We start from the raw sequence: 115343 nt of genomic DNA, 5'->3' as shown, positions 1-115343 counted from the left end.
CACCTAAGGCCTTAGCCAGGATGGCTTCCAACGCGATTTGCGCCGTGTAAGCCTTGGTTGAGGCAACCGCAATTTCTGGACCGGCATGTAGCAGCAACGTGTAGGTCGCTTCACGAGACAACGTGGAGTTTTGGACGTTCGTGATGGTCAGGCTTGGGTAGCCAGCATCGTTCACGTTGACCAGCACTTCACGACTGTCGGCCGTTTCACCGGATTGCGTCAGGAAGATGAAGAATGGCTTCTCTGATAACATTGGTTGTTCATAGGCAAATTCAGAAGAAACGTGAACTTCCGTTGGGATGTGAGCCAAGTTTTCAAATAAACGCTTCCCAATCAAACCGGCATGGTAGCTGGTCCCAGCACCCACGATGTACAGACGGTCAGCGGCTTGCATCGCCTTCAACAGCTTGTCATCAATTTCTGGTTCGCCGTGTTCTGACAGGTAAGTTTGCGCTAACTTGCGCATCACGTTAGGTTGTTCGTCGACTTCCTTCAACATGTAGAATGGGTAAGTCCCCTTGTCGGCTTCGTCGGCGTTCATGTCAACGTGGAAGGTCTTCCGTTCAACGGCATTCCCGTCAGCGTCTTCAATGGCCACCTTGTCTGGCGTGATGGTAACGACTTCACCATCCATCAACTCCAGGAAGTCATGCGTTTCGCGCAACATAGCCAAGGCATCGGAGCAGACCACGTTAAAACCATCGCCGACCCCAATCAACAGTGGGCTCTTGTTCTTGGCAACGAACAACGTGTCTGGTTGGTCACGGTCCATCATCAGGAAGGCGTAAGAGGAACCCTTTAACAGGCTCAACGTCTTAAGAAAGGCTTGCTTAGCATCCAAATTGTCTTCAACGGCAAACTTGTCGATCAATTGTACAACAACTTCGGTATCCGTTTGGCTCTTGAAAGGCACATCGCTCAAGTACTTAGCCTTGAGTTCTTGGAAGTTGTCGATGACCCCGTTGTGAACCAAGTAGAACCGGTCGTCGTTTGAGAAATGAGGATGCGCGTTGTCCACGCTAACGACCCCATGGGTTGCCCAACGCGTATGACCGATCCCAGTAGAACCGTGTACGTCTGGGGTAATCTTTGAACGTAATTGAGAGATCCGACCCTTGGTTTTAACCAAGTAGTCCTGTCCCTTTTGGTCGTTCACGTAGATACCAGCTGAATCGTAACCCCGGTATTCCAGTTTTTGTAAGCCGTCAACTAAGATCTTAACGGCGTTGTCGTTACCCGTAACTCCAACAATTCCACACATAGTTTATATCTTCCTTTGCTCGACACCGGTTCCGGTAAACCGGACGGGTCGGATAATTTGATTAATTAAATGAATGAGCTTTCTCAGAAATTGGTATAGACTGAAACGTCCTGAAAATCATCTCTGAATGACTATACTTTACAGCGTTCCGTCAGGGTTGTCAATTAGAAAAGCCAAAACCGGTATATCGAAATATTTATACAAGGAAATCTTAAAAAACACGCACCTATTTGCCTACTTATTGGGTAAGTCATTGGGCGATTGGGTCATTCATGACTGACAGCAATTTCCCGTTCACCAGCAAATAGCCCAAGAAAAAACAGGATTGGCGGCTCAGTTTATGAGTGGTCAATCCTGTTTGCACTTCTAATTAATTTAGTATTGGTCCGATGTTACCTAGCTGAGTGTTTGCTGTTATCTAGCAAAGTACCTCTGCCAGTATAAAACAGACACCTAGCAAGACTAACACGGGCTAAACCAATGACAGCCGTGAGGTCGGCGAAAATAAACTCAGTCGTAGGAGTTTCCTTGGTGGCTCTGCCACCTAGAAAACTGGTATCTTTGAGACTCGTTTCTCAGAGGCTCAAAGTAAGCCTGGAGACCGTCCTTTGGCTCCGGGCGTCCGCCTACCACGTTCCGGTTTTCTCTAAGCCAAACTTTAAACAAAGAATCGTTTCGATTAGCGCGGGTTTAAACCCATGTCAGCCGTGAGGTCGGCGAAAATAAACTCAGTCGTAGGAGTTTCCTTGGTGGCTCTGCCACCTAGGAAACTGGTATCTTTGAGACTCGTTTCTCAGAGGCTCAAAGTAAGCCTGGAGACCGCCTTTTGGCTCCAGGCGGCCGCCTACCACGTTCCGGTTTATTTTCGCCGACCGGTAAGGCGCCACCAACATCAGTTTAACCCAGAGTGCTAGTCGACGCCGACTTCGGCGCGGACCACGTCAGCAATCCGGTCCACGTAAGCCGCAACCGTTTCTTCGGTTGGGGCTTCAGCCATTACCCGTAACAAAGGTTCAGTCCCGGAAGGCCGAACCAAGACCCGGCCGTCGCCAGCCATTTCTTTTTCAACCGTGGCAATCATGGCTTGGACTTGGGGGTTGTTCAAAGCAGCTTCCTTGTCAGCAACCTTAATGTTGACCAACTTTTGTGGGTAGGTCTTCACGTCAGCGGCCAATTCGGACAGCTTCTTGCCCGTCACCTTCAGGATGTGGAGTAATTGTAAACTCGTCAACAAGCCGTCACCGGTCGTATTGAAGTCCAAGAAGACAATGTGGCCGGACTGTTCGCCACCCAGGTTGTACCCGGATTTCCGCATTTCTTCAACCACGTAACGGTCCCCAACTTTAGTCTTCACAGACTTCAGTTCGTGGGCTTCCATGGCCTTGTACATCCCCAGGTTACTCATGACAGTCGTCACGATGGTGTCCTTCTTCAGACGCCCATGTTCAGCCATGTATTTCCCACAGATGTACATGATCTTATCCCCGTCGACGATGTTACCTTCTTCATCAACTGCGATACACCGGTCACCGTCACCATCAAAGGCTAACCCAATGGCCGCACCCTTTTCCACAACAAATTTTTGTAATTGTTCTGGGTGGGTCGACCCCACTTGATCGTTGATGTTCAAGCCGTTTGGCGTGGTGGCAATCGTGTCAAAGTCCAGGTTCAGGTCCGCATATAAGCGAGAAACCAAGCCGCTGGTAGCCCCGTTAGCGGAGTCCACAGCGATGTGTAACCCTTCCAGGTCATCGGCAATCGTTTGTTCCAGGAACTGAATGTACTTTTGGCTACCTTCGGAGTAGTCTTCAACCGTGCCTAAGCCATCAGTCGTTGGCCGTGGTAAGTCGTCGGTTGGGGCATCCAGCAGGGCTTCGATTTCTTCTTCCATTTCGTCAGACAGCTTGTAGCCGTCGTTCCCGAAATACTTGATCCCGTTATATTCAACGGGGTTGTGGGAAGCCGTGATCATGACCCCGGCTGCGGCGCCTTGCGTCCGGACTAAGTAAGCAACGGCTGGCGTTGAGATCACACCCAAGCGGAGAACTTCGATTCCCACGGAAAGCAAGCCGGCAACCAAGGCATTTTCCAGCAATTGACCGGAGATCCGGGTGTCGCGGGCCACTAAGACTTGGGGGTGCGCGTTGTCGCTATCAGCGTGCTGGGTCAAGACATACCCACCGAACCGGCCGACTTTAAACGCTAACTCGGGAGATAAATCTTGGTTGGCAACTCCCCGAACACCATCAGTTCCAAAATACTTCATGTCAAATTTCCTCATTTCTCAATCTGTTTGTTGGTTTTATTTGGTTGTTGCTGTGACCGTGACCTTAATGGTTGACGGGTCAAATGCCGTGACATCGTTATCATTGGTGTCCAGCGTGACCGTCTTGGTCGTTTTACTCTTCACATCACTCACGTCAACGTCGACGTCAACGCTGTTACCTAGGGCCTTTAACTGCGAGGCACTCCCATACGCCGTGACCTTATTGCTGGTCGTACTCAGCTTATAGGACGTTCCCGATGACCCGTTCTTCGCGTTCAGGTTCACGCTGACCTTTTGGCTCTCCCCGTCAGACGTCACTGGCAGGTTCACAGTCGTGGTCGACGGTGTCAAAATGACGTTGACCGTCTTGCCACTACTGTCGAGCGCCTCGATGACCGCTTGGTTATTCACGGTCTTCTTGGTGTTGGCCGGCACCGTCAGCTGGGCGATGACCTGCTTGACCCGCGAAATCTCGTTGGCCGCGCCGGTCGCCTTGACCGTCGTCACGTCAGAAGTGGCCTTGCCAGCGGAATAGCCCGCCGCAATGTTTTGACTATTATACCGAACCTTGACCGGGAATGAAACCGTTCGCCGGGGTTCAATGTCCACGTTGATTTTTGCCGGATCAATGCTCGACTCAATTTCGTGATTCAAGCCCTCTTGGTGTAGGGTGACCGTGTGCTTGCCGACACCCAGATCACTGAGCGCCGCGTACACTTTAAAATTTTGCGTGTTGGCGGTGGTTGTGACTAAGGCTAAGGGTCCCTTCAATTTAACTTTGACCTTGGAGGGGTAGCCGGTCACAAAATATTTATTACTATTCACGTTCAGTTGTAACGGCACCGACACCGTCATGGTCTTGGTGGCCGTGAGCGATGTCGTATTGCCCGTCGAACTGGTCGACGAGCCACTACTTGAGGACTTGGTACTGTTGACGTAGAAGAACAGCAGCACGGCTAGGATCAAGGCGAGGATGCGGTACAACCACGTGGTATAACGCTCATTTTTCATTAGCGCCGCCCCCCTCTAAACCGTTGATCAAACCAATCCAGTGCCCGTAAGAACACGTTATTGTTGTCAGTGGCTTCATCATTGACCAATTCATTGCGCAAGAACTTCAGGTAGTCCGTTTGGGTCAGCCCGCGTAACAGCTCGTTGTTCTTGGTGATTGAAACTTCCCCGGTTTCTTCTGAAATGACGATGGTCAACGCATCCGTCACCTCGGAGATTCCCACGGCTGCCCGGTGCCGGGTCCCCAATTCCTTGGGAATCAGATTGCTCTCGGACAGGGGCAGGTAAGCCGCGGCGACGGCGATCCGGTTATCACGGATGATGACCGCGCCATCGTGCAACGGGGTGTTGGGGATGAAGATGTTGATCAGCAGTTCACCGGTCAACTCGGCATCCAGGTCGATTCCCGTTTCAATGTAGTCCTCCAGCCCGGTGTCCCGTTGAATGGTCATTAACGCCCCAATTCGCCGCTTGGACATGTACTGGATGGCTTTATCGAGGCCTTCGATCATCTTGTTGGCGGCTTCATTTTCATGCCGCACCCGGACAAACAAGGACCCCCGGCCGAGGTGCTCCAACCCCCGCCGGATTTCTGGTTGAAAAACAATAATAATGGCGATAACGCCCCAGTTGATCACTTGATCGACCAGCCACGACACCGTGTTCAGCCCCAGGTAGGCACTGATAAAGCGGACAATCAGAATTAAAATAACCCCACGGAAGAGCTGGATAGCCTTGGTTCCCCGTAGCATCACGATTAATTCATAGATGACGAACCACACCACAAGAATGTCGAGGAGGTTGACCAAATTTCCTATAGTTAGGAGATTTCCCCAATCCAGGTTCATGACTTTCCCTCCAAATTGAATTCAAATTTTATTATAGCACGGCACCGCTGACATTTCGCCCCGATTGCCGACAATCCCGCGAAACTCTGCCCCAATGGTCGCAAAGCTTACAGATTTCTTAAGGTCAGGTTCACCCGTTATTTAAATGAAAATAATCTGCTAATATAGAAGTCATATTCTGTTCGATTTCGGCCCCGCGCTGTAGAATGAGGGTAGTACTTTGGGAAAGGATTGGTGATGGCTATGAATCGGCGAGCCCGGTGGGAAATCCGCGTCTTCTTTGTGGCGTGGCTCATTTTCCTCTATTTCCGCGCGAAGGACCCCTTCTCGTTCTTGGTGCTCAACACCTTTTTAGGCGCCATCCCCATCGAGATCAGCTTTCACCTCGGGGCCAAACGACCGCGTGGCTGGCTATTCTGGCCACTCGTCCTGTTGTGGCTACTCTTCTATCCCAACGCGCCCTACCTGCTGACCGACCTATTTCACCTGTCGCTCCTGCAACCCTACGCCATGAGCGGCCTGCTGCGCGTCACGCCGCACCTGTGGATCTACTTCACCTACATGATTGTCAGTGCCATCAGCTGCTCGTTTCTGGGCTTCTGGAGCCTCAATCACGTCAGCCAGGCCATCACCGCGCGACTGGCTAAGGGCAACGCGATTGCCCGGCTAATTGTCGTTTTACTGCTGACCTTCCTGACATCGGTCGGCCTGTACATCGGCCGCTTCTTGCGAATCCACACGATTTACTTATTCTTAAATCCCGAGCAGTTCATTCGGCCGTTGATGACCATGTGGACACCGGACATGTGGATCTTCGTGGTGCTGATGACGTTTATTCAGCTGTTCTGCTACTGGATCTTGTACCTCATCATGAACAACCGCGATGTGACGGACTAGCTGAAGACAGCCCCGTATCCATCACCCCCTGTATGATGTTTTGGCCTAACAAATAACCCGTAATGGCAACCATCAGTCCTCGTGACTGGCGGTCGCCATTTTTATTTGGAAACGAAAAAGTCGCCCACTCTGAACAATCTCAGAATGAGCGACTGATTTTACAATTTTAGCCAATCACCACTTAAACGCCTAACCCTCTTCGCTATTCAGCGACATGACCAGCACGTTTTCGGAATAGTTCACGTACTGCCGAAGATGGGACGCCATGTTCCAGGTAATGTTACCGGCTTCCAGCAACGTTTGAATCCCGGTCCGTTCGGCTCCCAGTGCCCGCACCCGTAACTTGTTGATCTGGTGTTGGTAGAGTTCCTCATGGTCCGGTGCCGTTTCGGCCTTGGCCCGTTCGATTCGGTTTCGGTATTGCACCAGCAAGTGGTACACGGCTTGATTATCGAACTGGGTCTCGTCGACGTCGGAACTGGCCAGGTACTGTGACAGCGCCTTGATGGCCGCCTTTGCCGTTTCCCGTTCAATCAGGTTGTTCTCGGCATGTAGCCGGTCCGTATCCTCCGAATGCAGCCAGTAGGCGGCGTTCCGGAACATATGCTTGAAGAAGACCCGCCAGTAACGCAGAACGCTCGGCATGGTGTGCCCGGCGACCTGGGTCAGCCGGTTCTCAAAGTTTTCGATGCGCCGGATGGCCCCCACGTAACTGGTCTGGGTAATTTTTTCACCCTTTCGCAGTTCCTTGAGGGAGGCCCGCTCACCGGCCAACGTGACCTCGCGTAGCTTGATTTCATCTTCCAAAACCTTTTGCATCGCGGTATCGGCTCGGTAGTTCATTTCCAAGCGGCGAATGACAAATTGGTAGTCCAGGATCAAGTCATACGCGGCTCGCTGGTTGTTCGGGCGCCGCAGCTCTTCAATCTTAGAAATGGCCAAACGCATGATGTACGCGCGGGCCTCGTCCTCACTGATTTGGCGCACGGTGTCGGCGGGAATCTCCTCGCCGTCCTCGTCCAAATCAATCTCATTGGCATTCTCATCGCTGGCACTCGCCCGCGTCTGCAGGGGTTGCCGCGACGTGGAAATCAATGGCAACGTAATCGTCGCCGCCACCAGACTAATGATGATGACCCCGGAGGCCACGAACAACATCAACGACCGCGTTGGAAAGCCGGCCCCAGAGGCAACCGTCATGGGCACGGATAAGACCCCGGCCATGGTAACGGCTCCCCGGACCCCCGAGAGACCGGATAAAATGGACATCCGTATCCCGGGCCGTTCGGAACGTTCCTTGTGATTGAGCCGTTCAAACAGGACGTACCCGTAAGTCCAGACCGTCCGAATCACTACGATGATTACCCAGACCATGAAGGCAAAGAACAGGGCTTGCCAAGTGTTGAACTGACCACCCTTGATGACCTTCGACGTGGCCACGGGTAACTCGATCCCCAGAATCACGAACACGATACCGTTCAATGAATAGATAATAATATCCCAAACTTTTTCAGTCACCAATTTTAATTCCGGTGAATCTTCGACGATCCGGTTTTCCCGGGCGTGATAGAGCACCCCAGCCGTCACGACGGCAATAACGCCTGACGCGTGGGTAATCTCTTCGGTTACCAGGTAAACCACGAGTGGCGTGGCAATCTGCAGCACGGTGTTAAAGATCACGTCGTCAATTCCTTGTCGGCGCAAAATATCCATCAACAGCTGGATGGCCGTCATGAAGATCAACCCGGACAGGAAGCCGACGATACTGATATAGAAGAAGTCACCGACGGCCGTCCCCATGGAGAAGGCGCCGGTCACCGTCGCCGCAATCGCATATTTAAAGGCAATCAGGCCACTGGCATCGTTGATCAAGCTTTCCCCACTCACCAAGTGCAGTAGGCTATCTGGGAGCTTAGCCTGCTTGGAAATCGACTGCACCGCCACGGGGTCGGTTGGCGACAGAATGGCCGCCAGGGCCAGCGCCACGGTAAAGGGCATCTTGGGAATTAACTCGTAAATCAGAAAGCCGCCCAAGATGGTGGTCAAGAAGACCAGCCAGATGGCGTTGGCAAAGATGGGTCCACGCAAACGCCAGAGTTCTTTTCTGGGGAAGCGCCGCCCATCGTTATACAGCAACGGGGCAATGAACAAAAGCAAAAACCAATCAGTTTCCAGTGGGACCTCGAATTTCCAGATTAAGGCAACGAGGAGTCCCAGCGCAATTTGAATCAAACTGACCGGAATAAACGTGAGGTAGTGACTGATAATATTAGAGAACAAAACTAACACGATCAACAGGATCACTGCTTCAACTATAGGCACATAAGGTTCCCCCTTTTAAAAATTCGTGTGCTTAGGCCGTGGTCGTCGGTTCTTCACCGATGATGCGGACCTCTGTTTCCAAATGAACTTGATCTTTTTCCCAAATAACGGCCTGGATGTGGTGAATCAGTTCCAGGTAATCGGTGGCGGTGGCATGATCGATGTTGACGATGAAGCCGGCGTGCTTGGTGGAAACCTGGGCACCGCCCCACTTCAGGCCCTGCAGGCCAGCCTCTTGAATCAGTTGACCCGTGTAGTGACCCTCTGGCCGCTTGAAGACACTCCCACAGGATGGCAGCTCTAGCGGTTGCTTGGCTGCTCGCCGGGCATTCAGGTCGTCCATGGTTGCTTGGATGGCTTCCCCGTCGCCGGGCGTCAACGCGAAGGTCGCCGTCAGCACGATATCATCATAATCTTGAATTGAGCTGTGCCGGTAACCGAAATCGAATTCAGTCTTGGTCAGCGTCCGAATCTCACCGGCTGGCGTCAAGACCTCAGCGGAAAGCGCCACCTCACTGATTTCACCGCCATAAGCGCCGGCGTTCATGAAGACGGCACCCCCGACACTCCCAGGAATTCCGGCCGCAAATTCAAAGCCAGTCAAAGCGCGTGCCTGGGCAACCTGGGTCGTCTTGATCAGCGACGCGCCGGCTTCGGCGGTCACGGTGTTGCCAGTGGACGTAATCTGATTCATCTTTGTCAGAATCATGACCAGTCCCCGGATGCCGCCGTCACGGACGATGAGATTGCTGGCGTTACCAACCACGGTGACCGGCAACTTTTCTTCGTTGGCGTAGGCCAATAAGGACTTGGTTTCTTGAATGTTCGTTGGGAATGCTAAGTAATCGGCAGGTCCCCCAGTCTCGGTATACGTGTAGTGCGCCAAAGGCTCGTCACGTAAGATCTCAATTGCTGGAAATGCCGTTGCTATATCTGCCATCATCATGATTTTCCTCTCGTTCCGCAAAAATTTAAACTTGGTTTTGTTAGTCACTGGGCCAACCGTCATTGCGGTCGACCCATTTTTGTCGTCAATAGAATTATTTTACCATGAAACGCCAGCCAACCGGGAGAGAACGCTTCAATTACAGCAAATTCTAACTTTTCTGGTATACTAAAATCAGTTAGTTGGAGGTGCGTTATGAAATTTATTTCTTGGAACGTGAATGGCCTACGGGCGATTGTGAAAAAAGACTTTGTCGAGACGTTTAAGGACCTCGACGCCGATTTCTTTGGGATTCAGGAAACCAAGTTACAGGAAGGTCAAATTGACCTCGACCTGCCAGGCTACTATCAATACTGGAACTACGCCGAACGCAAGGGCTATTCGGGGACCGCGCTGTTTACCAAGCACAAGCCACTGAACGTCCTCTACGGCATCGACGCCCCAGACTTTGACCACGAGGGCCGGACGATTACGCTGGAATATCCCGACTTTTACGTGCTGACCTGTTACACGCCGAACTCTGGGAGCGGCCTGAAGCGGCTGGACTTTCGGATGGGCTGGGAAGAAGCCTTCCTGGCCTTCGTCCAAAAGCTAGACGCGAAGAAGCCGGTCATCTTCTGTGGCGACCTGAACGTGGCCCGCACGGAGATCGACCTGAAGAATCCCAAGACCAATCACAAGAACGCCGGGTTCACCGACGACGAACGGGAAAAGATGGCGCACCTCCTGAGCGAAGGCTACACGGATACGTTCCGCTACTTCAACCCAGATGCCACCGAGCGCTACTCGTGGTGGAGTTACCGATTCCACGCCCGCGACAACAACGCCGGCTGGCGTATTGATTACTTCATCACCAGTAATCGTCTGCAAGACCAACTAGAAAAGGCCGAAATCTTAGACCAGGTCATGGGCTCGGACCACTGCCCCGTTGAACTGGACGTTAAGGATTTGACCGTCTAACACTGTTGTTAATCAACCCATAAGAGAGGAAAATGTCCCTGTGAATTTTGTTGCCATGGACTTTGAAACGGCTAGCGGCAAACGCTACAGTGCCTGTTCCCTCGCGCTGACCATCGTGCGCGACAGCCAGGTCGTCGATGAGTTTTATTCATTGATCAAACCCGATACCGACTTTTTCTGGCGCAACGTCCAGATTCATGGGATTCATGAACGTGACGTCGCCAATGCCCCCACGTTCCCGGAAGTTTGGGAGCACGTGTCCCCCTTCTTCCAGCGTGACCGGCTAGTGATTGCCCACAACGCCCCGTTTGATAATGGCGTGCTTCGCAGCAGTCTGGAGCATTACAACTTGCCGACCGCCCGTTACCTGACGCTGGACACCGTGAAGACCAGCCGGAAGTTCTTCCCGGAATTTCCGAATCATAAACTCAACACCGTTTGCGACGAGTTGAACATTGATCTGCACCATCACCATAACGCACTCGACGATAGCTTGGCCTGTGCCAATATTCTGTTGTACGAGGCCAACCACTTCGGCACACAGCCGTTGAAGTCTTTCGTTACGGTGAATGCTTAACATTGAATCGTTTTAACCTGATTAGACTTAGTCGCCACCCCATTTAGTGGGTAGCGGCTAAGTCTTTTTTAGTGAAACCAATTTTATTGATTATCAGCTATTGATTATTGTTTATCGATATTGTATTATCGAGTCGTAATAAATTTCAGGGGAGATGTTAACCATGTCGAAATGGTTAAAGTTGGGAATTAACGTTGCCATCATGTTTTTTAGATTTGGGATTGTCGCCGGTTACGTCACGCTTATTTATCCGATCATTTATTTGGCCGACGCGTTTCAAAATCGCACGACCCACGTCATTCTCACTAGTTCTGATTTTCTGCGCTTCTCAAATAATGACCAAGCCACACTGGGCGCCGTAAAGAGTTTCCCAAGTTGGCCGTATGCGCTGCTTATGGCACTGGGGATTGTCCTCTCGGTATGGGCATCGATTAAACTTTTTAAAGCCTTAATTAAGCTGCTCACAAATATCAGGGACCAGGATTACTTTTCCACCTCAAATGAGTTGGCCCTAACTACGATTATCAAGGCGCAAGTCGCGATGCTGCTGGGTGATCTGCTAGTCGCCGGTGGCAATCAGCTGTCCCAAAGCTGGTTGCTACGAGTAAATAGTGGGGCTTTCTCGGAAACCTGGGAAACCTGTTTCCACGACGCCTTTCTCATCATTATGCTAGCCGCCATCTACGAAACCTACCGCCACGCGATGCGGGTCAAAGCTGAGAATGATTTGACTGTTTAGGAGGTCTACTTATTGTGGTGAAATTAACTTTGAATGTGGTCATGGCGGAACGCAACATCAGCAGCCAAGAACTGGCCAAGGCCATTGGCATCACGCCAGCCAACCTCTCAATCCTGAAGACTGGCAAGGCCAAGGCCATTCGCTTTAGTACCCTGAGTAAAATCTGTCACGTGCTCGAGTGTCAGCCCGGGGATATTCTAAAGTATGTCGATGAATGATCATCAACTAACGAACGAACACAAAAAATCGGACTAAACATTTCTGTAAATGTTTAGTCCGATTTTATTTACTTGGCGTCCCAATCAATTGGCGATTGGGCGGCTAAAATGGTTTCAATCTGGTCAAGCTCTGCGGGGCTAAAGGCCAAGTTATCCAACGCCGCCACGTTGTCGACGACTTGCTCCGGCCGGCTGGCACCAATCAGAACACTGGCAATGGCGGGTTGCCGCAAGTTCCAGGCCAGGGCCATCTGTGCCAGACTCTGATTGCGATTGGCGGCAACGGCGTTCAGGGCTTTAATCGTTCCCAAGGTCTGTTCAACCTGGGCGGGATGCAGGAACGGAATCGTGGCCTTCTTGGCGCGGGAATCGCTGGGAATGCCGTGCAGATATTTATTCGTTAATAGTCCCTGACATAGCGAACTGAAGGAGACCGCGCCCTTCTTCTCAACTGTTAGTTCTGGCAAAACGTCGTCTTCGATTTGCCGGTTCAAGAGGTTGTAACGCGGCTGATCGATGATAAATGGCGTATGTAACTCGCTGAAAATACCGGCCATGACCTTGATCTGCGCGCCACTATAGTTGGATAGCCCCACGTACAGGGCCTTGCCCTCACGTACCAGTTGATTCAGGGCCAACGCCGTTTCGGTCGGATTGGTCTGGGGGTCCGCCCGGTGACTGTAGAAAATGTCAAAGTAATCTAGGCCGGTCCGCCGCAAACTCTGGTCGGCGCTGGCGATGATGCTCTTGCGTGAGCCCCAGTTGCCATAAGGACCGGGCCACATCACGTACCCCGCCTTGCTGGCAATCACCAGTTCATCCCGGTACGGTTTCAAATCCGTCGCCAACATGTGGCCAAAGTTCGTTTCCGCGCTACCCGGTTCCGGGCCGTAATTGTTAGCCAGATCAAAGTAAGTAATCCCTAAGTCAAACGCTTGGTGGACGATGGCCTTTTGCGTGGCGTAATCATCCACGCTACCAAAGTTGTTCCACAGTCCCAGACCGATGGCGGAGAGCTTTAAGCCACTGTCGCCGACCCGATTATAAGTCATTTTATCGTAACGCTGTTCATTTGCCTGATACATCCTGCAACCTCCTCAAAGTGTTGTCCTGCTTCAAGGATACCGCTTTCACGGAGACAAAGAAAGCGGTGGTCCGTCCCCACTCGTCTAAATTTGGCGATGAAAAAAGCGTCCGGGACAACTCCCAGACGCGCTTGTTGTCTTGATTTTCTATGGCTGATAACCGCCTTCTGACGCACGCTCTAATCGGCAGCCAGTTGATAAACCATCTCAACCGCGGTCACCCGTTCGCCATCATCATCCGTGACCTTGGTCGGCGGCGTGGCCGTTCGGGTAAAGCCTAATTTCTGATACAGCTTCATGGCGGCAACGTTGCGGGTCTGAACCATCAGACCGACTGCCTGCAATTCACTGGCCGTTTGCGCCCAATACAGGGCTTCATCGACCAAAGCCGTGCCGATACCCATGTGCCAGTATTTTTTCTCAACGGCAATGCCGAGTTCCCCGACGTTGCCCTGGGGTGTCGGCGCGATTGAGCAGACGCCCAGCAGCGTTTTGCCCAGGCTGGCAACCAACAATAAGTGGCGCGGACTGCCCGCGATTTGATTGAGCTGGTCGGCTTCCTGCGCGGCGCTGACGGGATCGTCGGCGTCGGCCAAGCTGAACGTATCACTCTCCTGTTGGAGCCGGTCTAACAACGCTAATAAATTTTCAGCGTCGGCTGGTTCTGGCAAACGAATGGCGACTTCTTCACTCATTTTTGACTGTCCTCCAACTGCTGCACGATTTTTTCGAAGCGGGCACCCACGGGCTCAAACCGCAACGTCCGCTGGCTTTCACCGGCTTCATCGTCGCGTTTGAACACGATACGCAGGTACTGGGCGGGTAACTCATCTTCAATGAACTGGGACCACTCGACCACGTTCACGCCATCCCCGTTGAAGTATTCATCCAAGCCTAGCTCATCCCCGCTACCATCTTCCAAGCGGTACACATCCATGTGATACAGGGGGATGCGGCCACTCTGATACTCGCGAATAATGGTAAACGTGGGACTCTTAACGTTGCGCTTAATGCCTAAGCCGAGCGCCAATCCCTTGGTAAAGGTGGTCTTGCCGGCACCCAAATCACCGTCCAGTAAAATCACATCGCGCGGTTGTAGACTCGGCGCTAAGGCTTGACCCCAGGCCATTGTCTGGTCGGGACTCGTTACGGTCGTTTCAAACATACTGCCATTCCCCTTTTTTCAAAACTGATTTCTCATCCTTTAGCCATGGTCGGGCCCGTTCCCGGACCGCTCATAACTCACCAGAATAAATAATACCCGGACTGCTAGCAAATAGCAATCCGGGTATCGTTATTTAACACGATTCATTTGCGTCCAAGAAATGAAAAGTTTAAAGTGATTGGGCTGCGGTGATGATGGCAACCTTGTAAACATCCTCTTCGTTGCAACCACGAGACAAGTCAGAAACAGGCTTGTTCAGGCCTTGCAGGATGGGCCCAATGGCTTCAAAGCCACCGAAGCGTTGGGCAATCTTGTAGCCAATGTTCCCGGATTGTAATTCTGGGAAGACAAAGACGTTGGCGTGACCGGCAACCTTGGAGTCTGGCGCCTTTTGGGCGGCAACACTTGGGACGAAGGACGCGTCAAATTGTAATTCACCATCAACGGCCAAATCTGGGGCCGTTTCATGGGCAATCTTCGTGGCTTCTTGGACCTTGGTGACCATTTCGCCCTTAGCGGAGCCCTTAGTGGAGAAGCTCAGCAAGGCAACCTTAGGGTCGATGTCAAAGACCTTGGCGGTGTGGGCACTTTCAACGGCGACTTCAGCCATGCCGGCAGCATCCAATTCGATGTTGATAGCACAGTCGGCGAAGACGTAGCGTTCGTCACCCTTTTGCATGATGAAGGCCCCACTGATACGGCGGACGCCTTCCTTAGTTTTAATAATTTGTAAGGCAGGACGAACCGTGTCGCCAGTCGCGTGCACGGCACCAGAAACCATCCCGTCAGCTTGGCCCATGTAGACCATCATGGTCCCGATGTAGTTCGGGTCCTTTAACATTTCAGCAGCTTGTTCAGGCGTGTTCTTGCCCTTCCGACGCGCAACCAAGGCATCTAACATGTCCTTGTGTTGGTCGGCTGGAATGGCAGCTGGGTCCAACAACGTGACTTGGCTCAAGTCAATGTTGTTGTCCTTGGCAGTGGCTTCAACGTCACTTTGCTTGCCTAAAACGACGGACTTGATCAGGCCATCAGCGGCTAATCGGCTAGCGGCACCTAAGACCCGAGCATCTTCCCCTTCAGGGAAAACAATGGTTTTGTTTTGTCCATTAATCTTTTGCTTGAGACTATCAAAAAGTTCCATAGATAATGACCTCCATAAAATATCCCACGAATCAATTCTCTCTCTGTCTATGCTTAGTTGGATGCTGGGTGGGACGGCTCATCTTCGGTAACGTGTTCTGGTAGTTGCCAGTCGATGGGCGTCTCCCCTAATGATGTCAATGCGATGTTGGTCTTGGAAAATGGCTTGGAGCCAAAGAACCCCCGGTAAGCGGATAGCGGACTGGGATGCGGTGCTTGCAACACAATGTTGGTTTGCGTGTCGATCAAACTGATTTTAGACCGCGCGGCACTGCCCCATAGGATAAAGACCACGGGTTCGGGTCGTTCCGACAATTTTGCAATCGCAGCGTCCGTTAACCGTTCCCAACCGTGCCCTTGATGGGAAAAAGCCTTGCCATCACGTACGGTCAGAACGGAGTTGAGTAACAGGACACCTTGCTTGGCCCATTTTTCCAAATAGCCATGGTTAACCGGCTTGATGCCCAAGTCACTCTCGAGTTCTTTGTAAATGTTTTTCAACGACGGTGGAATCGGTGTGCCCGGCCGAACGGAGAAGCTACAGCCATGCGCCTGACCAGGATTGTGGTACGGGTCTTGTCCCAAAATAACCACCTTGACCTGGCTAAACGGCGTCCAATCGAACGCGGTAAAAATATGATACATGTCCGGATCGATACGGTAATGCTGATACTCTTCAACCAAGAATTTGCGCAGTTCCTGATAATAGGTCTGCTCAAATTCGGGCTCAAGTACCGGCCACCAGTCATTATGAATAAACGGTTTCATTCCCAACACCTCGCCTTTTATTCTATCATAACGGCCGGCTAAATGATATTATCGAACAGCTTCTGGTGAAACATGTTAGAATGGGTTTAACAAAGTCGAGAACGATGCAAAGGAGGAGCCCCATGCGTACACTGTATCTCAATCAGGCCGCGCTGTCCGCCAAGGCGACGACGGTCATTCGCGATACGAATAATCAATCCAGCTATTTGCTCGTGGGTAAATGGGGGCTCAGAGCGGACGTGCTGTCGGTCTACACGATTGCCGGCGCACTGGAAGCCGAGGTCAAACAGGAATCACTGGGCCTACTGCCAAAATTCCGTCTGGTCTATCACCGGCAAACGGTCGGTCGCGTCAGCAAGACCTTTGGCGTGATCCGTGAAGTCCTGTTTGTCCGCGGACTCAATTGGATCATCATGGGCAATATCAACAGTGGCCATTTCAAGATCACCCACGGGCGTGAGCTGATTGCCACGATTGACCAGGTCAGTCAATCCGGCGGGGGCACCACGACGCTAGCCGTAGATCAGCCCGACCATGAAGCTCTGGTCATCTGTCTGGCCGCGATTCTCGACCGCTGGGCTAAGCATCAACATAAGGCGTTGGCTCCCCTGCGAAACCACGCTTGGGCCCCGGCTGCTGGCGACATTGCGCAATTTACCAAAAAATAAAAAATCGGTATCAGCCAGTTTCCATGGTTGATACCGATTTTGCTATTTCACGGCTAACACAAGTTTCTTGTTGGCCGTCACATACTTGCCATTAGTCAATTGGAACCGCGTCGTCTTATGGTACGCAATAATCTTTTTGACCTTTAGTTGCTGGCCCTTTTTATAGTGCACGCGCTTCGTTTTTAGTGATTTTTGCTGGTAGGCATTGACACCGTTCTTCGCAATCACTTTGACCTTGGCTTGCTTGGTCGCATAGTACACGCCCGTCACATAACTTGGTTTCGCCGTGATATACCCGGTCTTCCCGGCTGTCTTGGATTTATGATTCACATCCTTGACCTTGTAGCGCAGATTGCCCTGCTTGGAGTCGGCCGTGCCGGTCACCACAAACATTGGCCGGTTGGCCCGTTTCTGCTTGCTGTACCAGTGTTTGACCGTCTTCTTGGAGAAGTTCTTGGTCTGATACAACCCAATCTTCTTCGTCGCGTAAACGACGCTGGCGATTGGCGCCACCGTGGCGGCATCCCCACCAGACATCAGGTTGCGTGCATAGTGGAAGGTCACCGTCTGGGCCTGATCACTAAACGTGCCGCTGACCTGGCCCTCTGTCCGGTTCAGCTTGTATCCGGCAAAGTTCAGCTGGTTGGCTTGATAGATTTCCCCAATGTCGCCAGTCAACACCTGATTATTGGCCAGTTGATTGCCCTTTTCATCCAGGTAACGAACGGTCACCGGCTGGCTCTGCGTGACAGCGGGTGGCGTAACGGTAGGTGGCGTGACCACGGGTGGGGTCGTCGGTTCGATCACCCGATTGACCGGCTGCCACACGTAGGTGACGACACCACTCGGATTGTCCGTCCCGTTATACAGATCGGTAATGTCTTTACCATGAGCGAACTCATCGCCGAGGGGATTTTGAATCGTCCCCTTGCCCACGGCTTGCCACAATCCCGTAAATTCATCCGGAACCGTCTGGGCATCATTCAACTTCGGATCCCCGGCGAAATGGGTCTTCGGACCAAATGTCACTTGCCCAATCGTGGTCTTGTTGGCAAACATGCTGTACCCCGAAAATGTTGCCGGTGGCGCAAAGGAATCCAAGCGAATTGTCCGTAGATCAGACCCTGAGAACATGTAGTCGGCACTCTTCAAATTAGTAAAAGTGGCATTGGCCAGGTTAATGGCTTGCAAACTAGAATCGCCAAAAAACATGGACGTCGCGGCCGTCACCTGTCCGGTATCAAAATTCGACAGGTCCAGTTCACTGATTCCTTTGAGGCCATAGAACATCCCCCACATGGTCGTCACATTTTTCGTGTTAAAGTGAGAAACGTCCAGCGAGGTCAACGCTTTGTTGCCATTCATCTGCAGGAACATCCCCTTCATGGAGGTGGCCGCAGACGTATCGAGTAAATTCAAATTCTCATAGTTGGTCACATTGGGCAACTGTGCAAATAGGTTGGCGGCGTTGGCGGAGGTCTTAATCGGCCCGTCCAGCACAACCTTGGTCACTAGACTCCCAGCGGCCGTGAGCTCGGCATCACTGGGCGTCGTAAGCCCCTGTTTTAACGCAATCTGTTTGGCAAACTGCCCATCACTCGATCCCGTTCCACTCGCCGGTGGCATCGGTTCATCGGCTAGCGTGCCAGCACCTAAATGGAGAACCCCACTAGTGGATAACGTCCAGTGAACGCCATAGTCGCCTTCATACTGAATGTCATCCTTTGTCGTCGCGGCCCGTGCAGTCACAACCGGTACTGTCTGCGGCAAAACAACCGTACTGACGGGTTGGGCCATTCCTAAGGTCAATCCTGCTAATAAAATTGTCGCTTGTAACTTCATAAGTCTTCCCCTCCTCAAGGTCCGTTTATCGTTTTACTTTTAGCTCAAAAGTCCCTCTGGCCATGAATCGCCCGTCAAAAAAGCAATGATTAAAATGCGTCGCTACATTGCCAAGTACAGCCTTAAATTAGTAACCCCTGTTTTAATTTCAATTCAAACCATATGCATTAGTGAATATATTTACCAGCAATATAATAGCACATAATAGAAACTAATGAAACCGTTATCATTCACAACTTTTTTTAGTCTTAAAATATTTGTGATAAATAGGACTACATCAGCATTCACGTTAGTTTTGTCAGCTGTCGAAGTCACAAAAAAATCCGTTCCGGAATTAACCAGAACGGATTTTTTGTCTAAACGTTAAGCACCTTATTTAAGAATTCCTGTGTCCGCGGATTCTGCGGATGGTCAAACACCTCTGTGGGAGTCCCTGCCTCTTGGATAATCCCCTCATCCATGAAGGCCACACGGTCGGCCACGTTTTTGGCGAAGCCCATTTCGTGGGTCACAACGACCATGGTCATGCCACCTTCTGCCAGATCCTGCATGACCTGCAAGACGTCCCCGACCATTTCGGGGTCTAGTGCCGAGGTGGGTTCATCGAACAACATGATTTCGGGTTCCATGGCCAGTGCTCGCGCAATCGCGACCCGCTGCTGTTGGCCACCAGACAGGGAATGGGGCATCGCCTCGGCCTTGTCTTCCAGGCCAACCTGCTGGAGAAGCTTTTCGGCCCGCTCCTTAGCGGCGGCTTTACTCAGGCCTTTCAACTGAACGGGCCCCAACGTCACGTTCTGGAGCACGGACAAATGCGGAAACAAGTTAAAATGCTGAAATACCATCCCGATGTTCTCACGAATCTGATTCAGATTGACTTTCGGGTCACCAACCCGTTGGCCTTCTACCCAGACTTCACCACTCGTGATTTGTTCCAACCCATTTAGGCAACGGAGAAAGGTACTCTTCCCGGAACCCGAGGGTCCAATCATGCAGAGAACTTCCTGGGGTTGGACATCCAGCGTGATGCCCTTCAAAACTTCATTTTGTCCAAAGGCCTTGTGCAGGTCCTTGACCCGAATCTTTGGTGCAGTTGTCATTTAACTAACCTCCCAATAAAAACCTATCCAAATTTTATGTAAAAAGGGACAGCCGAACCAACCAAGTTCTGCTGTCCCCCTTATAAATGACTAGTAACGCTTCATGACCCGCTCAATCTCTCGGTCTTGTTCCCGCCGTTTGATTGTTTGCCGCTTGTCATATTCTCGTTTCCCATGGGCAACGCCAATTAGCACCTTCGCAAATCCATGCTTCAGGTACATCTTCAACGGAATCAGGGTAACCCCTTTATCCATTGTCGCTTGACCTAACCGCCGAATTTCCTTCTTGTGTAACAGGAGTTTCCGGTTCCGTAACGGATCGTGGTTGAATCGGTTTCCCTGAACGTACTCACTGATGTGCACGTTCATCATCCACGCTTCGTTGTTCCGAATCTGGGCGAACCCATCTTGTAGGTTGACCCGCCGTTCACGCAACGATTTGATTTCGGTCCCCGTTAAAACGAGTCCGGCTTCAACCGTTTCCGTGACTGCATAATCATGCCGTGCCTTCCGGTTTTGAGCTAAAACGTTATCTGGTGTTTTCTTGGACTTTTTTTTCGCCAAGTTCAGTCACCTCGCTTAGTGCCGACCACCTTGTGAATTGTTGCGGTGTTGGCCGCCACCATTGTTGTTACTCCGGTGTTGGCTGTTATTCCCGCCACGTTGGTTCGATGATCGCTGATTCCCGTTCTGGTGATTGCCACCATTGCGGTTACCACCACCATGATTGTTCCCATTACTATGACCACCATTGTTGCTCCGGCCGTGGAAGTTGCCCCCACGAGAGCGGTGTTCACGGTGTGGTAATAAATCACTAGTTGGTGTTTTTTCTGGGTTTAATAATTCGAAGTCAATTTCACTTTGTTCCTTGTCGACGTGGATAACCTTAACCCGAATTTCTTGACCGATCCGGTAAGTCCGACGCGTGTTGCGCCCAACTAAGGCCAGATACTTTTCAACGTATTCGTAGTAGTCATCCTGCATCCGACTGATGTGGATCAACCCTTCGATGGTGTTTGGCAATTCGACAAACATCCCGAATTTCATGACAGAACTAACAACGGCGTCAAATTCTTCGCCGACGTGGTCAGCCATGTATTCAGCCATCTTCATGTCGTTGGTATCACGTTCAGCATCGATGGCGCGACGTTCAGCTTCGGACGTATGGATCCCGATTTCTTCCAAAATTGGGGCAAACTTTTCCTTGCTGCTATCGCCAGTACCGTGGTCTTCGTAGTAATGAATCATCCGATGAACCATGGTATCTGGGTACCGCCGGATTGGAGACGTAAAGTGGGTGTAGAACTCAGCACCTAACCCGAAGTGACCCAAGGACTGGTCAGCGTAACGGGCTTGCTTCAAGCTCCGTAACATCATCACAGAAACCATGGCTTCTTCAGGTTTGCCAGCAACCTGCTTCAGAATGCCTTGTAACATCTTTGGCCGTAAATGATCGGCATCACCCTTAACGTTGATCCCGAAGGCCGTTAAGAATTCAAAGAAGCTCCGGACACGGTCGCCATCTGGCGTTTCGTGGACCCGGTATAAGAAAGGCACCTTGGCACGGAAGTAGTGTTCCGCAACCGTTTCGTTAGCAGCCAACATGAAGGATTCAATCATCCGTTCGGAGATCCCACGGGTCCGCAACTTAACGTCTACGGCGTGGCCCTTGTCATCGACAATGATTTCAGCTTCACGGTCATCAAAATCAATGGCTCCACGACGCTTACGGTGCTTAACCAAAATCTTGTGCAACTCGCCCATAGCTTCAAACATTGGGACGAGTGACTTGTAACGGTCCATAGTCAATGGGTCATGGGCTTCCAAGATTTGGTTAACGGCCGTGTAGGTCATCCGTGCCTTAGAGCGCATGACAGATGGGTGAATCCGGTGCTTAACAACATTCCCGGAGTCATCAATTTCCATGTCACAACTCATACATAACCGCAATTCACCCTCGTTTAAAGAACAAATCCCGTTAGATAAGCGCCGTGGCAACATTGGAATAACCCGGTCAGTCAGGTAGACACTGGTCCCCCGCTTGTAGGCTTCCTTGTCCAGGATTGAATCTTCTTGAACATAGTGGGAAACGTCCGCGATGTGGACCCCTAAATGATAGTTTCCGTTAGGCAATTTCCAAACGGTAACGGCATCATCCAAGTCTTTTGAAGACTCGCCATCAATGGTGACCAAGTCTTGGTCCGTAATATCTTCCCGGCCAGCCATTTCTTCAGGCAGCACGTGATCTGGAATCTCATCAGCGGCCTGCATGACCTCTTCTGGGAATTCAGAAGGAATGTTGTGTTGGTACACGATCTGTAAAATATCGATACCAGGATCATCAACGCTCCCGATGACTTGCTTAGCAATCCCAACCATGGCATCTGGATGCGCATCGCTCGGGTATTCGGTGATTTCAGCCGTGACGACCTCACCTGGGGTGGGGTTCAAGCCAACAGCGGTCACGTAGAACTTGTACTTCATGACCTTCTTGTCCGTTAAACGAACCTGACCCAAATAACCGTTATCGTCTTCGGTCTTGAAGAATTCACCAACAACTTGTTCGTAGTGGTGTTCAACAATTTCCGTGACCTTACCTTCAGGACCTTTGCCGCTACGAGGATCCCCTGCGCGAACAATTTCAATCTTAACGGTATCGCCGTTCAGGGCCCGTAACGTGTTGTTAGGGGCAATGTAGGCGTCCGGTTCAATCTTGTTTTCATCATATGCGACAAAGCCAAAGCCCTTGTCGTTACCGTGGAAAATCCCGGTCAACGTCCGTTGGCTAGGATCCAATTGAAAATGACCGTGGTCCGTTACTTGGACAAGACCGTCGCGTTCCAACTGTGCTAACTCCTGCACGATCAGCTTAAAAGCAGCTGAGCCGTGGTAGTGGAGTGCATCCGAAATATCTTCAACTGTGTAGCTTTGTTCCGAATGGGACCGGAAGAAAGCTGTTAAATCTGTTTTCAATGTATTTTCTTGCACTATCGATTCCTCGTTATTTTAAAAGATTGTTTGTAGATAAGCTAAAATGTCCGTTTCTAATGCGCGGTGCGCGGTGTTCACGGTTAACACGTGACCCGCTCCTGCGTATTCGTGAAAATCAATTTGATCGGCCGGATAGGCCTCCGCCAACCACTTACCCGAACGGGGGTCGATCATGTGATCCGCATCCCCCTGGGCAATGAAGACGGGTTGCTTCACCCGGTCTAAATGCGTCGCTGTGGTATCAGCAAACGCTTGAATGGCCATCAACTGCGCGTTCAAATGGTCCTTCAACCACGCCACACGTTGCTCTTGGTCATCCCCCGTAATGTTCTGTTCCCGGTAGCTGGCACGAGCCATTTCAATAAATGACGCCGGAACGTTGGTTTGTCCCCGGTAGATCACGGGGGAGGCAATCGTCCCACCACCGAGAAGTTCAGGATGTTCCTGTAGGGCTCGCGTCGCAAACAAGCCACCTAACGACAGGCCGAAAATGGCAATACGCTCGTAACCACGTTGCTTTAAGAAAGCAATCGCGTCCTCAGTATCCTGCCACCACTGCTTCGGTGAGCCCAGTCGCAAAACATCGGCTGGGTCCCCCGTGGCGTGGCCAGTAAAGATTGGCGCCAGCACGGTGTAATTTTCACCCTGTAGCCGGCGCGCTAAAATACGCATGTCATTGGAGCTCCCGGAATAAGCGTGCAGTAGAATCACTGCTTGAGGCCCCTGCTCGAAAAAGAGCGGGGTTGGTTTTCGAATCATGTAAAACCACCACTTTCCGCTATTTTTGACTCGGGTAGTCTGTAAAAAAGCCCCCTGTAACTAACAAACAGGAGGCCCACATTCTACTCTAGTGTGAAGATAAATAAACTAAAGCCATTGCCAGCCCAAAGAATAAGGCACCCAAAACAACGGTCACTTTTTGCATGAAAGCTTCGAAGCCACGGGGCTTAGCCTTTGCAAATAAGTCGTCCGCACCACCAGATAAAGCGGATAACGCGTCGTTGGTCTTAGCAGGCTGCATCATTACCGCAATGATAATCAAAACAGCAACAATTAAAATACAGGTCATTAAAAAGTTATACACGAATTTGCCTCCTACCTATCGAATAGGTCTAATAGGTCTAACTATACCTTACCAATTTATCATAGTCAGCCACTTTTTACCAGCCCCCTGCTTGGTTAATCGGCCAAATGAGGGTGAGAATCGTTTAACTGGGTAAGCTGTTGGCGGACGAACGCTCGGTTACGCTGATACGTGAAAATCAGTAACGTATCGCCTGCCCGTAAAATGGTGTCTCCCCGAGGAATCACGGACCGCTCGCCTCGTTGAACGCTGACCAGCAATGACCCCTTAGGCCAAACTAAATCACGGACCTGCCGACCAGCTAGGCCGGAACCTTCACTCACCGCAAACTCAATGCGATCCGTCGGTCCAGCCGTTTTGGCCTCTGCTGGCGCCACCATCTGCTGGAGCATCGCTTCATAGATAGGCGCGCCCCCCAGAACATCGACGGTGATATACGCCACAATGGCGACCACAGCCAACGGCATCAAATGGTGCAAGGTCCCAACCATTTCCGTAATCAGTAAAATCGCCGTGAATGGGGCCTTAGAAATGCCAGCAAAGTAACCAGCCATAGCATAGATAATCAGATTGGCCACGTAAATTTTTGGTAACCAGCCCGCCAATACGAAGGAGCGGGCGCCAATGGCCCCGAGTAAGGCCCCTAATGTCAGAATCGGCAGGAAAATCCCACCAGGCAAGCCCGAACTATAGCTAATCGTTGAAAAGCAGAACCGTAAAATGAAGTAACCAATCAACGGCATGAGTAGCGGTGTATGCTTAGCGAACAGAACAATCATTTGATTCCCGCCGCCTAAAGCAACCGGCCACAGAAGACCGATGGGAATAACCAGCAGGAAAGGAATGATGCCATCAAGGTGTTGCGGTAACCACGTGAGCTTCGCATACCAACTACCACCACGGAGGGTGACCCACTGATAGACATAGCCCAGCAAGCCTAGGCCAACGCCTAAAATCAGTAATAACCAATAATATCGTAACGGTAACGTTTGTTGGTAGTTTATGTGTAGCACGGGTGTTAAGCCAAAGAACTCATTCGAGACAAAATTGGCAACGACGGCACTGGTCAGCGACGTGAGCCAAACCAGTGTCGAGAAATTATGATAAACCTCTTCCAAAATAAATAACGTTGACGCAATGGGCGCATTAAACGCAGCTGACAGACCCGCGGCAGCCCCACCCGCAATCAATAAGCGGCGTTGACTCCCCTTCAGGTGTAGGCCCTCAGCGACCCCCTGAGCGACGGTCCCACCCAGTTGAATGGAGGGTCCTTCTCGGCCAAGGAACAGCCCGGACCCAATGCCCAGAATCCCACTGACAAACTTCTTCCACAGAACTGGCCACCAAGCATAGTCCATTTCGCCGGCCAGTTGCCCTTCAATTTGGGGAATCCCAGAACCTTTGATCATGGGTGACTCTTTGGTCCAATGACCAATCAAAGCGGCCACGGCAACCAGCAGAATTGCCCACGGAATGAGCCACCACGGGTTCTGACCAAACCAGCCGTACAGGCCCTGCATAAACTTGAGAAGGTGCTCTATGGCCAAACGAAACGTGCTGACGACGACCCCAGCAAGTAGGCCGACTACGCTACCGAAAAAGATGGCGTTGAGTCGTGTGAGATCATGTTGGGTACGGTGCTGACGTTTCATTAGGCGATTCCTCCGGTATTTTTAGTCTAACAACTAGTTTAGCACAAAATGTTGTCAGACTAACGACGAATCCGCCGGTACCCGGTCAGACCGGTAAGCCCTAGAAGGACGCTAGCGCCGTACCACGCCAATGGAAGCGTTTGTTCGTCCGTTTGGGGTAACTGCGACGTTTTTGCCGATGAGGCTTGCTTCGCAATGTGCCCTGGCCGTTGACCACGAGTCGATTGGGTCGTACCCGGACGACGATGAGCCGTTTGGGGCTGATGCGTTGGCTGAGTTGGTCGTTTAGCTGGCTTGTCTGCCGTAACGGTCGCAGTTACCGGTTGCCACCAGTCCGCAGCCCCCTGATGGCTCAACGGATGATTGGTCACCTGTAATTGCGGCAAGGTACTGGTGCTGGGCGCGGTGGTCAGTGTGGGCACCGGCTTCTTGCCTGGCCGTGAAATAGTGACCAAGGCTGGTTGCCCGATTGGATGTGTCGTTGTTGGCACCTGGATTGGCCTAGGATGCGGCGTTGGTAATTGTGGTGCACTTGGTTTGGTTTGCGGTTTCGATGGCACTGGCGGCTTAGGAATGGCCACCACGTCCTTGTCACCAGCGTTTGGTTGCTTTGCGGGTTTGTCTGGTTCTGGTTTCGGTTCTGGTTTCGGTTCTGGTTTCGGTTCTGGTTTCGGTTCTGGTTTCGGTTCTGGTTTCGGTTCTGGTTTCGGCTCTGGTTCTGGCTTCGGAATTTGTGGTTTTGGTTCACCACCCGCCATCCCATTAGAAGAGTTCGTAGAAATAGCCTTCACCTTAATATGCCAATCTTCCGCCTTCGACAGCACTATCTTTTCCACATCCTTGGCATTGATTAACTCATATCCCTTCGGCACTTCCAACGAGAGCCGTCCCCCAAGCGTTAGTTTTGGACCCGATTCTCTTGCATAAACTTGTTCTCCTGTTTCAGTAACAAACGCCAAATGAACATGTGCTAGCGTCACAACACCGTTATACGTGACTGTTTGTATGCCATTAGCTCCAGAATGAACTTCTGACGAGAGTTTTTGTAACTCAGACAAGCGCTTTACTTCATCCCCCGCTTCGAGCCGTTGTGTTTCTTTTTTATAGAGCCTAGTTTCTGCTTTAGAACTCCCCTCATCAATGGCATTTATCTTGTGCTCTACCGTCACCAATTTCGCCAACGCCAACGAACCCCCAAAAACGCCAACACTCCCCATCCCCACAGTAAAGCCACTAACCATCAACAGCATGACGCGCAATCTTGTAAAATTCATCATTGTAATTCCCCCTCGTTAAAGTTAACTCCGTAAGAAACCGCCGATTATTTTATTTTTCGCGCAAGTTTTTCAAATTTTTTCGTCGTTCCAAAAAAAAAGAAAAAAAAAAGCAGGCCCATCACTGGACTTGCTTCTTAATAATCATTTTTAAACTACTTGTTGATGATGGCTAAACGCGCATCTTCGCTCAAGTTGTAGAAGGAGTGAATACCCTTGTAGTTGGAAGTCTTACCTAATTGGTCTTCGATCCGCATTAATTGGTTGTACTTAGCGATACGTTCGCCACGGCTCATTGAACCAGTCTTGATTTGGCCGGCGTTCAAAGCAACAACCAAGTCAGAGATAGTCGTGTCTTCAGTTTCACCAGAACGGTGAGAGATAACGGCCGTGTAACCAGCTTGCTTAGCCATTTCAACGGCTTCAACAGTTTCAGTCAAAGTACCGATTTGGTTCAGCTTGATTAAGATAGAGTTGGCAACGCCCATCTTGATACCCTTTGCCAAGTAGTCCGTGTTCGTAACGAATAAGTCGTCACCAACGATTTGGACCTTCTTGCCAAGGCGTTCAGTAGCCATTTGCCAGTCTGCCCATTCGTTTTCGTCCAAAGGATCTTCGATGGAAACAACTGGGTACTTGTCAACGATGCTTTCCAGCAAGCTAACAAATTCTTCAGCAGTGTATTCCTTACCGTCACCCTTAAGTTCGTACTTCTTGGTGTCAGCATTGTAGAATTCTGATGAGGCACAGTCAAAGGCGATAGCAACGTCCTTACCAGGTACGTAGCCGGCGTTCTTGATAGCTTCAACTAAGATTTCGAATGGTTCTTCATTGTTCTTCAAGTCAGGAGCGAAACCACCTTCGTCACCAACGGCAGTTGAGTAGCCCTTTTCGTTCAACAAGTTCTTCAAGTTGTGGAACGTTTCTGAACCCATCCGGATAGCTTCCTTGACAGTCTTAGCACCAACAGGCATGATCATGAATTCTTGGAAATCAACCTTGTTGTTGGCGTGCTTCCCACCGTTGATAACGTTCATCATTGGCGTAGGAAGGACGTGACCATTGAACCCGCCTAAGTAGTTGTACAGAGGTTGGCCTAATTCGTCAGCAGCAGCACGGGCAGCAGCTAAGGAAACACCTAAGATAGCGTTAGCACCTAACTTACCCTTGTTTGGCGTACCGTCCAAGTCGATCATGGCTTGGTCAATGGCACGTTGGTCGGTAACATCGTAGCCAACAATTTCTTTGGCGATGATGTTGTTTACGTTGTCAACAGCCTTAGTAACACCCTTACCCATGAAACGACTCTTGTCGCCATCACGAAGTTCAACGGCTTCATGTTCACCAGTTGAGGCACCAGAAGGAACGATCCCCCGGCCCATTGCACCGGCTTCAGTGTAAAGTTCAACTTCAACAGTTGGGTTACCACGAGAATCTAAGACTTCGCGTGCGTAAATATCAGAAATAATAGACATTTTTTGTATTCTCTCCTTATGAGTGTTTGGCTTCACGGGAACAAAACAACAATCCCATGCTTTATTCTATAAGTTTAACTTTGAACTTTCAATCACATTTTGCTCGAATTACAAATTTTGGTAGTTCGCCAGCTGAATGAAAGAGTTTTCATCCAAACTAGAGCCCCCGGCGAGCACGCCATCGACATTATTTTTGGCCATCAGACCAGCAATATTGTCGGGCTTGACGCTCCCACCATAGAGAATTCGAACGCCATTGGCTAAATCATCCGAGTAAATGTCTGCCAACGTTTGGCGAATCAGGTAGCAGCCTTCTTCGGCTTGGTCGGTCGATGCGGAAGTCCCACTGCCAATCGCCCAGCTGGGTTCATAGGCAACCACGATCTTCGCAGCATCTTCCGGACTGACACCCTTTAATGCGGCGGTCACCTGGTTGACGACCCAGTGAATTTTTTCACCGGATTCGCGTCGGCCCATGGTTTCGTCACAACAGACGATTGGGGTCATGCCATTTCGGAAAACCGCTTGGACTTTCCGGTTAATGACATCATCCGTTTCGTTAAAGTAGCGGCGCCGTTCGGAGTGACCGACGATGGTATACGGAATCCCCATCTCGTGGAGCGCGCGTGGGCTAGTTTCACCCGTATACGCCCCGTCATCTTCGTAGTAGCAAGCCTCCGCGCCAATGCGCAGCACATCTTCAGTATTTGCCTCTAACATGGTCTGTAAAAATAACGCTGGTGCGGCAATCGCCGTTTCCACGACGTCCGCAGCCGGTAGTTTCCCCTGCACAGCTTCAACGAAACTGCGTGCTTCCGCGACCGTTTTGTTCATTTTCCAGTTACCAGCAATGAGTGGTATCCGCAACCTAATCCACCCTTTCCTAAAAATAAATTGACTACGCCCATCATCTTACCGAATTCCCACTGGATTAGCCAGCGAAGACCCTTAATAATCGGCGACTATCACAATAAAAAGCCGTGATGACAACCACCACAGCTCTTTATTAATTTACTTATCAGAAATTGCGGCAATTCCTGGTAACGTCTTCCCTTCGAGGTATTCGAGAGAAGCCCCACCACCAGTAGAGATGTGGGAAAGCTTGTCAGCAACACCGAGTTGTTGAACAGCAGCAGTTGAGTCACCACCACCGACAATCGTCTTAGCATCCGTCAAGGTCCCCAAGAACTTACCAATTTCCAAAGTTCCTTCAGCGTAGTTGCTCATTTCAAAGACACCCATTGGGCCGTTCCAAACAACCGTCTTGGCAGTCTTCAGAACGTCTTCGAATTCAGAAACTGACTTAGGTCCGATGTCCAAGGCCATATAGCCATCAGGCACGTCGCCGTCAACCGTCTTGTGAGCGGCATCGTTGTCAAACTTTTCAGCAACAACGGAATCAACAGGCAGAACCAACTTGTCGCCGGCCTTGTCCAAGATTTCCTTGGCTAAGTCGATCTTGTCGGTTTCAACTAATGAGTTCCCAATCTTCATACCCTTAGCAGCGTAGAACGTGTAAGTCATCCCACCACCGATAAGAATCTTGTCAGCCTTAGCCAGCAAGTTGTCGATCACACCGATCTTGTCGGAAACCTTAGCACCACCCAAGATAGCAACAAATGGGTGTTCTGGGTTGTCAACGGCGCCACCGATAAACTTGATTTCCTTTTCCATCAAGAAACCAGCAGCCGTTTGGGCCATGTTAGCGGCGATGCCGGCGTTAGATGCGTGAGAACGGTGAGCCGTCCCAAAGGCATCGTTAACGAAGACGTCACCCAATGAAGCCCAGTACTTGCCCAATTCAGGGTCGTTACCGGATTCACGCTTAACGTATTCGCCGTCTTTAACATCTTCGTAACGGGTGTTTTCCATTACTAAGACGTCGCCATTGTTTAAGCCATCAATGGCATCTTCAAGCTGCTTGCCTTCAGTCGTTGGGACGAAGGTTACCGGCTTGTTTAACAAGTTGGACAGACGTTCAGCAACTGGACGCATGGACAATGCTGGTTTGTCGTCTTCCTTCTTGATCCGACCTAAGTGGGATAAGAGGATGGCCTTGCCACCATGTTCGATTACGTACTTGATCGTTGGTAATGCAGCAACGATACGGTTATCGTTACCAATCACGCCATCTTTGATTGGGACGTTAAAGTCGACCCGCATCAGGACTTTTTTGCCCTCTAAGTCTAAATCAGAAACTGTTAATTTAGCCAATTCTGAAATCCTCCTTGAGTTCTTATCTTTAAATGATTACTTTCACAATATACAGCACTTACCTCTGAATTTCAAAGGACTTGTGCAAATTTTTAACGACTTACAAAAAACGCAGCGAAGAAATTCCTCCCTCCGCCGCGTTCGTGAGTCTATTTATAAGCTACTGTTACAACGGTCGGATTAGAGAGTTGCGAAGTGCAATAAAGTCCGGACCATGTTGCAAGTGAAGCCCCATTCGTTGTCGTACCATGAAACAGTCTTAACTAATTGGGTGTCACCGTTAGTCGTAACTTCAGTTTGGGTTGGGTCAAAGACAGAACCGTGGTCATCATCGATGATGTCTGAAGAAACGATTTCGTCGGCGTTGTAACCAAAGGCTTCGTTACCTTCAGTGTGCTTCTTCATAGCGTCGTTGATTTCGTCAGCAGTAACCTTCTTGTCCAGAACAGTAACTAATTCCGTCAAAGAACCGTCAGTCAAAGGAACACGTTGTGCGTGGCCTTGTAACTTACCCTTCAAGTCAGGGATAACTAAACCGATAGCCTTAGCGGCACCAGTTGAGTGAGGAATCGTGTTAACACTGGCAGTACGGTTGTTACGCATCTTCTTACCACGAGGGCCATCCAAGATTTGTTGGGTAGCAGTGAAGGCGTGAATCGTGGTCATAGTCCCGGCCTTGATCCCGAATTCTTCGTTCATGAAGTAAGCCATAGGTGCTAAACAGTTCGTGGTGCAAGAACCAGCAGAAACGATAACATCGTCCTTGCTTAAGACGTCCAAGTTAACACCAGGAACAACCGTCGTAACGGCACCGGCTGGAGCAGATACTAATACCCGCTTAACACCAGCATCGATGTGGGCGTGAGCCTTTTCTTCGGAAGTGTAGAAACCGGTACATTCGAGAACGAAGTCAACACCGTCGTTCTTAACCCAAGGAATGTCTTGAGCCTTAGGGTCAGCGTAAACAGGGTATTCCTTACCGTCAACCACGATGCCCTTGTCCGTAGCGGAAACTTCGCCAGGGAAACGGCCATGAGTTGAGTCATACTTCAACAAGTAAGCTAACATTGAAGGTGTCGTCAAATCGTTGATGGCAACAACTTCGATGTCACTTGAGTGGAGTTCGTGAATCCGCTTGAAAGCCAAACGGCCGATACGTCCGAAACCATTAATACCAATCTTTACAGTCATACTGTGATTTCCTCCTTCAGGAAGCAAACAAAGATAATTTTTTTAAAAAGCAATACATGTTCATTGTATCACTTCTTTAAAACAAAGTCAGCAGCACCTTCATCGGTAATTAACCAAGTCTGTGCTGGCGCTAAACGCATGTACGCCGCAATTGCAGCGCCCTTCTCGGCACCACCGGCTACGGCGATGACTAATTGTTTAGCGGCTAAGTCGCCAATTTCCAGCCCGATACGGGGGAACTTGCTGACGACGTGGCCCTGGTCATCATAGAAATAACCAAAGGCCTCTCCCACGGCATGGGCCGCGGATAAATCGGCGATCACGTGCGGGTCCATGTTACGCCGCTCGGCCATGACAAATGCCTGACCGATGCCGTGAATCACCACATTGCTCTGCGCAATCAACTGGAGAACTTCGTGAATGGCCGGCTCAGCAAAGAGCGGCTTGTAGGTCTCCGTATTTAATTGCTCAGGCACATACAGCTGCCGGAACTCGCTGTTGGTGTGTTCTGCCATAGCAGCACTAACCGCGTTGGCCTGGATGGCTGGCGATTCACCAACACCACCCCGGGCCGGAACAAATAGCAACTGCCGATTGACGGCTAGTGCCGGAGTCAACGCATCCGCCACGGTGGCTAACGTGTGACCACCCATGACAGCCACGGTACTCTGGCCCTGCGGCAACTGATCATTCAACACCTGACTAGCCGCCTGGGCTAAGCCGTTGAGTGAGCCATTCGCCGCGGTGCTGTCCCCTGGCACAATGGTACAGTGGGCAATGCCCAACCGTTGCGCTAGTTCACGTTCCCGTTGTTGCCGCCCAGCCAAGTCGTTCATAACGGGGGCTAACCCCTGTAGAACGCGCTGACCAGTGGCCGTGATCTGCATGCCCTTCACGGACATTTGGACAAATCCCAGTCCCGCTAAGGCATCCGTCGTTGTCCGCACGGTGCGCTCCGAGCAAGCTAGCTTGGTGGCGAGGGTCCGGCGACCGACGGGTTGGAGGTTGGCGATTCCTTGCAGAACACGGAAGCGGCTGGTCAGTTTCCCAACCATCTGGGGCATAATTGCCTCGACCCACTGCCAATCTTCATGCATCCTGCTTACCTCCTAGTGGGACGTTATTCGACCAGAGGTGGCTGATAAACGCCCACTCTGGTCAAAAATTTAAAGGCCAACCAGAGCCAACCTTTTACGGTTATTAGTATAAGTCACCACAAGTGGTTTAGCAAGTGATTCAGTCTGTTAATTTATGTAAGCCCTTACAATAGAAGAAACTGGAAAATTAGGTTTCACTGGCAACCCCCTAGATTGGTGATTTTCTCGCATGAATTAGCCGTTGTCCAGAAAACTTAGCTAGTCGTGACGTCCCCCAACTTCCCCGTTACAACAGCCACAAACTGATTTCAATGCATAAAAAAATCCCACACCCGAAGGTATGAGATGCCGTGTTGTTAGTGATGCGCCCGGAGGGAATCGAACCCCCATTTCAAGAACCGGAATCTTACGTGCGATCCATTACACTACGGGCGCATAAAAATTGTTATGAACAACACCTCAATTACTATAACTGATTTTGGATAAAAATACAAGTCAGTTTGACTGTTTTCGTGAAAAATCATGCTATAATAACGGCATTAACTTACGTGGAGGTTTCGGTAAATGACGCGACATAAGACTTTCCGCCTGGTGGTGGACGCGCTCCTCATGGCGATTGTTTTACTACAAAATATCATTCCATTTTTGGGCTACATTCCCTTTGGGCCCTTCAGTATGACGTTGATTGGGTTAACCGTCATCGTCGCCGGCACCGCCTTAGGACCGAAGGATGGTATGGCCATTGGTGGTTTCTGGGGACTGATCACGTTCATTCGGGCCTTCACCTGGCCGTCCAGTCCGGTAGCTCCATTGATCTTTACCAACCCCTTTATTTCTATTCTGCCCCGCCTATTGATGGGACTGGTGGCGGGTGGCCTGTATGCTTGGGGACCCAAGCGTCACTGGTCCCAACGCCGATCCATGCAGGTCGCTGCCGGCTGTGCAGCGCTGGTCAATACGTTGCTAGTCTTGGGATTGGTCTTCATCTTCTACCAAACGCCCGCCGTGGCCACCGCATTCGGCGCTCAAGGCAACCAAACCTTAGGCTACGTCTTAATGATTTCATTGCTCACTAACGGCGTCCCAGAATTACTATTAGACGTGCTTGTGGCCCCATTGATTGCCCTGCCCCTGCGGAAACGTTGGGATCAGCTTCGTCGCTAAATTAAAGTTATATTCAAAGCCTGGGATTAAATCCTGGGCTTTTTTTCTGCCGTTATTTACGGCTTGTGAAGGGACTGCTAGACAAAAAGTATCCATTCATGGTTACATGCTGGTGTACATTTGTCCACAAATACCTCAACTTAATCCGCTTGTTTAAACAAAAAAAGGCCGCAACCACAAGGGTTACGACCAACTGATGCGCCCGGAGGGAATCGAACCCCCATTTCAAGAACCGGAATCTTACGTGCGATCCATTACACTACGGGCGCATAACAGCATCAGTATTTTTGATTACTTAATTACTATACCTGATACTGCATATAAATTCAAGGGGCCGTCGCAAAATTTTTACTTAGACATAAATGATGGTCATGCCACCGAAGGAAATATTCCCGTGAACCCGGACTTCCGGTGCATTCGGATCAATCTCTTGGAAACCTTTTTCCTCGATTGCGCCAAAGCTAGTATTCATATCATTTTTAACGTTCCACGTCTTGGGGAGGTAGAGTTCGACGCCACCAAACGAGTCATCCACGTAGATATCCGCACCCTCGTCATTGACCTTCACGTTGTCAAAATAAACCTTGGCATTGCCCATGGACACCTTGATGATCGCCCGTTTAAAATCCTGTGACTGCAGGTACCGGATACTACTACTCATGTTGACGTCCACGGTCAGCTCGGGATCATCCACGTCCTGAACATCTTCGGTCCAATCTTGCCCCCGGTGATGCCAGTCCTGACCATTGACGATGACGCGCGGCCCGTGATGGTGCCACCGCCACCGCGGCTTGATGATCAGGGACAACCCGGCTGTCAGTAAAATAGCGGCCCCGAGAATCGTCCAGGGCGCCAACGCTGCGATGCCCAACGGTTTGGCAAAGATGATGGCCAGGAACGCTAGCGAAAAGACCATCCCTCCGACTGTCAAATGTACCAAGCTTTCCACGAACGCGGCCACTAAGAAGACCGCGACTAACAATGTCCAGAACCCAATTTGATAGGTGAAGATGCCCATTCGGCTCGTCACTAAGATACCCGCGGCTAACACTAGGAACACACCCCAAAACCAATTTCGATGCATAGCACTTACCCCTTTTCCTCTAATGCGTCCTTCAACGCCTTGTAATACCGGCGCGATACGTAAATCTGTTTATGCGACTGTTGAAACCGGACCAAATTTCCGGTCACCGACTTGGTCAGCGACAAGATTTGGTTGCGATTGAGGATGGCTGATTTGGAAATTCGTTGGAAAGTCACCGGTAGGCTCTCGGCCAACTCATACAACGGTTGCCGGGTCACGAAGACCGCATCGGCCGTATGCACCATGACCTGGTGATCGGCTGCTTCTAGGAAAAGAATGTCCGCCACGGCCACTTGCACGTTTTGCCCGCGTTGCCGCAGCGTCAACCGCTTAGGCGTGGTGCCAACGGTATCGAGCGCCGCCATCACTTGGCTGAGATCGGTATTAGCCGCCGCACGAATCGTCACCTCGGGTTCGCTTACCGTGTCGTCGATTTCCACGTGAATTTTCAATCTGCCACCCCCTTTCGTTGTTCTTAGTAAACCATATCCCAATTGAAAAATAAATAGACTGGTCGCAACTGGTTATTTAACCGGCGTAAGTGGTCGTAACTGACTGAATACTCAGGCTTGATGGCATTAGCACTCTTCCGATTGACTGACAGAATACGTGACGTTTGGCCAAACTCTGTTATGATAGTTTTAGTCAAAAGGTTCAGGGTTCATCAGCGAGTCTTTTCGTTTGACCTACTCTGACCATAGCGGTACACTAACAACATGTTAGCAAAACGCTAGCCATTTAATTGTTAATAAGGGAGGCTATCTTGTCATGAATTTAGTACCAACAGTTATCGAACAATCATCCCGTGGCGAACGGGCCTATGATATCTATTCACGACTCTTAAAAGACCGGATCATTATGTTATCTGGTCCAATCGAAGATGACATGGCAAACGCCATCATTGCGCAGTTGCTCTTCTTGGATGCCCAAGACTCCACTAAGGACATTTCACTTTACATCAACTCACCAGGTGGGGTCGTTTCTTCCGGCTTAGCCATTTACGATACCATGAACTTCATCCAATCCGACGTGCAAACCATTACGTTGGGGATGGCAGCTTCCATGGCCAGTGTCTTGGCTTCATCCGGGACCAAGGGCAAGCGGTTTGCTTTGCCTCACGCCCAAGTGATGATTCACCAACCATCCGGTGGTGCCCAAGGCCAACAAACTGAAATTGAAATTGCTGCTCGCGAAATCTTGAAGACGCGTCAATTGATCAACAAGATTTTGGCTGACAACTCTGGTCAACCCGTTGAACGTCTGAACCAAGATACTGAACGGGACAACTACTTGAGTGCCCAAGAAGCCGTTGATTATGGTTTGATCGACCACATCATGACGAATAGTAGTGAACAAAAGAAGTAAACTTGTTTTAACGATAGCACTGACCCCCTGGGGCTGGTGCTATTTTTTTGCGCTCTTTTCCTTTATGAAAAATGGGCAGAAAAAAGAGCCTGAGACAAAATCCCAGACTCGTTTCCGTGTATCCATTTATATGGCTGAAACGTGCAACAAAAAAGCAGCCGGTTCCGCTTAAGGCTGCTAACCGCCTTTTCGTTCCACTCTACCTAAGCCGTTGCTTCTTCGCGCAGCTGTTTGGCATAATCATTAATTTTACGCAACCGGTGATTGATACCTGATTTGGAAATCGGACCACCGGGCACCAGGTCGCCGAGCTCCTTCAAGCTAACCTCTTGGTGCGCCATCCGGGCTTCGGCAACTTCGCGCAGCTTGATGGGCAGTTGGCCCAAGCCGACCGTCGCATCAATAAACTGAATGTTATCGAGTTGACGGGTCGAGGCGTTGGCCACCTTGTCCATGTTGGCGTTCTCGCAGTTGACCAAGCGATTGACCGAGTTACGCATATCCCGCATGATCCGGACATCTTCGAACCGTAGCATGGCCGTCGTGGCGCCAATCAGTGACAGGAAGTCGGCAATCTTTTCGGCCCCCTTCAGGTAGGTGATGTACCCACTCCGCCGCACGATGGTCCGCGCATTGAGGTCGTAACGGTTCATCATCTCCGCAATCATCTGGTTATGTTCCTCGTATAGTGAGTAGATCTCCAAATGGTAACGGCTGGTCTCGGGATTGTTGACGGAACCGCCGGCGAGGAAGGCCCCGCGGAGGTATGACCGCACCCGCATGTCATCGTTTAAAATGTCATCGGGTACGGACTCTAGCAGTTGCATGCCGTCGAAGATTCCTAGGTCGGATAAGACTTCCGTGACGCCGGTCTTGACCCGCACGATGTACAGGTTATTTTTCTTTAATTTCATCTTACGCCGGACCAACAGTTCACTTTCCAAATCATAGAACTGTTTGAGCAGCTGATACATCCGCCGGGCAATCGCTGGATTTTCCGTTTGGACATTCAAGACAAAGTGGTGGTTCGCGAGCCCTAAGGCACCGTTCATCCGGATCAACGCGACCAATTCGGCTTTAGCGTTGTCCCGGTGGACCTCCAGGGTGGTTAATTCTTTCTTGACTTCACTGGCATATGACACCGTTAAGGCCTCCGTTTCATTCGATAGCGCGGTTGCCCACTCAGGTTCAAGAGTTCATGAACGACCTCTTGTCCGTTGTGGAACGCCCCGTTATCGCGTAATTGTAAAAAGTCGGTCGAAATGACCCGGCACCCCTGATCACGGAGTCCCTGAAAATCATGCCGAACGGGTTGAGACATTTCATCCCAACGTTGGTAATCAATGTACTGGTCGGGCACCTTGCGGGTGTTGACTAATACGGTATCAATAAAGTTCGCGTTTAAATGTTCATTCAAGACGCGCACGTGATCGGCGTCGGTAAAGTTTTCCGTTTCGCCCTTCTGCGTCATGATATTGCAGATGTAAACGACCTCGGCGGAACTGTCCCGCACGGCATCCCCCACGCTCTTGATCATCAGGTTGGGCAGGATACTGGTAAATAGGCTCCCGGGCCCTAACACGATTTGATCCGCGTTCATGATGGCATCGATCACGGGTTGGACGGCTTGCGGCTGGTCATGATGGTCACTGGTTTCGACCCAGACCCGCTTAATCAGCTTGTGGGCGGCCGTGATTTCTGACTCCCCACTGAGCGTACTGCCATCAGCGAACTGCGCATGCAATTCCAGTGGCTCGTCCGCGGCCGGGTAAATGTGGCCGTTGACCCGCATCAACTGGGATAATTCCTGCACGGCATCAAAAATACCCCCCCGCATTTCTGACAGGGCGGCAATGATGAGATTGCCAATGGCATGACCCGCAAAGAAATCATCCGTCGTTTCAAACCGGTACTGAAATAAGTCTTTATAAATGTCTGGGACTTCCGCCAACGCCACCATGACGTTGCGAATATCTCCAGGCGGCACAACGTTCACGTAATGCCGGATGATGCCGGAGGAACCCCCGTCATCCGCAACGGTCACGACTGCCGTGATATCGACATCTTGATCGCGTAAATTGCTCAAGATGACCGGTAGCCCCGTGCCCCCGCCAATGACCACGATTTTAGGCCGGCGGCTGTTCGTTAGGTCTCTCATGATCGATTAGCGGACTCCTTTCGTTTGTTGATATCCCGATGGGTAACGTGCACGGGGTACGTGTCCCCGAGGGCCTTGCCAATGCGTTGCGTCAAGGCGACCGAGCGGTGTTGCCCACCAGTACAGCCAATCGCAATCGTTAGGCTCGACTTGCCCTCTTTTTTATAGCCGGGCACGATAGACGTCAACAGGCCGACGAAACGCTGATAAAAGTCCTCCGTTTGTGGTTGACTCATTACGTAATCATAGACCGGTTGATCCAGCCCAGTCTGCTCCCGCAGCTCGGGCAGATAGTACGGATTCGGTAGGAACCGGACGTCCATCACGATGTCGGCATCGATGGGCAGGCCGTATTTAAAGCCAAACGACATGATCTCGATGTGAAACGTGTGGGTGGTTTCCGTTTCGTAGTTATGAAAAATTTCTTCCCGCAACTTCCGTGGGCTTAATTTTGTGGTATCAATGACCAACTGCGCTGCCTGACGAATGGGGGCGAGCAAGGTGCGCTCGCGCTGGATTCCCTCCATCACCCGGCCATTTCGCGCCAACGGGTGGGAACGCCGGGTCTCCTTGTAACGGGACACCAGCTCCTCGTCCGAGGCGTCCAGGAAAAGCACCTGGGCGTTCATGGTCCCATGAACCGCCACATCGTTCAGCATCCGGACAATTTCGTCATAAAATGCTCGTGAACGTAGGTCGATCACTAACGCAATCTTGGACAGCTTCCCCGACTCGCGAACCAGGTCCCAAAATTTCGGCAGCAACGAAGGCGGCATGTTATCAATACAAAAGTAGCCTAAATCTTCAAAGCTTTGCATGGCGACGGTCTTGCCGGCCCCACTCATCCCGGTGATAATGACCAGGCGAATATCTTCTGTCATGGCTCTCCTTTGCTCCTTTTCGAAAACAATCTTTATGCAGTATAACACACCGGGTGTGTCTTTTCCTAACGATTCTCTTAAATTCACCGTTTTTTGGAAACTTACCGGCTTTTCATGGGGGACGTTGGTTGGGGTCAGGGTGACGACACCACCATGACTTGAGGCGATTTAAAAACACGAGGTTAGGACGGCGGTCCTCCCTCGTGTTTTTTAACTGGCTTACCTAACGTAGCTGCATCCTCTATTGCTGAAGCTAAGACGCCCGTCCCTAAAGTTTGGGACGACCACACCAGTCTACCTACTTCCGGCAACCATCGAAAGTGTGAGTGACCAGAGGCGGGCCAAGGCGCCCCGCTGGAACAGCTGATATAGTCCTTTTAGGACACGGCTCTAGTTATGTCTGACAAACCATAACCACAAGTTTCAGTTTCAAACCCGTATCAGCCACAGTGCTGGTGAAAATAGGCCTAGCTGTGAGCAATGTCAGTGACCAGAGGCGGGTCAAAATGCCCGGCTGTGTCGGTGGACTAGGCTGGGGTATTTGCCCAGCCTAGTCCACGGGACAACCTTTGAGACCGGTTCCCAGGCTCAAAGTTGAGGTGGAAGCCCGCCCCTCAGGCTGAAACCGGCCCCATAGCAGGGCATTTTGAACCCGCCGCCGGGAACGAACAGTGCCCACAGCAGGGCACCTTGAGTCCGCTGTTGCTGGAACTAAGATACTCCGTCCCTCTGTTTGGGATTGATCAGATTAGAGCAGTCTAGCCCTTCCGGCAACCACCGAAAATAATTCGGCCAGTGTGAGTGACCAGAGGTGAATCAAGGTTCCCCGCTGTGTCGATGTTCTTAGCTGAGTGCTTTATTCTCAGCTTAGAACATGAGGTGTCCTTGGAAACTCGCGACCTTCAGCGAGGTTTCAAGGCGAGGTGGAAGCCCGCTTCTCAGGCTGGAACCGTCCTCCATAGCGGGACACCTTGAATTCACCGCCGGGAACGCACGTCACCTCCTAATTTTCGTTAGTCGTATAGGAGCTCGTCTGGACGGACCGTGTGATACAGCGAAAAGCCCCCATCCAAGTTAACCACATCAAACCCCTGCTGCTTCAAAATTCGCTCGGCCACGTAACTTCGGTGACCGCTCTGACAGCTGACAATGTACGCTTGCTTTGGATCCAATTCGCCTAGCCGGTCACGCAACTGGTCGAGCGGAATGTTCCGAGAGTCTGGAAAATACCCCTGCGCCAATTCATCCGGATTACGCACGTCAATCAGTTGACGCCCGGCCACTTCATTTTCCTTGAGTGCGGACCACTGAATGTTGTCGCTAAAACCCTCAACCACGTTTAACGCGGCGTACCCCAGCAGGTTCACGGGGTCCTTGGCCGAACCAAACGGTGGCGCATAGGACAACTCCAACTCCGGTAGGTCCGCGACCGTCAGATGTCCCTTGATGGCCGTGGCCAAAACGTCGATGCGCTTGTCCACGCCACTCGGCCCAACGCCCTGTGCGCCGTAGATTTCGCCACTATCCGGGGCAAAAAGGAGCTTTAATAAGAGCGACTGGCTACCGGGGAAGTAGCTGGCGTGATTGTCTTCGCGCACGTGAACCGCTCGAAACGGCACGCCTTGATTGCGTAGGTCGGCTTCGTTCAGCCCGGTCATCGCCGCAGTTTGCTCAAATACCCGTACAATAGCTGTGCCGATACTCCCGCGATTCCGCCGGGGATGGCCGGCCACGTTATCCGCTACCTGGCGGCCCTGCCGATTGGCTGGTGATGCCAATGAAATGAGCGCGTTCTGTCCGGTCAGTTGTTGCTTGACCAGGATGGCATCCCCTACCGCGTAAACGTCAGCGGCACTCGTTTGGTAATAATCGTCAACCACGATGCCGCCGTGGTCCCCTAACCTGATGCCACTGCTGGCAAGGAAGTCCGTGGCCGGCCGCACACCGACCGTCAACAACGTCAGGTCCGTTTGCAGTTCAGTCTCATCATCCAAGACCAGTGTCCGGCCCGCGTGGCGGAATCCCTGAACCGCGTGTCCGGTAATGACGCGGACGTCATGGGCTGCCAGCGTCCGCTGAATGCCAGCCGCCATTTCCTCATCCAACGGTGGCAAAAGGTGTTGGTGCTGTTCCACGAGGGTCACGGTCAAGCCCCGTTGACGCAAGGCCTCAGCCATTTCTAAGCCAACAAAGCCGCCACCCACTAACGTGACGCGCTGGGCGGCCGTGGCGTTGAGTTGCGCCATGATCTGATCTAAATCAGGAATATTGCGCAGAACCCAAACATTTTTGGCGGCAGCCAATCCAGCTAATTCGGGCACAATCGGCACGGCGCCGGGCGCTAAAATCAGACGGTCATAAGCTTCGACCTGTTCCTGTCCCTGGCTGACCACGGTCACCGTATGCTGCGCTGGATCAACGGCCGTTACCCGATGATTCGTTCGGACATCGATAGCGAATCGTTGCCGTAGTTTAGCAGGCGTTTGAACTAAGAGGTCTTCCCGGTCACTGATTTCACCGGACAGATAAAACGGCAAGCCACAGGTGGCGTACGACACGTAGGGTCCCTGTTCCAGCACCACAATTTCTGCCGTCTCATCCAACCGGCGTAGTCGTGCGGCAGCGGCCATACCACCGGCCACGCCCCCAACAATCACAATTTTCATATCCAAGCTCCTTTCGAGATACCCCCGCAGGTATGTAACTTTCTTCAGTATAGCTGACCCATCAGCGGGCGCAACTATTTTGCCAATAAGTGTAAAAGAAAAGCCGGCAAACGATTTCCGTTTACCGACTCAACTAGGCTTAAGACCGACTGCGCGCAATGGCAATCCAAATCGCGTTCACGCCAAAGACCGCAAAGAAGAACGCAATCAGCACGTTCAACGATAAGGCGGCCGCAATTGGGTGAATGAAGAGCATGATGCCGACGACTAAGGTCACGACATCTAAAACAACCGACAGCCAGAACCAAACGCCCCCAAAATCTCGAAGGTGACTGGCGACCAGCAGGCGTTCAATGGAGTCAAAAATAAACCACAGGGCAAATAAGTAGCCCAATGTGACGATGGCACTGTTCATATCAAAGAAGAACACCACCGCAATCAGAATATCCAGGACACCAAAAACTAACGCAAAGTTAGCCCGTAATCCGGTTGCATCATGCAATTTTTTATAACCCGCAATCGTGGTCAACCCACTCAGCAGTGCCATGAAGGCAAAAATAATGGCTAATCCGGTTAGCCCGATCTTAGGTGAGCGCATTAAGCCAAACGCGGCAACGATGAATAGAATACCGAGAATGAACTCGCCCCAGTCAAAACCCCAACGGGATCGATTCATATTAAACATAGTCTGCATCTCCTCACAATTCCGGTCAGGTGTCGACCGGCTTTCAATCATTGTACTGGTTTTTCAGCCCGTCGACAAGTTCTACCCGTACCTAAATGCCGGACAAACCGTGAACGGTCAACGTTACCCCATTTTGTAACAATTTGATGACTAACCGACTGGATCAAAAAAGCAGCTCGTGACCCACACGAAGGCGTGAGGCACTAGCTGCTACTGATTGGCATTTCGTTAAGCTTGGTCTTCCTTGGTCCGGGCGGTATCGCGTTCCAGTACCGGCTTCAGGTATTGACCCGTATAGCTCTCACTGACCTCGGCCAGTTCTTCGGGCGTCCCGGTCGCAACCACGTTACCCCCGGCTTCCCCACCTTCAGGACCCAGGTCGATCAGGTGATCGGCCGTCTTGATGACGTCCAGGTTATGTTCGATAACCAACACTGTGTTGCCCTTGTCGACCAGGCGGTGCAGCACGACCAACAGGCGTTTGATGTCATCACTATGCAACCCAGTTGTTGGTTCATCCAGGATGTAGAAGTTCTTCCCGTTCTGTTGCTTGTGCAGTTCGGAGGCTAACTTCATCCGTTGGGCTTCCCCACCGGACAACGTGGTGGCGGGTTGGCCTAATTTAACGTAGCCCAAACCAACGTCCTGAATCGTCTGTAGCTTCCGCGTAATCTTGGGGATGGCTTCGAAGAACTTGAGGGCTTCACTGACCGTCATGTTCAGGACGTCAGAGATGTTCTTCCCCTTGTATTCGACTTCCAGGGTTTCGGAATTGTACCGCGTCCCATGACAAACTTCACAAGGCACGTAGACGTCGGGCAGGAAGTTCATTTCGATTTTCAAGATTCCATCACCGTGGCAGGCTTCACACCGACCACCCTTGGTGTTGAAACTGAACCGGCCCTTCTGATAGCCCCGCAGCTTCGCATCGTTGGTCTGCGCAAAGAGTGTCCGCACGTCGTCAAAGACCCCGGTATAGGTCGCCGGGTTACTCCGTGGCGTCCGGCCAATGGGACTCTGGTCGATATCCACCAGTCGTTCAATGTTTTTGACCCCGGCGATGCTCTTGTACTTACCGGGCTTCTCGGAGTTGTGATTCAACTTCTGGGCCAAGGCCCGCTTCAGAATCGTGTTGACCAGCGTCGACTTTCCGGACCCAGAAACCCCGGTCACCACGACGAACTCACCTAACGGGAAGTCGACCGTGATATCCTTCAGGTTGTTTTCAGCCGCACCGGTAATTTCGATGGACTTGCCATTGCCAGCGCGTCGTTCCAACGGTACCGGAATGTACTGCTTGCCGGCTAAATACTGCCCCGTCAACGATTTCCGTGAACGCATGACCTGCTTAGGCGTGCCGGCAGCCATCACGTGGCCTCCGTTCTCACCCGCACCAGGACCAATGTCCACGATGTAATCGGCGGCGCGCATGGTGTCCTCATCATGTTCAACGACGATCAGTGTGTTCCCCAGATCACGCATTTGCTTGAGTGAGGCAATCAACCGGTCGTTGTCCCGTTGGTGCAACCCAATTGAGGGTTCATCTAAGATGTAGAGCACCCCGGACAGGTTCGAGCCAATTTGTGTGGCTAACCGAATCCGTTGCGCTTCCCCACCGGACAGGGTCCGCGCCGAACGACTGAGCGTGAGGTAATCCAGCCCCACGTTTCGTAAGAACGTCAACCGGTCCCGAATTTCCTTCAGGATGGGTTGGGCAATGACTTGGTCTTGTTCCCCAAAGGAAAGGTCCTGGAAGAAGGCCAATTCCTTTTCAACGGGTAATTCAGAGACCTCACCGATGTGTTGGTGATTGATTTTGACACTCAGAGCTTGACGATTCAACCGGAAGCCGTGGCAGGTCTGACAGGTTAATTCGGTCATGTACTTGCGCATCACATCACGGGTGAAGTCGCTATTGGTCTCGTGGTAACGCCGGTCGATGTTCGGGATGACCCCTTCAAATTCAACATCCACGTCACGCACGCCACCAAAGTCGTTCTCATAATGGAAATGGAATTCCTTACCTTGTGACCCATAGAGCACCAGGGCTTGGTCGTTCTTGGAGAGCTTTTCAAATGGGATATCCATGTCCACGCCAAAAGCGTCACAAGCCTGTTCAAGCAAGGCTGGGTAGTACTGTGAGCTAATGGGATTCCAGGGTTCCAAGGCTCCTTCGCGCAGCGTCTTAGTTCTGTCGGGAACGACCAGATCCAAGTCGACCTCCAGCTTGACCCCTAACCCATCACAGTCCGGGCAGGCCCCAAACGGCGCGTTAAAGGAGAACAGCCGGGGTTCGAGTTCCCCCACCGTAAACCCACAGACCGGGCAGGCGTAGTGTTCGGAGAAAATCATGGGGTCCCCGTCGATCAGGTCGGCGATAGAGTAGCCACCACTTAGGCGCAAGGCGGCTTCGAATGAGTCAAATAACCGAGAACGAATGCCCTTCTTGACCACGACCCGGTCAATCACGATGGCAATATCGTGGTTCTGATTCTTGTTCAGTTCGGGGACTTCGGACAGGTCCATGGTTTCACCATCTACGCGGACCCGGACGAACCCTTCGCGTTGAATCTTTTCAAAAATCTTCTTATGCTGGCCCTTTTTACCGCGGACGATGGGCGATAAGATCTGCATCTTCGTCCGTTCAGGCAAGGCCAGAACTTGGTCGACCATCTGCTCAACACTCTGGCTGGTAATCTGGGTACCGTCGTTAGGACAGATAGGTGTCCCGACCCGGGCCCACAGCAGGCGCAGGTAGTCATTGATTTCGGTCACCGTTCCGACCGTCGACCGGGGGTTCTTTGAGGTCGTCTTTTGGTCAATGGAAATGGCCGGACTGAGTCCATCAATGGAATCGACGTCTGGTTTGTCCATCTGTCCTAAGAACTGCCGCGCGTATGATGACAGACTCTCAACGTAACGGCGTTGACCTTCCGCGTACAGCGTATCGAATGCCAATGAACTCTTCCCAGAACCGGACAGGCCACTGATAACGACCAATTTGTTCTTAGGAATCGTCACGTCGATATCCTTTAAGTTGTGGGCCCGCGCCCCGTGAATCACGATTTTATCGTTTGCCAAATTGAAATCTCCTCACTAACCTAATCACCAATCTCGGTCTTCATGTCCATGATGGTATCCCGGAGCGAGGCGGCTTGCTCAAAATCGAGCTTCTTAGCAGCGGCCCGCATCTCGTCTTCCAACCGAACAATCAGTTTTTCTTGATCTTCCTTGGTCATATCTTCAAAGTCGCTGGCCACGAAGTCATCCTTCTCGTCAGCGTTATCGTTCTTCTTCGTGACCGCAATTAAGTCACGAATTGGTTTAATAATAGTCGTTGGGGTAATCCCATGCTTCTTGTTATAAGCAATCTGAACTTCCCGCCGCCGGGCCGTCTCATCCATGGCAGCTTGCATGGACTCCGTGACCTTATCGGCATACAAAATAACGTGCCCGTGGGAGTTCCGAGCAGCCCGCCCAATCGTTTGGATCAACGACCGTTCGTTCCGCAAGAAGCCTTCCTTGTCGGCATCCAGAATCGCAATCAACGAAACTTCTGGGATATCGATTCCTTCCCGCAACAGGTTGATGCCGACTAAGACATCGTACTTGCCCAGTCGCAGGTCCCGCATGATTTCGGTCCGCTCCAGCGTCTTGATGTCCGAGTGTAAATAGGCCACCTTGATGCCCAGATCCTTCAGGTAATCCGTCAGGTCTTCGGACATCTTCTTGGTCAAAGTCGTCACAAAGGTCCGCTCGTTCTTTTCAACCCGAGCGTTGATTTCACCCACCAGGTCATCCATTTGACCCATGATTGGTCGAACCTCAATGGTTGGATCTAACAAACCGGTTGGTCGAATGATCTGTTGCACGACGTGGTCGGTCTGCTCTTGTTCATAAGGGCCTGGCGTGGCTGACATGTAAACGACCTGGTTAATGTGTTGTTCCACTTCGTTGAGCTTCAATGGTCGGTTATCCAGCGCACTTGGCAGCCGGAAACCATAGTCGACCAGCTGTTGCTTCCGGGCACGATCCCCGTTGTACATCCCCCGCACTTGGGGCATGGTGACGTGAGATTCGTCGACGACCATCAAGAAGTCCTTGGGGAAGAAATCCAGTAACGTGTAAGGCGGTTCCCCTTCCTTACGACCGTCCATCCAGCGTGAGTAGTTTTCAATCCCACTGGTGTAACCCATTTCCCGCATCATTTCGAGGTCATACGTGGTCCGTTGCTTCAGCCGTTGGGCCTCCAACAACTTCCCACCGTTCTCGAGTTCTTCAACCCGATCCTTGAGCTCACCTTCGATGCCCGCCGTGGCCTTCGCCATGATGTCATCGTTGGTCATAAAGTGGGTCGCTGGGAAGATAGCCACGTGTTCGCGGTCGCCCACGATTTCACCGGTCAGGGCATCAACCTCCCGAATCCGGTCGATCTCATCGCCGAAGAACTCGATCCGTAGCGCCCGTTCGTCCCGGGACGCTGGGAAAATTTCAACGACATCCCCGTGAACCCGGAACCGGCCCCGCTGGAAGTCGTAGTCGTTGCGTTCAAATTGAATATTCACTAATTTACGTAACAGGGCGTCCCGTTCAAGCTCTTGGCCGACCCGCAAGGAAACCACGTGGTTCTTGTACTCGGTCGGATCACCCAACCCAAAGATAGACGAGACGGACGCCACAACAATCACGTCGTTGCGTTCCAGTAACGAACTCGTCGCCGAGTGGCGCAGTTTATCGATTTCATCATTGATGGATGAATCCTTTTCGATATAGGTATCACTCGAGGGTACGTAAGCTTCCGGTTGATAATAATCATAATAACTAACAAAGTATTCCACCGCGTTGTTCGGGAAAAACTGTTTGAATTCCCCGTAGAGCTGTCCCGCTAACGTTTTGTTGTGGGACAACACCAGTGTCGGCTTGTTCACATTTTTAATGACGTTAGAAATGGTAAACGTCTTCCCGGTCCCGGTAGCCCCCAACAGAATCTGAGCCTTCTCGCCAGACTCGATGCCCTGGGTCAACTTGCTAATGGCCTCGGGCTGATCCCCGGTAGGTTGATACTTGGACACCAAATCAAACTTACGGTCCGTTTGTCGATCGATCATGAATGGTAACCTCCCTGCTACTGTTATTTTCACTGCGCTGGCTGAAAGTCCTGACTGTCACCAGTCACGCTTTCCTCGCCGCCACGCGACAGTTTCATTTGTTGCTAGGCCCCGCCAGCGCGGCGGAAATACCTGCAATCGCAAAAAGAGTCTGGACGTAAATCCAAACTCATTACGCTAAAATATTTTACCATACCGAACATACTTTCGCCAGTTTGGCGACCTGCCTAAAATTTATCCTGGTAAATCGTCACGTTGGCGACCCGGTCACCCTTCACGAGGGCGGTCGTCTGCATCGCGGCTAACCCGCGGTCTTCCCAGAACTGCTTCATTTGCCGGTCGCCCATGAAGACACTCAACTGGAGTTGCACCGCCCCGGCGGCCTTCAGCGTCGCGACCAAGCTCGCATAAAAGGCCGCGGACTGTTCCGCGCTGACCGTCTTAGCCGGCAACCACATGCCCAGCCAAACCAGACTTGGCAGCGGGTAGTCGATAATCAAATCGACCAGCACCTGCAACTCGCCATCCTGGAAAATGCCCAGGTAGGCCTTCTGCTCCGGCTGTGCGTTCAACGGGATGTCCGTCACGTCTTGAATGGCCTCTTGCCGGGTCACGGGATGCTCCTGAAAATGGGCAAAGTATTCCGGATGGCTAGCCTGAAATTGGTAGATCAGCGTGTCATCGTCATGCGTTAACGGCCGCACACTGGCACCGTTCAATCGTTGATTCCAAACTTCTGCTAGTTTCATTAGGCGTTATCCTCCAATAATTTATCCGTCAACTGCGCCAACTTTTGTCGGTCACTAAAGTCTGCCGCTAACATTTCTGGTAATACCTCGGCCAAGAAGTACTGAACACAAGCCATCTGATTGAATTTCAAAATCGTGCTCAGGCTTTCCCGGTAAATTTCGGTGAAGACGGGTTCCGGATTGCCCTTTTGAATTTCGCCAAAGGATTCGTAAAGCAAGTCCACCTTGTCGGCCACGGAAAGAATCTGGCCCTCCAGTGTGTCATCCTTCCCTTCACCTAACCGGCGGGTGTAGGCGGCTTGGAACTGTTCGGGAATTTCATTTTGAATGAAGTTGGCCGTCAAGGACGTTTCCACGTCGGCTAACATTTGACGCAATTGCGGCGTCGCGTACTTCACGGGCGTCTTGATGTCACCAATAAAACGCTCGGTGTAATCGTGATTCAAGGCCTTCTCGTACAGCAGCCGCCAGTTGATGTCATTCCCGGCTTGCTCCTCCACGTCGCCTAAGAATTGCGCGACTTCTGCCACTTTAAACGAGTGGGCGGCCACGGAGTGTTGCTCAAATTTAAAGTATCCCGGTGCCCGGTCGATCGTTTCCAAGTCACTCAAACTTTGCAAAAATTGATTCATGCCCATAATTCAGTTCAGCTCCCTCAAGTCAGTGATTACCGTTGAGGTGGTTGCCCCAACAGATTCTAAAGTTAGCTTACCACTCTTTTCGGTTTCAATTCACCTATTGTGCCAAAATAAAAAACGGGACCCACCCGCAAAGGCGTTCCCGTTTCCATTTAATCCTTATTTAGCCGCAGCGGCTTTTAAGTCTTCGATGAAACTGAAGGCTTCTTGGCCCGCGATACCACCATCGCCGACCGCCGTCGTGATCTGCCGCAAATCTTTTTGCCGCACATCGCCGATAGCAAAAATGCCAGGAACAGCCGTCCGCATGTGTTCGTCAGTCTTGATCCAACCAGCGTCGTCTGTGATGCCCAAGTCCTTGAAAGGATCGGTCATTGGTAAGTTCCCCACGTAAATGAAGACCCCACTCACAGCCTTTTCGCCAGTTTCACCAGTCACGTTGTTCTTCGTGGCCACACCAGTCACCTTCATGTCGTCACCCAACACTTCGGTCACGCTGGTGTTCCAAACGAATTCGATCTTCTCGTTAGCAAACGCCCGGTCCTGGATAACCTTTTGGGCCCGCAATTGGTCACGCCGAACGTAGACCGTGACCTTGGAAGCTAATCCAGAGAGGTAGATGCTTTCTTCAACAGCGGAATCCCCGCCACCGATCACGGCAACTTCGCGGTTCTTAAAGAACGCTCCGTCGCAGACCGCGCAGTAGGAAACACCCCGGCCACCGAATTTATCTTCGCCAGGCACGCCCAGCTTCTTGTATTCGGAACCGGAACCGATGATGACTGCCTTGGCAGCATAATCACCGTCGTCGGTCTTAACCACCTTGTGGTCGCCATGATCTTCAATGGCTTCAACGCTACCATAGGCAAACTCAGCGCCAAATTGCGTTGAGCCTTCGTACATGTCCTTGGCCAAGTCGGGTCCGAGAACGGACTTGAACCCAGGATAGTTTTCAATGGCAGCCGTGTTGTTCATTTGACCCCCATAGATGCCGCGATCCAACATTAAAACGGATAAGTTGGCCCGTGAGGCGTACAGCGCTCCGGTCATCCCACCGGGGCCGGCGCCGATTACAATCACATCATAATTCTTCAAGCGTAACGCTCCCTTCCACTCATGCCTTTAATGATAGAGCCTACTTTACTATTAAAAAGTAAGTTTGTCACCTATTTCGACTTGGGAGCCTTCTCGTCAGCCTTGGCTAACTTAGCGCCCAACTCTTTGATGTAGGCCCGGAGTTGGTCTTTCGTTTCCGGATGGTTCAACCCATATTCGATGTTGGTTTGAATCCAGCCGAATTTATTGCCGACGTCAAACCGCTTGCCCGTGTACTCGTGGGCAAACACGCGTTGGGTCTTGTTTAAATTATCAATGGCATCCGTTAATTGGAGTTCGTTGCCCAAGCCGACTGGCGTGTTTTCCAGGGCTTCAAAGATTTCTGGGGTGAACAGGTACCGGCCAATAATGGCTAAGTCACTAGGTGCTTCATCCGGTTGGGGCTTTTCCACAAAATTCGTGACGTTGTACAGGCCTGGCGCCGTTTCCTCAGAAGGATTAATCACGCCATACTTCGCCGTATCCTTGTGTGGGACCCGCATCACTGCCAACGTGGACGCCCCGGTTTCTTCATACCGGTCGATCAATTGCTTGGTCAAGGGCACCTTGCTGTCGGTCATGTCGTCACCCAGCATCACAACGAAAGGCTCGTCGCCGATGAAGGCCTTGGCTGTCAATACGGCATCCCCCAAGCCTCGTGGATAGGGCTGGCGAATAAAGTAGAGATTCATGCCCGTGGTTTCTTGAACCTGACGCAAAAGGTCATCCTTATGCTTGGCTTCCAAATTCGCTTCCAATTCCGGGTTGGAATCAAAGTGATCTTCAATCGAGCGCTTAGACTTGCCATCCACGATCACGATATCTTCAATGCCAGACTTCCGGGCCTCCTCAACGATGAATTGAATCGTTGGCTTGTCCACGATGGGCAACATTTCCTTCGCTAACGCTTTGGTTGCAGGTAAGAAACGGGTTCCCAAACCCGCCGCTGGAATCACTGCTTTTCTAACTTTTCTCATAGTAATAAGATCCTTCCTCGTATCCCCAGAAATTTTTAAAATTCAGACCGACCCTCACGTTGCATCAGATCAGAGATAGCGGCACGAATATCCTTGCCTTCGTAAATAACTTGATAGATGGCTTCCGTGATTGGCATGGAAACGCCGCGTTCACGAGAAAGTTCGTAAGCGGCCTTGGTCGTTGCCAAGCCTTCGATGACCATGCCCATGTGGTTGATGACGTCATCCAACGCCTCACCGCGGCCCAGTTCATCGCCGGCCCGCCAGTTCCGTGAATTAGAACTCGTGGCAGTCACGATAATGTCACCGACACCGGACAGCCCGATGAAAGTCATCGGGTCAGCCCCAAAGGAGGTCCCTAACCGAGAAATTTCGGCCAGGCCCCGGGTCATCAAGGCAGCCTTGGCGTTGTCGCCGTAGCCTAACCCATGTAAGGCCCCGGCACCCAAAGCAATGATGTTCTTCAGTGCGGCCCCAATTTCAACCCCAATAATATCTGGGTTGGTGTAAACCCGGAAGTAAGGTGTCATGAACAGTTTTTGCACGTATTTAGCCGCGTCGGGACTCACACTAGCCGCCGTGACCAGGGTAATATCCTTGCGCGCAACGTCTTCCGCATGACTAGGACCGGACAAGACGGTTACGGCCTTGCGGTTAGCTGCGGGAATCTCTTCCTCTAGCACTTGTGACAGCCGCTTGTAAGTCTTCTGTTCGATCCCCTTGCTGGCGTGAATCAGTTCAGGCTGTAAGTTCTTAGCTTTTAAGATTTCAGCAACCTGGCCCGCCACGGAACGAATGGCCTTGGTTGGCACAACAAACAGAATGGCATCCACGCCGTCCAGGGCGCTTGCCAAATCGGAGTAAGCCACTAACGACGGAGAGAAAGTAAAGTCCTTAATGTAATGCGTGTTCGTATGCTGCTGGTTTAATTCCTCAACTTGTTTCGGATTGTACGACCAGAGGCGGACGTCATGACCATTTTCGTCCAAAACGCTCGCTAAGATTGATCCCCATGAACCGGCACCGAGTACTGCAATTTTCTCTGACATAGTAATGGATTCTCCTTATTTAGAAAGATTAGTTTTTTCTTGAAACGGATTTCCGTCAAGGTAAGCGATTGGTGGCGTGACCGCCCGTCGCCGGGATACCCAGAGAATCAGGGCACCCACAAACAAGATGATCGACAACAGTTGTGACACCCGGATGACGCCCAACAACATCAGGCTATCCGTCCGCATGCCTTCAATAAAGAACCGGCCAAATGAGTACCACATCACGTAGCCCAGGAAGACCTCGCCCTGCTTGAAGAGCTTGGGATAGTGACGCAGACTCATCAAAATGACGAAGCCCATCAGATCCCAGGTCGACTCATACAGGTAGGTGGGTTGGCGGTAAGCCCCGTTGATCAACATTTGATTGATGATCCAGTTAGGCAGATGGAGGCCCTGCAGGAAGGCCAGGCTGGTGATGCGGCCAAAGGCTTCCTGATTCATAAAGTTTCCCCACCGGCCAATAGCTTGGCCCAAAATAACGGTCGGCGCGGCCACGTCCAGCATCAACCACACCGGAATGAACCGGGAACGGCAGAAGAAGTACACGACCAGTCCGGCCCCAATCAGCGAGCCGTAGATGGCGATACCCCCATCCCAAATCGCAATGATCTCACCGGGATGGTGCTGATAGTATGACCACTGAAAAATAACGTAGTAAGCGCGGGCCGCAATCAGAGCAGCTGGCAATGCCCAAAGAATCATGTCGTAAATATCATCCGACTTGATTCCCCGGCGGTCGCCCTCACGCACTGCCAGAGTCACCGCAATGATGACCCCGGTTGCAATAATGACGCCGTACCAGTGGACTGCAATCGGTCCGAGGTGAATGGCGATGGGGTTCAGCGCCGCCACAATAGGTGAAAAGATAACGCCCATCTCCCTTATGATTTATTTCCGTTTTGCTTAATTAAGCGCTTTAAGTTTTCATCAAAGACTTTAGTGGCGTCGTAGCCCATTGACCGTGCCCGGAAGTTCATGGCTGCGGCTTCAATGATGATGGCCAGGTTACGCCCAGTCTTAACGGGAATACTGATTTTTGGCACCACGACATCAAAGAAGCGTTGTGTCTCATCATTATTACCAAGACGGTCAAAGTGGTTATCGTCCTTCCAGAGTTCCAGGTGGACAATCAAATCGATGTCCGTTTCACTCCGGACGGCGCCGGCACCAAAGAGGTTCATCACGTCAATGATGCCAATTCCCCGAATCTCAAGCAGATGGCTCAAAATGGCTGGGGCGGCCCCCACTAGGGTCTGTTCATCCTGCTGGTAAACTTCGACCCGGTCATCGGCAATCAACCGGTGCCCCCGTTTAACCAGTTCCAACGCGGTTTCACTCTTCCCAACACCAGAATCACCGGTAATCATGACCCCAACCCCGTAGATATCCACGAGAACCCCGTGAACGGATTGACGTTCGGCTAATTTGCCTTCCAAAAAGTTGGTCATGTTACTGAGAACCCGCGACGTGGTGAGCTTGGTCCCTAAGATAGGGATTCCCGCCTCAGCAGCAGATTCCTTAAGTTCTTCTGGTGGATCCAATTGCGTGGAAATCACAAATGCGGGTGTCTCAGGTTGACACATCTTCCGCATCACATCGAGCAATTTCTTATGACTCATGCCCTTTGCAAACGACGTTTCGGTGATTCCCAGTAACTGAACCCGTTTTGCTGGATAGTAATTAAAATAACCGGTCAATTCCAATCCCGGCCGGGAAATATCGCTGGTCGTAATTTGACGGTCTAGATTTTCTTCGCCGGAATACACATCTAAGCGGTTGGCTTTGACGAGTTCGGCAACCGTGACACTTTCTGTCATGGGCGCTCCTCCTTACTGCATAGTAAACTACTTTAATTTTAGCACTTTCCCGTAGGAACTCCCACCAAATTAAACCGGTGGCCGCAAGTTATCCTCGGGCAAAGTGGTCGCTGATAATCGCGTTACATAACGACATGATCACCGCAATAATCAGGGTCGTGCCAAACGAACTGAAGGCAAAGTTGGCGCCAACGAATGCTGAGGTCAACTCGAGCATGGCAGCGTTCAGCACAATACTGAACAGCCCCAGGGTCAAAATGGTAATCGGCAGCGACAGTACGAAGAGAATCGGCTTAACCACCGCGTTCAACAGGGCCAGCACGAAGCTTGCCAGTAAGGCAATCCAGACGCTGGAGACGTAGAAGCTATTTTGAAATGACCCGGCCAGCGAGCTCTGGAAAAAGCCGGCTAATGCCAGGAAGATTAACGCGTTCACAAAAATTCTTGGCCAAAACCGCACCCTACTCACCGTCCTTGTGAGAATCCTTGACGTCTTGTTCCGTGACGTCGTGAATCACCTTGCGCCCGGTATGCTCGGGTTCCTGTTGGTCCCCACCCCGGAATAAATCCCGAAAGTTAGGCGTTGCTGGCTGTGAATCATCCAGCGGCATGAAGGTCATCACGACCACGTAGACCAATAGGCCCAAGACGCCGTGAGTGGGAATCGCAAGTGAAACCAAGACGTAGATCAACCGTAAAAGGTTGGCGTTCCAATTAAAATATTCTGCAATGCCGCCCAATACCCCACCAACTAAGCGGTTAGTACGGGAACGGACGAAACGTTTCTTTGCTGCCATAGGCGAACACTCCTTTTTATTTGTTTAGTCTAAATACACGTTGCCCGGGCCTCCGGGAGCGTGTAAATGGTCCGGAACGCGGTGGGCGAACGCCCGGAGCCAAAGGACGGTCTCCGAGCTTACTTTGAGCCAGCAAGCTGTCTCAAAGATATCAATTTCCTAACCGGCTCACCCCGCCGCTAAGGAAATTCCCACGGCTGAGACCATTTTCACGCTTCCTGCGGCCAACACTGGTTTAACCAGGACTGACCAATTGCTTAATCTTTTGGGCAATGCTTCCCTGACCTTTGCAATTTACAGACCGTGGTTAAGTGCTTCTATCATATCCGAAATGACCTTAGTAAATCCAGTAATCTCGCGATTGATTGCTGATTTTCAGGCTCACTAGGGCAAGAATAACGAAAGCGGCCACTGAAAGCAAGTCTTCAGTGGCCGTTCTCATCAATCTTCAGTTTAGATTAAGCTTTCGTGCTGGCTGCAACGGATTACGCCGTTTCGCCATCCTGACTTGCCGTGTTCAATTCGATAATCTGCCCGGACTTCAGGTAAACAATCCATTCACAGACGTTCGTCACGTAATCCCCAATCCGACTGAGGTCTTGGGCCACGTTCAAGTAAATGGACGCGCCCGTTTCAAACGCCGGGTCGCTACGCATCTGAGCATAGCTATCGGCCCGCACCTGGTGGTTGAGCTGATCAAGTTGCCGGTCGACATCGGCTAGTTTCCGGGCCTCGTGGTCGTTCTTATCCACGTATGCGGCCAAGACATCTTTCACCATCTGGGTCGTCATCAACCCCATCTGGTTCAGTAGCTGTTCTAAGACGGGAATCTTTTGCTTCGTGCCAAACTTAATCGTGGCGTGCGCAATGTTCCGGGCGTGATCCCCGGCCCGTTCCAGCTCCGACACGGCCTTTAAAATTGTCACGATTTCTCGCAGGTCCGTAGTGACGGGTTGGTACAAGGCAATCATTTCAAACGTTTTCTTTTCCAAAGCAATTTCACGTTCGTTAATATCATGGTCGTGGTCAATGATTTGTTGCGCGGCAACGGCATCCCGGTTGGTAAAGGAACTCACCGCCTGCTCAATCGTTTCACTGACCAGCATCCCCATTTCAGTAAAGTCAGCATCTAATTCAGCTAACTCATCATCAAATAATCTGCGCATATCCTGCCTCCTTACCCGAAACGACCACTAATGTAGTCTTCTGTCTGCTTGTTCGCTGGGTTCATAAAAATATTCTTCGTTTGATCCACTTCAATCAGCTCCCCGTTCATGAAGAACGCGGTCCGGTCCGCAATTCGGGACGCCTGCTGGAGGTTATGGGTCACAATAATAATCGTATAATCGTGCCGTAAATTCAAGAGGGTTGCTTCAATTTGGCTACTGGACACGGGATCCAGGGCACTCGTCGGTTCGTCTAGCAAGATGATTTCTGGTGACACGGCTAGGACCCGCGCAATGCAGACCCGTTGCTGTTGCCCACCGGAAAGGGCCAGGGCACTTTCATGCAGGTGGTCCTTGACTTCATCCCACACGGCCGCCTGCCGCAAAGATTTTTCAACGACGGCGTCTAACTTTTCCTTGTCCTTTTCGCCAGCAATCCGCAGACCATAGATCACGTTGTCGTAGATGGAAAATGGGAATGGATTAGGTTGTTGGAACACCATGCCAATTTCCTTGCGGATCTGCACCGTGTCCGCACTGGGGGCGTACAGGTCGTCGCCCTTGAACTTAATGGTCCCGGTGATCGTGACGTTTGGAATCAAATCGTTCATCCGGTTGAGGGTCCGCAGGTAAGTGGACTTGCCACATCCCGATGGCCCGATCAATGCGGTGATGCCCTTTTCATCAAAGTTTAAATTGATGCCCTTCAAGGCTTCCTTGTCACCATAGTATAAGTGAAGATCCTGCGTCGTCAAAATTTCTTCTTTCATTATTTCTCCTCCTCTTAGCCGAAGTTCCCCGACACGTAATCACTGGTCACCTGCACCGACGGATTGGTAAAGATATGGCTCGTGGTGTCGTACTCCAACACCCGTCCCTGATTGAAAAATGCCGTATACTCACTGATCCGCGCGGCCTGTTGCATGTTGTGGGTCACAATGATAATCGTGTAATGCTCCTTGAGTGACAACAACGTGTCTTCCAGTTGCCCGGTCGACACCGGATCCAACGCACTAGCTGGCTCATCCAACAAGAGGATGTCTGGCTTGATGGCGATGGCGCGGGCGATACACAACCGCTGCGCCTGACCACCGGAAAGCGCCAACGCACTCTTGTTCAGGTCGTCTTTGACCTGGTCCCAGAGTGCCGCCTGCTTGAGCGACGTCTCCACGATTTCATCTAACTTATGTTTACCGGTTACCCCCCGGAGTCGTAAAGCAAAAGCGATGTTATCGTAAATTGACTTGGCAAACGGGTTGGGTCGTTGGAAGACCATCCCCACCCGACGCCGCATCTCATAGACGTCAATGCTGGGCTGGTTGATATCAACGCCGCGGTACATGATTTTCCCCGTCACCGTGGCGATGCGATCATTCATCCGGTTCAACGACCGCAAGTAGGTCGACTTCCCCGAACCGGAAGGCCCAATCAAGGCCGTGATTTGATTGCTGGCAAACTCCAGGTCACCTTCAAATAAGGCTTCCTTCTTGCCATAGTACACGTGGAGGTCTTCCGTGGAGAGAATGACGGGATGGTCCGGGTCACTGAGCTTAATCACGTGCCGCTCTTCCATGGCCATCGCATTTTTTACATCGTTATTCACAAACATGGTTTTCCTCCTCTACGCCGATGTCAGGCGCTTATACAAACGTTTACCCAGGTAACGGGCCGCAAAGTTGAACAGCAGAATGGCAATCACTAAGACGGCCGATGACCCGGATGAAATGGCCTTGGCATCCGGCATGATGCCTTCCGAATTAATTTTCCAAATGTGAACGGCTAAGGTTTCTGCTGGCCGCATTGGGTTCAGTGGACTGGAAATGTTAAACGGATTCCAGTCGGTGAAGTCCAAGGCCGGGGCGCTCTGGCCCGCCGTGTAGATCAACGCAGCGGCTTCCCCAAAGACCCGGCCAGCACTCAGGATGACCCCGGTCAGGATACTGGGTACCGCGGCAGGTAAAATTACCCGAGTAACGGTCTCCCACCGAGACAGCCCGAGTGCCAGGCCCCCTTCTCGTTGCACGTCACTGATGGTGCGTAAGGAATCTTCAATGCTCCGGGTTAGCAGCGGCAAGTTGAAGAAGGTTAGTGCAAAGGCTCCGGACAAGATGGAAAAACCTAGGTGCAGCTTGACCACGAAGAACAGGAAACCGAACAACCCAACGACTACGGAAGGCAGTGAACTCAGAATTTCAATCGCCGTTCGAATCGTGGTTGTGACCCAATTATCCTTGGCATATTCGTACAGGTAAATGGCAGCGCCCAAGGCAATTGGAAAGGAAATCAGCATGGCAAGGATCAACAGATAAAAGGAATTATACAGTTGAATCCCAACGCCCCCGCCCTTCAGGAACGCCTTACCCGGTGCGGTCAGGAAGTGCCAGCTTAACTGCGGCACCCCACTGACCAAGATGTAGCCAAGCAGGGCTAACAAAATTAGAACGACCAATCCGGCAATTCCGTAGAGACCGCCAATGGCAATCTTATTTTGCGTTTTGGAATTCATTATTGTAAGCGCCCCTTTCGACCAATCAAGCGAATAATTAAGTTAAAGACTAGTGACATGAATAACAGAACTAGTGCCAGGGACCACAGCGCATTGTTTTGCAGCGAGCCCATGACGGTGTTCCCGATCCCCGTCGTCAGAACCGACGTCAACGTGGCCGACGGTGAGACCAGACTGTTGGGCATCAGTGCGGCGTTCCCAATCACCATTTGCACGGCTAAGGCTTCACCAAAGGCCCGCGCCATCCCGAAGACGACCGCGGTCATTAACCCGGGGGTCGCTGCGCGCAAGACGACCTTGTAGATGGTTTGCCACTGCGTCGCCCCTAAGGCTAAGGAAGCCTCCCGGTAGTAACGGGGCACGGCGCGCAAGGCATCGGCACTCATCGACGTCACTGTTGGGAGAATCATCACAAAGAGCACACAGGTTCCGGAAAGAATCCCAAAACCACTGCCGCCAAAGATGGCCCGGGTGGTCGGAACCACCACGGAAAGCCCGATAAACCCGTACACCACGGAAGGAATCCCCACTAGGAGTTCCGTCACGGGTTGGAGAATCTTGGCCCCTTTATTGGGTGAAATTTCATTCATAAAGACCGCCGTGCCAATCGCAAATGGCGTGGCCACGATGGCCGATAAAATCGTAATTAAGAAGGACCCGACAATCATGGGTAATGCCCCAACTTCAGGCTTGCCGTTGGCCCCGTTGACCCCGGGGTTCCAGCTCTTGCCGGATAAAAAGTCCCAGAGGCTCACGTGGTTACTCGTAAACGTTGCAATCCCTTTGGAGGCCACAAAACCAATGATGGCCACGACGACCGCAACAATCAGCATCAGCGCCGTTAGACTGATCAGGCGCCCCCAAATTTCTAACTTGGCGGCCTTGGAACGACGCTTCAGCTTGGCTTCTAATTGTTCAGTTGTTTTCATATTAGTTGCCCTCCGTCTGCGTAATCTGACCGGTTGCATTCCGTTCGACCATCATTTGGTTGGGTGAAAGATAGCCCAGTTGGCGGACCAAAGTGTTTTGGACCGCTGGCGATTGAACGTACGCAATGAAGGCCTTCGTCAGACCGGTTGGCTGGCCCTTGGTGTACAGGTGCTCGTAGGACCAAACTTTCCAGCGATTCGTTGTCACGTTATCCTCAGTTGGTGCCACGTGATTCAAGGACAGATCCTGAACCGTTTTATCAACGTAAGAAAAAGCCACGTAACTGATGGCACCGGGCGTCGTGGCGACGATGGACCGGACCATCCCGGAAGAATCCTGTTCCTGTGAGGTCTTGGAACGGTGCTTCTCCAGGCCAAATTGTTCAAAGGTTGCTCGGGTCCCACTTCCTTGGGCCCGGTTGATTAAAACGATAGGCAGGTCAGCGCCACCGACCTGCCGCCAGTTCGTGACCTGGCCGGTAAAGACCTGAATCAGCTGATGTGTCGACAGATCCTTGACACCCACTTTTTTGTTTACGATAGGGGTAATGCCCACGACGGCTACGCGGTGGTCGACTAATTCCTTAGCCCGAATCCCCTTTTGTTCTGCAGCGAAGAGGTCTGAATTCCCAATCTGGACTGCGCCCTCTTGAATTTGGCTCAATCCTGTACCGGTTCCTCCACCCTGAACGTTAATGAACGTCCCCAGGTGTTCGCCCGTATACTGTTCGCCTGCTGCTTCTACTAAGGGTTGGAGGGCCGTTGACCCTACCGCGGTGATGGATTCACCCGCATGGCTGACCTGACGCGTTTGGTAAGCATAAAACCCTAACGCAACCAGAACAACCAAGACCAGGCCCTGCACCCAGCGCTTTTTAGACATACCGTTAACCTCCTAATTGGCTAGGCTTTGCGGCCCGACCATTTCAAAAATAAGTATACCTAACGAATGTAAATGTCGTGTAGACGTATTGTAAAGGTTATGTAAATATATCCCGTTATGGGTAATTTTTTTGATTAAGCGGTCATGCCCCACAACTAGCCAATTAGTCTACGACCACGCGTTGCGCCACCTCCACTGCCTATGCCTGCCATCTTCTTCAGCGACCAAGCCACCGTCACTCACCAGTCCACTCGTTCTGCACAAAAAAGGTGCCCGGAAAATAAATTCCAGGCACCCACGCACTTAATCTATTCTTTTTCAGCCAACGGGAACGTCAGCGTAACCTTAGTCCCCACGTCTGGGGTGCTTTGCAAATCAATCTTGCCGTTCAACGACTCGACCAGCTCTCGGACAATGGCAAGGCCGAGGCCGCTCCCACTGACCAACTGATTGGAATGGGACACGTCGGCCCGGTAGAAACGTTCGAATACCCGGAGCTGATCCTGCGGGGCAATCCCAATCCCCGTATCCGCAATGGTCAACGCCCACGAGTGCCCTAAAATTCGGGTCGAAAGCGTCACAGATCCCTGTGGCCGATTGTACTTGATGGCGTTGCTCAATACATTTTTCAGCACCTGATCAAACTTACGCTGGTCGGTGACGGCCATTAAGTCTGTCGGTACCTGATTGATCAGCGTCACGGCATTAACTGCCGCCAAGGGCGTTAACAACGCCACCTGACTCGCAATCATCTGGCCCACAGGGACCTCGGTCACCTCGACAGCGTTACCCGATTCGATGTGCGAAATGGTTAAGACATCATTGATTAATTCCACTAAGCGTTCACTCTGCTGGTCAATAATCTTTAAGAACTCGACCGACTTTTCCGGATCATCCTTGGCCCCCGCTAACAGGGTCTTGGCAAATCCCGAAATAGCCGTGACCGGTGTCTTCAGCTCATGGGAAGCGTTGGACACGAAGTCCATCTGCATCTGCTCGACCGCATACACCTCGGTCACATCGTACAGCAGGACCAACACTTGAAAATAATCCTGCGACGTCGCCGTATAAATAGCTCGGGCATCCACGGTCCGTTCATTGACCACACCTGGCAACTTCAAAGTCCGATGCTGGGTCTCCCGGTCACTCAACGCTGAATTGATCAGGCTGGCCAGCTCAAACTGCCGAATATCTTGGGTAAAGGGATGTCGCCGCGGCGAGATGCGGTGCTGGAGGAACTGTTCCATCGCGGGATTGGCCAGCTCGACCTTACGATACCGGTCAATCACCATCACCCCGATGGGCAAGTAGTCCAGCAGGGTGGCAAACTCTTGGTTTTGCCCCGCCATCTGTCGCCGGGCCTTACGCTGCTGTGTTTGCAGATAATTGATCTGTAAGGCTAATTGGTAAAACGGGTCATGCGGCGATAATAACACGTGGGCCGGCGCTTCCTCATGGCGGATGCCCTCGACCTTTTTCGTCAAAATCGTAATTCGCTGTTCAGCCCAGTGGTACAGGTAGCCAGCGACCACAGTTTCCAGTAAGGCCAACGACCAAGCTACCAACGTGGCTAAGGCAAAATGTGGGGCCCGCACCACGCTCACCAGTAACGTATTGGCCGCCCCCAAGCCGAGAAAGACCACCAGCAATTGCCGGATCATGGCTGGACCTCAAAGGTATACCCAAAGCCCCGGACCGTCTTCAACAGTGTCGGATGCTTGGGGTCCCGCTCAATTTTTTCCCGGAGATGGGACACATGAATATCCACCATCCGCGTTTGCCCACTGTAATCAAAGCCCCAGACGCCTTCCAGCAATTGCTCGCGGCTCCAGACCTTGCCGGGACGCTTGGCAAAGAACAGCAACAATTCAAATTCCTTGGGGGTCAGCTCAATCGGCTGGTCGCCCCGCTTCACCTGGAACTTATCCTGATCAATGGTCAGGTCCCCGACCTGTAACCGGTGAGCGACCTTGCTGGGCGCCTTTTCCTGTGGCTCATCCTCGTGATACCGCCGCATGACCGCCTTCATCCGAGCAATCACCTCGCGGGGACTAAACGGTTTGGTGATATAATCATCCGCCCCTAGTTCTAGGCCAAAGACCGTGTCAAATTCCCCCGTCTTGGCCGTCACCATAATGATGGGTGTCTGAATTTTCTCTTGGCGCAGGCGTTTGGTCACCTCAACGCCATCTAATTTAGGCAACATTAAATCCAGTAAAATCACATCAAACTTTTCGTGTAGAGCTAAATTCAACGCCTGTTCGCCATCAATTGCTGTGACCACTTGAAAATCTGCTTGTTCCAAGTTGTACTGCAACAACGTCACAATGGCGGGTTCATCATCGACGACTAGGACTCGACTCATAGGTTACCCCTCCTGATCTCTGAATAAAACGATCCCAATTTCGTGCGGTGCGCCGGAGTAGATGGCCGTCTCGGTCATTTTCAATTCACCGTTCATGTCCCGGACACGTAAATGGCAGTACGCGGGATTGGCCAGCAGCGCCTCATAAAAACTCGTTTCACTATTGATGGGACGATGGTTGCATTCCAAAATAATATCGCCAGCAGCCAGATCCATTTTCACGGCTGGTGTTCGTGGCCGGATAGCCAGTACCCGGACGCCGTCGTCCACCTGAGAATACCAGAATTGTTGGTGTTCGTCATAGCGTTTAGCCCGCCATAGGATAACAGCATAACCAACTAACAGGACGATTAATAGGAATGGCGAATCTTGTGGCCGAAACGTTGTCCAGCCCACAAAAGCTGCGGCGACCACACCTAGCCACACGAATTGCTTCGCCAAACGCCGGTAGACCAGTTGTGGCGCCTGTCGAAAGATGGTGAAACGTAGGCCTAGCAGTAAGGGTAAAACTAGGACCGCAAAACTTTGCCCTTGAATGTGAAAGACCGGCCAAAAGGCCCACTGACTGGTAAACCAGTCGCCGGGAACCAGTGTCACCATGGGAATGACTAATAATTCTCGCCAGGGATAGCCAGCGATGCGCTTCCCCCGCTGTTTCGCGTAAATCTTAGGACTCGTGAACCGGCCCCCATAGTGGGCAACCCAGTGGCCCAGCAACAGGAAGAACATAACTGCGAGCCACAGATAGTTGGCACCCGCTACGGGACCAAAACTGAGACCGGCAGCCGATAGATTGGGCTTGATTGGTATGTAATTGCTGCCCCACCAGGTGATTAACGTGCTCACCACAATCAGGGTCAGCGGTAAAACTGTGGTTGGCAAAATGATCAACGTGATAAACGCCAACACTTCATAAACAATAATCCACATAATGGGTAAACTGAACCCAATTAAGAAGTTGATTAGAGAGAGCCCTAATCCTAGTAAAATCCCCTGCGTTAGCAGATGACGCAACTCAAAATGGTCACCGTAAACGGCGCTCCCAAAGTCATGACGCTCGGACTTGATCCGCGCGCGACTAGTCAGCCAGACCCGCAGAATGGCCAGCCAAACTAGCGGTTGCAGCAAATAACTGCCGCAAGCAATAAATGTCCGCATGAAATCGACACCTTTCCTGAAAAAATAGCTGTCCCCAGTATAGCATGAAACAAAAACGGGCAACACGACATTCGTGTTACCCGCGCAATCATTATTTTTGTGAATCAGTCAACTAGCAGGACATGCCAGCCGGTAGCGCCGTTAACTCTTTTGCGACAGCTGCGATTGTTAGTTGTGCTAACGTTTAGCCACGCCACCTGACGCTTAATCTGGATTTTTTTGGCTCAGTTGCCATTGCAGATATGCATCGATGAAGGGATCTAGGTCGCCATCCATGACGGCTTGACCGTTCCCCGTTTCGTAGTCCGTCCGGTGATCCTTGACCATCGTATACGGGTGGAACACGTATGACCGAATCTGAGACCCCCAGCCAATATCCATCTGGTCGCCCTCAAGCTTGGCTTTTTCCTCGGCCTTTTTCTGTTCCTCGCGTTCATACAGCTTGGCCCGCAACATCCCCAAAGCCGTCTGCCGGTTTTGCAGTTGTGACCGTTGCGCCTGACTCTGCGTCACGATACCAGTTGGCAAGTGGGTGATTCGCACGGCCGAAGACGTCTTGTTAACGTGTTGGCCCCCAGCCCCCGAAGCCCGGTAAACGTCCACCTTCAAGTCAGCCGGGTTGATCTCAACGTCGACCGAGTCATCCAGTTCTGGTAGAACATCCACGGAAGCAAACGACGTGTGTCGCCGCCCGGCCGAATCGAATGGGGAAATCCGAACTAGCCGGTGCACGCCCTTCTCGGACCGAAGATAGCCATACGCATTGTGTCCGGCAATCAGTAACGTTGCGCTGCTTAAGCCCGCAACATCCCCCGGTTGGTAATCCAAAATGGTGACCTTAAAGCTATGCTGTTCGGCCCAACGCGTATACATCCGCATCAGCATGTCACCCCAGTCCTGGGATTCAGTGCCCCCAGCGCCGGGATGGATTTCTAAAATCGCATTGTTGCGGTCATACTTCTGGTTGAGCAACATGTTCAGGCTGTACTGCTGTAATGCTTGTTTGGCTTTGGCAAAGTCCGCCTCAAACTCCGCCTGCATGTCAGCGTCGGGTTCCTCCTGTAATAACTCCAGGGCAACCTCGAGGTCATCGACTTGGTCGGACAGGTTTTGGTATTCCTCGACCTTTTTCTTCATTTCATTGGTTTCATCAATTAATTTTTGCGCGGCTTGGGCATTGTCCCAAAAATCCGGTTGGGCCATCTGGCCTTCGTTGACACTGATGCTCTCGTTCAGGGCATCAAAGTCAAAGCGACCCCCTAAAGCCGGTTAGTTGTTCACGCATGGTGGTAATTTCACGTTTTGCATCGCTTAATTCCATGTTAGTTGGCTCCTTTTTAGTTATTCTATTTGTTTCGGGTTAAATCGTTGTTTCCGCCTCCGGGCTGGTGAAAATGAACCGGTCCACGAGAAATTTCGTTCCCGCCGGCGGGGTTCAAAGTTCCCTGCTATGGGGGTCGGTTCCAGCCTGAAAAACGGGCTTCCACCTCGACTTTGTGCCTGAGAAACGGTCACAAAGGTCGTCCCGTGGACTAGGCTGAGAAAGAACCTCAGCCAAGGCCACCGACACAGCTGGGTACTTTGCCCCGCCTCTGGTCACTGACATTGTCGCGGCCAACTTTATTTTCATACACCCTGCGGCCAACTACTAGTTTAACCCACAAACAAGTTTGTCACTAGTGTTTCGCCCTCAGTAGCGAAGCTAAAAGAAAACGAGGTCGGAATTGCTTCCGCCTCGTTCGTTCCCGTTTAACGGGTAATATTTTGTCTAATTTCAGACTTCATGAACAGGCGCGTGGCGTCGTAGTCGATGTCGGAAATCATTTCGCCGAACATCCGGAACCCATCTTGTTGGTATTCAACCAATGGGTTCAACTGACCATAGCCCCGTAATCCAATGGATTGACGTAATTGGTCCATGGCGTCGATGTGGTCGGTCCAGTGAGAGTCGACACAACGTAACAGCACAACCTTTTCGAATTCCAACATTTGAGCTGGGTCGTAGAGTTGCTTTTGCTTGTCAGCGTAAACTTCTTCAGCTAAGCCCATGAAGAAGGCCTTGATTTCATCAGCGGTCTTGCCCTTCAAATCATCCAGGCTGATCTTATCTGGTGAAACCATTGCGGAAATCCCGAAGTCTAGTAAGGTATCCAAATCCCAATCGGATTGGTCGCCTTGCGTATGCAGGTTAACCACCCGGTCAACGGTCCGTTCGATCATTGGCATCAAGACCCACTTCAATGAGGAGTCTTGGTTAATGACCTGGTTCCGTTCGCCATAGATAACGTCCCGTTGTTGACGCATAACGTCATCGTATTGCAGAACGTTCTTCCGGGAATCGTAGTTATTCCCTTCAACCCGCTTTTGTGCAGATTCCACTTGCTTAGTGATCATCCGGCTACGGATAACAGCGTCTTCGCCATCAACGTTCATCCGTTCGAGGAAGGCCTTGACCCGGTCAGAACCGAACCGCCGCATCAAATCATCTTCCAGAGACAGGTAGAACTGGGTCATACCAGGGTCACCTTGACGACCGGAACGCCCACGAAGTTGGTTATCAATCCGCCGTGATTCGTGACGTTCAGTCCCGATAACGGCTAACCCACCAATTTCAACGACGCCGGGTCCCAATTTAATATCGGTCCCCCGCCCAGCCATGTTGGTAGCGATGGTAACAGCACCCTTTTGACCAGCGTTTTGAATAATATCGGCTTCCTTGGCATGGTTCTTGGCGTTCAAGACCACGTGCGGAATGTTTTCACTATCCAAACGTTGGGACAGGTATTCTGACGTTTCCACGGCAACGGTCCCGATTAACATCGGTTGACCCTTTTCGTGTAATGACTTAATTTCCTTAACAACGGCGTCAAACTTGGATTCCAAGGTTGGGTACAACAAGTCAGGTTCATCGACCCGGACAACCGGTTTGTTGGTTGGCACGGTGATAACTTCCATGTTGTAAATTTCCCGGAATTCTTCGGCTTCGGTCTTGGCAGTACCCGTCATCCCGGAAAGCTTCTTGTACATCCGGAACAAGTTTTGGTACGTGATGTTGGCCATCGTCTTGGTTTCTTCTTGAATCTCGACGCCTTCCTTGGCTTCAATGGCTTGGTGCAGGCCGTCAGAGTAACGACGACCGTCCATAACCCGCCCAGTAAAGGAATCAACGATTAAGACTTCACCGTCTTGAACCACGTAGTCTTTATCACGAAGCATGATAAAGTTGGCCCGCAAGGCTTGGTCCATATGGTGGGTCAAGGCCGTGTTGTCGGTGTCATACAAGTTCTTCAAGTTGAAGTACTTTTCGGCCTTTTCAATCCCAGTATCGGTCAAAGCAACCGTCTTGGATTCCAGGTCGATCTTAAAGTCGTCTTTTTCATGTAAGGTCTTCGCAAAGCGATCAACCCGTTGGTAAAGCGCACTCGTCCCTTCGGACTGACCAGAAATGATCAGTGGCGTCCGGGCTTCATCAATTAAGATAGAGTCAACTTCATCGACAATCGCAAAGTTCAATGGTCGTTGAACCATATCTTCTTTGTAAACAACCATGTTATCACGCAGGTAATCGAAACCGATTTCCCCGTTGGTTGAGTAAGTGATGTCGGCGTTGTAGGCTTCCCGTTTTTCTTCTGGTGACTTTTCAGCTGAGTTCAACCCAACCGTTAAGCCCATCCAGGTGTACAGTTCACCCATTTCAGTGGCGTCACGTGCAGACAGGTATTCGTTAACCGTTACAACGTGAACCCCTTTACCGGCAATAGCGTTCAGGTACACGGGCATTGTGGCGGTCAAGGTTTTCCCTTCACCTGTCTTCATTTCGGAAATGTTCCCTTCATGAAGCACAATTCCCCCCATGATCTGCACGTGGAAAGGATAGAGGCCGAGAACCCGCTTGGCACCTTCACGGATAGCCGCAAAAGCCTCAGGCAGTAAATCGTCCAACGTTTCGCCGTCTTGATAACGCTGTTTAAATTCCGGCGTTTTTGCCTTCAGATCATCGTCTGAAAGTTGTGCGTACTCGTCGGCGTAAGCACCAACTTCGTCCGCTAATTTACTGAGGCGTCGTAAAGTCCGGCGATCACTTTCGACCCATCGTTTCAAAATATTTGCCATGTGAGAATTCCCTTCAGTACATTTAGTAAGTCTATTTAAAGTTACCCATTTGTTTACAATAAATCAACCTACATTTTACCACTATCCGGACCAAGATGAAACAAATCTCCATACTGGCGGCTTGGTGAAGCGGTTTCTTTAGCTTGGCACCAACCTAAAATAGGGTTAACAAAATTAGTTTAACAATTAATCTATTGCGATATTCAAGGGGGTCACAGACTTCCAGCGTGCATCGCGGTCTCCCCGACACACTGATTCGAGTCTTAAGTATAACAGTTCTGCGTTAAGTCTGCGTTGCGTGGAAATTAAATTGTGATTTCACTGGCCAAACTGGCTGGTGACTGGCACCGGTTGAATTGCTTGAGACACCATGTAGCAACGCCTAGGTTGCCTGGCAGGAACGTGTTCCGCAAGGCAGGTTTCTGCGCTTAACCCTGACTAAGCAATGACTCTAGACTGGACATTCATTTCAGCTTGTTTCAAATCATTTCACTGATTCTACACGGAACAATCCCGTTCCTTGCAGCCTCCGAAACGTGCTACGCGGGGCAGACTCCTGCGCTTAACCCGGCTAAGAAAATATCCAGGACTGGACATTCATTTCAGCTTACTTCAAATCGTTTCACTGGTTCTACACGGAACCATCCCGGTCCTGGCGGCCTCCGAAACGTGCTACGCGGGGCAACTGGTTCCGCTTAACACCGTAACGGAAACGACCCAGGCCCGGAATTTACGTTCAATTTAGATTGTTTTAGTTCGTTAAGTCGGTTCTCCACGGAACAATCCCGGTCCTTGCGGCTTCCGAAACGTGCTACACGAGCCAGGTCCCTGCGCTTAGAAAGTAAAAGAACTCCTGCCCGGCGCTGCCGGGCAGAAGCTCTTTTACTCCCTAATGCTCAGGACCTAAGCGGCTCGTTCCGCACTCTTATACAAAAAAGCGCCGCGAGAACTCGCAGCGCTTCGGAAACTAAATTTACTTAATCTTGGTCATCGGCCTCAATCAAGCCATACCGACCGTCGTTACGACGGTAGACGATGCTGATACCATTAGTTTCAGCGTCTTCGTAGATAAAGAAGTCATGGCCTAACATGTCCATTTGCAGAACGGCCTCTTCATTATCCATTGGCTTCAATGAAACCCGCTTGGTGCGGACAACTTCTAATTCGTTACTGTCAGCCGGTTTTTCACTGTCAGCGTCCGGTGAGAAGTCGAGATTCTTGTAACCCTTTTCCCGGGACTTACGGTTGACCTTGGTCTTGTACTTACGAATTTGACGTTCCAGCTTGTCCGTTACCAGGTCAACACTTGCATATAAGTCCGGAGAGGTTTCCTCTGCCCGTAATGTCAAGTATGGGAGTGGGATTGTTACTTCAACCTTCGCTGTCTTGTTTTGGTAGACCTTCAGGTTGACATGCGCAATTGCCTCAACATTGTTGTCGAAATATTTCTCCAACTTGCTGATACGCTTTTCAACGTAATCCCGTATTGCGTCAGTAACTTCGATGTTTTCACCACGAATATTAAATGTGAGCATAAAACTTCTCTCCCTTCAGCCAAGAATTCCTTGGCTTGCTCAGCATTAGAAGGACCACTCTTCTAATATGCTTTGCTTACACTTATTATAATAGAAAGCCCTACCAGAAACAATTAATCTAATCATTTTTACCCACCCCTTAACGCGCTAAAGTCAGGCTAGTAACCGCTTTCGCCCCTCCCAAATAAATTTGGTCAGCGGCGTGACGCAGGGTCCGCCCCGTCGTGTACACATCATCCAGCAGCAAAACGCGTTGTCCGCGGAGAAGTTGACCGGCATTGGGCGCCAGGGTAAATGGCTGGGGTGTCCGGAGTCGGTCGGCCCGGTCCTTGGCTGATTGCGGCCGTTCCTTGTGTGTTGCTCGGACCAGCAGGGCTTGCTGGAAAGGCTGATTCTGCAGCCAGCCGGTGACCTGATTGAAGCCCCGCGTCCGCCAAGTCAGCTGGTCCACCGGGATTGGCACCAACACATCATAGGTCTCCCGCTGCAGGGCCGCCGCCAATGGGGCCTGCATCAGGACCCGCAATGCATAATCCCCCTGAAATTTATATTGCTGCATGTAGGCCTTCATGGCCGAATCGTACACGTAAACGGCATGATTGGTCAGTCGATCCCCCGACCAGCGCTGGCAATCCAGACAGACAGTCTCATCTACTTGTTGCCGACCGCACGACGGACAGTGCTGACTCGTAATGGCCGTAAACCGTTGCCGACACGTGTCACAGACGGTCGCCTGCGCTATTGGGGTGAACTGCCAAATTTGGGCTAACGTCAGCGTCGTTTGTAACTGACGGCCACACCAAACGCAGGCCCTCATGGCCGTCCACCCTGGCGTCTGCCCTGGAGATTGAGGTGCGCAATCATTCCCCGCGCCAGCCGCACCCGTTTGGTATGGCTGTGACAGTAACAGGTGACCTGCCCGCTAGGAAAGTCTGCGCTTCGACCAACCCGTCCGGCAATCTGGACTAGGACGGCCGTCGAAAAGACCGGATCATCCCCACCCAAAATCACCACGGCAATATTGGGAAAGGTGACCCCGCGTTCCAAGATAGTGGTCGTAATCAGAAACGGAATCGTCTCGTCACGCATCGCCTGGACCTTGGCCGGCCGGTCCGGGTCCGCCGCATGCACGGTCACCCCGCCCTGAATACCCGCCAGTTGTAGGGCCTGACCGATTACCGGCAGGTCCACCACGTGCGGCACAAATAACAGGAACCGCTGGTGCTTGGCCAAATACCCCCGCAGCTGGTGAATCAGCGCGCTCGGCAGGCGATTGCGTAAAAGTCCTTCTCGCCACCGCCACGCCAAACGCAGATCAATCTGTGGTAACAAATGGCCGTGATAGCGGAGCGGCACGTAGGTCACCGCTAACTGTCGCCGACGAACTTGTTGCTGCAGGTCGTTGCCAGGCGTCGCGGTCAATAATAGATGACAGCCCTGGGGCTTCTGAGCGTTAGTGATGGCCCGTTGTAGCATCGGACTAGTCGCCAATGGAAAGGCATCCACCTCATCCACGACAATCAGGTCAAAGGCGGCCTTGAACCGTAACAATTGATGCGTGGTACAAATCGTCAACGGACAATAGGCGTACGGGTCAGCCTGACCACCATACAGTAAGGCCTGTGCAACCCCACCAAACGCCTGACGTAACCGGGGGGCAAGTTCCAGACACACGTCCACTCGCGGCGAGGTCCAGGCCACCCGCCAGCCTTGCGCCAACGCCCAAGCCAGCGCCGGATAGACAATTTCCGTCTTCCCCGCCCCGGTGACCGCCCACAGTAAATGGTCCGTTCGCGTTTTCACGTGTCGTAACACGGCCTGTGCCGCCACATTTTGTTGGGCACTCAATTGTCCCGTCCAAGTCAATCCCCCAGATTTGACGCGCACAAACCGGTTGGGTTCCGGAATAGTGTATAATTCATGTTGCGAGGTCAATCGGCCTAGCTGTAGGCACTGGCGACAATACCAGTCGCCGTTGGCCAACCGGTCTGTGACCGCTAACCACTGCCCACAGCGCTGACACTGCCGCCGTTCACCCACAGTTCTTAACGCGTGTTGTCCCACTGCCCCATTCGTGGGCGCGCCTCGCAACGGTAACTGGCGGCCAAAAAAGTCTTCATCATTTTGCACGGCTACTCCTCCTTACGGTGACTCTACTAGTTAACTCCGTAAAAGAAGGCCGATTATTTTTTTGAAAGGTGCTTTTTAAATGGAAACAGATTATTTAACCATCCAAGCGAGCGGCAACCACGAGCTCGAAATTAAAAAATCTCGGTTCATCGCCGATCTCGGCCGGGTCACATCGGAAGAGGACGCCAAGGCCTTTTGGGCGGACGTGACGGCCCGTGAAGCAAAGGCCACCCACCATTGCTGGGCCTACTTGATTGGTGAGCACGACGAAATCCAACGGGAAAGTGATAACGGCGAGCCCTCCGGAACCGCGGGCGTCCCCATTCTGACCGTCCTGCAACGCAACCACCTGCACAACGTGATTGCCGTGGTCACCCGGTACTTCGGCGGCATCAAGTTGGGCGCCGGTGGTTTGATTCGCGCTTACAGTAACGCCACCTCGACCGGCATCGAAGCGGTTGGCGTGGTCAAATTAGTCCGGCAACAGGCACTGACCCTCACCGTCGACTACCCCAACTACGACCGGCTCAACCACTACCTCACCGAAAACGCCATCAGCATCCTGGCCACCAACTATACGGACCAGGTTGCCGTCACGATTGCGGTCGATTTAGCCGCCGTCGCTGACACCCAGGCCGCCATCACTAACCTGCTAAGCGACCGACTGACGGTTACCCTGGGCGACATCGCCTATAACGAAGTCCCGGTGGAAATCAACGCCAGCAGTCATGACAAAACGGATTAATTCTTCTACTAATACATTGGCAAACGAAAAGGTGTGCCGTCAGAAATTTTCTGGCGACACACCTTTTATGGTTAAACTTCAAATTGGTTCCTACTCGTCAGAATTCTTCGACGTGAGTTTCTGAACAACCCGATTGATCCAGTGCAACAAGGGCTGTCGATCCGAACCAACCAGGCCAATGGCCTCCACGAAGAGTTCTAGTCCAATCAGGATGGCCACCGTCAACAGGACGGACCCCCAGATGGTAGACAACGGATAGAGCAAGGAAATAAAGGAAAAGATCAACGCAATGCCGTAGATGACCAGCACCGTTTGCCGGTGGGTTAAGCCCAACTGCATCAAGCGGTGATGCAAATGGTGCTTATCCGCATGCGAGATTGGCTGCCGATTTAAGATCCGGCGAATCATGGCGTACACGGTATCCGTGATGGGCACCCCGAGAATGATCACGGGGATGATCACGGAAATAAACGTGACGTTCTTTAACCCATAGAGGGAGAAACAGGCAATCATGAACCCGATAAACTGGGCCCCGGTATCCCCTAAATAAATCCGGGCTGGGAAAAAGTTATAAGGTAAGAACCCAACCATGGCAGCCACCAACGCGAAAATCATGATGGCCACCCAGGTGTTGGCTACGTTTAAGAAGAACAAGCCGGTAATCCCAGTGGTCGTCAACGCAATGATTGAGACCCCGGTCGCTAGCCCATCCAGCCCATCGATCAGGTTGATGGCATTCACGATGGCCACAATCCACAGCAACGTGATTGGCAGGGCTAACCAGCCAAAGTGCCAGACGCCCACGAAGGGTAACGTCAGGTAACGCATCCGCACGCCGGCCACGAAATAAACTTCCAGGGCCGCCAGCAGTTGTCCTAAAATCTTCTGCTTGGGGGAAAGCTCGAAGACATCATCGATCATGCCCTCAGCAACGATAATACATTCACCACCGAACAACCCCCACAGCTGTTGCGTTGGCATTTGGTCACGTAACAAAAACATGGTTGAAAATGTAAACGCAATGAAGATGGCTAGGCCACCCAGGGTCGGCATGGGAACTTTGTTGACCCGGCGTTGATTCGGTTTATCCACCGCACCAATTTGAAACGCAAAGCGGCGTACAAACGGGGTTAGGACCGCGGAGATAATCATGGTAGCAAATAAGCTAACAATAATCTCAAATTTCATTAAAGTGTCCTCTTTCTTTCATTCAACTCTTTTGCTAATTATACAAATCTATGAAATTAAACACAACCGCCTTTTCGGACTCATCAGAGAAAAATAAGCTTTGTTCAGTCAACTAACACAATTCACAAAGTACCCCGCTCTGGGTTTGTGAATTAAAAATTAATTCATAAAGTTTGTGTAAGCGTTTCCTTTCTATCCAATTGGGCGATTTCGTGCACAAGTGTACAGACAAAAGCCTAAAATTCACAGATTTTTCTTGTGCAAATCAGGCAAAAGCCATATAATGGATTTGTGCCATTGAGAAAGGTTTCACATTTCATTTGTGTCCAAGCTATTTATCCTATTTCCTTGTGAAACCTTTCCAGTCGTCCGTCACTTTGGTTTGTATTTTGAAAGGAGATTTTTCTATTGGCTGCTAATGATAAAGCAACAAAGACAGAAACGGCTAAAGAAGAACAAGCTTCACCCATCTTAATTCAAATGGGGATCTTCGCCGCCATCCTGTTTGTTTCCAGCCTAATTTCCCCACTGTTCCCAGCAACGTTCCCAGTTCCAACGCCTGTTATCGGTTTGGTAATCCTTTACATCTTATTGGCTTCCCACATCGTTAAGTTACGTAACGTTGAAAAATTTGGGGACTTCATGATCAGTTTGATTGCCTTCTTGTTCGTTCCTTCAGGTATCCAATTGGCTGCTAGCCTGGACATCTTAAAGGCTCAAGGGGTTCAACTGGTTGTCGTTATCTTAATTGCAACGATTGTCCTGCTGGTTGTTGTGGCCTACACGACCGCCGGATTCATCTGGCTTCGGAAGAACGTCTTCCATCGTGACGTTAACGTCGAAGAATAAATTCGTCGACTGCTACTACTTTCACTAGAAAAGGATGAAAATTTATGATGACTTTAACTGCAACCGCCCATATGGCAGTTTGGGGCAAATGGCTCGGTGACGCGTTAGGAACTAACGCCGCTGGTGCTTCTGCCGGTAACGCATTATTTGGTATTTTTCTATCATTAGTTGTTTACTTATTCGGTCAATGGTTATTCAAGATCGGTAAAGGTTTCTTCTTATTCCAACCTCTGTTCGTTGGGATGGTCTTAGGGATCTTCATTCTGTTCCTGTTTGCTAAGGCATTCGGAACGGACACGGCTACTTTCTACAAGTCAGCCTACTTACCAGGTGGTAACATTATCTTCTGGTTCTTGAACCCAGCTACTATCGCCTTCGCTATTCCTCTGTACCGTCGGAATGACGTTGTTAAGAAGTTCTGGTTGGAAATCGTGCTTTCCCTGATCGTTGGGTTAGTTATTTCCTTGTTCGTTATCTACTACGTCTCAAAGCTTATCGGTTTGGACAACGTTGGTATTGCTTCAATGATGCCACAAGCTGCCACGACCGCCATCGCGATGCCTATTGCCGGTGCTATCGGTGGTAACACTGCCGTTACTGCCATGGCCTGCATCCTCAACGCCGTTATCATTTACGCCTTGGGTGACTGGCTCGTTAAGTTCTTCCATGTTAACAGCGACCCAATTGGTGCCGGACTTGGTTTAGGTACTGCCGGACACACGGTTGGCTCTGCTAAGGCCTTACAACTTGGTTCTATCCAAGGGTCTATGGCATCCATCGCCGTTGTTGTTATCTCTATCGTTGTTGATATCGTTGTTCCACCATTTGCTTCTATGATGGGCTTAATCTAAGCTAACTTAAACTAGCTTGCTAAACACCGAATCCATTTGGGTTCGGTGTTTTTTTGCGCTCTTGAGTCTCCGGTCTTAGGTTTGAGTCAAGAGCTTTAAGTCAAACCCGTCAAGTCACTTGCGATTGGCCGCCTGCGGCTTCCAGGACTACGCCTGCTGTGGGGCCGGTTCCCGCCTGAGAACCGGGCTCCCACCTCAACTTTGCCCCCTGCTAAGTTCGTGCAGGGCTCAAAGTTTGTCCCATTCTGTAAACCGGCCCAAGAACGCCGACTAACAGAATCGACACAGCCGTCTCCGTCCTGGCTTCCTCCGGCTCTCGATTGTGCGTTGATTGATGCATTTGCTTAGCCCGTTTGGCCCAAGACCTTGAAGACCAAGCGCAAAATCAACCGCCACATGGTCTAAATTCAGGTTAAGCAGCAATAGAAAGATCGTTGGTTCCCCAATTATCTACTCTTAATCCCCCTACTCTACTGATTTTTTTGGTGGAAGCAGTTCTACAACACAAGCTACTTCACACAACCCGCAATTTGCCCGTCTAGATATCATTCTCCGTGGCTTTACTAGCGAGTTGGTAAACTTACCCATGAACGGCTAAAGTCCCTGACAGCGCCGAATAGCATTGGAATTCAGCTACCCACTCACCTTATTGATTGACATTCTAGCTTGTCGATCTTTCTACCTTCAAATTGCACTTTCAGTCAGCCTGGCACCATCATGCTTAAAAAAGAACACCTACCAATAACGGCAAGTGCTCTCATTTAACAATATTTCCTTTGCGTCATAATTAATTCTCATCATTCAGATGATTTTTTCCATACATTCTTAGTACAAATGGAACAACTAACCCCGCCCCAATATAAACGAAAACATACACCGCCAAGAATGGCGACGCTATCTTTCCGCTTAAAAGGAAATAGTAAAAGTATTCCAATATCATCAGTCCACCACAAATCAAAATGGGTTTATAGACCGTTTTCTTCAGTGCTGCATAGAAGATATAGGACACGAAAACAATTGGAGGTTAGTCCTAGTAGCCAAAAGCATAGTGCAAGCCACGCACTCCCATTGAACGCCAACAGCACAACGGTAATCGCCATGCCGGCCAGATCATAAAGTGCCAAGGGCACCCCACTCCATGCTAAAGCCCATAATATCACTTTGCGAAACACGGGATCATTTCCATCAAAAAGTCATCACTTTTGCTTATATGGCACAAACAATCTTTAAGAATATTCAAGCTGGTTGACCTGCCTTGCATGTTATCGGTCAAAAACGGTCGAACGATCCGCGATAAATTCTATACTCACACATATGAGTACCTCTAACAGCATGTTACCCGTTTAATCATGTAAATACTACATCGTCTCTCAATTTTGAAGTGAACCTTTAAGAATTTACAGGACTTGAACTTCCAGGTACCACAAAAGGCGCTCCCCCGACAACCGTGTAACCGACTGTTTGAGGAACGCCTTTTCTGGTGAAACTACTCTTTTAAGTGATAGTTATAAGTCGAAACGATGATATTTTCCCGTGAGTTCAGGATTGTCCGTAAGCGTAACGCCGTTTGGTTATGCAGGACATTTTGCCACGGGTGCCGCGGAACGAACTGCGGTACCAGGACCGTGGTCGTAAAGTTCCGTTCAGCTGCCCGCTTGGCAATCACGTCACAGAACCGCAACGTTGGCGTGGCAATGGAGCGGTAAGACGAGTGGATATCCACGAACCGGATGTCTGGGAACTCTTCTTTGAACTCCTGAGCCGTCTTGTGTTCCTTCTCTGGATTTTCATCGAAGGACACGTGCATCGCAATCACGTAGTCCCCAATGGACCGCGCGTAGTTGATGGCACCGGATGTCACCCGGGTGATGTTGCTGACCAGCACGATGACGGTCGCCCCATCATACTCGTGGATGTCAGCCCGTTCCTTTTCAGCGACCCGCAACTGTTTCGCGACGTTATGGTAATGACCATTAATCCGATAAAACAGTAACAGAATCAATGGCATAATGATCAGGTATGGCCAAACATTGCCAAAACGCAGCAACAGCAAGACGGTAACCAATCCCAGTGAAATCAAGGCCCCTAATAAGTTAATCAGCGCCTTACCAATCCACCAGCCCTCGCGTGTTCTGAACCAGTGAATGATCATCCCAGACTGTGACAGGACAAATGGCACGAAAACCCCAATTGCATAGAGGGGAATCAACAGCGTCGTTTGACCATGGAAAATCAGAATCAAGACAATCGCCCCAACGGCTAGCGAGATAATCCCGTTGGAATACCCTAACCGGTCCCCCCGGTCAAGGTACGCGTGTGGCAGGAATTTATCCTTGGCTAAGTTGTAGGCCAAGATTGGAAAGGCCGAGAACCCAGTGTTCGCAGCCACAGCCAAAATCATGGCCGTTGACAGTTGGAAAATGTAATACAGCACACCATGGCCAAAGACCGCCGTCCCAATTTGTGACAGCACGGTCTGGCTACTCTGTGGCCGAATGCCCATGTAGTAACTCAGGAACGTAATCCCAGCGAAGAAGATGGCCAGGATACCCGCCATAATGGCCAGCGTTGCCGCCGCATTATGCCGTTTCGGCTCCTTGAAGTTTGGTACCGCGTTACTAATGGCTTCGACCCCAGTCAATGAAGATGACCCAGACGAGAACGCCCGCAGGAACAGCAACAACGTCATGCCCTTTACGGGATCGCCCAATGGGGTTGCCGCAGCGTGATACGTGATATTTCCACTCATGATGTTGTAGAAACCAACACCAATCATCACGATGATCATGCCAATGAACAAGTAGACAGGAATCGTCAGAAAGGCCGCCGACTCCTTCATTCCCCGCAAGTTCAAAAGCATAATCCCAATAACGATTAAGACTGATACCAATACGGAATACGGATACAGCGCTGGAATCGCCGAGGTAATCGCCTCGGTCCCAGAAGTCGTTGAAACCGCCACGGTCAGCATATAATCAACCAGCAAGGAACCCCCAGCGACTAACCCAGCCGATTGGCCCCAGTTAGTGCTAGCAACCACGTACGCGCCACCCCCGGAAGGATATGCGTGAATGATCTGCTGGTAAGAAAGCGTGATCGCAAATAACAGAACTAAGACCAGTGCAGCAACCCACAATTGATACATCAAAGCGGCTGCTGATAAGGTAATCAGAACTGTCGTAATTTGCTCAGTACCATAAGCCACGGAAGATAACGCATCAGACGAGAGTAAGGCTAACGCTTTAAACTTGGTTAACGCCTGACCGCCTTCGTCCATGGTCTTGAGGGGTTTACCAATTAAAACCCGCTTTAAATAACGCCACATGACTATTTACTCCTTATCTCCATAAATAATGAAAACGGGTCTATGCCCGTTAATAAGTGCTTTTCAGATTGAATCCGAATGTGTGGTAAGTCTACTACAACTAGCTCCACATTACCACAATTCTAGCAGTTAGCAACACCAGAATTTCTCAACGAACTTATCCATTATCCGGCAAAGGCTAAGAGAAATAAAGACTTTCTTTTTACTTTGTTTTGTTGCTACCCCCTAATCCCTGATATACCGACCCTTTACCCGCTGAAATTTGGTTAAATTTCCCCTTAAAAGCCCTAATTTAGACGCAAAAAACGAGAAGATCGCAATCTTCTCGTTTTTGATAATCATTTTAATGAAGCAGTCGCTTACATCATGCCGCCCATTCCTGGGTTAGCAGCTGGTGCAGCTGGTGCTGGATTGTCTTCTGGCTTTTCAGCAACAACGGCTTCAGTCGTCAACAACAGAGCTGAGACAGAGGCAGCGTTTTGCAGAGCAGAACGGGTAACCTTGGTAGGGTCAGTGATACCGGCCTTAACCATGTCTTCGTACGTGTTGTCAGCAGCGTTGTAACCAATACCAGGCTTTTCACTCTTCAAATGTTCAACAACAACAGAGCCTTCGACCCCGGCGTTTTGAGCGATTTGACGAACGGGTTCTTCCAAGGCACGCAGCACGATGTTTACACCGGTCTGTTCGTCGCCTTCGGCTTCAACCTTGGCAACGTCCTTGATGACGTTGATCAAAGCAGTCCCACCACCAGCAACGAAGCCTTCTTCAACGGCCGCACGGGTAGCGTTCAAGGCATCTTCAATCCGGTACTTACGTTCCTTCAATTCAGTTTCCGTAGCGGCACCGACACGAACGACGGCAACCCCACCGGATAACTTAGCCAAACGTTCCTTCAGCTTGTCGCGATCAAAGTCAGAAGTCGTATCGTCAATCTGACCCTTGATTTCAGCAACCCGAGCAGCGATTTGGTCCTTAGCACCAGCACCTTCAACGATGGTGGTGTCATCCTTCGTCACGTTAACCTTTTGGGCTTGACCTAATTGATCGATGGTCGTGTCCTTCAAGTTCAGACCTAAGTCATCGGTAATCACAGTCCCACCAGTTAAGGTCGCGATATCAGCCAATTGGGCCTTACGACGGTCACCAAAACCAGGTGCCTTAACAGCAACCACGTTGAAGGTCCCACGCATCTTGTTCAATACCAAGGTTGGTAAAGCTTCACCGGTGATGTCATCAGCGATAATCAAGAGTGAACGGCTTTGTTCAACGACGGATTGTAACAATGGCAAGATGTCTTGAATGTTGGCAATCTTCTTGTCGGTGATCAAGATGTAAGGGTTGTCGAGGTTTGCTTCCATCTTATCGTTGTCGGTAACCATGTATTGTGACATGTACCCACGATCGAATTGCATCCCTTCAACAACGTCCAAGCTGGTATCAACCCCACGAGATTCTTCAATAGTGATGACCCCGTCATTACCAACCTTTTCCATGGCGTCAGCAATCAAATTACCCGTTTCCTTGCTGGCAGATGAAATAGAAGCGATTTGGGCGATATCGTCCTTGGTCTTCACGTCGATAGACATCTTGTGTAAAGCGTCCACAGCGGCGTCAGTGGCCTTTTCGATCCCGCGACGGATACCAACAGGGTTGGCACCGGCAGTGACGTTCTTCATCCCTTCGTTAACGATGGCTTGCGTTAAGACAGTGGCCGTCGTGGTCCCATCACCAGCGATATCGTTGGTCTTGGAAGCAACTTCGGAAACTAACTTCGCACCCATGTTTTCAAAGTGATCGTCTAATTCAATTGCCTTAGCAATCGTAACACCATCATTCGTGATGGTTGGGTTGCCGTAGCTTTGTTCCAAAACCACGTTACGACCCTTAGGCCCTAAGGTGGTCTTGACCGTATCAGCTAACTTATCAACACCAGCAAGCATCTTGCTGCGTGCATCTTCAGAGAACTTTAATTCTTTAGCCATTTTTTACATTCACCTCATACTAAATTTTTTAAATAGTTGCACGTATTAGTGGGAAAGCAATTAGTCAACGACAGCGACTAAATCCTTTTCGTGTAAAACAAGGTAAGTCTTGTCTTCGTACTTAACTTCCGTACCGGCATACTTATCAAACAATACCTTGTCGCCAACCTTAACAGCTGGGGCTACCTTATCGCCATTGTCTAACACACGGCCATCGCTGACAGCAACGACATTGGCCGTTGAAGGCTTTTCCTGAGCATTACTTGCTAAAACAATGCCACCAACCGTAGTTTCTTCTTCTTGTGGTTGATCCAAAATGACGCGGTCTCCTAATGGTTTTAACACTTGAATCCCTCCAATAAACTTACTTTTTAGCACTGTTAGCACTTGACTAACATAAGTGCTAATCACAATATCTAATATATGGTTTTTCCTCGTAAAAATCAAGGAATTTGGCAAACAAATTCTCGAGTGCTAATTGGTCAGTCCACTGATGCCTTGTGGGCCTAGGGATGACCGCACATTGTATGAATTTATTCATAGACGAAGACCGGCAACATCTCGTTGGCAGCGCCTCCAGTCAGACGGAAATCCACCAGTGTGCGGCAGGTCTCAACTGGCACCACCGGCCGGCAGTTAGGCCAACTTGGCGCCACTAGCACGGCCACTTTCAAGTCCCCATCAGCTGGACTGACCATCCTCGTTGTTCCCTATCATACCGACCTCCTGACAAATTGCCATTAATTTGATAGGCTCCCCTGCTGCCGCTGCTCGGTAAACCAATCAGTTGGGCATCGGGCCAAGATAGCTGTCACTTCCAGCACTAACATGCGGGTATGGCCCAGTTGCCACCCTGAGTGACTAGGCCCCCAATCTGATGACCATCGACACAGTTAACGTGGTTGTTTTTAAGTACACAATCACAAAGTCGTCAAAGTGAAGGCTTTTTTCACCAATTTCGGCAAATTTGACCGCAGACTTTCACAAATGGCAACAAAAAAGCCGCAACCTACGAATAGATTACGACTCCCTGATTATTCTTTGTTGTAGTGTTCCAAGAAGTAGATCAGCGTTTGCAATTCGTTGGTCAAATCAACGTTTTGCACGCGGACATCCTTAGGCACCGTGACCCGCAGTGGTGTGAAGTTCAAAATTCCCTTCACCCCGCCGGCAACAGCGTCATCCGTGACGGATTGGGCCACGTCGGCTGGGACCGTTAAGATGGCCACTTGAATCTGTTGTTCTTCCAGCTGTGTCCGCAGCTCTGACATGGGGTAGATTGGCACGCCGCTTTGAATCGTGTTGGCAATATCTGCGTTCACGTCAAAGGCCGCACTGATCCGCACGTTTCCGTCTTGATGGAAGTTGAAGTTCAAGAGCGCATGGCCCAAGTTCCCGACCCCAATCAAGGCAACGTTCGTCAGCCGATCTTGGTTCAAAATTTTCTTAAAGAACTTAATTAAGCTCTCAACATCGTAACCGTATCCCCGTTTACCGAGGGCACCGAAGTACGAGAAATCACGACGAATGGTGGCAGAGTCAACCTTAACGGCTTCTGACAATTCCGTCGAAGAAACACGCGTCTTGTCTGCATCCAACAAAATGTTTAAGTAACGATAGTAAATGGGTAACCGCTTTGCTGTAGCGCGGGGAATCTTTTGTTCAGTCAAAAAACGAGACCTCCTAATCAATATTACGAGTTACCACCAGTCGGCGATAACACTTTCTCTAAATGACATCCTGATTGTGAAATTGACTTTCTTACAAATTATAGCATAACCACCGGCCTTGTGAAAGAATTTGCAAATATTTTTCACAATTCTTTACTAATTTCGGTCTAATCCCAGAATATGCTAAAATAGACGTATCTGCGTTGGTCAGGTCAGCCCCTCAATTTGAGTGGCAAAAATAACCGGGAGCCATCGCGACACTGGCTTTTTCGTGGCTTTCGCTTCAGCTGACCAACGAATAACTAATTAACCATCAACATGAATTAAACTAAAAAATATAAGGAGGTCGGTTCACCGTGATACTTTTACAAGTGCAACAGGTTACCCGCCGATTCGGCGCCACCGTCCTGTTTGAAAATGTCAGTCTGGATGTCCCTGAACACGGTCGCGTCGCCCTAGTCGGCCGCAACGGTGCTGGAAAATCCACCCTGCTCAAAATGATTGCCGGCGAAACCACCCCGGATGTCGGTCAGATTACCACTAAACGGGGACTTACCCTGGGCTACCAAGCGCAAAACGCCGGCTTAGCCTCATCTAAAACGGTTTGGAACGAAATGCTGGAGGTCTTCGCTGAGGTCCGGGCGACGGAGAAACGGATTCACGAACTTGAAACGCAAATGAGTGACCCCGCCATCATTGCCGACGAGGAACAATTTGCCCAAATCAGTGCAACCTACGATCAGCTTCAACAAGATTTTAGTGACCACAATGGCTACGGCTACCAGGCCGAGATTCGCGGTGTGCTTCACGGGTTTGAATTTGGCGAAGAATACTATGATAAACCCATCAATGAACTCTCGGGTGGGCAGCGGACCCAATTGGCCTTGGCCAAACTGCTGTTGGAACGGCCCGACTTACTCATTTTGGACGAACCCACCAACCATTTGGACGTTGAAACGTTGACCTGGCTCGAAGGCTACCTCCAAGGTTACTCTGGTGCTATTCTCGTCGTTTCCCATGACCGGTACTTCCTGGATCACGTGGTCAACGACGTCTACGACATGGCGCACGGCGGACTGGTCCACTATCCCGGCAACTATTCCCACTACATTTCCGCTAAGGCCGAACGGCTACGGCGCGAATGGAAGGAATATGACAAGCAGCAATCTGAAATCGGTAAGCTCGAGGACTTTGTGAACAAGAACATCGTCCGGGCCTCGACGACGAAACGGGCCCAGGCTCGCCGGAAGCAGCTGGACAAGATGGACCGCATGGAGAAACCCGAGGGCGATGAAAAGGTCGCCCGCTTCACCTTTACGCCGCACCGCCAAAGCGGGAACGTCGTGTTGGACGTGGTCAACGGTGCCGTCGGGTACGACCAACAGATTCTCTGCGCCCCAGTCACCCTCGACATCAAGAAACACCAAGCCGTCGCCATCGTCGGCCCCAATGGTATCGGGAAATCCACCTTGCTGAAAACGATTCTGGGTCGCATCCCCGCCATTCAGGGTCAAATCATCTTTGGCACCGGCGTGGATACCGGGTACTACGACCAAGACCAAGCCACGCTGCACGAGAAGAAGACCGTCTTGCATGAGCTGTGGGACGACCATCCCACGACCCCCGAAGGCGATATTCGCTCTATCTTAGGCAGTTTTCTATTCACCGGAAGCGATGTCGACAAGAGCGTCCACAGTCTTAGTGGGGGCGAACGGGCCCGGCTCCTGCTGACCAAGCTGGCACTGCGGCACGATAACTTTCTGATGCTGGACGAACCGACGAACCATTTGGACATCGACAGCCGCGAGGTCTTGGAAAATGCCCTGAATGAATTCGACGGGACCATCCTCTTCGTTTCCCATGACCGGTACTTCATCAACCAGGTCGCCACACAGGTCGTTGAATTGGCCCCAACCGGCACGACACGTTACCTGGGTAACTATGATTACTACATGGAGAAAAAGGCGGAACAGGATGCCTATGCCGCCAAGGAAGCTGCCGAAGCGGAGGAGGCCCACCCAACCGTGGTTGCCCCGAAGCAAACGCAGGTCGACTACCAGCAACAAAAGGAGCAGCAAAAGGCCAAGCGGAAATTAAGCCGCCAGGTCGAGGCGCTGGAAACCAAGCTCGGTGACCTCGAACAACAGAAAACGGTCATCGAAACGGACATGAGTTCACCAGACAACTTCAACGATGCCGAGAAGCTAGCTGACCTGCAGGCACAATTGACTGCGGTCACCACGGACCTCGACGCCACCGAAGAAGAATGGACGGAAAAGAGTTTAGCTTTAGAAGATTTTAACGATTAATTAAAAAGCCGTTTCACCCGTTATCCCCTAAGGGACGCGAGTGAAACGGTTTTAATTTACCCTTTTATAAAGCGGTGTATCCGCCATCGACGTTAATCGTGGCGCCGGTCACAAATGACGCCTCATCGCTAGCAATGAAGGCAATGACGTTGGCGATTTCCGCCGGTTCGGCTAGCCGGCCGATTGGCATCTTACCCACCATCGGTCCGGTCACTTCTGGCGGCAATGTCTTCAGGAGCGGTGTCGCCACGTAGCCCGGTGCCACCGAGTTGAACCGGATGCCCTGTTGCGCATAGGTGACGGCTTGGGATTTGGTATAGTTGGCCACACCAGCCTTGGCTGCGGAATAGGCCTGGGATTTGGCGGCGCCCACGACCCCGAGAATCGAGCTCATGTTGACGACGCTCCCACTCCCCTGCTTCACCATCTGGGCGACGGCGACCTTGTTGGTCAAGACGACACCGGTCAAATCAATCGCGATCACCTTGTTCCAGTTGGCCATGTCAATATCGGCCACGCCAGCCTTCTGCTCGGCAACCCCGGCATTGGCCACCAAAATATCCAGGTGCCCGTACTGACTGACCACCTGGTCGACCATCGCTTGCAGGGACTGCTCGTCCGTGACGTCCGTCTCGATAAACGCAATCCCAGCGTCGGCAGGCGCCGTCACGTCAGCGGACACCGCCGTTGCGCCCTCAGCCGTAAACTTTTGAATGGTCGCCAGTCCGATTCCGGACGAGCCACCCGTGACAACGGCTACCTTGTTCTCTAGCTTACCCATGACACATCACTCCTTTGCGTCCAGTATACTGCAACTTATCGTTTAAATGTAAGCGCTTTATTTGTGCCTCCGGGTGGGGGAAAATAAGACCGGTCCCAGCCGTTCCCGCCGTCAGGCTCAAGGTCCCCTGCTGTGGGGCCCGGCTCCAGCCTGAGAACCGGTCTTCCGCCTCGCCTTGAAACCTCGCTAAGAACCGCGAGTTTTCAAGGTCGTCCCGTGCTCTAAGCTGAGAAAAATCACTCAGCTAAGACCACCGACACAGCTGGGAACCTTGGCCTGCCTCTGGTCACTCACGGCGGCACCCATTTTCCCTACCAGTTAATTAGTTACTATTCATTGGCGATAGCGGCTATTTTGATGGGGTTACCAAAAAAGCCGTTCCCACTTGAAATGGCAACGACTTAGTTATTTCATTTAATTTAAGTGCGTACAACATCGTGATTCCCAAAAGGTGATTACACCTTCAAAACGATTTTACGTAAACGACATGCCATCATACGTTAACTGGCAAAACTCAGCGATACGCTGGAAGAATCTCTCCACAACTGGCTGATCAAACTCACCCCAACGAGTTACCGTAAACCGCATCCGCTTCCCCGAAATCTGATAATTCCAGTGACCGACCAACTGGCCGTTGGCAATAATTGGGGCCATCAGGATGCCGTTCACAGTCCACATTTTCGACTGCAGAGCAGGGTCGACTAACCAGCCCTTTTGCTGATAACCGGTCATCAGCGAGCTGAACCGCGGCGCTATCAGCGTGCGGTCGGCCACCTCTGCCGCTATTTCCCGTAGCTGTTGGACCGACACCACCTGCGTTAACCACAGTGTCTCGCCTGCAACCGTCACGGGCGTCAACTCAGGTTCGACCACGCGCCAGGCTGGCCGGGCCTTGCCAATCTTAACGCCCGACCATTTGACAAAGTCCGTCAACGTCGCGGGACCGAATCCCGTGAGGTAGCGGCGAATCAGGTCTTGGGTCGCTAGTTGCTGGTCCGTCCGGGTAAAGTCCGGTCGAAACAGGTGAAACTGACTCTGCCCCGGCTGCCCCTGCATCACGGCTCGCCCTTGTGCCTCCAACACCTGGAGCACCGCGTAGTCAAAGTTTCGTGAACGTTTCAGGCCGGGGACCAACTCGGCCACACAGGCTAAGTAATCCGCCTTGGATAGCTCCTGGTGCTGCAGGACCGCCGCAATCTCATCGGCTACGGCACGGACCTGCTCGGACTGCCCTTCAAAATAAGCTTTCGGGAGCCGCTCCGTTTGCCGGGCGTTGATCATCAACTGCCAGTCCGCCGTGGTATAGAGGTGCAGCGTCCACCGTTGCCCCCAGGAGCGAACCAGTTGCCGCGTTTGATACAACGCCGTCAACTCGGCCATACTAGCCCGCGTTTGGAGCGCGACAGTCAGTTCGGCGACTCGCTGATTCTGGGCCTGAATCCCAATCACTTGGGTAAACGGCTGTAAAATTGGCGCGTCAGTCGTCAAGAGGCCCTGCTGAAATAACCGATAAGCCAAAAGCTCTGCTGGCGTCATGCGCATGCTCCCTTCGCGTATCCCCTACTTGGCTGAGTCGGCGGCCCAATCGAATTCCAAACTTGGGTCAGCGTTCAACGTCGCGTCAGCGAAGACGCCGTGACGGTAGGCCACGTTAGCAAAGGCACCAATCATGGCCGCATTGTCCCCACACAATTTCAGAGGGGCTTTGACCAAGTGCGTCGTTGGGTTGCTGGCTAAGTCACTGGCTAAACGGTCCCGCAGGCCATGATTAGCCGCCACCCCACCGGCCAAAATCAGCTGGTGAACGGGGTAATCGGCTAGGGCACGCTGCGTCTTTTCAGCCAAGACGTCGACAACGGCCTGTTGGAAACTAGCCGCTAAGTCTTGCTTGCTAAGCGTTTCGCCAATCTGGTCGGCGTGGTGGGTCGTGTTGATGAAGGCACTCTTCAACCCGCTAAAGCTAAAGTCAAAGTTGTCGTCCTTCTCCATGGCGCGGGGAAAGTTAAACGTGTCGTGGCCTTGGTGCGCCCATTCGTCCACAGTCTTCCCGGCAGGATAGTTGACGCCCATTACCCGGCCGACCTTATCGTAAGCTTCACCAGCGGCGTCGTCACGCGTTTCACCGATGATTTCAAATTCATTTTCAGCTGGCATGTAGACCAGTTCCGTGTGACCACCGGAAACCAGTAAGGCCATCGCGGGGAACTCGATTGGTTCCACGTAACGGGCCGCATAGATGTGACCGGCCATGTGGTTGACGGGAATCAGCGGTAAGTTGTGGGCAAAGGCCACCGTCTTGGCCGCCGTGACCCCAATCAACAGGGCACCGACCAAGCCGGGACCGTACGTGACCGCCACGGCATCCAGGTCGTCATACCCGACCTCAGCCTCAGTCAGCGCATCCTTGATGCACAGCGTGACCTCTTCAATATGGTGCCGGCTCGCAACCTCGGGCACCACGCCACCAAAGCGTTGGTGACTCTTGATCTGCGTTGCCACAATGTTTGACAGAATCTTGTGGCCATCTTCAATGACCGCCACACTCGTTTCGTCACAACTTGATTCGAACGCCAAAATTAAATTTCGCTTATCCGTTGGACCCACTCCCTTTTCTGTTATCAATCTGATTTATCGTGATCTTATTTACTACGCCAATTAAAAAGACGAGTGGCCAAACGCCTACTCGTCTGCGTCTGCAACGGTGTCATCGTTTAAATACAATTTCATATCCGCTGCGTCTTCGTGGTCGCCTAAATAGTAGCCCCGCTTAATGCCGGTCTGTTCAAAGTCCAAGTCCCGGTAGAGCCGTTGGGCATTGGTGTTAGAGACGCGGACCTCTAAGCTGACAGACTTGTAATTCAACTTGCGCGCCTTTTTGATCATGATGGCCAATAAAAACCGCCCGAGTCCCCGGTTCTGGTACGCCGGTAGGACAGCAATATTGGTAATATGGGCGTCCCGAGTCCGTTCGTCAAAGGTACAGCCGATGAAGGCCAACAGCTTATCTTCCTTACGAATAACCAGGTAGAGCCGATCCTTTTCGCGGCGCAGCTCGTTGGCAAAGGCCGTGGAATCCCATGGTGCCTTGCCAGCATAGACAGCCCTTTCAATTTCAATCATTTCAGGAATGTCCGTGAAGAGGGCTTTGGCCACAAAATACGTGACCTCCCGGATGTCTACCCGGTGGTTCTTAACGTCCATGGCCTCCTCACGCACCTGTTCGCGCCGGCTGCCAAATACATTTTTATACCAGACTTTAAATTTTTTCAACATATGAGTCGTTATCCTTTTTATTATTCGGGTTCTTCGCTTGCCATTCCGCTTCTGCTTGTGTCAAACGTAAATAGTTCGGCACAAACCGGTCGACATCCGTGACGGGCGTCATCTCTTGACCCAGTAAACCAATGGTGGCAACTTGGGGCAGGTTCAGCCAAGGACTGATCTTTGGCGTCGCCGCTGACACGGTCGTGTTAATTAGGTCAGCAAAGTGACTGGCATCTCCCAGGAACCAAACGGGTTCAGCGTACTCCGTCACAGCCTCTAAGAAGTGCGTGATGTTTGTGTGGGCATCCGCAATGACGGCCGTTGGCACGCCATCTTTGATCCGGTACAACCCCGCAAAGACGTTTTGATTCCGGGCGTCAAACAAAGGCGCCACCAGAGCACCTTCCACTGGCACGTTAGCTGCGAGCGTTGCCAGACTGGAAACGGCCACCAGCTCAATGTCTAGCGTCGAGGCGAGTGTCTTGGCAGTCGTCACGGCAATCCGGATGCCCGTGTAGGAACCGGGTCCTGCGGCAACGACGACCCGGTCAAGGTCCGTCGGCTTGAGATCCGCCATCTCCAGAAGTCGTTCAATTTCTGGTAAAAGGTACTCCGCGTGTTTTTGATGAACGGTGACCGTGATGGCAGCTAACACCATGCTGTCATCTAACACGGCGACGCTCAAAGGTCGATTCGATGTATCAATTGCTAAAATCTTCATAATTACTTGCGTTCCCCTTTACTGGACTTCACCAAGCCGGTGAGTTGCCGGGAAGTGAAAAGCGGTGGCCGAACTCGCCCACCGCTAACCATCTGTCTCGGTTGTTGCGCCCGTTTACTGTCTTTATCAGTTTATTATACTACCACAAACGGACGGACGCGACACCTTCTCTGCTTGAATTTTCTTAAAAAAGACTACCGTGCTTGCCACTGAATCGTTGCCTTGGCAGCTAACACGTCGCCGCTGTAGATGGCATGTTGACTAACCAACGCGTCATCCGGCTGTACGTAATCGCTGGTGACTTGCCGGCCGTACGTGACTTCGTTTTCATAACGAATTCGAATATCCGTGGGCTGATGCTGGCGTAAAAAGTCTGCCGGCAGCGCGTCCAGCATCCACTCAAAGTAGTGGGCGTTGTTGACGTGGCCGTTCTCATCAATATCAAAGTAACGGACCGTGTAGGGCTTATCCGCCAACGTGGTTTCCGCAGGTAAGCGGTCTGGCCGGGGTAACCGCGGCAAGCGCACGCTCGGTTCACTCTCGTAAGGCGTCATGACCTCGGCAGGAATCGCCGCAATTTTGCGGGTCGCGTAACTCATGGTCACCCAGATGCCCTCGGCATAGGCCAACTGATTTCCTTCGGCGTCGAGTAGCCAGTATTCACGGTAGGCAAAGTACTTGTTAAACGACGTTGCTCGAGTCTTCAGCGTGACTTGATCGCCAATCGCTGGCAACTGGGTCACTTGGATGTGATACTGGGTCACGACCCAGCCAACGCCGTGGGACTGCACAAATTCCGTGGTCAATCCTAAAGCGGCGTTCTGATTTTCAGAGACCAGCACGAAGAGGTCGATCAGCATGGCCAGGGTTAAATGGCCGGTATCGTCTGCTTCATAGTAAACGACACGATGGGGTTCGGTAAATTCATTTGCGGCCACCTAGGTCACTCCTTGTCTAAATGATGATAGGTATTATAGATTGCTTGTTTCTTCACGCCACGCAGGTTGGCGACCTCTTTGATTGCAGCGTTGGGCTTTTCCCCCGCTGCAATCAACCGGTCGACCTGGACTTCAACGGGTTCACTCAAATCGACCGCCGTCGTTGCCGTCGTGGTGGGTGCGGGGTTGCCGCCAACCAACACCACGAATTCTCCTCGGACCGTGTCCGTAGCGGCCCATTCAGCCAATTCGGCTAAGGACCCGCGGAGAAATTCTTCGTAACGCTTGGTGAGTTCCCGACAAAGCACGGCGGGCCGGTCATCCCCAAAACCCGTTGCCAGATTCTGCAGGGTCTTTTTCAACCGGTGCGGCGCTTCATAGAAAATCAAGGTTTCTGGGCGTTGCGCCAAGCCCTCGATTTCAGACCGTTGATCCTTAGGCTTGCGGTCCAAGAAGCCGTAGAAATAAAACGGCTGGGGCAGTAAACCAGAGGCAATCAACGCGGTTAACCCAGCATTGGCCCCAGGTAACGGGACCACGGGAATTTGCGCCGCGATGCAGGCATTGACCAGCTCATGGCCGGGATCCGAAATGGATGGCATCCCCGCGTCACTGACCTGGGCAATGTCTTGTCCCTGCTGGAGTTTGGCGACCAACTGGGGAATCCGTTCCTGCGTGTTGTGTTCGTGAAAACTGATTTGTTTCGTGGTAATTTCAAAATGATTTAATAATTTCTGGGTGTTACGGGTATCCTCGGCGGCAATTAAATCGGCGGCCTTCAGGGTCTTAACCGCCCGAAGGGTCATGTCGTCCAGGTTCCCAATGGGCGTTGGCACCAGGTATAAATGTCCCTGGGCATCGTCCTTAAAACTCCGTGTTCGTTCCATCATGTGGCCTCCTACTGATCGCGGTAAATAACTTCCAGGCAAAAGGCACATTCCTCATCCTGCTTGCGCCGGGTTCCGTAGAATTCCCGGCAAACGTGAAAGCCTTCCTCGTAAAGTTTCTCCAGAATCTGTCGCGACTTGGAGAGCCCTTGGGGTGTTTCAGGATCCTCGGGCAATGTCTTCTGTAGCTCCCGCACCAAGTCCCGCAAGTGCTGATTCTCAATTTCCAATTCGGCATTTTGCTCAAACACCTGCGTCATCTGCGTTTGTAAGTCAGAGAATTGGGCGAGCATCTGCTGCAACTGACCCTCAAGACTCTTGAATTGATCATAAACTTCTTCTTTATCCAAAGCTGCCACCCCTCCAATGCTGACTAGTCTTAGCGCATTTGCGCCAGAATCTGTAACGTTAAGGCTTCTAAGATTGCTTGAAAATTCATGTTCCCGGCCAACTGTCCGCGCGTGGCGAGCGTCAGCGTCATGATGGCCACCAGCTGGTCGATGGATAGGCGTTGACCCACCTCACGACTCGCCTGCGCCACCTGCGGATAGGCCAGGTCATCTGGACCGACCGTCCCCGACTGTTGGCGTAAGGCATCGTGCCAGGCCTGCACGACCATGTCTAAAATGATCCCCTGCCGATCGCGGTTACTGCCCAATGGGACCAGGTCCGTTTGCACGCGGACAAAGGCCCGCTCATCATTGGCACAGCAAGCGGCTAACCATTGGCCCACCGCCGCTTGGGCATCCTTTAACCAGTCATCCGCCGTCAATTCCAAAGCGGCACTGACGCTTTCAGTTAAGGTGGTCAATAAGTAGCGTTGACTCGGAACGACGCCGGCCGTGGCTAGAGCATCCGTCAAGGCTCGTGGCGATACCCGGAGAAAATCAACGACCTGGGTCCGCGACAAAATCGTGGGTAAAATCAGGTTTTTATTGGCCGTCAACAATAACGCCACCGTGTTGCCCACGGGTTCCTCAATAAACTTTAACAGGCTATTGGCGGCCCCAGTCGTCATCCGGTCGACCTGGTCGACGATGAAGATCTTTTGATTGCCCTCCACCGCGCTCTTGGTGAACTCCGCCTTTAAGTAACGGACTTGGTCGACCTTGATACGCTGGCCGTCCGGAACCACGCTGACTACATCAGGATGGTCCCCCGCCATGATGCGCCGGCACTCGGCACACGTCCCACAGGGCATGCCCTCAGCCGTGACGTTTTGGCAAAATAACCGCATGGCCACGGTCCGCGCAACCTCTTGTCGGCCGGTCCCGTCCGCACCATTAAAGAGGTAGGCGTGCGCCAGATGATTGGTTTGAATCAGTTGCATAAAGTGGGTCACGAGTTGCGGCTGAAGCCGTTGGGCCGTGGCGACCACGGATTCTTCGGTCATATTTTCCTCCTAAAAACGGTGGAACTGCTCAACGGGCATCACGAATACCGTGGCCCCGCCGACTTGCACTTCGACCGGGTAGGCGGAAGTACTGTCGAGTTGGGCATCCAGGTTAACGGGTGGCGTCATGAACTGTTGACGCGTGTGACTGGCCTCTTTGATCATATCCAGCACCTCATCGACGCGCTCGTCTTCCAACCCAATCATAAACGTCGTGTTCCCAGACTTTAAGAAACCACCGGTCGTGGATAACCGGGTCGCGCGAATATCGTGATCGATAAATTCATTACTGAGACGGTTTGCATCCTTATCTTGGACAATGGCGATTAATAATTTCATAACTGGTTTCCTCCCTCAATGCCGGTGCTAAAAGTAAGCTTGGGCCGTGTGCTTGATGAGTGCCAACGCCTGTTCCACCACAACTTCAGGGGCCTGCGTGGCATCGATCAGTTTGATTCGTTCCGGGTGCGCAGCTTGTAAGCGCAAATAAGCAGCCCGGACCCGGTCGTGAAAGGCCGCCTGCTCAACGTCTAGCCGGTCGACCTTCTTGGGGTCCCGGTGCGCTTGAATTCGGTGTAACCCCACTTCAGCCGGGACATCGAAATACACGGTCAATTCGGGCAACAGCCCGTCCGTGGCAAATTCATTCATTTGGGCAACGGCGGCTTCCCCGATTTCACGGCCAGCGCCTTGATAGGCAACGGAGCTGTCCACGTAACGGTCACACAGCACCAATTTATCATCGGCTAGCGCGGGTAAAATGGTCTCCGCTAAGTGTTGCCGCCGAGCCGCTGCGTACAATAAGGCTTCCGTGCGGTAATCCATCGCCGTGTTGGCGCGGTCTAAAATGATGGCCCGAATACTTTCAGAAATCGGGTTGCCCCCGGGTTCTCGCGTAATCGTGAGTCGGTCACCCAACACAGGCGCAATTTGTGCGGTAATGGCCTGCAGCGCGCTAGTCTTCCCGGCGCCGTCGGGTCCTTCAAAACTAATAAACGTTCCTGACAACATACTCGACCCCATTTTTGTTTGATAGTTATATTGTACTTGAATTCAGAATTGATGTCTATTTGCATCGCTAGCTTTCGCCTGTTTCTTACCAAAAGTTCACGACTTGGCGTTGGTGAAAATGGTTTCTCGCTGGTCGTTCCCGCCGGCGGGCTCAAACCGCCCTGCTGTGGGGAACGGCTCCAGCCTGAGAAGCGGTCTTCCGCCTCGCCTTGAAACCTCGCTGCGAGTCGCGAGTTTCCAAGGTCGTCCCGTGCTCTAGACTGAGAAGTTCACTCAGCCAAGACCACCGACACAGCTGGTCAGTTTGGCCCGCCTCTGGTCACTGACATTGCGTGGACCTTTTCACCAACTCCGTCATTCGTGTTCACGCACTATGCTTGTCTGACTGACATAATAATTTTTCTATACTATAGGCACCGTAACTAGCGAACGCAAAACCAATTCAACCAACTATCCTAACGTTACTTAAATTTTTTCAACTTCACTCCCTTCAATTCTACACGCTCCGTCAACACGAGCGCGTAAAAAAAGACGAAAGCCACAACGCCTTCGTCTTCTCCTCACTACTTATTAAACTAATCGCGGAACACTGCGGCAGAGATATGCTTTCCTCTGACGTGGCGGCGACGGGCTTCGCGGTACAAGAAGAGGTACGTCTGCCGGGCCAGTGCGGTGTTGGCCGTCATTTGATTGTCGGCGTCCGCAATGGCCTCTTCCGTTTGCTTGGCGTGGTCCCAGCGGTCCTTGGCGTCGTCGATGCTCAACAGGAGTTGTTCATCGTACGCGGCCTTTAACCGTGGGAGTTGCCGTTTCTTTCGTCCAAACATGTGGCAACCCTCCTCTACATTTCCGTTCGGCCTTCAACCGCCTTGAACAGCGTCATTTCATCCGCGTATTCGATATCACTCCCGACGGACAGGCCGTGGGCTAACCGCGTCACCTTGATGCCCGCTGGCTTGATCAAGCGAGACAGGTACATGGCCGTGGCTTCACCCTCTGGCGTGGCGTTGGTCGCGATGATAACTTCTTTAATGGATGGATTCTGCTGCAACCGATTGATGAGGCTGGCAATGTTCAGGTCTTCCGGCCCCTTGCCTTCGATTGGCGACATGACCCCTTGCAAAACGTGATACAGGCCATGATATTCCTTCATCTTTTCCATCACCATGATGTCCTTGGCCTGTTCAACCACTAAGACGTGCGATTGATCCCGCGTCTTGTCGGTACAGATGACACACGGATCACTCTCGGTAATGTTCCCACAGATGGAACAGAAGTGCAGGTTTTTTTTGGCTGAAATTAACGCCTTGGAAAACGCCGTGACGTCATCTTCTTGCATATCAATCGTGAAGAAGGCCAGCCGCGTCGCTGACTTTTGCCCAATACCGGGCAGCTTCATGTAGCTGTCGATCAGTTGGGCAATCGGTTCTGGATACTGCATGGTCACAACGTCCTTTCTAAATTACATCCCGGGAATGTTCATGCCTTGCGTGTATTTACCCAGAGATTGTTTCGTTGCTGCATCAACTTGGCCCAGGGCGTCGTTAACGGCGGCCAGGACTAAGTCGGCCAACATATCAGGGTCATCGGGATCGATGGCTTCTGGCTTGATGGTCAGGTCGGTCATCTTCCGTTCACCGGTAAAGGTGGCTTGAACCATGCTATCTGGTGAAACGCCGGTAAAGCTTTGGGCGTTCAAGTTGTTTTGGTCCTCTTCCATCTTCTTTTGCATTTGGCGCATTTGTTTCATCATGTTCCCCATATTTCCCATGTTCCGCATCATTAATCATCCTTTCAAGATTTTAATCATTTTTAACATCAACAACATCTTTACCAAACAGCTCTTCCGCCTTGGTGACAACGGGATTAGGTGCTGGCTTAGTTGGTTCCGGTGACTCAGCGTTATTCTGCAACTCCTCACGATGGTCTGTCAAATAATTCTTTCGAATCGTTGGCCACTCATCCTTCGGCACGAAGACAACCGGCAAGGCCGTCCCAATCATGCGATCCAACCCATTTTCTAGGGCGTCGGTCAACTCGTGATCGGTCGTCGCCCGCTGGTACAGAAAGGAATAATCAAAGGCCACAATGACCCCGGAATCCGCTGCCGCTACCGGTTGAGACACCTTCATCACGGCTCGTTGGGTAATGGATAACGTATCCAGCAGGTCGGGCCAAACTTCTTGAAGTTGGTTCAACTTCTCCCGCGTGGCCGACCCCAGAACGGGATAGATCTTCGCGAGGTTGACCTCTTTAACCGGGGCCGCCTTCGTCGTTCGTGGCTTGGCCGCTGCGGGTTTTGCCGCAACCGGAGCTTGTTCCAACTGCTTGACCGTGTTACGTAGCTGGTCGACCTCGTGTTGCAGGGATGTCAGCTCAGTTGAACTAGCGGCTGCCTGTGGCGCAGCGGATGCTGCCGCTGTGGGTGCTGCCGGTTGGGCCGCCCCCACCTGCCGGCCGATTTCGGCCAGTTTGATGGTCAAAATTTCTAGGTAAACGTCGGGATGGGTCGTAAACCGCATCTGTTGTTGAATGGCGTTTAACTCGTTGATCATGGCGTACATGGTCTGCGCCGGCGTTTGCTTGGCTAAGGCTTGGAAATCGTCGCTCACGCTGCCCATCTCGGCCTCTTCAACTAGCTGAGGTGCTTGTTGATAGAGCAACAGGTCGCGGGCATAGCTGATGACGTCCTCGGTGAACCGCTCGGCATCCTTGCCCGCTTCCAAAACGGATTGGAGCGTAGCTAAGGCCGCCTTGGTATCGCCGGCTAGGACCTGTTGCACGTAGGTCGCTAACAGTTCGTGGGTCACACTCCCCGTCACCAACAGCGCGTTATCCAGGGTGATTTCATTATCCCCAAAGGACAGCGCCTGGTCGAGAATGCTCAGGGCATCCCGCATACCACCTTCGGCCGCCTTGGCAATCACCTTAACGGCTTGTTCATCGTAAGTGACACCCTTTTGGTCCAAGATATAAGTCATGCGCGCATAACTATCATTGGCCGCAATTCGTTTGAAATCAAATCGTTGGGTCCGCGAAATAATCGTGGCCGGAATTTTGTGGGGTTCCGTGGTGGCTAAAATGAAAATCACGTTAGCCGGTGGCTCTTCCAAGGTCTTTAACAGTGCGTTGAACGCCCCCGTCGATAACATATGAACTTCATCAATAATGTAGACTTTGTAATCAGCTACGGTCGGCGCGTACTTCACCTTATCCCGGATATCCCGAATTTCTTCGACCCCGTTGTTTGAAGCCGCATCGATTTCAATCACATCGTTGAGCGTCCCCTCAGTGATGGCCTTGCAGGTCTCACATTCATTGCAGGGTTCGCCGTCCGTTTGATGGTGACAGTTGATGGCCTTCGCAAAGATTTTAGCCGCCGAGGTCTTCCCGGTTCCCCGCGGACCAGCAAAGAGGTACGCGTGACTGATTTGGTTGGTCGTAATGGCGTTTTTCAAGGTGCGGGTAATGACTTCTTGCCCAATCATATCCTCGAATCGCTGGGGCCGCCAGACCCGGTAAAGTGCTTGATAAGCCATGCAATCTGTTCCTTTCTTGAAAATAGTTATCTGGTTAAATGGTCGTTGGTTTTGCCTCTGGGCCGGTGAAAATGGGCCGTGACGCTGTCAGTACCGTTCCCGGCGGCAGATTCAAGGTGCCCTGCTGTGGGGAACGCTTCCAGCCTGAGGGGCGGTCTTCCAGCTCGGCTTGAAACCTCGCTGAGAATCGCGAGTTTCCAAGGCCGTCCCGTGCTCTAGGCCGGGATAAAACTCCGGCCAAGACCACCGACACAGCTGGTCTCCTTGATCTGCCTCTGGTCACTCACACTGACCTAGTCAGCTCATTTTCACCAGCCCTACGGCGACCGCTGACTTACCCCGCCAATTATTTTTCGGCGGTATTTTCGTCAACTTTAAAACTATATTAAGACTCATCGACCTACTTATTTCACCAATGGTCGGCCGAAACATTTCTTACACTTGTAACGCAAACGTTCTTTTAATTTTACGCATTTTGCTTAAATTCACTGATTAACATTATAGCCTTTTTGACCGGGTCCTGTCACGACTCAAGTCGGAGATTTACCGGAACTTAATTGGGAACTTAATTAGCTAAATTTGGACACGAAAAAACTCCCAGTCCACGGACTAGGAGTTGGAATTATCACATAAACTTGAAGCACAAAGCGAAACGAACTTAGTGCTGCTTCCTTCCGGACCTGACACGATTCGTAAGCCCACCCTTGCTCCAAGGCCTTTACGGCAAATACTAGTGTATCATGATTTATTCTTGCTGTCTAGCGTCTTGTTAGCTTCTGCGCGTTTGGCCGCTTGTCGCGCCTTCTTCGCCGCCTTCTGCCGCTTGCGCGCCGCCTGGAAAAAACTGACCATTCGCTCACCAGCATCCTTGGCCAGTAAGCCTTCATGGACCTTCACGGTGTGATTCAACCGCGTGTCCGTCAGCGTTTCGTAAAGACTATCGACCGCGCCCGCCTTCGGATCACGCGCACCATAAAAGACTTCGGGAATCCGTGAGTTAATAATCGCGCCGCTACACATCAGGCACGGTTCAATCGTCACGTACAGCTGGCACTCCTCTAGCCGCCAACTCTTTAAGGTCCCACAAGCCTCTTCGATGGCCCGCACCTCAGCGTGCATCGTAGCATCGTTGCCGTGCTCGCGGAGGTTGTGCCCCCGCCCCACGATGTGATCATCATGCACAATGACGGCCCCAATGGGCACCTCACCAATGATGGCGGCCTGATCCGCTTCAAAGAGGGCCTCTTCCATATAGTGACGTTGTAATCCGGTATAACTCTGGTCGCGCACGGGGACCCCTCCTTTCAGCTAATCGGCTGTCAGTGTGCTCTCTAAAATATAGTAGCCTTTATCCTTCTTAATGTTTGTACAGTTGCCAAACGTTTCTTTCATGGTCTTCTCGGCCGACGGTGCACCCTGCTTCTTTTGTAAGACCACGGTCAACGTCCCGCCTAGGAGCAAATGATCCTTAGCCCCCGTCAACATGGCCGTGACCACCTGCTTACCGGCACGAACGGGCGGATTCGTAATGATAGCCGCGTAACGCTCCGTGACGTGGGTATACACGTCTGAGGTCTTGATCTCTACGTTTTCAATTTGATTGGCGACGGCATTTTGCCGGGCCAAATCCAAAGCCAATTCATTCACATCGACCATGGTGACCTGGCGATCAGGCCACTTCTTCGCCAGTGCCAGGCCGATTGGGCCGTAACCCGTGCCAAGATCCAACCAAGGACCAGCCGGTGTCTTATCGGCGTTAAACGCATTCAGCAACGCCCGTGAGCCGTAGTCCACCCGGTTTTTAGAAAAAACACCGTTGTCGGTGGTAAACAACAATTCGTTGCCTAAGAGGGTAAACGGCCAATGATGTTCCTCGTGTAAAACGTCTGGATTTTGTGTATAATAGTGATTAGTCAATTTCTCCGCCACCTTTACTGACTATTTTACCGTAGTTAGTCGTTGGTGGCTAATAAAAAAAGTTTATCAGTTCAGATACTATATTTGGTAGTTATTGTATGTTTCAACTACCAAATATAGTGTCTTTTTTGATTGTAATTTTCTATATCTGGTGTACACTGAACACATTGATAATGAATTTTACGAGGAAGTGTCGACCATGAAAGTAACAGTCTATTCAAAGAACAATTGTATGCAGTGCAAGATGACAAAGCGTTTTCTGAGCGAACATAACGTGGATTTTGAAGAACGGAATATTAACCAAAACCCCGAATATGTGACGTACCTCAAGGAGAAGGGTTTCCAAGCCGTTCCCGTTGTTGAAGCACCGGGCATGCCAGCCTTCTATGGCTTCCGTCCAGACCAATTAACGCAAATCGCGGGCTAAGCCTTTTTTAGTTCGGCACAAACCCGTCTTGGCGACGTCGTGTTTGTTCACGGTGCCGCCATTTTTGTTTGAATTTTACGCAAATTAAGAGAAGGAAGAGTTGATCAGTATGCCTTTAAAAGACTTAACCGACGTGACGTATTACGACTTAAATAACGAAATCAACATCCCCGTCGACGGTCAGATTCCGTTGAACAAGGATCAAGAGGCCCTCCAAGCCTTTCTGAAAGAAAACGTGATTCCCAATACCAAGAAATTTGCTTCCTTACAGGAACGTTTTGATTTTCTAATTGCCAACAATTACGTTGAAAAAACCGTCATCGCCGCCTATCCCATGAGCTTTATTGAAGACCTGTACGCCTACCTGCGCGCGCAGAATTTCCATTTCAAATCTTTCATGGCCGCTTATAAGTTCTACGCCCAATACGCCTTGAAGACCGATGACAACGACTACTACTTAGAAAACTTTATCGACCGGGTCGCCATGAACGCTTTGGACTTCGCCGATGGGGACCAACAACTGGCACACGATTTAGCGGATGAAATTATTCACCAACGCTACCAACCGGCCACGCCTAGCTTCTTAAACGCCGGTCGTTCTCGCCGGGGCGAACTGGTCTCCTGCTTCCTGATCCAGTCGACCGATGACATGAATACGATTGGCCGGACCATCAACTCGGCCTTACAACTGTCCCGTATCGGTGGTGGGGTCGGCATTAGCCTCTCCAACCTGCGGGGTGCCGGTGATCCCATCAAGCACATCGAGGGCGCTGCATCCGGCGTCGTGCCCGTCATGAAATTACTCGAAGACAGTTTCTCCTACTCCAATCAACTAGGCCAACGTCAAGGCGCCGGGGTCGTTTACCTGAGCGTCTTCCATCCAGATATCGTGGCCTTCTTGAGTGCGAAGAAGGAAAACGCCGACGAAAAGATTCGTTTGAAGACGTTGTCCTTAGGCATCACCGTGCCCGATAAATTCTACGAGCTCTGTGCGGCTGACGATGACATGTACCTGTTCAGTCCCTACGACGTTGAACGCATCTACGGCAAGCCTTTCTCCTACGTGGATATCACCCAGGAATACGACAACATGGTCGCCAACCCTGACATTCATAAGAAGAAACTGAAGGCGCGGGACCTGGAAACCGATATTGGCAAGCTCCAACAGGAATCCGGTTACCCCTACATCGTGAACATCGACACGGCTAACCGCGAGAACCCGATTGACGGTCGCATCGTGATGAGTAATTTATGTTCAGAAATCATGCAAGTCCAAACACCTTCCACCGTCAACAATCGCCAAGAATACAGCCAGTTGGGCACCGATATTTCCTGCAACCTGGGCTCAACGAACATCGTCAACCTCATGGCCGCTCCTGACTTTGGCCATTCCGTCGAGACCATGGTGCGGGCCCTGACCTTTGTCACCGACCACTCCGACATCGACGTGGTGCCTTCTATTCAAAAGGGTAATCAATTGGCCCACACGATTGGTTTGGGCGCCATGGGCTTACACAGCTACTTTGCCAAGAACCACATGATGTACGGTTCCAAGGACAGCATCGCCTTTACCAGCGTTTACTTCATGCTGCTGAACTATTGGACGTTGAAGGCTTCCAACCAAATCGCTAAGGAACGCCACGAAACGTTCCACAACTTTGACAAGAGTGCCTACGCCGATGGCAGTTACTTTGACCGCTACACCACGACCGACTGGCGGCCAGCCAACACGAAGGTTCAGGAACTTTTCGCCGACGTGTGGCTCCCCTCGCCCGAAGATTGGGCAGCCTTGAAGACCGCGGTCATGCAGGATGGCCTGTACCATCAAAACCGGATGGCCGTTGCGCCTAACGGGTCCATTTCCTATATCAATGACACGACTGCGAGCCTGCACCCCATCATCAACCGGATCGAAGAACGCCAGGAAAAGACGATTGGGAAGATCTACTACCCAGCGCCTTACCTCAGCAACGACACCATGCCCTATTACAAGTCCGCCTACGACACCGACATGCGCCGGGTCATTGACGTTTACGCGGCTGCCCAGAAGCACGTGGATCAAGGGATGAGCTTGACGCTATTCATGCGTTCCACGATGCCGACTGGTCTGTACGAATGGAAGAATGGCCGAACCGATAAGATGACCACGCGGGATCTGAGTATTCTGCGGAACTACGCCTATCACAAGGGCATCAAGTCCCTCTACTACGTTCGGACCTTCACCGACGACAACAACGAAGTCGGCGCCAACCAGTGTGAAAGCTGTGTCATTTAGACCGGTCCACCGACTTGTTTTGGGAACAAACAGACGCACACTAAAAGGAGTGCCCGCACATGGCAAGAACTGAAAATTACAACGCAATCAACTGGAACCAGGTCTCCGATGAGATTGACAAGGCCACCTGGGAAAAATTAACGGAACAATTCTGGTTAGACACCCGGATCCCCGTTTCCAATGACTTGGACGACTGGCGGACGTTGGATACCGACCACAAATGGGTCGTGGGCCACGTCTTCGGGGGCTTGACCCTCTTAGACACGCTGCAGTCCCAAGACGGGATGGCGGCCCTCCGCCGCGATGTCCGGACGCCCCACGAAACGGCGGTCCTGAATAACATTCAATTCATGGAATCCGTTCACGCTAAGAGTTACTCGACGATTTTTTCCACGCTGAACACGCCGGACGAAATTGATGAAATTTTCCAATGGAGTGATTCGGAAGAATTTTTACAAAACAAAACGAAGCGCATCTATGACCTGTACCACGACGATGAGCATCCCCTGAAGAAAAAGATCTCCAGTGTCTTTCTGGAAACCTTCCTGTTCTACTCTGGCTTCTTCACCCCACTCTACTACCTGGGGCACAACAAGCTGAACAACGTCGCCGAAATCATCAAATTGATTCTGCGGGACGAATCGGTTCACGGTACCTACATTGGCTACAAGTTCCAATTAGGCATGAAAGAGCTGACCGACAATGAGCAGCAACAAATGAAGGACTGGATGTACGACTTCTTGTACAAGCTGTACGCCAACGAAGAACAATACACCCACACGTTATACGACCAAATCGGCTGGTCCGACAAGGTCTTGACCTTCATCCGCTACAACGCCAACAAGGCGCTGATGAACCTTGGTCAAGATTCCCTCTTCCCTGATACGGCCGAAGATGTCGACCCCGTGGTCATGAACGGAATTTCCACGTCGACCGCCAACCATGACTTCTTCTCCCAAGTCGGTAACGGCTATCTCCTGGGAAATGTTGAAGCCATGAGCAACGACGACTACAACATTGGCGAACCCGCCGACCCAGACGATTCCCAACATTAAATTAAGCAGAAGCCGGCAACGCGCAGCCCTCAGGGGTTGGCGTTGCCGGCTTTTTTACGCTTAAATTCCAAGTAAATCATGACGATTTGACGACTTGGAAATAAATATTTCAATCGCGTAAATAACGTTTTTTATGCAAATTCACATCGGTCGCTTATGGTACACCCCCAGTTAATTTTATACCCTTATTTGGGTTGTAATCTCGGCAGATTGGCGTAAGATTCAACCTAACCCGAAAAAGAGTGCGTCAAAAAAGTCTGGCAAGCTCTCACCAGACTCCGACTCTCTACAATTAATCTTTGCCGTCATCCTTCAAAAATTTCGCCGACGCAAAGGCCGGTGCCGGATAACTGTAAAAGCCCTGATTACTTTCTTGACCCAATTTATTTTGATCAATCATCTCTGACTTGATTTTGTGGGCAACGTCGACTAACGTGCCCTTTCCCGGCGCTGTGCTGGCCGCTAACATGATGTTGTAGGCCGTCCGTAACCCAATCTCATCGAGGATACCAAAGGGGCCCATGGGCGCACCCGTGGCCACCATCCAGGCCCGGTCAATCGTCTGCGGATCAGCGACACCATGGACCCACAAGACCAGGGCCGCATCCACGAAGGGAATCAAAATCGTATTGAGAATGTAGGCGGGTTGCTCCTTGTGTAGCTGGATGACGACCATCCCAATCTGCCGGGCAAACGCCACGACCTGCTGGTACACCTCAGGCGACGTGCCCTGGTGGCCCATGGCCTCCGCCATGTTGTTTTCCCACACGTGGTTAGCAAAGTGCAGCGCCATGAACTGGGCTGGCCGCCCGGTAATGGCCGCGAATTGACTGGGCACCATGGTTGAGGAGTTCGTCGCGAAGATGGTACGGGCCGGCGCGACCTTGGCCAGTGCCGCGTAAAAGTCATTCTTAATGGCCACGACTTCGGGCACCGCCTCAATCACCAGGTCCGCGTCCTCCACCGCCGTCTCCAGGTCGGTCGCAAAGGCTAACCGGTCATTCGTGTCATGAATTACGGCTGGCGTGGCATTCATTTCCTGGGCGTAGGCCTGGTCCCAGGTAGCAATCCGCCGCTTGGCCGCCGCGATGGCCGCTGCGTTAATATCATAGATAGTCACCTGAAACCCACTATAGGCGGTTTGGTAGGCAATCTGACTGCCCAGGGTCCCACCACCAGCGACGACAATTCTTTTAAATGCCATGTTGTTCATCCTCCTTAACACCGACTCATTTTGATTACCCCTAGCTTACTCAGCAAGCCAGCCGGCGGCAATCAAAACTACAATGTTAAGGTCGAACATTAACTAAGTGACTTTATTCACCAGGATAGAACCATTTTGCGGTATAATTATTTAGACTAAAAACTTTGGGGGTAATCCTATGCCAACTGTTAAAAATGTTTGTGTCTTCTGTGGTTCCAACCACGGCTACAATCCGAATTTTCTAAAAGAAACGAATGCCCTAGGCCAATACCTGGCCGACAATCACCATCCACTGGTTTACGGTGGTGGTAAGGAAGGCCTCATGGGCGCCATTGCCACCGCAACCATGGAGGCTGGCGGTGAGGTCATCGGGATCATCCCAACCTTCCTGAGCGAGATGGGGCTGGCCAAAACGGACATCACCACGTTGCTTGAAACCAGCACCATGGACGAACGTAAGGATGAGATGATGCGTCAATCCGATGCCTTTATCGTGCTCCCCGGCGGCTTCGGGACCTTTGAAGAATTCACGACCATGCTCTCGTGGAGTCAGATCAACGTTCACCAGAAGCCCATCGCCCTCTTCAACATCGATCACTACTACGATCAACTGGTGGCCATGATGCAGAAGAGCTGTGACGAAGGCTTTGCCCCACAAGAAAACATGAACCTCTTCATCGATGCCGCCACGATTGACGACATGTTTACCGGCTTTGCCAATTTCAAACACCAATTACCATTCAAATACACGAACTAGACGAAAGACGCCACGACCCGCAAGAAACTGCCAGCCGTGGCGCCTTTTTTAATTGTGATTTTGCCAGTGGACCTCATCCGTGACCCAGCCGCTCAACCAGCGCGGCGCCAGTCGGGGCAGCGGTGTCGTCGGTTGATTGATGACTAGAACCAGTTGGAGCATGGTAAAGATCAACGATTGCCGACGACGGTAAGCCAAGTATTTCGGCTGCCAGTCCGTCACGTATTTTTCCTTATACGCCCGCAGGCCCTGGAAACTGTAGAAGTTCGAGCCGTACTCGTAGATCAGATGTGCCGCCCGTTCCTCAATGAAACTAAATTCCGAGACCCCCACGTTTGCCAGGGGCGCCATGCCCAAATTAAAGCTGGCGTAGCCCTGGTCACGACAGGTCTCAAACAGGTAGACGAAGAGGCCGTCCATAATCCCCGAGGGGGCATCTCGCCGGGCACGCATCAGGTCGATCGACGTCATCTGATGATCGCCGGTCGGCATCAGATTGGCAAAGGCCACCAAGGTGCCTTCGGCGTCAACGACCACCGCGACCGGCGCTTCATTCAGGTATTCTCGGTCAAAATAGCCCATCGAGAAGCCCTTTTCCGTTTCGTCACCCAACCAGGAATCGGAAATGGTTTTCAACGATTGATACTGGTCCTCACTCAGTGGCGGTTGCAGGAGGTCAAAGCGATACCCCTCCCGCTTAAACTTGTTGATCAATGCGCGTTCACCACGGTGGGCCTTCCCCGCCAAGGTAAAGTCCTGTAGGTGAACATGGCCCTCTTCACCCACCTTGATGAAGTCAAACCCCATTTCATGCAGGCGCAGCGTCAGCGTTTCACTAATTTCATAGAAGACCGGCCGTAAGCCCGCTTGATTGGCATCGTGCATAAAGGCTTGCAGGGCCGGCGCCAATTTATCTTGATTTCCAATGGGTTCGCCCATCACCAGCAACTTATCCGCCTTCTGCCGGTAAAGTAGGAAGAGTTGATCGACGCCCGCCTCCTGATAGAAGTACGCGCGTTTGTCCCGCAGAAAGGCCAGATGACTGACCTCGTTGCCACCAAACTGGCGAATCACCGCCCGCATTCTCGGGGCATCGTAAGGCGCCTGAAGCCACTCGGGCTTGCCGGCCGCTAGGTACCGAAAGATGCCCAATAAAATCAGTAGCGCCACCAACAGGCTCCCCAACCCGGTCAACCAGACCTGCGTAGATGGTAATAGCCACGATTCTGGCAAGAATGGCCGATGGTGATGACTCGGGAAGCTGGAGATGCCAATGATCGTGTACACCACGAAGGTGCCCACGTAGATGAGCCCATCAACCAGGAGTCCACCCCAGGAGTAGTGGAAACTCGTCCGGTACAGCTCTGGTCGTGCAAAGAGCAGGCAGGCTAAGACCAGTCCTAGCAGAATCGCTAAGCCAACCGGGAAGTTCTCCCGCCACAGCGTGTTGCCAATCGCCACGACCAACACCACGAGTGTTGGCCAGTAGGCCCGTTTGACCCGGGAGCCCACGCCGCGCGCCAGACCAATCAGTAGAAAGGCCATGACAATGTTGGTAATCTGACTCAGGAAATAAAACATGTAGGGCACTAATCGCAGGTAAAAATGATTGGCCAAAACCACGTCGGGAATGGTCGCAAATAAGAGCATCATGACCCCGGAAAAATACATAAAGGTCGTCACAAATAAGTGCGCGGCTCGCCGGAACGTGGCCACCGGTAGACCATTTAAGAATTGATTCAGTCGGTGCCCAACGTCGTGGATGAAGAAGCCCACGCCGACGCCAAACGGTAAGAGGTAATAAAAGAGCCGGTAGAGCAGCAACCACCCCGTGGCGTCTGCCCGACTGACGCCCAGAAAGCCCAGACCAATAATCATGAAGACATCAAAGGAGCCCAGTCCCCCGGGAATCATGGAAACGACCCCGGCAACCGAAGCCACCACAAACATCGGAAAGACCGCGGCCAACGGAATGGGTAACCGCAAGGCCCAACCGATCAACAGGAAGAAGAGCGCGCAGCTCCCCCACTCCAGACTGGACCCTAAGATCAGTTTGAATTCACGACGCCACGTGAGGTCCTTAAAGAACTCGCCGTCGCTGACGCGGGTGAAGATAAAAATCCCCGGGAAATAGAGCCCCCCGCCTAGTAACCAGAACCAGTATCCCCGGAATGGTTGACCCACATCAAAGCCGAACAACAAGATCAACGCGACCCAACAGGACAGCGACAGCCCCGCCAATAGGAACAAAGCAATCTTGGAGATGGCGTACACCACCTGCTTTTTCGTCGCTGATTTGGCATAAAAGTTGGCGCGGAGACTGGCCCCCAGCAAGCCCCCCATACCAGCTAAATTTGTAAACGTATTGGTGGTCCACCCGCTGCGAATCACATACCCCCGCGAAAACTTCCCCGGGAGAAATTCCACAATCGTAAAATCGTAGACCAGCATTGGTAAGACGGCTACAAAGCCCCCGACCAGTAACAGGAGAAAGGTCCCCGTATCTAGTGTCGCCAGCTCCGCGCGCAGTTGTTCCCCATTAACTTCGTGTGCCACCCGGCCGACCATTTGAATCACAAAAATCAAAATTGAAAATATAAAGAGCCCCTTGATCAGGGTCAAATGTTTCTGAATTCGCCCCCACAATCGTTTCCCCATAGTCGCTTACCTCCCCGTAGTTCTTCATTATCGCAACCAATTCGATGAAGAACAATTGTTAACCTGTACAAAGCGCTGGTTAATTTAACAACCTAACAGCTTCTCACTAATACCCAGCATAGCAAAAAAGAGCAAGCCCCGACCAGTGTTTGACCCGGGCTTACTCTAAATTTAAGTCTTTGCGGAATATTTAAGCAAACCAACTATTTCTCGCGACGACTCTGAAGCGTCATGCGTACCCAGCCAATCAGTGCCGGCAACAGGGAAATCACAATGATGCCGAGCACGACCGCTGAGAAATTGGCCTTGACCACGGGAATATTGCCGAAGAAATACCCGCCGCCACAACAAATAGCCACCCAGGCAATCGCCGCGCTCACGTTATATTTGAGGAAGCGTGAATAAGCCACCTGCGATCCGGCCGCCACAAACGGCACGAACGTCCGAATAATTGGGAGAAAGCGCCCCAGAAAAATGGCAATCGGTCCGTGGCGTTGGAAAAACTTTTCCGATTGCGCCAATCGTTCCCGATTAAGTAACCGGTCAAACCAGGAGTGCCCGCTCAGCGCCATCCCCGTTCGCCGACCCAGATAGAAGTTCAACGAATCCCCGGCAATCGCCGCCACTAAGAACAGCGGCACGAAAAGCCAAATGTGGAGTTGATACACCGGGTTAGCAGCCAAAGCGGCCGCCGCAAATAAGAGGGAATCTCCCGGTAAAAACGGCAAGATCACCGCCCCCGTCTCGATGAAGATAATCGCAAACAAGATGAGGTAGGTCGTGCCACCAAACGTACTGACGAGATTAACAAGGTGACTGTCAATGTGTAACACAAAATCGACGAGGTATCCCATGATTGTGCTCCTTTACTTTTATTTGGCATGTTTAGCCGCTGGTTGACGCCGTTTGCGCCAATACCAGCTGAGGCCAGCGAATCCCAACAGCGACGCGAGGCTGATACCCAGCCCTAAACGGCCGCCTGGCACGTGATAGGTCAACTGAATCCGGTTTTTTCCCGGTTGAATTGGCAGGCCCATTAAGCCATTAACCAGCCGCTGAGCGGTCACCCGTTTGCCATTGACCCGTGCTTGCCAGCCAGTATCATAGGGGATGCTCAGGAATAGTTCAGACTTTTGCGCGGATCCCTGAACGTGCCCCGTAAGCTTGGTCTGGAACCGACTCTCTTGGGTTCGCAGCGTTAACTTTTGTTGGCGCACGTCCTGAACCAATTTGGTAAAGTCGCTCTGCCGAAGACTCATGATCTGAGTCTTGTAGAGGGCAACGGCATAGGTGGCTGCAAAGCGACAGGTCAGCAATTGGCCCCGCTTGAAGTCCCCTAGCTTGAGTAAGACGGCCTGGCCATTACTATTCGTCGCCGGCTTAATTGACCGGCCGTTGACCTGCATCGTTGCATACTTGGTGCCACCGTTCACGGCCCAAAAGTAGACGGGGCCGGTCGCCGTGGCTCGCATGGTCAACACGTGATGTTCCGGATAAGTCGTTTTCACCCCATGGATGACCCCAACATGTTTGACATGATCACTGACGAGTTTAGCTTGCGCCAGGTACGCCTGTTTTTGCGGTCGAAGTGCCTGCATCAAGGCTTCCTGATTCCGTAACGCGTCACTACTCAGTTGCACGGCCGCCAACGCTGGTGAGACGGCAAAGCCCATCCCACTGTAACTGGCCGATGGCGTGGTCACGGACTGGCTCCCCGTCAGATGGACGGAATCCTTGACCCCGAGCAACAGTTCGCTCAGTGGGGTCAACCCCGTCGCGCCGATGCGCCGCACGTTATCACTGAAGAGGCCCAGCTTTTGCAGCGTCTGGCGCGTTTGTTCGTTTAAGGTCGAACTGTACGCCGCCACGCCATGGAAATTAAACAACAGACTATCATTGTAGTTGTTGTAATGACCCGTGTAAGCCCGGTTAATTAACGTATTGTCATTTTGAACCCGGTAGAGTTGCCCGTCCGGATCATTGACCTGTCCCATTTGTCGGTTCTCGGCCTGATAAGCCACGGCATAAGCCTGCGCATGGCCAAAGGCACTACCGCGCATGGCCAGCATAAAGTTTCCCCCGACCTCGGTGATGACCAGCAAACTAATGAGTCCTTTACGCCAAATTTTCTGCGTGGCAAAGATGACCACAGCCGCTAAGCCAATAGACAATACCGACAAGCCAACGCTCGTCCAGTGAATCGTCTGAATGTGCCGATAGTAGGTCGCCAATCTCGCAGAGTAGCCCTGCACGAGTTTCAGCATCCCTTTGATAAATAACGCGCCCACGACCACACTCAGAGCCTGTATCGCCGGCAGCCCCCACTGCCAGTACCGCTTGATTTGTCGCGGCTCCGCTTGCCAGGCAGCAAAGGCCAATTCAACCATGATAAAGCTGAGGAAGAAGACATTGCGGAACGGAAACCCAGCCGGCGCCTGCATCATGTGCCAAATTGTATTAAACGTCCGCACCCACATAGCCAGGAACAGGGCTAGCAAAAGACCCGCTGCCGACCATTTACGTTGCTTCGTGATGCGGGGATGAACAAAGTACGTGAGCACTAACACAACCACGACACTCGACACAAATACGGTTGGTGCGTGCCACAGACGCTGAGAATAGGTCGTGGCCCCCACCCCAAACTGGGAGAAGATTTCCAGGCCGAACTCTGGGACCGGTCGCCAATTGATGGCACTGGTCGCGGACTTGGCCGTCTGGAGCATCCCAATCCCGGTGGGAATCAAGATCACCGCGGCACTAAGCCCACTGAACATCGCTGTCAGGACAAATTGACTCAACCGTCCATACCAGTCGGCCGGACGGGTGATCACATCGCGTATCGCCGACCAGTTAACTAGCACGTAAACAAAGTAGAGCGCCGCAAACAAGCACGTCATGTACCCCAAGTAATAGTTGGTCACGATACTGGCCAATAGCCAGCCGAAAAACATCCCCGGCCGCTGCTCCCGTACCAAGCGGTCAATACCGCCTGCCACCAATGGCAAAATGATTAAGGAGTCCAACCACATGAAGTCAAAGTAATTCACCGCGACAAACCCACAAAAGCTGAACGCCAGCGCAAAAGTCACGGTCAGGCGTTGGGGCGTCCGGAAATGGTGCTGCAAATACCAGGTCATGGTTGCCGCGATGGTGGCAATCTTGGTCATGACAATCAGGCTAGCCGCTACCGGGACCTGTGCTGCACTGAAAAAGACCACAATCAGGTTAAACGGACTCAATAGATAATAGGCCACCGTGGGAACCACCACGCTCCCTAATGATTGCGAGAACGAATATAAATGAAAGACCTGATACTTTAAGGCGTGTTGCATGGCGGTTAATAACGGAATGTATTGGGTCCCCATATCGCTCATCAACAGACTATGCGGTCCAAATGGCACCACGCCTGCGTGCAGGAAGACCCCCGCAACGATTGCCAGTGCCAGTAGCCACGCAATCCCGGTATTTTGCCAAACTTTTTTTGCCGATAATGCTGCCATGTTGCCACCTCATCCTTACTCTTTAACCAAATTTTTTTGCCGCTTGTGGACGACCCATTCTCGTAGACTGATCATTTCTAACCACCAGCCATTAGCTAAGAGGACGCTCCCCAGAACGTCGCTCGGATAGTGTGCCCGCAGGCCCAATCGCGCCAACAATACCCCGATGACGCCGAGAATAATCAAGGCCGTCACCCACCAGAAAACAGCGTTGCCCTTTAGAAACCGGTGCAATAGCGTAATCAGCATTGCGGCCAGTAACACCGTGCCAAAGACGTGCCCACTAGGAAAGCTAAAACCGGTATCCGCGACGACCTGATGCAGCGGCCGTAGCCGACCAACCAGCTGTTTGACCACCAGTAACAGGCCATCCCCACCGATAACGCCCAACAGGGTGACCCCTGCCCAGCTGTGCTGCCGAATGCGCCAGAGGAAGAGCGCCAAGACTACCGCCAGGCCACTCATGACCAGTGGGCTCCCGAATAGCGTCAACCATTCCCAGACCCGAACGTGCTGGCCCAGTGCACTGGCACTAAAACTAGTCGACCAGCGTTGATCTAAGCGCATCAACGGCGCAAATTGTGTTTTGACTAAAATGGCCAAAATCAGAAATAGTCCCAAGCAACCGAACGCGGCCTGCTGATTCTTTTGTCTAATCATGTTCTCCTCCTACCGTTTATCCTTGATCAAGTATTGGGGCCGGTGCTTCGTTTCCAAATAGATTCGCCCAATATACTTGCCTAGAATCCCCAAGCACAGAAGCTGGAGACCGCCTAACATTAAAATAATGGCGACCAGTGAGGGCCACCCTGCCGTTGGATTACCAAACAATAACGCCCGTCCCACAATCCAAATCATCGCCAGGATGGCGCCGATAAAGGACAGGCCGCCCAGCCAAGACGCGATGGCCAGTGGCACTTCTGAATAGTCCATGATGCCTTCTAAGGAATAATCCAATAATTGCCGCATGGACCAATGCGTTTTCCCAGCAACCCGGTCCTGATGCCGAAAGCTCAGGTATTTCGTCTTGAAACCGACCCAGCTGAAGATGCCCTTAGAAAACCGGTTGACCTCTGGCATCTCGATAATGGCTTGCACCACGGAACGGCGCATCAACCGGTAATCGCGGGTCCCAGGGACGATTTTCACCTGGGAGATGCCATTGATCACATGGTAGAAGGCCGATGATAGTTTCGACCGCAACCAGGGTTCGCCTTGCCGATTGGCGCGCTTCGTGGCAACCACGTCGACGTCCGTTTCCACTAACATCTGAATCATCGTCGGCAACAGCTCCGGTGGGTCCTGCAAATCCGCGTCCATCACTGCGACGTAATCCCCTTGCGCAGCCTTTAACCCCGCCAATAAAGCGGCTTCCTTGCCAAAGTTCCGGGAAAAATTCACGTAATGCACGGCCTCTGGATTTGTTGCGTGGAGATATTGAATTTGTTGTAACGTCTCATCACTTGACCCATCATTCACGAACCAATACTCCCATTGAAATTGATCCCGGTGACGATTAAAATCGGTCATAATTTGTTCCACACGTTTATAAAATAATGGCAAACTCTCTTGTTCGTTATAACTAGGCACAACAATTGAAATGAGCTGCATACGACACCCTCCTTTGCACAAAAAAGCACTTAACTCTCATGGCAGTTGATAAGTCCATGATAGTTAAGTGCCGCAAAATCTAATATAGGTCGCAAAAGAGATTAATCTGAGAGTTTATCAGAATTGGGTTGGCTCAGCGGAAACGCCACGATAAACTGGCTCCCCTGTGGGTGGTTATCCTGGACCGTAATGGTCGCCCGATTCAAAGCCACCAGCTGGGCCACAATCGCTAACCCCAGCCCGGTCCCGCCAATCTGCCGGGTACGCGCAGAATCTACGCGATAAAACCGTTCGAAGATGTGGGACTTGTCTACATCCGCAATCCCCGGTCCGTGATCAACCACCTGCAATTGAACCGCCGTAGCCGTCTTGACCAAGCGCACCGTAATCGGCTGGTCCACCGGCGAGTACTTACCGGCGTTATCTAGCAACGCCGCCACAATCTGTTGCACGCTTTCAGCGTTGCCATAGATGACGGTCGACACGACGCCAGCCACCTCTAACGGCTGCTTCAGCACCGTGCGTTCTTCCTCGACCGTCTCATTTAACGCCTCAGCCAAATCAAAATAATCTAGTTGCAGCGTTCCCCGGTCTGCCCGCGACAGTGTCAGCAAGCTGTTCACCAATTTTTGCATGCGCTGCGATTCGTCATCAATAAACTTGACGGACCGGGGGATGATCTCTGGATGCTCGGCCCCACGCCGTTCAATCAGGCGCACGTGCCCGCGAATCGCCGCAATTGGCGTCCGTAACTCATGGGCCGCATTGGAAATGAATTCCCGTTCCTGACTGGCGTGGTCGTTAATCGTGGTCAATAAGGTATTGAAGCTGTGGGCCAGTTCGGTCACTTCACTAGGCTGGGTCGGCACCGGCAAAATGGCCTTGGTCGTCCGCACCTGAGACTGTTCCTGTGCGGCCACATTCAGACTCGCTAACGGCTTCGTAATTTTTCTGGCCGTCAACCGGATGTACAGCCAGCCAATCATCACCGTCAGGATCATAATAATCACGACGACCAGAATGACTGATAACAAGACGTTCGTAATCGGCCGTAGGCTCAGCCAAATTTCCGACCGAATACCTAACCGGGTGCCCGACCGGTAATAGGTAAAGCCATAACCCGGCGTATACGCCACCGCAGAAAAGATGGGCATTTGATAGTGTCTAGCGCGTATAAATTTTTGCGTGTTGGGGGAATAGAAGGTCGCGGGGGCCTCCCCAATCTTGCTATTATAGACCCGAACCATCGTGTTTTTCGTGTTGATTGAACTGTTCTTCCGCCAGTGATCCCAGTCCGGTTTGTCATCGATGATCGATCGTTTGAGACTCGCCATCAGTTCGACGGAGGACTGTTCACTCTGCTTGACCAGCTGGTAACCGACCGTGGTCACAATCGTCCCCCCCATGAGAATGATCACCAGCACCAACATCCAGATAAACCGGTGCTGAATCTCTTGAGCCGTCGATACGCGACGCTTTTTTCTTGCCATCGCCATCACCCACGGTAGTCAGCTGACAACACATAGCCCAAGCCACGGACCGTGTGAATCAGGGGCTGACTTTCTTCTTCGTTCAGTTTATGCCGCAAATACCGGACGTACACGTCCACCACGTTGGGTTGTCCTTCGAAATCAACACCCCAAACGGCATCTAACAACTCATCCCGGGTCATGGTTTGCCCGGCATTTTTCATCAAGCAGAGCAATAATTCATACTCTCGTTGGGTCAATTGGACCCGTCGGCCATTACGTTGAACCTGCCGCGCCCGCATATCTAGCGTGACATCCGCCACATGTAGCTGACTGTCCGTGGTCGTCTGGTGCTGCTGATGTCGTAAAATAACCCGGATACGGGCCAACAATTCCTCAATTTCAAAGGGCTTCGTGATGTAATCATCCGCCCCCGTATCCAGCCCAGCAACCTTATCCCCCACATAATCACGGGCCGTCATCATGATGACCGGTAAGCTGTCATGCCGACGAATCCGGCGCAAGACGCCAAGACCATCCAATTCCGGCAACATCCAATCCAGCAAAATCAAATCCAACTGACCCCGATTAGATTCATAAATCTCTAAGGCCCGTTTGCCGTCCATCGCATTTAACACCGTATAATCCTCGAATTGTAATTCAGTGGTCAGCGACGCCAACAACGCTTCGTCATCTTCCACAATTAAAATAGTCCCAGCCATCTACTCACTCCGTTCAAGTTAACTTCTTCCTTAGCTTAAACATTTTGCCCGTAAAAAGCTATTGGGGCGTCTCAATCATAAGAAGAAATTAACCGACCGGTGAGCACGGTGATCTAGCCGGTCCCCAAAAATTTGGACACAAAAAAACCGTCACCCGAGGGCAACGGTTTTTCATTTCGTAAGTGAAGATGATTACTTAAGAGTAACCACACCACCAACGGCTTCAAGCTTTTCCTTGATGTCGTTAGCTTCGTCTTCAGTAGCGCCTTCCTTGATGACAGATGGTACGTTGTCAACGAGGCCCTTAGCGTCCTTCAAACCTAAACCAGTGATTTCACGGACAGCCTTGATGGCCTTAACCTTGGCGTCACCAGATTCAGTTAATTCAACGTCGAATGAATCCTTGGCAGCAGCGTCGCCACCAGCAGCACCGGCTGCAGCAACTGGGGCAGCAGCAGAAACGCCGAATTCGTCTTC

103 protein-coding genes, 2 tRNA genes and 1 other RNA gene (2 of these 106 running past the window's edge) are annotated in these 115343 nt (G+C 51.5%); 16 read left to right on the top strand and 90 right to left on the bottom strand.

From position 1 onward, the window contains the following. The 4 genes from glmS to cdaA all read right to left on the bottom strand — a co-directional run. Positions 1–1261 carry the 5' portion of a glutamine--fructose-6-phosphate transaminase (isomerizing) gene (glmS, locus tag JUF22_RS06785; RefSeq protein ID WP_125765581.1) on the bottom strand. 557 nt of this gene lie to the left of the window's left edge, so the window shows 1261 of its 1818 coding nt (coding positions 1–1261); it begins with the start codon at positions 1259–1261; the stop codon falls past the left edge of the window. 910 nt (positions 1262–2171) lie between these two features. Continuing rightward, entirely contained in the window at positions 2172–3527 is a 1356-nt protein-coding gene (glmM, locus tag JUF22_RS06780; protein WP_203644832.1) for a phosphoglucosamine mutase, read from the bottom strand. Between the two features lie 36 nt (positions 3528–3563). Beyond that, positions 3564–4538 carry a CdaR family protein gene (locus JUF22_RS06775; protein WP_203644830.1) on the bottom strand — a complete coding sequence of 325 codons (975 nt, stop codon included), beginning with the start codon at positions 4536–4538 and terminating at the stop codon, positions 3564–3566. Continuing rightward, on the bottom strand, positions 4538–5386 hold the full coding sequence (cdaA, locus tag JUF22_RS06770; RefSeq protein ID WP_125765578.1) for a diadenylate cyclase CdaA: 849 nt from the start codon (positions 5384–5386) through the stop codon (positions 4538–4540). Before cdaA ends, JUF22_RS06775 begins: the two co-directional genes overlap by 1 nt. A 237-nt stretch (positions 5387–5623) precedes the next feature. Here cdaA and JUF22_RS06765 point away from each other — a divergent pair, with 237 nt between their 5' ends. Next, a complete protein-coding gene (locus tag JUF22_RS06765; RefSeq protein WP_203644828.1) occupies positions 5624–6283 on the top strand; it encodes a DUF1361 domain-containing protein in 660 nt (219 codons plus the stop codon). A gap of 189 nt (positions 6284–6472) precedes the next feature. On the opposite strand, the gene JUF22_RS06760 is transcribed toward JUF22_RS06765, so the two are convergent. Together JUF22_RS06760 and murB are read right to left on the bottom strand one after the other, a co-directional pair. Then, complete coding sequence (locus JUF22_RS06760) at positions 6473–8605, bottom strand: cation:proton antiporter (RefSeq protein ID WP_203644826.1); 2133 nt, start codon at positions 8603–8605, stop codon at positions 6473–6475. 31 nt (positions 8606–8636) lie between these two features. After that, positions 8637–9551: a UDP-N-acetylmuramate dehydrogenase gene (murB, locus tag JUF22_RS06755; protein WP_203644824.1), complete on the bottom strand. Its 915-nt coding sequence runs from the start codon at positions 9549–9551 to the stop codon at positions 8637–8639. Between the two features lie 195 nt (positions 9552–9746). On the opposite strand from murB, the gene JUF22_RS06750 reads away from it, so the two are divergent. From JUF22_RS06750 to JUF22_RS06735, 4 genes are all read left to right on the top strand, one after another. Beyond that, positions 9747–10511: an exodeoxyribonuclease III gene (locus JUF22_RS06750; RefSeq protein WP_203644822.1), complete on the top strand. Its 765-nt coding sequence runs from the start codon at positions 9747–9749 to the stop codon at positions 10509–10511. A 40-nt stretch (positions 10512–10551) separates the two neighbouring features. Continuing rightward, positions 10552–11088 (top strand): 3'-5' exonuclease, encoded by a 537-nt coding sequence (locus JUF22_RS06745; protein ID WP_125765573.1) that lies wholly within the window; start codon positions 10552–10554, stop codon positions 11086–11088. A 163-nt stretch (positions 11089–11251) separates the two neighbouring features. Further along, a complete protein-coding gene (locus tag JUF22_RS06740; protein ID WP_236000734.1) occupies positions 11252–11827 on the top strand; it encodes a DUF2975 domain-containing protein in 576 nt (191 codons plus the stop codon). A gap of 14 nt (positions 11828–11841) precedes the next feature. After that, complete coding sequence (locus tag JUF22_RS06735) at positions 11842–12045, top strand: helix-turn-helix domain-containing protein (RefSeq protein WP_203639804.1); 204 nt, start codon at positions 11842–11844, stop codon at positions 12043–12045. Positions 12046–12113: 68 nt separating this feature from the next. Here the strand turns inward: JUF22_RS06735 and JUF22_RS06730 are convergent, their stop codons facing one another. The 5 genes from JUF22_RS06730 to JUF22_RS06710 form a co-directional block, all read right to left on the bottom strand. Then, positions 12114–13130 (bottom strand): aldo/keto reductase, encoded by a 1017-nt coding sequence (locus JUF22_RS06730; RefSeq protein WP_203644821.1) that lies wholly within the window; start codon positions 13128–13130, stop codon positions 12114–12116. A 179-nt stretch (positions 13131–13309) separates the two neighbouring features. Then, positions 13310–13825, bottom strand: a complete 516-nt coding sequence (locus JUF22_RS06725; protein WP_203644812.1) for a GNAT family N-acetyltransferase — start codon at positions 13823–13825, stop codon at positions 13310–13312. Further along, on the bottom strand, positions 13822–14295 hold the full coding sequence (gene tsaE, locus JUF22_RS06720; RefSeq protein WP_203644810.1) for a tRNA (adenosine(37)-N6)-threonylcarbamoyltransferase complex ATPase subunit type 1 TsaE: 474 nt from the start codon (positions 14293–14295) through the stop codon (positions 13822–13824). Before tsaE ends, JUF22_RS06725 begins: the two co-directional genes overlap by 4 nt. Before the next feature lie 169 nt (positions 14296–14464). Next, positions 14465–15439, bottom strand: a complete 975-nt coding sequence (gene pta, locus JUF22_RS06715) for a phosphate acetyltransferase (protein WP_203644797.1) — start codon at positions 15437–15439, stop codon at positions 14465–14467. Between the two features lie 53 nt (positions 15440–15492). Next, positions 15493–16206 carry a uracil-DNA glycosylase gene (locus tag JUF22_RS06710; RefSeq protein ID WP_203644795.1) on the bottom strand — a complete coding sequence of 238 codons (714 nt, stop codon included), beginning with the start codon at positions 16204–16206 and terminating at the stop codon, positions 15493–15495. A 122-nt stretch (positions 16207–16328) separates the two neighbouring features. On the opposite strand from JUF22_RS06710, the gene JUF22_RS06705 reads away from it, so the two are divergent. Continuing rightward, a complete protein-coding gene (locus JUF22_RS06705; RefSeq protein WP_203644793.1) occupies positions 16329–16874 on the top strand; it encodes an LURP-one-related/scramblase family protein in 546 nt (181 codons plus the stop codon). A 42-nt stretch (positions 16875–16916) separates the two neighbouring features. On the opposite strand, the gene JUF22_RS06700 is transcribed toward JUF22_RS06705, so the two are convergent. From JUF22_RS06700 to JUF22_RS06635, 14 genes are all read right to left on the bottom strand, one after another. Then, entirely contained in the window at positions 16917–18716 is a 1800-nt protein-coding gene (locus JUF22_RS06700; RefSeq protein ID WP_203644791.1) for a MucBP domain-containing protein, read from the bottom strand. Between the two features lie 356 nt (positions 18717–19072). Continuing rightward, positions 19073–19816 (bottom strand): amino acid ABC transporter ATP-binding protein, encoded by a 744-nt coding sequence (locus JUF22_RS06695; RefSeq protein ID WP_203644789.1) that lies wholly within the window; start codon positions 19814–19816, stop codon positions 19073–19075. A gap of 90 nt (positions 19817–19906) precedes the next feature. Beyond that, the gene (gene smpB, locus JUF22_RS06690; protein WP_203644787.1) at positions 19907–20380 is read right to left on the bottom strand and encodes an SsrA-binding protein SmpB; all 474 of its coding nucleotides are present in this window, start codon (positions 20378–20380) and stop codon (positions 19907–19909) included. A gap of 15 nt (positions 20381–20395) precedes the next feature. Beyond that, complete coding sequence (gene rnr, locus JUF22_RS06685; protein WP_203644780.1) at positions 20396–22804, bottom strand: ribonuclease R; 2409 nt, start codon at positions 22802–22804, stop codon at positions 20396–20398. An 18-nt stretch (positions 22805–22822) separates the two neighbouring features. After that, positions 22823–23566, bottom strand: a complete 744-nt coding sequence (locus JUF22_RS06680) for an alpha/beta hydrolase (protein ID WP_203644772.1) — start codon at positions 23564–23566, stop codon at positions 22823–22825. 88 nt (positions 23567–23654) lie between these two features. Next, positions 23655–23891 carry a preprotein translocase subunit SecG gene (gene secG, locus JUF22_RS06675; protein WP_125575696.1) on the bottom strand — a complete coding sequence of 79 codons (237 nt, stop codon included), beginning with the start codon at positions 23889–23891 and terminating at the stop codon, positions 23655–23657. Between the two features lie 95 nt (positions 23892–23986). Further along, entirely contained in the window at positions 23987–25543 is a 1557-nt protein-coding gene (locus JUF22_RS06670) for a ClC family H(+)/Cl(-) exchange transporter (protein ID WP_203644763.1), read from the bottom strand. Positions 25544–25602: 59 nt separating this feature from the next. Next, positions 25603–26820 (bottom strand): LPXTG cell wall anchor domain-containing protein, encoded by a 1218-nt coding sequence (locus tag JUF22_RS06665; protein ID WP_203644951.1) that lies wholly within the window; start codon positions 26818–26820, stop codon positions 25603–25605. 152 nt (positions 26821–26972) lie between these two features. Next, complete coding sequence (gene eno, locus JUF22_RS06660; RefSeq protein WP_203639817.1) at positions 26973–28292, bottom strand: phosphopyruvate hydratase; 1320 nt, start codon at positions 28290–28292, stop codon at positions 26973–26975. Positions 28293–28400: 108 nt separating this feature from the next. Further along, positions 28401–29159 (bottom strand): triose-phosphate isomerase, encoded by a 759-nt coding sequence (gene tpiA / locus JUF22_RS06655; RefSeq protein ID WP_203644755.1) that lies wholly within the window; start codon positions 29157–29159, stop codon positions 28401–28403. 144 nt (positions 29160–29303) lie between these two features. Beyond that, the gene (locus JUF22_RS06650; protein ID WP_203644754.1) at positions 29304–30506 is read right to left on the bottom strand and encodes a phosphoglycerate kinase; all 1203 of its coding nucleotides are present in this window, start codon (positions 30504–30506) and stop codon (positions 29304–29306) included. A gap of 180 nt (positions 30507–30686) precedes the next feature. Further along, the gene (gene gap / locus JUF22_RS06645; RefSeq protein WP_203644752.1) at positions 30687–31697 is read right to left on the bottom strand and encodes a type I glyceraldehyde-3-phosphate dehydrogenase; all 1011 of its coding nucleotides are present in this window, start codon (positions 31695–31697) and stop codon (positions 30687–30689) included. A 68-nt stretch (positions 31698–31765) separates the two neighbouring features. Beyond that, the gene (locus JUF22_RS06640; RefSeq protein WP_203644743.1) at positions 31766–32794 is read right to left on the bottom strand and encodes a sugar-binding transcriptional regulator; all 1029 of its coding nucleotides are present in this window, start codon (positions 32792–32794) and stop codon (positions 31766–31768) included. Between the two features lie 363 nt (positions 32795–33157). Beyond that, positions 33158–33229: transfer RNA gene (locus JUF22_RS06635), tRNA-Arg, on the bottom strand. A 129-nt stretch (positions 33230–33358) separates the two neighbouring features. On the opposite strand from JUF22_RS06635, the gene JUF22_RS06630 reads away from it, so the two are divergent. After that, positions 33359–33958, top strand: a complete 600-nt coding sequence (locus JUF22_RS06630; RefSeq protein ID WP_203644741.1) for an ECF transporter S component — start codon at positions 33359–33361, stop codon at positions 33956–33958. 197 nt (positions 33959–34155) lie between these two features. On the opposite strand, the gene JUF22_RS06625 is transcribed toward JUF22_RS06630, so the two are convergent. The 3 genes from JUF22_RS06625 to JUF22_RS06615 form a co-directional block, all read right to left on the bottom strand. After that, positions 34156–34227: transfer RNA gene (locus JUF22_RS06625), tRNA-Arg, on the bottom strand. A gap of 83 nt (positions 34228–34310) precedes the next feature. Then, a complete protein-coding gene (locus JUF22_RS06620; protein WP_203644739.1) occupies positions 34311–35042 on the bottom strand; it encodes a LiaF transmembrane domain-containing protein in 732 nt (243 codons plus the stop codon). A 5-nt stretch (positions 35043–35047) separates the two neighbouring features. Beyond that, complete coding sequence (locus tag JUF22_RS06615) at positions 35048–35494, bottom strand: LytTR family DNA-binding domain-containing protein (RefSeq protein ID WP_203644738.1); 447 nt, start codon at positions 35492–35494, stop codon at positions 35048–35050. 316 nt (positions 35495–35810) lie between these two features. Between JUF22_RS06615 and clpP the strand changes: the two genes are divergently transcribed. Further along, the gene (clpP, locus tag JUF22_RS06610) at positions 35811–36407 is read left to right on the top strand and encodes an ATP-dependent Clp endopeptidase proteolytic subunit ClpP (protein ID WP_125765551.1); all 597 of its coding nucleotides are present in this window, start codon (positions 35811–35813) and stop codon (positions 36405–36407) included. 203 nt (positions 36408–36610) lie between these two features. Here clpP and whiA read toward each other — a convergent pair whose 3' ends face one another. The 30 genes from whiA to JUF22_RS06460 form a co-directional block, all read right to left on the bottom strand. Further along, entirely contained in the window at positions 36611–37549 is a 939-nt protein-coding gene (whiA, locus tag JUF22_RS06605) for a DNA-binding protein WhiA (protein WP_203639822.1), read from the bottom strand. A gap of 2 nt (positions 37550–37551) precedes the next feature. Continuing rightward, positions 37552–38565, bottom strand: coding sequence for a gluconeogenesis morphogenetic factor MgfK (gene mgfK / locus JUF22_RS06600; RefSeq protein ID WP_203644736.1), 1014 nt, complete (start codon positions 38563–38565; stop codon positions 37552–37554). Further along, on the bottom strand, positions 38562–39446 hold the full coding sequence (rapZ, locus tag JUF22_RS06595) for an RNase adapter RapZ (RefSeq protein ID WP_203644734.1): 885 nt from the start codon (positions 39444–39446) through the stop codon (positions 38562–38564). Before rapZ ends, mgfK begins: the two co-directional genes overlap by 4 nt. A gap of 1013 nt (positions 39447–40459) precedes the next feature. Continuing rightward, positions 40460–42112: an FAD-dependent oxidoreductase gene (locus JUF22_RS06590; RefSeq protein ID WP_203644732.1), complete on the bottom strand. Its 1653-nt coding sequence runs from the start codon at positions 42110–42112 to the stop codon at positions 40460–40462. Between the two features lie 139 nt (positions 42113–42251). After that, a complete protein-coding gene (locus tag JUF22_RS06585) occupies positions 42252–42797 on the bottom strand; it encodes an HdeD family acid-resistance protein (RefSeq protein ID WP_203644725.1) in 546 nt (181 codons plus the stop codon). Between the two features lie 228 nt (positions 42798–43025). Continuing rightward, a complete protein-coding gene (uvrA, locus tag JUF22_RS06580; protein WP_203644723.1) occupies positions 43026–45878 on the bottom strand; it encodes an excinuclease ABC subunit UvrA in 2853 nt (950 codons plus the stop codon). A 20-nt stretch (positions 45879–45898) separates the two neighbouring features. Beyond that, positions 45899–47905, bottom strand: a complete 2007-nt coding sequence (uvrB, locus tag JUF22_RS06575; protein WP_203644715.1) for an excinuclease ABC subunit UvrB — start codon at positions 47903–47905, stop codon at positions 45899–45901. Positions 47906–48132: 227 nt separating this feature from the next. After that, positions 48133–48654 (bottom strand): acetyltransferase, encoded by a 522-nt coding sequence (locus JUF22_RS06570; RefSeq protein ID WP_203644713.1) that lies wholly within the window; start codon positions 48652–48654, stop codon positions 48133–48135. Continuing rightward, entirely contained in the window at positions 48654–49292 is a 639-nt protein-coding gene (locus JUF22_RS06565; protein ID WP_203644711.1) for an HD domain-containing protein, read from the bottom strand. Before JUF22_RS06565 ends, JUF22_RS06570 begins: the two co-directional genes overlap by 1 nt. Before the next feature lie 159 nt (positions 49293–49451). After that, positions 49452–50387 carry a thioredoxin-disulfide reductase gene (gene trxB / locus JUF22_RS06560; RefSeq protein ID WP_203644709.1) on the bottom strand — a complete coding sequence of 312 codons (936 nt, stop codon included), beginning with the start codon at positions 50385–50387 and terminating at the stop codon, positions 49452–49454. A 71-nt stretch (positions 50388–50458) separates the two neighbouring features. Then, positions 50459–51364 carry a UTP--glucose-1-phosphate uridylyltransferase GalU gene (gene galU, locus JUF22_RS06555; protein ID WP_203638918.1) on the bottom strand — a complete coding sequence of 302 codons (906 nt, stop codon included), beginning with the start codon at positions 51362–51364 and terminating at the stop codon, positions 50459–50461. Between the two features lie 35 nt (positions 51365–51399). Beyond that, a complete protein-coding gene (locus tag JUF22_RS06550; protein ID WP_125765539.1) occupies positions 51400–52413 on the bottom strand; it encodes an NAD(P)H-dependent glycerol-3-phosphate dehydrogenase in 1014 nt (337 codons plus the stop codon). 15 nt (positions 52414–52428) lie between these two features. Continuing rightward, positions 52429–53292 (bottom strand): prolipoprotein diacylglyceryl transferase, encoded by an 864-nt coding sequence (gene lgt, locus JUF22_RS06545; RefSeq protein WP_203644707.1) that lies wholly within the window; start codon positions 53290–53292, stop codon positions 52429–52431. 5 nt (positions 53293–53297) lie between these two features. Beyond that, positions 53298–54233, bottom strand: a complete 936-nt coding sequence (gene hprK, locus JUF22_RS06540) for an HPr(Ser) kinase/phosphatase (protein ID WP_125765537.1) — start codon at positions 54231–54233, stop codon at positions 53298–53300. Between the two features lie 88 nt (positions 54234–54321). Beyond that, positions 54322–54693, bottom strand: coding sequence for a phage holin family protein (locus JUF22_RS06535; protein WP_203638922.1), 372 nt, complete (start codon positions 54691–54693; stop codon positions 54322–54324). A gap of 1 nt (position 54694) precedes the next feature. After that, positions 54695–55030 (bottom strand): PspC domain-containing protein, encoded by a 336-nt coding sequence (locus JUF22_RS06530; RefSeq protein ID WP_203644705.1) that lies wholly within the window; start codon positions 55028–55030, stop codon positions 54695–54697. 485 nt (positions 55031–55515) lie between these two features. Further along, the gene (gene phoU, locus JUF22_RS06525; protein WP_203638926.1) at positions 55516–56196 is read right to left on the bottom strand and encodes a phosphate signaling complex protein PhoU; all 681 of its coding nucleotides are present in this window, start codon (positions 56194–56196) and stop codon (positions 55516–55518) included. Between the two features lie 11 nt (positions 56197–56207). Continuing rightward, the gene (gene pstB / locus JUF22_RS06520; RefSeq protein WP_125765533.1) at positions 56208–56966 is read right to left on the bottom strand and encodes a phosphate ABC transporter ATP-binding protein PstB; all 759 of its coding nucleotides are present in this window, start codon (positions 56964–56966) and stop codon (positions 56208–56210) included. Positions 56967–56980: 14 nt separating this feature from the next. Continuing rightward, a complete protein-coding gene (pstB, locus tag JUF22_RS06515; protein WP_203639044.1) occupies positions 56981–57775 on the bottom strand; it encodes a phosphate ABC transporter ATP-binding protein PstB in 795 nt (264 codons plus the stop codon). Between the two features lie 42 nt (positions 57776–57817). After that, the gene (pstA, locus tag JUF22_RS06510) at positions 57818–58702 is read right to left on the bottom strand and encodes a phosphate ABC transporter permease PstA (RefSeq protein WP_203644703.1); all 885 of its coding nucleotides are present in this window, start codon (positions 58700–58702) and stop codon (positions 57818–57820) included. After that, positions 58702–59631, bottom strand: coding sequence for a phosphate ABC transporter permease subunit PstC (pstC, locus tag JUF22_RS06505; protein ID WP_203644701.1), 930 nt, complete (start codon positions 59629–59631; stop codon positions 58702–58704). Before pstC ends, pstA begins: the two co-directional genes overlap by 1 nt. A gap of 1 nt (position 59632) precedes the next feature. Continuing rightward, complete coding sequence (locus JUF22_RS06500) at positions 59633–60514, bottom strand: phosphate ABC transporter substrate-binding protein (RefSeq protein WP_203644699.1); 882 nt, start codon at positions 60512–60514, stop codon at positions 59633–59635. Between the two features lie 308 nt (positions 60515–60822). After that, a complete protein-coding gene (locus JUF22_RS06495) occupies positions 60823–62175 on the bottom strand; it encodes a sensor histidine kinase (protein ID WP_125765528.1) in 1353 nt (450 codons plus the stop codon). After that, entirely contained in the window at positions 62172–62879 is a 708-nt protein-coding gene (locus tag JUF22_RS06490) for a response regulator (protein WP_203644696.1), read from the bottom strand. The genes JUF22_RS06495 and JUF22_RS06490 overlap by 4 nt, the downstream gene beginning before the upstream one ends. 3 nt (positions 62880–62882) lie before the next feature. Beyond that, complete coding sequence (locus tag JUF22_RS06485; protein WP_203644694.1) at positions 62883–64037, bottom strand: PDZ domain-containing protein; 1155 nt, start codon at positions 64035–64037, stop codon at positions 62883–62885. 204 nt (positions 64038–64241) lie between these two features. Next, positions 64242–65358, bottom strand: a protein-coding gene (gene prfB / locus JUF22_RS06480; protein ID WP_203644692.1) for a peptide chain release factor 2 whose coding sequence is annotated in 2 segments (ribosomal slippage) — positions 64242–65285 and positions 65287–65358 — 1116 coding nt in all. Because the reading frame shifts where the segments join, the coding sequence is not laid out codon by codon here. 428 nt (positions 65359–65786) lie between these two features. Then, complete coding sequence (secA, locus tag JUF22_RS06475; RefSeq protein ID WP_203644691.1) at positions 65787–68150, bottom strand: preprotein translocase subunit SecA; 2364 nt, start codon at positions 68148–68150, stop codon at positions 65787–65789. Between the two features lie 977 nt (positions 68151–69127). After that, entirely contained in the window at positions 69128–69685 is a 558-nt protein-coding gene (gene hpf / locus JUF22_RS06470) for a ribosome hibernation-promoting factor, HPF/YfiA family (protein WP_203644687.1), read from the bottom strand. Between the two features lie 139 nt (positions 69686–69824). Beyond that, a complete protein-coding gene (locus JUF22_RS06465) occupies positions 69825–70502 on the bottom strand; it encodes a ComF family protein (protein ID WP_203644681.1) in 678 nt (225 codons plus the stop codon). Further along, on the bottom strand, positions 70499–71815 hold the full coding sequence (locus tag JUF22_RS06460) for an ATP-dependent helicase ComFA (RefSeq protein WP_203644680.1): 1317 nt from the start codon (positions 71813–71815) through the stop codon (positions 70499–70501). Before JUF22_RS06460 ends, JUF22_RS06465 begins: the two co-directional genes overlap by 4 nt. A gap of 79 nt (positions 71816–71894) precedes the next feature. Between JUF22_RS06460 and JUF22_RS06455 the strand changes: the two genes are divergently transcribed. After that, positions 71895–72560 (top strand): YigZ family protein, encoded by a 666-nt coding sequence (locus tag JUF22_RS06455; RefSeq protein WP_203644678.1) that lies wholly within the window; start codon positions 71895–71897, stop codon positions 72558–72560. A gap of 90 nt (positions 72561–72650) precedes the next feature. Here JUF22_RS06455 and JUF22_RS06450 read toward each other — a convergent pair whose 3' ends face one another. Beyond that, positions 72651–73748, bottom strand: coding sequence for a glycosyltransferase family 4 protein (locus JUF22_RS06450; protein ID WP_203644677.1), 1098 nt, complete (start codon positions 73746–73748; stop codon positions 72651–72653). A gap of 480 nt (positions 73749–74228) precedes the next feature. Here JUF22_RS06450 and JUF22_RS06445 point away from each other — a divergent pair, with 480 nt between their 5' ends. Further along, entirely contained in the window at positions 74229–74597 is a 369-nt protein-coding gene (locus tag JUF22_RS06445) for a CidA/LrgA family protein (RefSeq protein ID WP_125765725.1), read from the top strand. A 44-nt stretch (positions 74598–74641) separates the two neighbouring features. Continuing rightward, a complete protein-coding gene (locus tag JUF22_RS06440; RefSeq protein ID WP_203644675.1) occupies positions 74642–75448 on the top strand; it encodes an LrgB family protein in 807 nt (268 codons plus the stop codon). Positions 75449–76934: 1486 nt separating this feature from the next. Here the strand turns inward: JUF22_RS06440 and kimA are convergent. The 4 genes from kimA to JUF22_RS06420 all read right to left on the bottom strand — a co-directional run bounded on the left by kimA (position 76935) and on the right by JUF22_RS06420 (position 82428). Then, positions 76935–78773: a potassium transporter KimA gene (kimA, locus tag JUF22_RS06435; protein ID WP_203644674.1), complete on the bottom strand. Its 1839-nt coding sequence runs from the start codon at positions 78771–78773 to the stop codon at positions 76935–76937. 359 nt (positions 78774–79132) lie between these two features. Next, on the bottom strand, positions 79133–80758 hold the full coding sequence (gene groL, locus JUF22_RS06430) for a chaperonin GroEL (RefSeq protein WP_203644673.1): 1626 nt from the start codon (positions 80756–80758) through the stop codon (positions 79133–79135). A gap of 60 nt (positions 80759–80818) precedes the next feature. Further along, complete coding sequence (gene groES / locus JUF22_RS06425) at positions 80819–81103, bottom strand: co-chaperone GroES (RefSeq protein WP_125765712.1); 285 nt, start codon at positions 81101–81103, stop codon at positions 80819–80821. A 689-nt stretch (positions 81104–81792) separates the two neighbouring features. Continuing rightward, entirely contained in the window at positions 81793–82428 is a 636-nt protein-coding gene (locus JUF22_RS06420) for a redox-sensing transcriptional repressor Rex (protein WP_125765711.1), read from the bottom strand. A 356-nt stretch (positions 82429–82784) separates the two neighbouring features. Here JUF22_RS06420 and JUF22_RS06415 point away from each other — a divergent pair, with 356 nt between their 5' ends. Next, positions 82785–84737 (top strand): ABC-F family ATP-binding cassette domain-containing protein, encoded by a 1953-nt coding sequence (locus JUF22_RS06415; protein ID WP_203644671.1) that lies wholly within the window; start codon positions 82785–82787, stop codon positions 84735–84737. A gap of 64 nt (positions 84738–84801) precedes the next feature. Here the strand turns inward: JUF22_RS06415 and JUF22_RS06410 are convergent, their stop codons facing one another. The 18 genes from JUF22_RS06410 to JUF22_RS06325 all read right to left on the bottom strand — a co-directional run bounded on the left by JUF22_RS06410 (position 84802) and on the right by JUF22_RS06325 (position 99188). Next, a complete protein-coding gene (locus tag JUF22_RS06410; RefSeq protein ID WP_203644670.1) occupies positions 84802–85518 on the bottom strand; it encodes an SDR family NAD(P)-dependent oxidoreductase in 717 nt (238 codons plus the stop codon). A 474-nt stretch (positions 85519–85992) separates the two neighbouring features. Then, a complete protein-coding gene (locus JUF22_RS06405) occupies positions 85993–87054 on the bottom strand; it encodes a winged helix DNA-binding domain-containing protein (RefSeq protein WP_203644668.1) in 1062 nt (353 codons plus the stop codon). A 24-nt stretch (positions 87055–87078) separates the two neighbouring features. Next, positions 87079–88122, bottom strand: coding sequence for a tRNA (adenosine(37)-N6)-threonylcarbamoyltransferase complex transferase subunit TsaD (tsaD, locus tag JUF22_RS06400; protein ID WP_125765724.1), 1044 nt, complete (start codon positions 88120–88122; stop codon positions 87079–87081). Between the two features lie 75 nt (positions 88123–88197). Beyond that, the gene (gene rimI / locus JUF22_RS06395; RefSeq protein WP_203644666.1) at positions 88198–88791 is read right to left on the bottom strand and encodes a ribosomal protein S18-alanine N-acetyltransferase; all 594 of its coding nucleotides are present in this window, start codon (positions 88789–88791) and stop codon (positions 88198–88200) included. Beyond that, the gene (gene tsaB, locus JUF22_RS06390) at positions 88775–89503 is read right to left on the bottom strand and encodes a tRNA (adenosine(37)-N6)-threonylcarbamoyltransferase complex dimerization subunit type 1 TsaB (protein WP_203644659.1); all 729 of its coding nucleotides are present in this window, start codon (positions 89501–89503) and stop codon (positions 88775–88777) included. Before tsaB ends, rimI begins: the two co-directional genes overlap by 17 nt. Before the next feature lie 194 nt (positions 89504–89697). After that, positions 89698–90441 carry an acyl-[acyl-carrier-protein] thioesterase gene (locus JUF22_RS06385; protein WP_203644652.1) on the bottom strand — a complete coding sequence of 248 codons (744 nt, stop codon included), beginning with the start codon at positions 90439–90441 and terminating at the stop codon, positions 89698–89700. A 5-nt stretch (positions 90442–90446) separates the two neighbouring features. After that, the gene (rsmI, locus tag JUF22_RS06380; protein WP_203644650.1) at positions 90447–91328 is read right to left on the bottom strand and encodes a 16S rRNA (cytidine(1402)-2'-O)-methyltransferase; all 882 of its coding nucleotides are present in this window, start codon (positions 91326–91328) and stop codon (positions 90447–90449) included. 11 nt (positions 91329–91339) lie between these two features. After that, a complete protein-coding gene (locus JUF22_RS06375) occupies positions 91340–91678 on the bottom strand; it encodes a DNA replication initiation control protein YabA (protein WP_125765703.1) in 339 nt (112 codons plus the stop codon). 29 nt (positions 91679–91707) lie between these two features. Then, positions 91708–92721: a DNA polymerase III subunit delta' gene (holB, locus tag JUF22_RS06370; RefSeq protein WP_203644648.1), complete on the bottom strand. Its 1014-nt coding sequence runs from the start codon at positions 92719–92721 to the stop codon at positions 91708–91710. Positions 92722–92730: 9 nt separating this feature from the next. Continuing rightward, the gene (gene darA / locus JUF22_RS06365; RefSeq protein ID WP_125765701.1) at positions 92731–93060 is read right to left on the bottom strand and encodes a cyclic di-AMP receptor DarA; all 330 of its coding nucleotides are present in this window, start codon (positions 93058–93060) and stop codon (positions 92731–92733) included. 27 nt (positions 93061–93087) lie between these two features. After that, positions 93088–93732, bottom strand: coding sequence for a dTMP kinase (gene tmk / locus JUF22_RS06360; RefSeq protein WP_203644646.1), 645 nt, complete (start codon positions 93730–93732; stop codon positions 93088–93090). Between the two features lie 575 nt (positions 93733–94307). Then, a complete protein-coding gene (locus JUF22_RS06355) occupies positions 94308–94559 on the bottom strand; it encodes a YaaL family protein (RefSeq protein WP_125765700.1) in 252 nt (83 codons plus the stop codon). A gap of 14 nt (positions 94560–94573) precedes the next feature. Next, complete coding sequence (recR, locus tag JUF22_RS06350; RefSeq protein WP_125765699.1) at positions 94574–95173, bottom strand: recombination mediator RecR; 600 nt, start codon at positions 95171–95173, stop codon at positions 94574–94576. A gap of 21 nt (positions 95174–95194) precedes the next feature. Then, entirely contained in the window at positions 95195–95515 is a 321-nt protein-coding gene (locus tag JUF22_RS06345) for a YbaB/EbfC family nucleoid-associated protein (RefSeq protein WP_191988081.1), read from the bottom strand. Between the two features lie 19 nt (positions 95516–95534). Beyond that, a complete protein-coding gene (dnaX, locus tag JUF22_RS06340) occupies positions 95535–97271 on the bottom strand; it encodes a DNA polymerase III subunit gamma/tau (protein ID WP_203644644.1) in 1737 nt (578 codons plus the stop codon). A gap of 629 nt (positions 97272–97900) precedes the next feature. Continuing rightward, positions 97901–97987: signal recognition particle sRNA small type (ffs, locus tag JUF22_RS06335), an RNA gene on the bottom strand. A gap of 22 nt (positions 97988–98009) precedes the next feature. Continuing rightward, positions 98010–98522, bottom strand: coding sequence for a nucleoside deaminase (locus JUF22_RS06330; protein WP_203644935.1), 513 nt, complete (start codon positions 98520–98522; stop codon positions 98010–98012). Positions 98523–98579: 57 nt separating this feature from the next. Then, positions 98580–99188: a class I SAM-dependent methyltransferase gene (locus tag JUF22_RS06325; RefSeq protein WP_203644642.1), complete on the bottom strand. Its 609-nt coding sequence runs from the start codon at positions 99186–99188 to the stop codon at positions 98580–98582. 199 nt (positions 99189–99387) lie between these two features. Here JUF22_RS06325 and nrdH point away from each other — a divergent pair, with 199 nt between their 5' ends. From nrdH to nrdF, 3 genes are all read left to right on the top strand, one after another. Beyond that, on the top strand, positions 99388–99615 hold the full coding sequence (nrdH, locus tag JUF22_RS06320; RefSeq protein ID WP_203638964.1) for a glutaredoxin-like protein NrdH: 228 nt from the start codon (positions 99388–99390) through the stop codon (positions 99613–99615). 109 nt (positions 99616–99724) lie between these two features. Continuing rightward, entirely contained in the window at positions 99725–101890 is a 2166-nt protein-coding gene (gene nrdE / locus JUF22_RS06315; protein WP_203644640.1) for a class 1b ribonucleoside-diphosphate reductase subunit alpha, read from the top strand. A 59-nt stretch (positions 101891–101949) separates the two neighbouring features. Beyond that, positions 101950–102945 (top strand): class 1b ribonucleoside-diphosphate reductase subunit beta, encoded by a 996-nt coding sequence (gene nrdF / locus JUF22_RS06310; protein WP_203644631.1) that lies wholly within the window; start codon positions 101950–101952, stop codon positions 102943–102945. A gap of 292 nt (positions 102946–103237) precedes the next feature. Here nrdF and JUF22_RS06305 read toward each other — a convergent pair whose 3' ends face one another. Continuing rightward, positions 103238–104149: a 3-hydroxyacyl-CoA dehydrogenase gene (locus JUF22_RS06305; RefSeq protein WP_203644629.1), complete on the bottom strand. Its 912-nt coding sequence runs from the start codon at positions 104147–104149 to the stop codon at positions 103238–103240. 178 nt (positions 104150–104327) lie between these two features. Between JUF22_RS06305 and JUF22_RS06300 the strand changes: the two genes are divergently transcribed. Next, positions 104328–104906, top strand: coding sequence for an LOG family protein (locus tag JUF22_RS06300; protein WP_203644628.1), 579 nt, complete (start codon positions 104328–104330; stop codon positions 104904–104906). A 48-nt stretch (positions 104907–104954) separates the two neighbouring features. Here the strand turns inward: JUF22_RS06300 and mprF are convergent, their stop codons facing one another. The 8 genes from mprF to rplL form a co-directional block, all read right to left on the bottom strand. Next, positions 104955–107564, bottom strand: coding sequence for a bifunctional lysylphosphatidylglycerol flippase/synthetase MprF (gene mprF / locus JUF22_RS06295; protein WP_203644627.1), 2610 nt, complete (start codon positions 107562–107564; stop codon positions 104955–104957). 203 nt (positions 107565–107767) lie between these two features. Then, positions 107768–108418, bottom strand: coding sequence for a VTT domain-containing protein (locus JUF22_RS06290; RefSeq protein WP_203644626.1), 651 nt, complete (start codon positions 108416–108418; stop codon positions 107768–107770). Between the two features lie 18 nt (positions 108419–108436). Further along, positions 108437–111064 (bottom strand): YfhO family protein, encoded by a 2628-nt coding sequence (locus tag JUF22_RS06285; RefSeq protein WP_203644625.1) that lies wholly within the window; start codon positions 111062–111064, stop codon positions 108437–108439. A gap of 15 nt (positions 111065–111079) precedes the next feature. Beyond that, the gene (locus tag JUF22_RS06280; RefSeq protein WP_203644624.1) at positions 111080–111724 is read right to left on the bottom strand and encodes a phosphatase PAP2 family protein; all 645 of its coding nucleotides are present in this window, start codon (positions 111722–111724) and stop codon (positions 111080–111082) included. Between the two features lie 9 nt (positions 111725–111733). Next, entirely contained in the window at positions 111734–112675 is a 942-nt protein-coding gene (locus JUF22_RS06275) for a glycosyltransferase family 2 protein (protein ID WP_203644622.1), read from the bottom strand. Positions 112676–112776: 101 nt separating this feature from the next. Beyond that, a complete protein-coding gene (locus tag JUF22_RS06270; RefSeq protein WP_203644620.1) occupies positions 112777–114165 on the bottom strand; it encodes a sensor histidine kinase in 1389 nt (462 codons plus the stop codon). Positions 114166–114170: 5 nt separating this feature from the next. Then, positions 114171–114866 carry a response regulator transcription factor gene (locus JUF22_RS06265; protein WP_203644618.1) on the bottom strand — a complete coding sequence of 232 codons (696 nt, stop codon included), beginning with the start codon at positions 114864–114866 and terminating at the stop codon, positions 114171–114173. A 192-nt stretch (positions 114867–115058) separates the two neighbouring features. Continuing rightward, positions 115059–115343, bottom strand: the 3' portion of a protein-coding gene (gene rplL / locus JUF22_RS06260; RefSeq protein WP_125765686.1) for a 50S ribosomal protein L7/L12. It continues 81 nt past the right edge of the window; only the last 285 of its 366 coding nucleotides appear in the window; its start codon lies beyond the right edge, outside the window; its stop codon occupies positions 115059–115061.

The organism is Levilactobacillus lanxiensis, from assembly GCF_016861655.1.
GTDB classification, from domain to species: Bacteria; Bacillota; Bacilli; order Lactobacillales; family Lactobacillaceae; genus Levilactobacillus; species Levilactobacillus lanxiensis.
The sequence above is the reverse complement of the archived record's forward strand: the minus strand, read 5'-3'. Positions and strand labels throughout refer to the sequence as shown.

Bases quoted from the DNA above. Each gene is read 5' to 3' on its own strand.
- JUF22_RS06275 (WP_203644622.1), bottom strand. From the start codon at position 112,675: ATGCAGCTCATTTCAATTGTTGTGCCTAGTTATAACGAACAAGAGAGT.
- JUF22_RS06455 (WP_203644678.1), top strand. From the start codon at position 71,895: ATGGAAACAGATTATTTAACCATCCAAGCGAGCGGCAACCACGAGCTC.
- JUF22_RS06305 (WP_203644629.1), bottom strand. From the start codon at position 104,149: ATGGCATTTAAAAGAATTGTCGTCGCTGGTGGTGGGACCCTGGGCAGT.
- mprF (WP_203644627.1), bottom strand. From the start codon at position 107,564: ATGGGGAAACGATTGTGGGGGCGAATTCAGAAACATTTGACCCTGATC.
- JUF22_RS06530 (WP_203644705.1), bottom strand. From the start codon at position 55,030: ATGGCAGCAAAGAAACGTTTCGTCCGTTCCCGTACTAACCGCTTAGTT.
- rimI (WP_203644666.1), bottom strand. From the start codon at position 88,791: ATGTTGAAAAAATTTAAAGTCTGGTATAAAAATGTATTTGGCAGCCGG.
- hprK (WP_125765537.1), bottom strand. From the start codon at position 54,233: ATGACAGAAAGTGTCACGGTTGCCGAACTCGTCAAAGCCAACCGCTTA.
- JUF22_RS06500 (WP_203644699.1), bottom strand. From the start codon at position 60,514: ATGTCTAAAAAGCGCTGGGTGCAGGGCCTGGTCTTGGTTGTTCTGGTT.
- nrdH (WP_203638964.1), top strand. From the start codon at position 99,388: ATGAAAGTAACAGTCTATTCAAAGAACAATTGTATGCAGTGCAAGATG.
- JUF22_RS06300 (WP_203644628.1), top strand. From the start codon at position 104,328: ATGCCAACTGTTAAAAATGTTTGTGTCTTCTGTGGTTCCAACCACGGC.
- JUF22_RS06490 (WP_203644696.1), bottom strand. From the start codon at position 62,879: ATGAGTCGAGTCCTAGTCGTCGATGATGAACCCGCCATTGTGACGTTG.
- darA (WP_125765701.1), bottom strand. From the start codon at position 93,060: ATGAAATTATTAATCGCCATTGTCCAAGATAAGGATGCAAACCGTCTC.
- secA (WP_203644691.1), bottom strand. From the start codon at position 68,150: ATGGCAAATATTTTGAAACGATGGGTCGAAAGTGATCGCCGGACTTTA.
- pstA (WP_203644703.1), bottom strand. From the start codon at position 58,702: ATGAATTCCAAAACGCAAAATAAGATTGCCATTGGCGGTCTCTACGGA.
- rapZ (WP_203644734.1), bottom strand. From the start codon at position 39,446: ATGACAGAAGATATTCGCCTGGTCATTATCACCGGGATGAGTGGGGCC.
- pstB (WP_125765533.1), bottom strand. From the start codon at position 56,966: ATGAAAGAAGAAATTTTGACGACGCAGGATCTTCACTTATACTATGGT.
- JUF22_RS06700 (WP_203644791.1), bottom strand. From the start codon at position 18,716: ATGAAGTTACAAGCGACAATTTTATTAGCAGGATTGACCTTAGGAATG.
- JUF22_RS06565 (WP_203644711.1), bottom strand. From the start codon at position 49,292: ATGGGCATGAATCAATTTTTGCAAAGTTTGAGTGACTTGGAAACGATC.
- JUF22_RS06290 (WP_203644626.1), bottom strand. From the start codon at position 108,418: ATGGGATACCTCGTCGATTTTGTGTTACACATTGACAGTCACCTTGTT.
- lgt (WP_203644707.1), bottom strand. From the start codon at position 53,292: ATGGGCGTTATCTTTTCACCTATTGTGGCGGCGCTGAACCCCATCGCC.
- JUF22_RS06705 (WP_203644793.1), top strand. From the start codon at position 16,329: ATGCGTACACTGTATCTCAATCAGGCCGCGCTGTCCGCCAAGGCGACG.
- JUF22_RS06630 (WP_203644741.1), top strand. From the start codon at position 33,359: ATGACGCGACATAAGACTTTCCGCCTGGTGGTGGACGCGCTCCTCATG.
- JUF22_RS06740 (WP_236000734.1), top strand. From the start codon at position 11,252: ATGTCGAAATGGTTAAAGTTGGGAATTAACGTTGCCATCATGTTTTTT.
- JUF22_RS06680 (WP_203644772.1), bottom strand. From the start codon at position 23,566: ATGATTCGAAAACCAACCCCGCTCTTTTTCGAGCAGGGGCCTCAAGCA.
- murB (WP_203644824.1), bottom strand. From the start codon at position 9,551: ATGATGATGGCAGATATAGCAACGGCATTTCCAGCAATTGAGATCTTA.
- JUF22_RS06620 (WP_203644739.1), bottom strand. From the start codon at position 35,042: ATGCATCGAAATTGGTTTTGGGGTGTGTTCCTAGTGTTAGCCGCGGGT.
- JUF22_RS06585 (WP_203644725.1), bottom strand. From the start codon at position 42,797: ATGTTTAATATGAATCGATCCCGTTGGGGTTTTGACTGGGGCGAGTTC.
- JUF22_RS06750 (WP_203644822.1), top strand. From the start codon at position 9,747: ATGAAATTTATTTCTTGGAACGTGAATGGCCTACGGGCGATTGTGAAA.
- JUF22_RS06405 (WP_203644668.1), bottom strand. From the start codon at position 87,054: ATGACGCCAGCAGAGCTTTTGGCTTATCGGTTATTTCAGCAGGGCCTC.
- glmM (WP_203644832.1), bottom strand. From the start codon at position 3,527: ATGAAGTATTTTGGAACTGATGGTGTTCGGGGAGTTGCCAACCAAGAT.
- JUF22_RS06465 (WP_203644681.1), bottom strand. From the start codon at position 70,502: ATGAGGGCCTGCGTTTGGTGTGGCCGTCAGTTACAAACGACGCTGACG.
- JUF22_RS06590 (WP_203644732.1), bottom strand. From the start codon at position 42,112: ATGAAAATTGTGATTGTTGGGGGCGTGGCCGGTGGTATGGCCGCTGCC.
- JUF22_RS06570 (WP_203644713.1), bottom strand. From the start codon at position 48,654: ATGAAACTAGCAGAAGTTTGGAATCAACGATTGAACGGTGCCAGTGTG.
- dnaX (WP_203644644.1), bottom strand. From the start codon at position 97,271: ATGGCTTATCAAGCACTTTACCGGGTCTGGCGGCCCCAGCGATTCGAG.
- recR (WP_125765699.1), bottom strand. From the start codon at position 95,173: ATGCAGTATCCAGAACCGATTGCCCAACTGATCGACAGCTACATGAAG.
- JUF22_RS06775 (WP_203644830.1), bottom strand. From the start codon at position 4,538: ATGAAAAATGAGCGTTATACCACGTGGTTGTACCGCATCCTCGCCTTG.
- pstB (WP_203639044.1), bottom strand. From the start codon at position 57,775: ATGGCCATGGAAGAGCGGCACGTGATTAAGCTCAGTGACCCGGACCAT.
- kimA (WP_203644674.1), bottom strand. From the start codon at position 78,773: ATGTGGCGTTATTTAAAGCGGGTTTTAATTGGTAAACCCCTCAAGACC.
- JUF22_RS06285 (WP_203644625.1), bottom strand. From the start codon at position 111,064: ATGGCAGCATTATCGGCAAAAAAAGTTTGGCAAAATACCGGGATTGCG.
- JUF22_RS06550 (WP_125765539.1), bottom strand. From the start codon at position 52,413: ATGTCAGAGAAAATTGCAGTACTCGGTGCCGGTTCATGGGGATCAATC.
- JUF22_RS06495 (WP_125765528.1), bottom strand. From the start codon at position 62,175: ATGATCCGGCAATTGCTGGTGGTCTTTCTCGGCTTGGGGGCGGCCAAT.
- mgfK (WP_203644736.1), bottom strand. From the start codon at position 38,565: ATGAGAGACCTAACGAACAGCCGCCGGCCTAAAATCGTGGTCATTGGC.
- JUF22_RS06695 (WP_203644789.1), bottom strand. From the start codon at position 19,816: ATGACAACTGCACCAAAGATTCGGGTCAAGGACCTGCACAAGGCCTTT.
- cdaA (WP_125765578.1), bottom strand. From the start codon at position 5,386: ATGAACCTGGATTGGGGAAATCTCCTAACTATAGGAAATTTGGTCAAC.
- eno (WP_203639817.1), bottom strand. From the start codon at position 28,292: ATGTCTATTATTTCTGATATTTACGCACGCGAAGTCTTAGATTCTCGT.
- JUF22_RS06725 (WP_203644812.1), bottom strand. From the start codon at position 13,825: ATGAGTGAAGAAGTCGCCATTCGTTTGCCAGAACCAGCCGACGCTGAA.
- tmk (WP_203644646.1), bottom strand. From the start codon at position 93,732: ATGTTGTCAGGAACGTTTATTAGTTTTGAAGGACCCGACGGCGCCGGG.
- JUF22_RS06730 (WP_203644821.1), bottom strand. From the start codon at position 13,130: ATGTATCAGGCAAATGAACAGCGTTACGATAAAATGACTTATAATCGG.
- nrdF (WP_203644631.1), top strand. From the start codon at position 101,950: ATGGCAAGAACTGAAAATTACAACGCAATCAACTGGAACCAGGTCTCC.
- clpP (WP_125765551.1), top strand. From the start codon at position 35,811: ATGAATTTAGTACCAACAGTTATCGAACAATCATCCCGTGGCGAACGG.
- tsaB (WP_203644659.1), bottom strand. From the start codon at position 89,503: ATGAAGATTTTAGCAATTGATACATCGAATCGACCTTTGAGCGTCGCC.
- JUF22_RS06670 (WP_203644763.1), bottom strand. From the start codon at position 25,543: ATGAAACGTCAGCACCGTACCCAACATGATCTCACACGACTCAACGCC.
- JUF22_RS06665 (WP_203644951.1), bottom strand. From the start codon at position 26,820: ATGATGAATTTTACAAGATTGCGCGTCATGCTGTTGATGGTTAGTGGC.
- JUF22_RS06280 (WP_203644624.1), bottom strand. From the start codon at position 111,724: ATGATTAGACAAAAGAATCAGCAGGCCGCGTTCGGTTGCTTGGGACTA.
- hpf (WP_203644687.1), bottom strand. From the start codon at position 69,685: ATGCTCACATTTAATATTCGTGGTGAAAACATCGAAGTTACTGACGCA.
- JUF22_RS06765 (WP_203644828.1), top strand. From the start codon at position 5,624: ATGGCTATGAATCGGCGAGCCCGGTGGGAAATCCGCGTCTTCTTTGTG.
- tsaE (WP_203644810.1), bottom strand. From the start codon at position 14,295: ATGTTTGAAACGACCGTAACGAGTCCCGACCAGACAATGGCCTGGGGT.
- rsmI (WP_203644650.1), bottom strand. From the start codon at position 91,328: ATGGAACGAACACGGAGTTTTAAGGACGATGCCCAGGGACATTTATAC.
- JUF22_RS06485 (WP_203644694.1), bottom strand. From the start codon at position 64,037: ATGCGGACATTTATTGCTTGCGGCAGTTATTTGCTGCAACCGCTAGTT.
- galU (WP_203638918.1), bottom strand. From the start codon at position 51,364: ATGAGAAAAGTTAGAAAAGCAGTGATTCCAGCGGCGGGTTTGGGAACC.
- JUF22_RS06640 (WP_203644743.1), bottom strand. From the start codon at position 32,794: ATGCATGAAGATTGGCAGTGGGTCGAGGCAATTATGCCCCAGATGGTT.
- nrdE (WP_203644640.1), top strand. From the start codon at position 99,725: ATGCCTTTAAAAGACTTAACCGACGTGACGTATTACGACTTAAATAAC.
- JUF22_RS06410 (WP_203644670.1), bottom strand. From the start codon at position 85,518: ATGGGTAAGCTAGAGAACAAGGTAGCCGTTGTCACGGGTGGCTCGTCC.
- JUF22_RS06450 (WP_203644677.1), bottom strand. From the start codon at position 73,748: ATGAAATTTGAGATTATTGTTAGCTTATTTGCTACCATGATTATCTCC.
- JUF22_RS06330 (WP_203644935.1), bottom strand. From the start codon at position 98,522: ATGGAAGAGGCCCTCTTTGAAGCGGATCAGGCCGCCATCATTGGTGAG.
- JUF22_RS06270 (WP_203644620.1), bottom strand. From the start codon at position 114,165: ATGGCAAGAAAAAAGCGTCGCGTATCGACGGCTCAAGAGATTCAGCAC.
- gap (WP_203644752.1), bottom strand. From the start codon at position 31,697: ATGACTGTAAAGATTGGTATTAATGGTTTCGGACGTATCGGCCGTTTG.
- JUF22_RS06355 (WP_125765700.1), bottom strand. From the start codon at position 94,559: ATGTTTGGACGAAAGAAACGGCAACTCCCACGGTTAAAGGCCGCGTAC.
- uvrB (WP_203644715.1), bottom strand. From the start codon at position 47,905: ATGATCGATCGACAAACGGACCGTAAGTTTGATTTGGTGTCCAAGTAT.
- JUF22_RS06265 (WP_203644618.1), bottom strand. From the start codon at position 114,866: ATGGCTGGGACTATTTTAATTGTGGAAGATGACGAAGCGTTGTTGGCG.
- holB (WP_203644648.1), bottom strand. From the start codon at position 92,721: ATGACCGAAGAATCCGTGGTCGCCACGGCCCAACGGCTTCAGCCGCAA.
- pta (WP_203644797.1), bottom strand. From the start codon at position 15,439: ATGGAACTTTTTGATAGTCTCAAGCAAAAGATTAATGGACAAAACAAA.
- pstC (WP_203644701.1), bottom strand. From the start codon at position 59,631: ATGAAAACAACTGAACAATTAGAAGCCAAGCTGAAGCGTCGTTCCAAG.
- JUF22_RS06440 (WP_203644675.1), top strand. From the start codon at position 74,642: ATGATGACTTTAACTGCAACCGCCCATATGGCAGTTTGGGGCAAATGG.
- JUF22_RS06345 (WP_191988081.1), bottom strand. From the start codon at position 95,515: ATGATGCGGAACATGGGAAATATGGGGAACATGATGAAACAAATGCGC.
- JUF22_RS06445 (WP_125765725.1), top strand. From the start codon at position 74,229: ATGGGGATCTTCGCCGCCATCCTGTTTGTTTCCAGCCTAATTTCCCCA.
- groL (WP_203644673.1), bottom strand. From the start codon at position 80,758: ATGGCTAAAGAATTAAAGTTCTCTGAAGATGCACGCAGCAAGATGCTT.
- phoU (WP_203638926.1), bottom strand. From the start codon at position 56,196: ATGCGCAGATTATTTGATGATGAGTTAGCTGAATTAGATGCTGACTTT.
- JUF22_RS06710 (WP_203644795.1), bottom strand. From the start codon at position 16,206: ATGAAACCGTTTATTCATAATGACTGGTGGCCGGTACTTGAGCCCGAA.